Below are 113730 nucleotides of genomic sequence, written 5' to 3'. Positions count from 1 at the left end.
CCTCTTCTCCGGCGGCGAGGTCGTGAAGAAGGCCATCGGCGCGAAGCCGAAGAGCGCCCTCGAGAAGGAGTTCGCCGACTACCTCGGCGCCGGGAACTGACCTCCTCCACCGCCATCCTCGGCACCCCGGCCTCGTCCGTCCCTCCCCTGAGCGGGAGGGGCGGACGAAGCGCTGTCCGCCAGACCGTGCCGACCGCCCGACGACCCGTGGGACACCCGTGAACAACGACGACACCGAACCGATGCTCCGCCGGACCATGACGAGCCGGCGGGTGGTGAGCCTGCGGGAACGCCTGCTGCGGGCCGGCGTGACCGTGGCCTATCTCGCGCCGCAGGACGTCAACAACCCGTCCTACTTCGACGACCACGTGGACGCGGCCGTGCGTGCCTTCCAGCAGGAGCGGGGGCTCATCGTGGACGGCCTGGTGGGCCCCGAGACGGACCGGTGCCTCAACGAGGCCCAGTACGCCCTCGGAGACCGCCCTCTCTACCTCGACGACGACCGCCCGCTGCGCGGCGACGACGTCAGCATGCTCCAGCACAACCTTTCCCGGTTGGGCTTCTACTACGGGCACCTCAACGGCGTCTTCGGCAGCAGCACGCACCACGCCGTGAAGGAGCTCCAACAGAGCCTCGGCCTCCCGAGCACCGGGGTGGTGGACCGCGAGACCATTGCCGCCCTCGCCCGCATCAACAAGAACATCACCTCCTCGAAGGCCTTCTCGCTGCGCGAGTACCACCGCCTCGAGCGCGCCACGTCGGCGCTGCGGGGCCGCTCCGTGGTGCTCGTCCCGTCCGGGGGTGCGGGGCAGCAGCCGCCTGCCGCCGCCGCACCGGACTTCCGCGACCGCGCGGACGCCATCACCGAGGACGTCGCGCTCCGGGCCTTCGAGCTGCTGCACGAGATCGGCGCCGAGCCGGCGATCCTCTCCCCCGCCCAGGACCTCCGCGACCGCCGCGGTGAACCGGTGCACACCGTCGGCTCTGTGCAGGAACTGGTGACCGAGGAGCGCTCGGACACCGTGGTGGTCACGCTGCACTGCGACTGGAACTCCTCCCCCGCGGCCGGCGGCGTCGCCTCCTACTACTGGGGCGAGCAGGACCGCTCGGAGATCTACTCCCCCATCGGCGAGCGGGCCGCGGTGCTGGTGCTCAAGGAGATGGTGGCCCGGACCGGGGCCCTCGACCTCGGCACCCACGCCCGGCAGTGGGACCTCCTGCGGCAGCACGACGCACCGACGATCTGGCTTGACCTGGGCTACCTCTCGAGTCCGATGGACCGTGCGGCCCTCGCGGATCCCGAGCACCGCAACCACCTCGCCGAGGCGGTCGTCTTCGGCCTGCAGCGCATGTTCCTGCTGGCGGAGGACGACGTGCCCACCGGCACCATGAGCGTCGACGACGTCGCGGAGTACAACGGCCGCTGAGGACAACGGCCGCAGGACTCAACGGCCACGAAGTGCCGCAGCGGTTGATTCCAGCGACGGTGGAGATCCGCCGCGATGGAGATCGGTGACGGCAGTGGTCCGCGGTGACGGGGACCCGCGGTAGCTGAGGAGGCGGGCCGCCGACGGGGGCTGCTCCTGAAGCCGGTGTCCGACGACGACGCCCCGGCGTTCCAAGTGGAGATGTTTCACGTGGAACGCCGGGGCGTCGTCGCCCGTCGGGTCGTCTGGCTAGTGGCGATCCATGCCGGGGTCGAGCACCTCGATGATGCGGTTGAGGTCCTCCACCGAGGCGAACTCGATGGTCATCTTGCCCTTCCGCGCTCCGAGGGCGATCCGCACGCTCGTGTCCAGCCGGTCGGCGAAGGCCTCCGCGATGTAGTCGAGCCGTTCCTTGTGCTGTCCCGCCGGCACCGCCTTGCGCGGAGCCGGGCGCTCCCCCGCGCCGGCCAGCTGCACGGCTTCCTCCGTGGCCCGCACCGAGAGCCCTTCGGCGACGATGCGCTGGGCGAGGCGCTCCATCTCCGCGGGGTCCTGCAGGGAGAGCAGGGCACGAGCGTGTCCCGAGGAGAGCACGCCGGCGGCCACCCGCCGCTGGACGAGCGGTGGCAGGCGGAGCAGGCGGATGGTGTTGCTGATTTGGGGCCGCGAGCGGCCGATCCGGCGGGAGAGCTCCTCCTGCGTGGTGCCGAACTCCTCGAGCAGCTGCTGGTAGGCCGCGGCCTCCTCCAGGGGGTTCAGCTGACTGCGGTGCAGGTTCTCCAGGAGCGCGTCGCGGAGCAGGTCGTCGTCGGAGGTCTCCCTCACGATGGCGGGAATGGTGGCAAGTCCCGCCCGTTGCGTGGCCCGCCACCGGCGCTCGCCCATGACGAGCTCGTAGTGCTGCTCACCGTCCTCGCGGCTCGCCCGGACGACGATGGGCTGCAGGACGCCCAGCTCGCCGATCGAGTAGGCCAGCTCGGCGAGCTCCTCCTCGTCGAAGACCTGCCGGGGTTGCTTCCGATTGGGATGGATCGCGGACACGGGGATCTCGGCGAACGTGGCGCCGGGAACGGCGGCCAGGTCCGGAGCCTCATCGTCCGTTCTGGGGCCGTCGCTCGCGTTCCGCGCCCCGACAGGACTCTCCGCTTCCGTGGAGACGGGCGAGGATGCCTGACGCGCCGCGCGCGAGGTCGTTTCACGTGAAACACGGGGGGCGGAGGATTCGTCCTTTCCCCCGGTCCCCGCGGCCCTGTCCACCCACACAGCGGACCCGAGTTCCTCCCGAGTTGTTCCAGTGGTGTCCCGTTCCCTGGTCGAGGCCGTCGCCGCCCCTCCGTCGGACTCCTCTGCCTCGGCGGAGGGAACCGCCGCCGATGCGGACTCCGCACCGGCATCCTTCGTCCCAGCAGTTCTCGTGGAGTGCGGTGTCCCGGGCGTACCGTCGCTGGACTGCGCACGCCGCTGCGCTGTTCCACGTGAAACATCGGACCCGGTGTCCGCGTCCGAGCCCGTCGACTCTGCCGTGGCGGCCGTTCCGTCCTCGTCGTCCGGGGTCGCGGAGGGGAGGAAGAACATGTCGGACGGCCGGCTGACGAGCGTGGTGTTCCGCAGCGCCTCGCCCATGTCCATCCGTGCCTTCAAAGCTTTCTGCCGGGCCGCGGGACTGACGTTCTTGCCGCGGGTGCCAGAACCGGGGCGCTTGGTCCGAGCGGCCGGCTCCGATCGCAACGACGCTCCCTCCGTGGATCGAGAAGTCTCGGCGCTCTCCGCGGGGTCATCGGCATCCTGGCGCGTGTCGGCACTTCTACGCGCGACCGTGGTCGGATGGGCTTCATCGATAGTCTCAAGGGTCGACTTGTCCTGATCCCGGGATGCCGACTCCTCCGTTCCACGTGAAACCTCGGCCGTGGTGCCGCCGTTCCGCGGCGCTTCCTGCAGGTTCGCGTCCGGAGCAGAGGGCGTGGGAGCTGCGGGGACCGACTCGGTCTTCTCCGGAGCCGGAGCGGACGGCGATTTCGTGCGCGATGTCGTCGTCGCCTCGGGTGCGGCCTCCGCCGGCGGCGCGCTCGGGATCAGCGCCCCCAGTCCTCGACCCAGACCACGTCGTCGTTCACTCACGGTGTTCCTCTCCTTCGCCCGGCAATCCGGACAATTCTAGCGGAGCAGGGGGAGACGAGGGTCCGATTCGGGCGGGGGAGGACCATCCGAGTGGCCGGTCTGTTGGACGCAGAACGCGTCCCTCGACAGGACAGCTTCGATCCGAGCCATGCGAGGCGGTGCCATGGTGATCGTCAGCAGGGCCCCGCAGGATTCCTCGCGCGGCCGCCCACCCGCACAGCGGGCTTCGGGGCTTCGGGGCTTCGGAGCTTCGGAGCTTCGAGGCATTGGGGCTTCGAGGCATTGGGGCTTCGGGGCATTGGCGCTTCGGGGCATCGGCACTTCGGGGCTTCGAGGCTTCGAGGCTTCGAGGCACCGGCAGTGCGGCATCCGGGCAGCGCGGTAGTGACGTAGTGAGGCATCGAGACAGCCAAACTCCAGGGCCGTGAGGCGTCGAGGTACCAGGAAGGCGAACCGTGGATCAGGGATGGGGCGTTTCACGTGAAACACAGGTCATCGTCATTCTTGCCCGCCGCGATGACCATCTACTCGGACGAAATCCAGGCCTTACCCCTCAGTGGGCCACACGGCACGGTTTCACGTGGAACGGCGCCGATGACATGGACTCTCGACCCCCCACCGCGAGCCGCGTCGACGAAGCGTGCCGCCGGAGCCCAGACGTACCGTTTCACGTGAAACCAGCCGACCTCCTCCGCCGGCCGCAGTTGGGACGGGCACGTGCCCCCGCGGCGGAGCCGGCGATCGTTTCACGTGAAACAGCAGCACACGCAATGTCGATCGAAGCGGGGACGGAAGCCCACGCGGCAGCCCGCCCGGGCAGCCCATGGATACGCGTCGCGCGACTCGGCACCACGAGCGGCACGACCGGGCGGTCCTGTGGCGAGACGGCGGCAGCGTGCAGCTCGCACCATCGTCCAGGCGCCGACTCGTGCGACGGCCACGGCCGGCCCCAGGACGTCCGCCCCGTCGGATGGGGGAGTGCACGGCTCCGCTCCAGGGACGGAGCCGACGACCGGAGCGGCACGGCGCCCGCCTCCGACAGGAGGCGGGCGCCGTGGACGTCGTGGGCCGGACTCGGGCTCAGCGCTGGGAGCGCAGCGCGATCTCCGCCGCCGCCTCCAGATAGGACAGGGCGCCGGTCGAGCTGGGATCGTAGCTGATGACGCTCTGCTGATAGCTGGGCGCCTCCGAGATCCGCACGGAGCGGGGGATCACGGTCTCGAGGACCTCCGAGGGGAAGTGGTTGCGCACCTCCTCGGCCACCTGCGACGCGAGGTTGGTCCGTCCGTCGTACATGGTGAGCAGGATGGTGGAGACCGCCAGCTCCGGGTTGAGGTGCTTCTGGATCATCTCGATGTTCTTGAGCAGCTGGCTCAGGCCCTCGAGGGCGTAGTACTCGCACTGGATCGGGATCAGCACCTCGGTCGCGGCCACGAACGCGTTGAGGGTCAGCAGCCCGAGACTGGGCGGGCAGTCGATGAAGACGTAGTCCAGCCGGGGGAGACCGTCCTCCTCCCGGCGGCGCGCGTAGGCCTCGAGGGCGCGACGGAGCCGGTGCTCACGCGCCACCATGGAGACCAGCTCGATCTCGGCGCCGGCCAGGTCGATGGTCGCCGGCACCACCCACAGGTTCTCCGCCTCGACGGAGGGCTTGACCACGTCGGCGATCGGCATCTCGTCGATGAGCACGTCGTAGGTGCTGTCCACGTCGGAGCTGTGCTCCACCCCCAGGGCCGTCGACGCGTTCCCCTGCGGGTCGTTGTCGATGACCAGCACGTTCTGCCCCTGCCGCGCGAGGGCCACGGCGAGGTTGACCGACGTACTGGTCTTGCCCACGCCGCCCTTCTGGTTGCTGATCGTGAAGATCCGCGTTGCGGCGGGCTTCTCCAGCTGGACCTTCTTCAGCCTGGCGCGTCGCCTGGTCTCCTCCACGAGCTTCCTCCCCAGCGGCGTGTCCTCCGCCATCGTTGTGGTCATTGTCGGCAGCTGTCCGTTCGTTTCACGTGAAACACGAGTACCCCGATCAGGAACAACTTTGATCGATTGATCCAGCGGATCGGGGGGAAAATCGGCGTCGAAGCCTCGCGGACCTGCCGCGCCGTCGTCGATCGGCATCTGACTGCGCACCTTCCCGGTTCGTCTCGAACTCGTTCCGTCGGAGCACGCCCCCCGCGGAGGAGGGGTGCCTGGGGCCACGCCGCAGGTCAGGTCGCCGTCGGCCCGGGGCCGCGCTCGGCGCCCAGCCCGTGGCACACTCCTCCCAGCCTACCGCCGACGCCGGGCCGGGCGGTGGCGCCGGCTCACAGCCGGACCCGCACCACGGTGGTCGGTTCCGCGAGCAGGTCCTGTCCGGCCGTGAGGATCTCGGTGGACCGGACCCCGAGGCGGTCGAGCTTCTTCTGTGCCTTCCGGACCTCGTCGGCCGCGGAACGTCCCTTGAGGGCGAGGAGCTCTCCGGTGCCCCGCAGCAGCGGCAGCGTGATGTCCACGAGACCCACGAGCGCCGACACGGCCCGGGCGGTGACCACGTCCACCTCGCCGACCTCGTCCCTGGCCTGCTCCGCGCGGGCGCGCAGCACCCTGACGCCGGTCAGGCCGAGGTCGGCGACGACCTCGTCCAGCCACTGCACGCGTCGTTCGAGCGGCTCGATGAGCGTGATCCGCAGGTCGGGGCGGGCCAGGGCCAGGCACAGACCCGGCAGGCCGGCTCCCGACCCGACGTCCGCCACCCGGGCGTCCCGCGCGATGTGCTCCTCGACGACGGCGCAGTTGAGCACGTGGCGGCTCCACAGCCGCGGGACCTCCCGCGGGCCGATGAGGCCCCGGACGATCCCGGAGGACGCCAGGTGCGCCACGTAGCGCTCCGCCAGGGGAAGCCGATCGCCGAACAGCTGCTCGGCGGCCCGCCGCTCCTGCTCGTCGGGGACGGGCGGCTCCTGCGGGGCGGGGGAGGGGCGCAGCTCCTCGGACATCAGGTCCGGGGAACGGACACGACGATGTGCCGTGCCGCTCCCTCGCCCTCGGACTCGCTGATCAGGCCCTGCTCAGCCACCACGTCGTGCACGATCTTGCGCTCGTACGCGGACAGGGGGTCGAGGTGCACGCGCTCCCCGGTCTCCCGCGCCTCGCGCACGGCGGCCACGGCCAGCTCCTGGAGCTCGCCCGCCCGGCGCGCGCGGTAGCCGCCGATGTCCAGCACCAGGCGCGAGCGGCGCTCGGTGGCCGCGAGCACGGAGAGCCGCAGCAGCTCCTGCAGGGCCTCGAGGACCTCGCCGTCCTCGCCGATCAGCACCGAGAGACCATCGGCGTCGTCCCCGTCGGCCACGACCGACAGATAGGTGCGCCCGTCCCGGACCTCGATGTCGATGTCACCGTCGAGGTCAGCGGTGTCCAGCAGCTCCTCGAGGTAGTCGGCGGCGATCTCGCCCTCCTCCTCGAGCGGGTCGGTCCCGCCGCCGTCCTCGGCCGCACGGTCACCGCCCGGCTCCTGCTCGGGTGCCGGGGCACCGTGCTCCTCCGTGGGCGGCGCCGCGTCCGTCGCGGTCCGTGCGCCGTGCCCGGCGTCGTCGTCCGGCACGGGGTGCCGTCCGTGCTCGGCGTCCTCGGTGGTCTGCCGGATGTCGGTCATGTCGTCTCCTGGGGCCGTGGGAGCGCGGGGCCGGGCACGCCGGCCCCGCGCGGGGAGGGGGTCGGGCCGGATGGATCGGCCGGGGTCATCTCGCCTGTTTCCGCTTCGCCTGCTGCCTCTGGCGCTTCTTGCCGACCGGCTGCTGGCGCTGCCCGGCGGCGGCCCGCGCCCGCTGCTCCTCGATCTCCGCCTCGTGCTCCTCCTGGGTCTTGCCGACCGGGGGAAGGCCCTTGGCGGCGCGGCGCTCGTTGAGCTCCTGCTCCGCCTGCGAGCCGGGGGTGGGGTTGTTGCGGATGACCCACCACTGCTGGCCCATGGACCAGACGTTGGAGACGGTCCAGTAGATGAGCACGCCGATGGGGAAGTTGATGCCGCCGATCGCGAAGACCAGGGGGAACAGGTACAGCATCATCTGCTGCTGGCGGTACATGGGGGAGGCCTTCGCGGTCTCGCTCATGTTCTTGGCCGTCAGCTGCTTCTGCGTGAAGAACTGCGAGGCGGACATCGCGATGATCATGACGACCGCGAGGAGGATCGTGGCCACGTGGTTGCCGTCGCCCGGGTTGAGCAGCGTGGAGAACAGCGGGGCCCCGAAGAACGTCGCCTCGTTGAAGGACTGGACCGTGGCCGCGTTCAGGACGTGCACGCCCTCGCCGGCCGCCGCGGAGCCCGGGACGCCGTTGAGGACCTGGAACAGGCCGAAGAAGATCGGCATCTGGACGAGGATGGGCAGGCAGGCGGAGAAGGGGTTCGAGCCGTGGCTCTTGTAGAGCTCCATCTGCTCCTGGGCCATGGCCTGCCGGGACAGCTGGTCCTTCTTGCCCTTGTACTTGGCCTGGAGCTTGGCCATTTCCGGCTGCAGCTCCTGCATGCCGCGCATGGACTTGATCTGCTTGAGGAACAGCGGGATGGTCAGCGTGCGCATGACCAGGGTCAGGCCCACGATGCACAGCACCCAGGTGATGCCCGCGGCGGGGTCCATCCCGACGGCCGTGAGCAGCTCGTGGAACACCCACAGCACGGCGGAGACGACCCACCTGAAGGGGAAGAGGATCATTTCGAACAGGTTCATGGGGAAGGCTCTCCTTGGGCCGCGGGACCGGTGCCCCCGGCGGGGTGGTGCGGGTGGCGCTCGGCAGGGGTGGGATGGTTCAGCAGGACGATCCGGGGACGGGACGCGAGGTCGGGGAACACCCGACCGCCGTCCGGGACCCTGTCGATCCCACCCGCCGCCCAGGGGTGGCAGCGGAGGAGCCGGCGGACGCTCAGGCCCAGGCCGCGCACGGCGCCGTGCACCGTGACGGCCTCGAGCGCGTAGGCGGAGCAGGAGGGGAAGTACCGGCAGACGTCCCCGTACAGGGGGGAGACGATGGTCCGGTAGAGCTTGAGACCCGCGATGAGCGCGTTCTGCGGCAGGAACCACAGGACCTGCCAGGCCGACGCCGGACGGACGAACTCGTGGGGAGCCGCCGCGAGGAGGTCCTCGGGCGCGTGAGCGTGCTCGCTCATGACTCCGGCTCCTCCCGTGCGGGTCGTCGGTCTCGTGCGGTCGTCGTGGTCCCGGGGAGCCCGGCGCGCGAGGACGCCGTCCGCCACGCCTTCGCGTAGTCGGCGGCCAGTTCCGCCCAGTCCGCGCCGGCGGCGGGCGGCAGTGCGCGCACCACGACGTCGTAACCGTACGGGGACTGCCTGACCGTGGTCTGGGCGAGCTCCCGGAGGCGTCGCTTCACCTTGTTGCGGCGCACGGCGTTGCCCACGGCCTTCGAGACGACGAACCCGAAGCGGGCCGGCTGCTCGTCGCCGGTGGGGCGCACATAGACGACGACGTTCCGGCGCCCGTTGCGGGCGCCGGAACGCGTGGTGGCCGAGAACTGGACCGAGGTCCGGATCCGGTGCTGGTCAGGCAGCACGGTCCCGCTCCTGCGCGACCGGCGGCCCGGGCGGCTCCGGCACGCCGACGACCGCCCGTCGCGGGGCGGTCGTCGGGACTGCCGGCGCCGACACGGACCGGCTCAGGCGGAGAGCTCGGTGCGGCCCTTGCTGCGGCGGGCGGCGAGGATGGCGCGGCCGGCACGGGTGCGCATGCGGGCACGGAAGCCGTGCTTCTTGGCGCGACGGCGGTTATTCGGCTGAAAAGTCCGCTTGCTCACTGGTTACTCCAAAGGCGTCAGGGTGTGCGCCCGATCCACGTGCTCGCCGCACCGGATCGGCGCGGACGGGGGAACGGTCACAGCGGTGCTGGTGGATGCGTCCGAGCATGCGCATGGGCATGACAGTGGACACAAAAGACTGTTCCACCCTAGACAACGGTCAGGGGGCGGTCAAATCGGCGGCGGGTGGCCGCAGGCCCCGGCGCCGCGGTCGGGGCGGCCGGGGGAGAGCGGTATCGGGTGCTGGTCCGGGTGCTGGATCCCGGGCGGGTGGAGTGCGGGGCCGGTGCCGGGGAACGCGGCGCCGCTGTGCAGTCCACATCTTACCCACAGCTGTGCACGGATCTTCATCACATCCTGTGGAAAACCCGTTCGGCTCCCACCGCGGAACGGCGCGGATCCGGGCCCGAACTACACGTCTGTAGTTCCCGGAGGCCCTGGAAAACAGCTATGAACAGGTTCGGCGCATGTTCTAGGCTGGCACTCGCGGCTGGCCCCCGACAGCTTTTCCACCGTTGTGAACAACGCTGTGGACAAGATCCCCGCCGCGGGGCCGGGACGATCCGTCCACCGCCTCGTCATCCCGACGACATCTCGACGACAGCAGGAGTACGTGTGGGCACGCAGGACAATCAGGCGCTGAGTGCGCAGTGGGCGGAATGCGTGCAGTACATGTACGAGGACCCCATGACCACGGGGCGCTACCGGGGGTTCATCTCCCTGGCGCAGCCGCAGGGTCTCATCGGCACCACGCTGCTCGTCGCGGTCCCCAACGAGCTCACCCGCGAGTTCTTCCAGAACCAGATGGCCTCCGTGCTGCGGTCCTCCGTGGGCCGCGCCTTCAGCCCCGAGACGCTCGTGGCGTTCGTGGTGGACGCCGATCTCGAGACCGCTCCCGCCCCGGAGACCGGGGCCCCGGCGCCCGCACCGGCTCTGCCCCCGATCAGTGAGCTCGAGGCGGAGCGCAACCGCACCGACCTGCCCGCACGGGTCGACCACGCCGACACCGCCGATGCGGTGGGCGTCGACCGGCGTGCGCCGGGTCTCGACCGGCAGCCCGCCGGCGTGCCGGTTCCGCCGGCGGAACCGGAGTCCCGGGGCGCCCTGGGCACCGGCGACCGGACCCTGCCGCCGCCGCGTGACCCGCAGGCCGCACCGCCCCGCCGCCCGGTCCACGACACCGGCACGGCCCCCGCCGTGGTGGGGGAGTGGGACAGCTCCGCGCGGCTGAACCCCAAGTACGTCTTCGACTCCTTCGTGATCGGCCAGTCCAACCGGTTCGCCCACGCCGCCGCGTTCGCGGTGGCCGAGACCCCGGCCAAGGCCTACAACCCCCTGTTCATCTACGGGGAGTCCGGACTCGGCAAGACGCACCTGCTGCACGCGATCGGCCACTACGCCAAGCGCCTCTACCCCCAGGTGCGGGTGCGCTACGTGAACTCCGAGGAGTTCACCAACGACTTCATCAACTCGATCCGCGACGACGAGGGCTCCTCCTTCAAGGAGATCTACCGCAACGTGGACATGCTGCTGATCGACGACATCCAGTTCCTCGCGGGCAAGGAGCACACGCAGGAGGAGTTCTTCCACACCTTCAACGCGCTGCACAACCACGAGAAGCAGATCGTGATCACCTCCGACATGCCGCCCAAGCAGCTCACGGGCTTCGCCGAGCGCATGCGCTCGCGCTTCGAGTGGGGCCTGATCACCGACGTGCAGCCGCCGGAGCTGGAGACCCGCATCGCGATCCTGCGGAAGAAGGCCACCAGCGAGGGCATGGACGCCCCCGACGACGTGCTGGAGTACATCGCCTCCCACATCTCCACCAACATCCGCGAGCTCGAGGGCGCGCTGATCCGGGTCACCGCGTTCGCCTCCCTGAACAAGCAGGCCGTGGACCTGCCCCTGGCGGAGCTGGTGCTCAAGGACCTGATCACGGACGACGGGGCGCAGGAGATCACCGCCGCCTCGATCCTGGCCCAGACCGCGGTCTACTTCGACATCACGCTCGAGGAGCTCAAGAGCAAGTCCCGCACCCGCACCCTGGTCACGGCCCGGCAGATCGCGATGTACCTGCTGCGCGAGCTGACCGACATGTCGCTGCCCAAGATCGGCCAGGAGCTCGGCGGCCGCGACCACACCACGGTGATGCACGCGGACCGCAAGATCCGCACCCTGATGGCCGAGCGCCGGCAGATCTTCAACCAGGTCACCGAGCTGACCAACCGGATCAAGCAGCAGCAGCGGGAGGGCTGAGACCCGGGACGACGTCCTGCGCAGGGCCCGGCGGAAATCCGCCGGGCCTTTTTGTCATTCGTCCACAGGCTCCGCCCGCGGGATCCCGGGCTCCGCGGCACCCTTCTGCACAGGAGATCCGGCCTTGTGGAGCGCCTGTGCACAGGACAGAACCCACACCTGTGGATAAAATTGTGGAATACCCGGCTCCACCGGTGGAGAACCTCGGCACAACTCGGCGGCAGGCTGTGGAACCCGCGGAACCACGCGGAATCCGTCCACCGGCGGAGGCTGTTCCGGTGGACCGCGAATCACAGGAACTCAACAGGCCCGAACCGCCCGGCGACTGGCCGGGAGGCAGTTATCCACAGATTCCACAGCGGTTATTAACACTCCTGTCCTTAAAGAGAGATCTGGCCAAACAACAAGAATCCTGTTCCTCCGACCCCGGCCGGGCCCTCCGAATCACAGGAACTCTCGCCACGGGACGGCCGAATGGCCGTCCCGTGAAACGGACCGATACGATGCAGAGGGCGAAGACCCCGTCCGCACCGCTGCACCTCGCGGCGCAGCCGGCCCCGGTTCCGCCCGGGACCGTGGCTCCGCCGTCCTGGCCCAGACTGAAAGGCAGCAACCTCTCGTGAAGTTCTCCGTCGAACGCGATGTTCTCGCCGAGGCCGTCACCTGGACCGCGAGGTCCCTCTCCCCCCGGCCCCCGGTGCCCGTGCTGTCCGGTCTGCTCATCCGCGCGGAGGGCGGGGCGCTGTCCATCGCGAGCTTCGACTACGAGATCTCCGCCCGCCTGTCGATCAGCGCCGACGTCCAGGAGGAAGGCACCACCCTGGTCTCGGGCCGGCTGCTCGCGGACATCTGCCGCTCGCTGCCGTCCGCCCCGGTCGAGGTGCACGCCGACGAGGGCAAGGTGACCCTGACCTGCCGGTCCTCGCGGTTCAACCTCGCGGCCATGCCGGTCGCCGACTACCCCGAGCTGCCCGCGCTGCCGGACGTCTCCGGGGTGGTCTCCGGCGACGAGTTCGCCCACGCCGTGGCCCAGGTCAACATCGCCGCGAGCAAGGACGACACCCTGCCCATCCTCACCGGGGTCCGGGTGGAGATCGAGGGCGAGAAGATGACGCTGCTCGCCACCGACCGGTACCGGCTCGCGATGCGGGAGCTCACCTGGCGACCCAGCGCCCAGGACATCTCGACGGCGGCCCTGATCAAGGCCCGCACCCTCAACGACATCGCCAAGACCCTCGGCCCGGCCGGGGACATCAACATCGCGCTGTCCGACTCCGCCGAGCTCGTCGGCTTCGAGTCCGGCGGCCGCCGGACCACGAGCCTGCTCATCGACGGCGAGTACCCCAAGATCCGTTCGCTGTTCCCGGAGCACACCCCGATCACGGCCGCGGTGCGCACCACCGAACTCGTCGAGGCCGTCCGCCGCGTCTCCCTCGTGGCCGAGCGCAACACCCCGGTGCGCCTGGCCTTCACGCAGGGACAGGTCGCCCTGGACGCGGGCACCGGCGAGGACGCCCAGGCCTCCGAGATGCTCGACGCCCACCTGACGGGCGACGACATCACCGTGGCCTTCAACCCGACGTACCTGTCCGAGGGCCTGCACGCCTTCGACTCCGACTACGTCCGGTTCTCGTTCACGGCCCCGCCCAAGCCGGCCGTGCTCTCCGCCCAGGCGGAGCCCGAGGGCGAGGACCGGGACGACTACAAGTACCTGCTGATGCCGGTGCGGCTGCCCAGCCAATGACCGCCCGGCCCGGAACCGGAAGCTGCTGATCCCGGCGTGTTCGTCGACCACCTCTCCCTGCTCGACTACCGGACGTATGCGCACCTGGACATACGTCTCGCCCCCGGGACCACCGTGTTCCTGGGGCCGAACGGCGTGGGCAAGACGAACATCGTCGAGGCCCTGGACTACACGGCGGGCCTCTCCTCCCACCGGGTGTCCTCGGACGGGCCGCTGATCCGCTTCGGCGCCGAGCGGGCGATCGTCCGGGTCAGGGTGCGGCGGGGCCCGCAGCAGACGGTCCTGGAGCTCGAGCTCAACGACGGCCGCGCCAACCGGGTGCGCATCAACCGGGCCTCCCCCGTGCGGGCGCGGGACGCGCTCGGCATCGTGCGGACCGTGCTGTTCTCCCCGGAGGACCTCGCCCTCGTGAAGGGCGATCCCTCCCACCGCCGGCGCTTCCTGGACGACCTCGCGAAGTCCATGCGCCCGGTCCTCGCCGGCACCCTGGCCGACTACGAGAAGGTGCTCAAGCAGCGCAACGCGCTGCTGAAGTCCGCCCGCCGCAGCGGCCGGTTCACGGACACCCACCGCTCCACGCTGGCGGCGTGGAACGACCAGTTCGCCCGTGCCGGGGCCGGCATCCTGCACGCGCGACTTCAGCTCATCGACGCCCTGGCGCCCCAGGTCGCGACCGCCTACGGCCAGCTCACGGACGGGAGCAAGGAGACGACCCTGCGCTACGTGTCCTCGGTGCTGCCCGAGAGCGCGGCCGGGGACGCCGAGCGGCTGCGCGGGTTCGGCCCGGCCGACCTGCACCAGCTGATCCTCGACGCGTGCGAGGCCTCGGAGCAGCGGGAGCTCGAGCGGGGGCTGACCCTCGTGGGCCCGCACCGCGACGAGCTCGAGCTGCTGCTCGGCGCGGCCCCGGCCCGGGGCTACGCCTCGCACGGCGAGACCTGGTCCTACGCCCTCGCCCTGCGGCTCGGCTCCTGGTACGTGCACCTCGCCGACGACCCCACGGAGGGTGCGGCGCCCATCCTGGTCCTGGACGACGTGTTCGCGGAGCTCGACGCCCGCCGCCGCAGCCGGCTCGCCGCGATCGTGGCCTCCGCCGAGCAGGTGCTCGTGACCGCCGCCGTCGAGGAGGACCTGCCCCCCGAGCTCGTCGCCGGCCCGCACGACGTGGTGCGGGTGGGGCCCGGCACAGCGGTGCGGGACGACGAGCCGGCGCCCGAGGTCGCCGCCCCGGCGCCGGAGGAGACGTCGTCGTGACCCGGCCACCGCGCGAGGAGGGCGCCCGCCGGGGCCGGGAGCCCGGGGGGCCGCCCGTCCCCGGGCCTGACGTGCGTGAGACGGAGGTCGTGCGGATCGAGGACGAGATCGACGCCCCGGCGGCACTGCTCACCCGGATGCGCCGTGCCGCGGAGGCCCGCGGGGACGGCCGGCTGTACGGGGCGGCCGCGCGGCGCAACCTGAAGGGCTTCGGGGCCGCCATGGAGTCGGCCACCGCGTCCCCCGCCGAGCGGCTCGGCCGCCGGGGCAACGACGTGGACCCGCGGGCGCTCGGCGGGTACTCCGGGGCGGGGCGCTCCGCGCGCGACCCCCGGGGCGTCGGCTCGGTCCTGGACGGGCTCGTCTCCGGTCGCGGCTGGAAGGCGCCGGTGGCCGTGGGCTCGGTGCTCTCCCGCTGGGACGAGCTCGTGGGCCCGGGCATCGCCGGGCACTGCCGGCCGGAGAGCTTCGACGAGACCGTGGTGCGGGTCCGGTGCGACTCGACCGCCTACGCCGCGAACCTCCGGCTCATGGTGCCCCAGCTGCTGCGGATGTTCGACGAGCACCTGGGGGAGGGCATCGTCACCCGGATCGAGATCCTCGGCCCGGCGGCCCCGAGCTGGAAGCGGGGGCGCCGCTCGGTGCAGGGCCGGGGCCCCCGGGACACCTACGGCTGAGGCGGACGCCCCGGGCCGCTGAGGGGCCTCGTGGCGCGCTGCGGCACCCCGGGGGCGTCCCGGGGGTCGCGGAGCGGGAGAAAAGTGGTCCTGAGGGCCTTTCCAGGCCGCTCAGAGGGGTCTGGGAGCCCCCGGGGGCCAGGTTTTCCGATAGAATCGAGACCAGACAGCAATCGACGGACCGGGCCCCCACGGCCGTTCGCGGAACCACGCCCGCGGCGCGGGCACCCGGAGACGTCGACCCGTTCCGATCCTGCACGAGCCGATGAGCCGCCGCGCGTCTCATCGGCGTTCTCCTGTGCCGTCCGGAGCGGGACCGGTGTGCCCAACAGGAGGAGCCAGGAACCCGTGGCAACAGAGGATCCGCAGCAGCGCGAGTACGGTGCCGGTGACATCACCGTCCTGGAAGGTCTCGAGGCCGTCCGCAAGCGTCCCGGCATGTACATCGGCTCGACCGGCCCGCGGGGGCTGCACCACCTCGTGTACGAGGTGGTCGACAACTCGGTCGACGAGGCCCTGGCCGGCTACTGCGACCACATCGAGATCACCCTCCAGGCGGACGGCGGCGTGAAGGTCGTGGACAACGGCCGCGGCATCCCCGTGGACATCCACCCCACCGAGGGCCGACCCACCGTCGAGGTCGTCATGACCATCCTGCACGCGGGCGGGAAGTTCGGCGGCGGCGGCTACGCCGTGTCCGGCGGGCTGCACGGCGTGGGCATCTCCGTGGTCAACGCGCTGTCCCGGCGCGTGGAGACCGAGGTGCGGCGCCAGGGCCGCGTGTGGCGGATGGTCTTCGCCGACGGCGGCAGGCCCCAGGGCGAGCTCGTCCAGGGGGAGGAGACGTCGGAGACCGGCACCACCCAGGTCTTCTACCCGGACCCCGAGATCTTCGAGACCGTCGACTTCGACTTCGAGACGCTGCGGGCCCGCTTCCAGCAGATGGCCTTCCTGAACAAGGGCCTGCGGATCACCCTCACGGACGAGCGCGCCCCGGAGGAGTCCGGGGAGGAGATCGCCGGTTCCGCCTCGGACCGCTCCGCCTCCCACGCGGACGCCGAGCCGGTCGAGGGCCGCGACGGCGGCACCGACGTGGCACGGCTCAACCACGAGGACCAGGACGGCTCCGGCCACCGCCGGGTCGTCTACAAGTACGACCACGGCCTGCTGGACTACGTGACGTTCCTGAACACCGCCAAGAAGGCCGACCTCGTCCACGACGACGTCATCGCGCTCGAGTCCGAGGACACGGAGCGGAAGATGTCCCTCGAGCTGGCGATGCAGTGGACCACCGCCTACACCGAGTCGGTGCACACCTACGCGAACACCATCAACACCCACGAGGGCGGCACCCACGAGGAGGGCTTCCGCTCCGCCATGACCTCCCTCGTGAACCGCTACGCCCGGGAGAACAAGCTGCTCCGGGACAAGGACGAGAACCTCACGGGCGACGACGTCCGCGAGGGCCTCACGGCCGTCATCTCGATCAAGCTCGCCGAGCCCCAGTTCGAGGGCCAGACGAAGACCAAGCTCGGCAACTCCGAGGCGAAGACGTTCGTCCAGCGCGAGGTGAACAACCGGTTCGGCGACTGGCTCGAGCGCAACCCCGCCGCCGCGCGCGAGATCATCCGCAAGGCCATCAACGCCTCCCAGGCCCGGCTGGCGGCGCGCAAGGCGCGGGAGACCACCCGCCGCAAGGGCCTGCTCGAGTCGGGCGGGATGCCGGGCAAGCTCAAGGACTGCTCGTCCAAGGACCCGTCCCTGTCGGAGATCTACATCGTGGAGGGCGACTCCGCCGGCGGCTCCGCGGTGCAGGGCCGCGACCCCGCGCACCAGGCGATCCTGCCGCTGCGCGGCAAGATCCTCAACGTGGAGCGCGCGCGGCTGGACCGGGCGCTGTCCAACGCCGAGGTCCAGTCGATGATCACGGCGTTCGGCGCCGGCATCGGCGACGACTTCGACATCGAGAAGGCCCGCTACCACAAGATCGTGCTGATGGCCGACGCGGACGTGGACGGCCAGCACATCACCACCCTGCTGCTGACGCTGCTGTTCCGGTTCATGCGCCCGCTCATCGAGCACGGCTTCGTCTACCTGGCCCAGCCGCCGCTGTACCGGATCAAGTGGTCCAACGCCCCGCACGACTACGTCTACACGGACGCCGAGCGGGACGAGGCGCTGGCGCGCGGGCTCGCCAACAACCAGCGCATCCCCAAGGAGAACGGGATCCAGCGCTACAAGGGCCTCGGCGAGATGGACTACACCGAGCTGTGGGACACCACGATGGACCCCGACCACCGCACGCTGCTGCAGGTGACCATGGAGGACGCGGCCGCCGCGGACCAGATCTTCTCCGTGCTCATGGGCGAGGACGTCGAGTCCCGCCGCGAGTTCATCCAGCAGAACGCCAAGGACATCCGGTTCCTCGACATCTGATCCGCGACATATGTCCCACCCGGAATGCATTGACCGGGAGCGGGACCGGCGCAGGGCACCGAGGACCAGCAGACAGAACGGAAAGACCGCATGAGTGACGAGACCCAGGACGGACAGAGCCCCGAGGACGCAGGCCTCGGCGGCGACCTCGAGAACACCCCCGTGCTGACCGACCGCGTGGAGCAGGTGGACCTGCAGACGGAGATGCAGCGGTCCTACCTCGACTACGCCATGGCCGTCATCGTGGGGCGCGCCCTGCCGGACGTCCGGGACGGGCTCAAGCCGGTCCACCGCCGGGTGCTCTACGCGATGTACGACGGCGGCTACCGCCCGGACCGCTCCTTCAACAAGTGCGCCCGCGTGGTGGGCGAGGTCATGGGCCAGTACCACCCGCACGGCGACTCCGCGATCTACGACGCCCTCGTGCGCCTGATCCAGGGCTGGGTGATGCGCTACCCGCTCGCCCTGGGCCAGGGCAACTTCGGCTCGCCGGGCAACGACGGCGCGGCGGCGCCGCGGTACACCGAGACGAAGATGGCCCCCGTCGCCATGGAGATGGTCCGGGACATCCACGAGGAGACCGTCGACTTCCAGGACAACTACGACGGCAAGAACCAGGAGCCGGTCGTGCTGCCGTCCCGGTTCCCCAACCTCCTGGTCAACGGCTCCTCCGGCATCGCGGTGGGCATGGCGACGAACATCCCGCCGCACAACCTGCGCGAGGTCGCCGACGGGGTGCAGTGGTACCTCCAGCACCCGGAGGTCTCCAACGAGGAGCTGCTCGAGGAGCTCCTGCAGCGGATCAAGGGCCCGGACTTCCCGACCGGCGCGCAGATCCTCGGCCACAAGGGCATCGAGGACGCCTACCGCACCGGGCGCGGCTCGATCGCGATGCGCGCGGTGGTCAGCGTCGAGGAGATCCACAACCGCACCTGCCTGGTGGTCACGGAGCTGCCCTACCAGGCGAACCCGGACAACCTGGCGATGAAGATCGCGGACCTCGTCAAGGACGGCCGGATCACCGGCATCGCGGACATCCGCGACGAGACGTCCGGGCGCACCGGTCAGCGCCTGGTGATCGTGCTCAAGCGCGACGCCGTGGCCAAGGTGGTGCTCAACAACCTCTACAAGCACACGCAGCTGCAGGACAACTTCTCCGCGAACATGCTCGCGCTCGTGGACGGGGTGCCGCGCACCCTGAGCCTCGACGCGTTCATCCGGCACTGGGTCACCCACCAGATGGACGTCATCGTCCGGCGGACCCGGTACCGGCTGCGGCAGGCCGAGGCCGAGGCCCACATCCTGCGGGGCCTGCTCAAGGCCCTGGACGCCCTGGACGAGGTCATCGCGCTGATCCGCCGCTCCCCGACGGCCGACGACGCCCGCACCGGGCTCATGGAGCTGCTGCAGATCGACGAGGACCAGGCGCAGGCCATCCTCAACATGCAGCTGCGCCGGCTGGCGGCCCTCGAGCGGCAGAAGATCCAGGACCGGCACGCGGAGCTCGAGCGGCTCATCGCCGAGTACACCGAGATCATCGCCTCGGAGGAGCGCCAGCGCGGCATCATCTCCTCCGAGCTGGACGAGATCGTGACCCGCTTCGGCGACGACCGCCGCTCCGAGATCATGTACGGCTACGACGGCGACATGTCGATGGAGGACCTGATACCCGAGGAGGAGATGGTCGTGACCATCACCCGCGGCGGATACGTCAAGCGCACCCGCTCCGACCAGTACCGCTCCCAGCGGCGCGGCGGCAAGGGCGTCAAGGGCGCGCAGCTGCGCGGGGACGACGTCGTCGAGCACTTCTTCGTCACCACCACCCACAACTGGATCCTCTTCTTCACGAACCTGGGCCGGGTGTACCGCACCAAGGCGTACGAGCTGCTCGAGGCGGGCCGGGACTCCAAGGGCCAGCACGTGGCGAACCTGATGGCCTTCCAGCCGGGGGAGCGGATCGCGCAGGTCATGGAGCTGCGCTCCTACAGCGACGCACCGTACCTGGTGCTCGCCACCCGCCGCGGCCTCGTGAAGAAGTCCCGGCTGATGGACTACGACACCAACCGCACGGCCGGGGTGATCGCCATCAACCTGCGCGACGACGACGAGCTCGTCTCGGCCCAGCTGGCCTCCGCGGAGGACGACCTGCTCCTGGTCTCCCGCAACGGCATGTCCCTGCGCTTCACCGCGAGCGACGAGGTGCTGCGCCCCATGGGGCGGGCGACCTCCGGGGTCACGGGCATGAAGTTCCGCGACGGGGACGAGCTGCTCTCCGCCAACGTGGTCACCGACGACGCCTACGTCTTCGTGGTCACCGAGGGCGGCTACGCCAAGCGCACCAAGGTGGAGGAGTACCGCGTGCAGGGCCGCGGCGGCATCGGCATCAAGGTCGCCAAGCTCGCGGAGCAGCGCGGCCGGCTGGTCGGCGGGATCATCGTGGGCGAGGAGGACGAGGTCCTCGTGGTCATGGAGTCCGGCAAGGTCGTGCGCACCGGTGCCTCCGAGGTCCCGGCGAAGGGGCGGGACACGATGGGCGTGATCTTCGCGAAGCCCGCGCAGGGGGACGCGATCACCGGGGTGGCCCGCAACGCGGACCGGGAGATCGCCGAGGAGGTCGACGCCGAGGCCGTGGCCGAGGTGGACGTCCAGCTCGACGAGACGATGGAGACGGCCGACGTCCTCCCCGAGGGGGCGGAGGACGAGGTCGAGTCCGTCCCCGGTTCCGGGGACACGGGGAACGATGAAGTAGCGTTGGACCCGAACAACTACGGAGGTAACGCATGAGCTCGAGTTCCGGCTCCAACGCCGCCGGCAAGTCCGGACGCTCCCCCCTCGCGTCCGCACCGCGGACGGGGACCGGGGCGACGTCCGGGACGCCGAGACCCTCGACGAGCGCCCGGCCCGCACCGAAGTCCGCCACGTCCGGATCCGGCTCCACCCCCTCCGGTGCCGGCAAGTCGGCTGCCGGCAGGTCCGGGACGTCCGGTGCCGCCCGGTCCGGCTCCGCCCCGGCCAAGAGCTCCCGCCCCGCGAGCTCCACGAAGGGGCTGGTCCGTCCGGCCCCGCGTCCCCGGGTGCGCCGTGCCCGGCTCGTGGTCTCGAAGGTGGACACCTGGTCGGTGCTCAAGCTCGCGTTCCTGCTCTCCGTCGCGCTGGGGATCATCACCGTGGTCGCCGCGGTGGTGCTGTGGATCGTCCTGGACCTCACCGGCCTGTTCGACGGCATCAACGAGCTGCTCGGGATGCTGGGCGGCGCCGGCGGGGCCCTGAACGTCAAGGACTTCCTGTCCCTGGGCCAGGTCGCGATCTTCGCGACCATCGTCTCCGTGGTCAACGTCATCCTGCTGACCGCCCTCTCGGTGCTCGCGGCGCTGCTGTACAACATCGCGGCGGCCCTCGTGGGCGGGATCGGCCTCACCCTCACCGACGACTGACCCGGCACGGTCGCCGGGGAGCCGCCCCGCCGGGTGATTTGGCACGGGTCGGCAACTCCGGTATCGTTTCTTCTCGGTCCGCAAGGGCCGTGGAGGGCGTATAGCTCAGACGGTTAGAGCGCTTCGCTGATAACGAAGAGGTCCCAGGTTCAATTCCTGGTACGCCCACGGTTACCCTTTTCCGCAGGTCAGGAGGCAGGCGTGAACAGGAAAATGGCCGCGGTCCTCGCCCTGGTCGGGGCGTCGGTCGCGGTGCTCACCAAGGTGCGTGAGGCCGACGCCGACAGGTCCGCCTGGGCGGACGCCACCGACGAGGTCGAGTAGCCCGCACACCGCGGGGGCGTGGCGCAACTGGTAGCGCATCTGCTTTGCAAGCAGAGGGTTAGGGGTTCGAGTCCCCTCGCCTCCACCACACCGGATCCCGGTCGAGCACCCGCTCGGTCGGGATCCTGTCGTCTCCGGACCCGTTGGCCCGGCGGTCCTGCCCGGCGTCTGCCCGACCGGACCCGTCGCACGTGGGACGGGGATCTCGTGGCAGACTGGGCGCGTCCCCGACCCTTTTCCCGGCGAGCTCACCGGCGGTGCCCAGGTGAGTGGTCCGGAGCCCAGGAGAACTCATGCCCCGAGACGACTTCGCCGACAAGGCGCTCACCCCCCTGCCGGGCATCGACCCCGGCGAACCGCTCGAGCGGGTCAGCGGCTGGAAGGTCGTGGGTCCCGGCCTCGTGGTCGCGGCCACGGGCGTCGGTGCCGCGGACCTCGTGGCCACGCTCACCGCCGGCTCCCGGTTCGGCTACGGCCTGCTCTGGGCCGTGGTGCTCGGCACCGTCCTGAAGATCATCCTCGTCGAGGGCGCCGGCCGGTACTCCCTGGCCACGGGGCGCACGATCTTCGAGGGCTGGCGATCCCTGGGCCGGTGGACCACCGTCTACTTCGGTCCCTACATCCTGATCTGGGGGTTCGTCTACGGCGCGACCGCCATGTCCTCGGCGGCGCTGCCGCTCGCGGCGCTGTTCCCCGTCCTGCCCCTGTGGGCATGGGCGATCGTCATGGGCCTGCTCGGCTTCTCGATGGTCTGGTTCGGCCGCTACGCCCTCGTGGAGCGGCTCGCGGCACTCATGGTGGGCATCATGTTCATCGTGGTGGTGGGGCTGGCGGTCATCGCCGTGCCGAACATCCCCGACATGATCGCCGGCTTCGTGCCGGTCATCCCGGAGGGCGGTCTCGTCTACACCCTCGCCCTGGCCGGCGGCATCGGCGGCACCATCACCCTCGCCGCGTACGGCTACTGGCTCCGGGAGAAGGGCTGGTACCGGCCGCGCTGGATGCGCGTGATGCAGCTGGACAACGCGGCCGCCTACACCGTCACCGGCATCTTCGTGGTCGCGATGCTCATCGTGGGCGTCGAGGTGCTCTACTCCGCGGGCTACGCGATCAGCGCCGGTGACGAGGGCCTGCTCGAGCTGGGCGAGATCCTCAAGGACCGGTACGGCGACGTGATCGGCACCGCGTTCCTCGTGGGGTTCTGGGCGGCGTCCTTCTCCTCGCTGGTGGGCGTGTGGTCCGGCGTCTCCTTGATGTTCGCCGACTTCTGGGGCAACATCCGCGGCAAGCACAGCGGCCACCCGGACACCGTGACCGGCGGCAAGTACTTCCGGTTCTACCTGCTGTGGCTGACGTTCCCGCCCATGCTCCTGTTCATGCTGGGCCGCCCGGTGTTCCTGATCCTGCTCTACGGCGTGCTCGGCGCCCTGTTCATGCCGTTCCTGGCCCTGACCCTGATCTGGCTGCTGAACACCCGGCGCACCCCCGAGCGCTGGCGCAACCGTGCCTTCACGAACGTGATGCTCGGGCTGTGCGTGGTGCTGTTCACCGTGCTGGGCCTCTACCAGGCGTGGGACACCCTCCAGGACGTCATCGTCTGGTTCCAGGGCTGACCCACGCCCCCGCTCCCCGGGTCCCGCACGGCGGCACCCGGGAGGCGGGCCGCGGATTCCGCGCCGCGGCACCCGGGCGGCAGTGCCCGGGCAGCGGGGACCGGGCCGCGGATTCCGCACCGCGGCACCCGGGCAGCGGCGCCCGGGCGACGGCGCCCGGGCGACGGCGCCCGGGACGGCAGAGGCCCCCGCTCCCGTGCGGGAGCGGGGGCCTCTGGTCGGACGGGCGGGGCTCAGGCCTCGTTCTCGTCCTTCTTGCCCTGGATCTGCTCCTTGACCTCGTGGATCGTGGTCTTGGCGTCGTCGCCGACGGACTTGGCGTTGTCCTTGACCTCGGCGGCGGCCTCCGAGACCCCGCCGGACTGACCGGCCGGGGTGGTCGCGTCCTTGACGTCGTCGACCTGCACGCCGGTGCCGGCGGCCACGGTGGACTGCTGGGCCACGGGGGACGCGGTCACGCGCGGCGACGTGGCCGCGGGGGTCTTCCAGGGATCCTCGACCGGGCGCGACGCCTTCCAGGCGGCGACGCCGGCCACCCCGCCGGCCACGAGCAGGCCCAGCAGGAGCAGGCCCTTGTGGGACTTCTCCGCCTTCTTCTGCTGCTTGGCGTAGTCCTTGGCGACCTTCGCGGCGGCCTTCTTGGCGTTGGCCACGGCCTTCTTGTCACCGGTGAGCTTCGCGACGATGGCCTCGAGCTGCTCCGGGGTGTCCGCGTCCGCGAACTTGCCCGCGAGCAGCGCGGCGGCACCGGCGTACTTCGCCTGCACGGCGGCGCGCCCCTCGGAGGCGCGGTCGGCGGCCTTCGCGGCCACGGGGCCCGCGGACTTGGCGGCCTTCGCCGCGACCGGGGCGGTCACCGCGGCGGCCTTGAGCTTCGCGGAGTCGGAGAGCTCGTGGGCGCGGCCGAGCCCCTCCTGGACCTTCGGGCCGGCGGTCGCCACGCCCCCGGCGAGAGCCGCGGCGCCCGCCTCGACACTGTGCTGGAGCCGGGGCGCGAGTTCACCGATCTCCTTGGACGCCCACTTGCCGGCGTCGAGCACCTTGCTCTCCGTGGCCTTCTGCGCCGCGACGGCCTTCTTCTCGCTCTTGGACTTCTTGAAGCTCATGAATCCATCCCTCCTCGGGTCGTGACAATCCAGTGTCAGCATACGGGCAGAGCCGTCCCGGCAGGAGGGTGCGCCGCTCGATGCCGGGGCTTTTCACTGTGCGCTGAACACCGTGACGCCGCCCCGGGGGGTCCCGGGGCACCGTGCAAGAATGGGCGCATGACTTCTGCCATTCCCACCGCCAAGGCGACCATCCACACGAACCACGGCGACATCGTCGTGAACCTGTTCGGCAACCACGCCCCGAAGACCGTCAAGAACTTCATCGGTCTCTCGGACGGCACGCAGGAGTGGAGCGACCCGCGCACCGGCGAGAAGCAGAGCGGGCCCCTCTACCAGGACGTGGTCTTCCACCGCATCATCCGCGACTTCATGATCCAGGGCGGGGACCCCCTGGGCCAGGGCATCGGCGGGCCGGGCTACGAGTTCGACGACGAGATCCACCCCGAGCTCGACTTCTCCCGGCCCTACGTCCTGGCGATGGCCAACGCCGGCAAGCGCAACGGCAAGGGCACCAACGGCTCCCAGTTCTTCATCACCACCGCGCCCACCACCTGGCTGCAGGGCAAGCACACGATCTTCGGCGAGGTGGCCGACGACGCGTCCCGGAAGGTCGTCGACGAGCTCAACACCGTCCCCACCGGCGGCATGGACCGCCCGGTCGAGGACTGCGTGATCACCTCGATCGACGTCGAGCAGCTCTAGATCCGAGCAATTTCCCCGTTCCGGCGCCGCCGGGACGGGGACGAGCGGCGCAGGCCCGTCCGGAGCGATCCGGGCGGGCCTGCGCCGTTCCCGTCGACATCCACCCCGTCCAGCGAGCCGGGCCGCGGACCGGCCCAGGAGGAGTCCCAGTGAGCGGCGAGCGACCGCAGTACGGCGCGTCCACCGGGGGAGAGATCCCGGTGTGCCCGCGCCATCCCGACCGTCCGGCGTACGTGACGTGCCAGCGCTGCGGGCGTCCGACGTGCCCGCAGTGCCAGCGCACCGCGGCGGTGGGCGTGCACTGCGTCGACTGCGTGCAGGAGTCCGTGCGCTCGCGCCCGGACGTGCGCACGAGCCTCGGCGGCCGGGCGGCGTCCGGCTCCCCGATGCTCGTCACCTGGTGGCTCATCGCTGTCAACGTGGCGGTCTACGCGCTGCAGTGGCTCGGCCGGGCGGCAGGGGTGAGCGTGCTGCAGCTGTTCGCCTACGCGCCCGTGACCACGACGTCCGAGCCGTGGCGGATGCTCACGAGCGGGTTCCTGCACTCGATGTCCAGTCCGCTGCACCTGCTGCTGAACATGTACATGCTCTACCTGTTCGGGCGGATGCTCGAGCCGGCCCTGGGCCGGGGCCGGTTCCTGCTGCTCTTCCTGCTCTCCGTCCTGGGCGGCTCCGTGGGCGTGCTGCTGCTCTCGCACCCGCTCAGTCTCGTGGTGGGCGCCTCCGGCGGTGTCTTCGGCCTGTTCGGCGCCCTCTTCGTGCTGCAGCGCCACCTCGGGCAGTCCATCACGCCGATCGCGGTGCTGATCGGCGTCAACGTGGTCTTCGGCTTCCTCTTCCCCGGCATCGCCTGGCAGGCCCACCTGGGCGGGCTGCTCACGGGAGCCCTGGTCTCCCTCGGCTACACCCTGGCGACCCGCCGGCGGCGCGGTGACCGCCGCCGATGACGCCGTGGCCGGTCCGGCCGGCGCGTGTCGTCCACAGGAGTTGTCCCCAGCTGTCGACAAATCACACCGGTGGAATTCCACACCTGTGACCAACGGTGTGGACAGCACCATGACGCCTTCCACAGCTGTTAATAACGCTGTGGAGAGCGGCCTGTGCACACGGTTCTCCACACCTGTGGACAACGTTGTGCACCGGGTGGGGAGGACGCGGGGAAGGAGCAGCCGTCCCGAACCGGCGTCCGGGACGGTGTTCTCACCCAGTCCTCAGGTTCCGTGCGGAACACTGGAGGGGGGCGGACCCCGCCGCGCCCACGGACGAGAACGGGAGGGCACGTGCGCGTGCTGCTGGTGGAGGACGAGGTGGACCTCGCGGAGTCGCTGCGCCGCGGTCTCACGAACGAGGGCTTCGTGGTCGACGTCGCCCACGACGGGATCACCGGGGGGTGGCTGGCCCGGGAGAACCCCTACGACGTGGTGGTGCTGGACCTGATGCTGCCGGGCCGGAACGGCTACGGCGTGCTCGAGGACCTGCGCAGCGCCGAGAACTGGGTCCCCGTCCTGATGCTCACGGCCAAGGACGGTGAGTACGACCAGACCGACGCCTTCGACCTCGGGGCCGACGACTACCTCACCAAGCCCTTCAGCTTCCTGGTGCTCGTGGCCAGGCTCCGGGCCCTCATCCGCCGGGGCGCGCCCGAGCGGCCGGTGGTGCTCACGGTGGGGTCCCTGCAGCTCGACCCCGTCCGGCGGACGGTGACCCGCCGCGGTCAGGCGCTCGAGCTCACGGCCAAGGAGTACGTCATCCTCCAGTTCCTGATGCAGAACCGGGAGAAGGTCGTCTCGAAGCTCGAGATCATGGACAACGCCTGGGACTCCGGCTTCGAGGGCTCGGAGAACATCGTCGAGGTGTACGTGGGCTACCTCCGGAAGAAGATCGACGCCCCCTTCGGCCTCTCGACCCTGCAGACGGTGCGCGGCATGGGCTACCGCCTGGTCCCCGACGAGCCCGGGAGCCCGGCCCCGTGAGCTCCGCCCGGAGGGGCCTCCTCGACCGGTGGGGGGTGCGGGAGCGCAGCACGGCCGCCGCCGCGCTGCTCATCCTCCTGGTGATGGCCGTGGCCGGGGTCGTGCTGCTCGAGGTCCTGAGCCGCGCGGCCGTCGGCGCCGCGCACGACCAGGCCGTGGCCCGGCAGACGGAGATCCTGCAGGACCTCGGGGTGCCCTGGGGCCCGGGCAGCGCCGGGGGGACGGCGGGGGAGACGGCCGTGTTCACGCGCGCCGGACTCGGGGAGCTGATGCTGCGGCTCGGCCGGCCGGGGGTCATCGTGCAGCTGCAGGACGAGGAGGGCCGCGTGGTGGCCGCCTCGCCCGCCAGCGCCCTGGACACGGACCTCTCCGTGCCGGTCCTGGAGCCGGGCGAGTCCGCCGAATCCGCGGCGGAGGGGGAGGGGCCGGTGCCCGGCACGGACGACTTCGTGTATGTCGCGCACGGAATGTACGTGGACGGGCGGCCGCTGACGCTCACCGTGGCGGTGCCCATGGCGCTGCAGCAGGGCACCCTCCGGACCGTGTCCCTGTTCCTGCTGGTCGGCGGGCCGGTGCTGTCGCTGCTCGGCGCCGCCCTCATGTGGTTCCTGGTGGGCCGTTCCCTCGCCCCGGTGCGGCGGATCACCGGGCAGGTCCGGCGCATCGGCACGGCCCGACTGGGGGAGCGGGTCGACGTGCCGCCCACCCGGGACGAGATCGCGGCGCTGGCCACCACCATGAACGGGATGCTGGACCGGCTGCAGGCCTCCGACCGCGCGCAGCGCCGGTTCGTCGCCGACGCCTCCCACGAGCTCCGCAGCCCGCTCGCGACGCTGACCACCACGATCGAGGTGGCCGCCTCCGACCCGTCGGGGGCGGCGTGGCCGGAGGTCGCCCCCGTGCTCAGGTCCCAGGCCCGCCGGATGGGACGGCTCGTGGAGGACCTCCTGACGCTCGCGAAGATCGACGACGCCGGGCTGCGCCTGCGCACCGCGGACACCGACCTGGACGAGGTGGTGCGGGAGGAGATCGCCCGGATGCGCCCGGCCTCGCGGCACGAGGTGCGCGTGCAGGTGGATCCCGTGCGGGTCCGGGGCGACGCCAGCCGGCTCCAGCAGGTGGTGCGCAACCTGCTCTCCAACGCGGAACGGCACGCGGACTCCTGGATCTCGGTCTCCCTGCGGGCGGAGGGGGCGGAGGCGGTCGTGGAGGTGGTCAACGACGGCGGCACGATCGCCCCGGAGGACCGGGAGAGGGTGTTCGAGCGCTTCGTGCGGCTCGACGACTCCCGGACCCGGGACACCGGCGGCTCCGGGCTGGGCCTGGCCATCAGCCGGGAGATCGTGACGGCCCACGCGGGAACCATCACTGCGGACGAGGACCGGGGCGGCCACTGCCGTTTCACGGTGCGGCTGCCGCGGGAGAACGGGCCCGACGAGGACTGAGGTCTCCGGTGGCGCCGCGGCCGGTCGTCGACGGGACGCGCCGGACCGGTGCGCCCGGAGCCCCCGCTGCCGGGCGCCGAGCGGCGTTCCCCGCGACGGCCCTCGGCACGGGCTGTTCACCCTCCGTTGGCCGGAGGGTCACGGGGTCCCCCTACGGTGGCCGTGACCGGCAGGAGCCCCCCAGTCCTGTCCGGCCTGCACGGAGGCACCCCCGGGCAGCCGTGCCGAGTGCCCCGGCCCGTCGACGGACCGGCCGGGGCATTCCCCGGCCCCTCCGCTCGGCCGTCCCCGCCCCGGCTCAGTACCCGGCGGCGGCGTCGCCCCAGACCCGGGCGGTGAGCTCCTCGACGCGCGCCGCGGGCGTGTGCTGGGCGAGCAGGGCCTGGGCGACGAGCCGGCGCGCCGTCGAGGCGAGGTGCTCGCGCATGGCGTGTGCCGCCGCCTCCTCGTCCCCCGCGAGGACGCAGCGCACCAGCGGGTCGTGCTCCCCGGCGAGCTCGTCGAGGGGCCGCCGCGACGTGGCGGCCACCACGCCCAGGAAGGCCGTCGTGGTGCGCAGCTGCTCCACGAGCCGCACGGCCTGGGCGTTGCCGGCCACCAGCAGCAGCGTCCGGTGCAGTCCTTCGTCCGCCCGGGCGGCCGCCTCGAGGTCGCCGGCACGGGCCGCCTCGTGCATCGCGTGCCACTGGTCCCGGACGCGGTCGAGCTCCGCGGGCCCCGCGAGCCGGGCGGCCCGCCGGGCGGCGGGCACCTCCAGGGCGGTGCGCACCGCGAAGATCTCCGCGACGTCGGTGGGGCTGACCTCGACGATCTCGAAGCCGCGGTTGCGGTGGAAGCGGATCAGCCCGGCCTCGCCCAGCCGCAGCAGGCCCTCCCGCACCGGGCTGCGGGAGACCTCCATGGCGGAGGCCAGCTGCTGCACGGAGTACAGCCGCCCGGGCTCCATCTCCCCCGCCGTGATCGCCCGGCGCACCGCGGTCATGACCTGCACGGCGAGCGAGCTGCCGGTGCTGGCGGCGACCGAGGGCAGGGCGGGCAGTCCCGCCCCGGGGCGGTCGTCGTCCGGGGACGGGTCCCCGGAACCGGAGGGGGTGGTCACGGCGTGATCGTGAGCTTGATGTCCCCGGGCCGGTGCTCCTCGGCCCGCTGCATGGCCTCCGCGATCCGCTCGAGGGGGTACTCGGGGCCGAGGCAGTGCTCCACGTCGATCTCGCCCTCGGAGATCCGGCGCAGGGCCTCCCGGAAGGACGTCAGCCCGGGCTCGGCCTGCGCGGCCACGGAGCACTGCAGCCGCAGGTTCTTGCGGAACGCGGTCCACAGCGGGATCTCGGTGGGCCCGTGCCGCTCCGGCAGACCGAAGAAGCCGACGACGCCCCGGTCGGCCGCCAGGTCCACGGCCTGGTCGCGGAGCACGTCGTGCCCCACGGCCTCGACCACGAGGTCGGCGCCGCGGCCGCCGGTCACCTCGGCCACCACCGCCGCGAGGTCCTGGTCCGGTACCTGCACGGGGATCGCGCCGAGCCTGCGGGAGACCTCGAGCCGCTGCGCGTCCAGGTCGGAGTTCACGACGTGCTCGAAGCCCAGCCTCCGGGCCTCCTCCACGAAGAACAGCCCGGCGGATCCGGCGCCCATCACCACGCACGTGTGCGCTCGCCGGGCGGGCGTCTCGACGGGCCAGAACTGCCGCATGGCGTAGAGGCACGTGCCGTACTGCTGGGCCATCATGAGCCGGCGCAGCCCGAGCGAGTCCTGCCGGTCGGTGCCGGCGGGCAGCTCCACGACGTGCAGGTCGTCCAGCAGCTGGAGCTCCGCGAAGCACCCGCCCGTCTCGCCCGGGGGGACGGTCAGCACCAGGGCGCCCTCCGGGACGCGCTCGGACCGGGACTCGACCACCACGCCGACCCCCTCGTGACCGGGATAGCCGGGCCGGCGCGGACCCTCCGCGTGGAGCAGGCCGTGGAAGGCGGTGTGCAGGTCCGAGCCGCAGATCGAGGCGTGCAGCATGCGCACCACCAGCTGACCGGGCTCCCGGGCCTGCGGGTCCGGCCAGTCGGTCACGGTGATCGTGCCGGTGGTGGGGACGTGGGACCCTCGCATGCGCGCCTCCTGGGGTGGGGCGCGCCGGGCGCCGGTGGGTGACATGCTACCCACGCAGCCACCCCGGGGACGAGCGTGACGCCGGATTAACCCCGCGAGCCGCCCGGAAGAGCGTCGACGGCCTCGGCGGGGACCGCGAAGACCGGCCGCGGGGACTGCAGGCGGGCGGGGGCGGGCAGGTCCCGGCGCAGGAGGCGCTCCCCGCGCTCGAGCTCGAGGGAGAAGCCCGCGACGGCGTGGTGCACGTTCTCGGCGAGCACCGTCCGCTCCACGACCTGCTCGGGACCGGGCGTACCGTGCAGCAGGAGCACGGGCTCACCCTCCCGCAGCTCCTGCTCGACCCGGGCCACCGCCCGCACCCAGTGGCTCTCCCGCACGCCCTCCGGGACGCGGAACGGCACCAGGACCGCGCCGCCGCCCGTGGTCCCGTGCGCCCCCGGGGCCAGGACCCAGGCGCGCCGGCCGTGCGGCGGCTCGGCGGGAGGCGTGCGGCCCTCCGCGGGAACGGGCCACACGTAGTCCAGTCCGGCGGGGTCGCCGGGGAAGGCGTCCCGGTAGAGCTCCTCGTCCTTGCGCAGCAGGTTCGACCGGTGGGAGCGGTGCAGCGCCTCGTCCCCGAGCCACGGGGGCGGTGGGGCCGCGTCGTCGTCGGGACCGCCGTCCCAGGCCCGGGGGGCGAACTCCCGGATCTGCCACCCGGTGCTGTCGGCCCCGCCGCGGGCGGTCCACTCGTCGACCATCGCGCGGCCGTAGGCGACCAGGGCGGAGACGTGCTCCGCCCACATGGCAGTGGCCGGGTGGCGGAACCACCCGTACCCGGGCACGGTGGCCGCGCGCAGCACCTGGAGGGTCTCCACCCGCTGCTTGCCGAGCCGCTTGCGGTCGAGCACGCGTGCGGAGCGGGCGAAGTCGGGGTACGGGAGGAAGGTCTGCACGGCCCCAGTGTCCTACGGATCCGCGGCGCCCACCACCGGAGCGCTCCCCGCGAGGGCCGCGGGACCGGGGGGTCCCGCGGCCCTCGCGGGGAGCGGCACCGCCCCGGTCGGTCCGGGCGCTTCCGGGTCAGTACGCCTTGACGCGCTGCTCCACGATCAGGTGGATCAGGGCGAAGGTCCCGTCCTCGTCGATCGCCCTCAGCGCCGCCTCGAGCGCGCCGGGAATCTCGGCGTCGGTCTCCACGCACACCCCGAACCCACCGAAGGACTGGGCCATCAGGGCGAAGTCCGGGTTCTTCAGCTGCGTGCCGGAGACCCGGTCCGGGTAGTCGCGCTCCTGGTGGGTGCGGATGGTGCCGTACTCCTGGTTGTCCATCACGATGACCAGCGGGGTGGCCCCGTACTGGGCGGCGGTGGCCAGCTCCTGCCCGTTCATCAGGAACTCGCCGTCCCCGGCGATGGTCACCACCCGCCGCCCCGGGTAGCGCAGGGACGCGGCCACGGCCGAGGGCACGGAGTAGCCCATGGAGCCGTTGCGGGCCGAGATCATCGAGGCGTAGCCCTTGGTGGGGAAGTAGCGGTGGGCCCAGTTGGTGTGCTCGCCGGCGCCGAAGGTCACCATGGCGTCGTCGGGCAGACCCGCCACGAGGTGGGCCATCATGGAGTCCATCCGGGCGCGGCCCCCGGTCGGCTCCGTGGACACGGGGGTGGAGAACTCCACCTGCTGCGCCCGCAGCCGGGCGGTCCACTCCTTCCAGGCCGGCTTGGCGGGCAGGTCGATGCGCACGAGGTCCCGCACGAACACGTCCGGCTTGGCCACGATCTGGTAGGACACCGGCCCGGAGCGCCCGCGCAGGGACGGGTCGATGGTGACCAGGAAGTTCTTCTTCGCCCAGTCCTGGCGGACCAGGAACCCGTTGGTGATCACGTCCCCGGGGACGGTGCCCACGAAGACGAGCAGGTCGGTCTCCTCGAGCATGTCGAAGGTCGGCTGGGGGCGGCCGTAGCCAATGGGGCCCACGTAGGAGTCGGAGTCGAACGGGACGGTGCCCTCGGTGCGCCACTCCGCCGCGGCCGGCAGGTGGTGCTCCTCCAGCCAGGTGGTGAGCCCGGCCGCGCCCTCCGGGGTCCAGTCGTTGCCGCCGGTCACGAACAGGGGCTTCTCGGCGCCCTCCAGGGCGTCGCGCAGCGCCTTCCAGTCGTTGACCGTCATCCCGCCGTGGGCCACCGGGATCGGCGGGTGCAGGGTCGCGTCGATCTCGGCCTTGATGATGTCCTCGGGCAGTCCGACGACCACGGGGCCGGGCCGGCCGGAGTTGGCGGCGAACATCGCCTCGGCCACGATCTCGGAGGCCCGCTCGGCGTGGTCGAGGACCATCACGCGCTTGGCCCCGGAGTCGAACCACGCGTGCGGGTCGAACTCCTGGAACGCCTCCTTGTCCCGGTGCTCGAAGGGGATCAGCCCCACGAACAGCACCATGGGGGTGGAGTCCTGCCAGGAGGTGTGCAGGCCCACGTGGGCGTTGGCCGCGCCGGGGCCGCGGGTCACCATGGCCACGCCGGGGGTCGTGTTCATCTTGCCGTCGGCCTCGGCCATGTAGGCCGCCCCGCCCTCGTGCCGGCACACGATCGTCTCGATCGGGGAGTGGTGCAGTCCGTCGAGCACGTCCAGGTAGGACTCGCCGGGCACCACGTAGGTGCGCTCGACGCCGTGCGCTACGAGCGTGTCCACGATGACGTGGCCCGCCGACTTGCGGGCGGTGGTCTGTGCGGGGGATGCGGGGTCCGCGGTGGTCTGGGTCAACGTGGGTCCTTTTCGCCGTTGAAAATGGAGTGGTGGGGCTGGGCAGGCCGGGGGCGGCTCGGGGAGAGCGGCCTGGCGCAGTCCCCACGAAAATACCCGATCGCGGCGGCGAACCGTGTCCGGGCGGTCACGGAGCGGTAAAGAAGGACGCACAGGGACCGCGGAGTGCCGTGCGGTCGCGGGCCGTCCCACCGCCCCGGAGGTGCGGGCACGACGACGGCGGCGGGCCTCCCCGTGGGGAGGACCGCCGCCGTCGGTGCTGCTGTCAGTCGAGCATGTCCTCGAGCTCGATGCCGGTGGTCTCCCGGACCATCTTGACCGTGAAGACCAGGGACAGGAGGGCGAAGAACGCGTAGAGCCCGTAGGCGACCCCGAGCGAGAACGCGGCCAGGGCCGGGAAGGTCACGGTGACCACCCAGTTGGCGATCCACTGGACGAACCCGGCCACCGCCAGCGCGGCGCCGCGGATCCGGTTCGGGAACATCTCGCCCAGCAGGACCCACATCATGGGGCCCCAGGAGACGCCGAAGAAGACCACGAAGAGGTTGGCGGCCACCAGCGCGACCGGGCCGGAGGTCGGGCCGAGCTCGGGCTGACCGTTGACCACGTTCGCGGTGGCGAACACGACCGCGAGGGTGCCCAGCATGAGGGTCATGCCCGCCGAGCCGACCAGCAGGAGCCGGCGGCGTCCCACCTTCTCGACGAGGGCGATCGCCACGATGGTCACCGCCACGTTGACCACGGAGGTGATCACGGTGATGGTGAACGAGTTGGACTCGGTGAAGCCCACGGCCTGCCAGAGCACGTTCGAGTAGTAGAAGATCACGTTGATGCCCACGAACTGCTGCAGCGCGGCCAGCCCGATGCCGACCCACACGATGGGCTTGAGCCCGGCCATCCGGCCCCGGAGGTCGGACATCCGGGGCTTGTGCTCGCTCCGGAGGGACTCCTTGATGAGGCGCACGCGCTCGGTGGCCGACGCGGAGCCCTGCAGGTTGGCCAGCACGGCCTGGGCCTCGTCCGCGCGCCCGTCCTCCACGAGGTAGCGCGGGGACTCCGGGATCGTGAAGGCCCCGATCAGGTAGGCCAGCGCGGGGATGGCCTCGGCCATGAACATCCAGCGCCAGGCCTCGAAGCCCCACCACAGCTCCTCGGTGGAGCCTCCGGCGAGACCGGCGAGCCAGGCGTCCACGGCGAGGGAGATGAAGATGCCGAGCACGATGCCCATCTGCTGCAGCGATCCCAGCCGGCCGCGCACGGCGGCCGGGGCGACCTCTGCGATGTAGGCGGGGGCGATCACGGAGGCCACGCCGACGCCCACGCCGCCCACGATGCGCCAGAAGATCAGCCAGCCGAAGCTGTCGACCACGCCGCAGCCGATCGCGCTGACCAGGAAGAGCACCGCGGCGATCTTCATGACGGGGACGCGGCCCAGGGCGTCGGCCACGCGTCCGCCGAAGAAGGCGCCCGCCGCCGCGCCCAGCAGCGCGGAGGCCACGGCGAAGCCGAGCGGGCCCGGGCTGACGCCGAACTCCTCCTGGATGGCGGAGACCGCGCCGTTGATGACGGCGGAGTCGTAGCCGAAGAGGAAGCCGCCGAAGGCGGCGATGATGCTGATCCGCAGGACCGCCGAGGTGTTCGGATGCTCCTGGACCGACGGGGTCGTGGCGTCTTGGGTCATCGGACAGCTCCCTTGCTGGTGGAGTCGTCGGCGGGAGGCCTGTGCCGGCCGGTCGCCGCACCCCGGGTGGACTCGCCCGCCGACGCCGACGGGTTCTTGTGACGCGGTCCACACTAAAACTCGGTGGGGGGAATGTCCATTAGTCGAAGACGACGGGGGATCGGCGTGTCTTCATGACGCGCCGGGACCGACGGGCAGCTCCGCGTGCTGCAGGGCGAGGACCACGGCGCCGGCCACGTGGGCCTCGATCCCCAGCCGGGCGGCCTCGATCCGCAGCTCGCGGACGCTGCCGCGGACCCCGTGACGGGAGACCACCTCGCGCAGCGGGGCGAGCAGCAGCTCGCCGGCCAGGGCGATCTCGCCCCCGACGACCACGAGCTCCGGGTTGATGGTGTTGCACAGGTTGGCCACCGCCGTGCCGAGGAGCCGCCCGGTGTCCCCGATGACCCGTCCGCAGCCGACGTCGCCGGCGAGGGCGGCGGCCACGAGGTCGGGCACGGTCAGGTCGGCGCCGTGGGTGGCGGCCAGCAGGCCGGTGACGTCCCGGGAGGAGACGTACGTCTCGAGGCACCCGCGGTTGCCGCACCGGCACACCCGCCCGTGCTCGTCCACGGTGGTGTGGCCGAGCTCCCCGGCGGAGCCCGTGGCGCCGCGGAACAGGGTCCCGTTCAGGATCAGCCCGGCGCCCACTCCGTGCCCGATCTTGAGGTAGGCCATGTGCCGGGCTCCGCGGCCGGCCCCCCAGGCGTGCTCCCCGAGGGCGCCCGCGTTGGCGTCGTTCTCGACGACGACGGGCAGCCCGAGCCGGCGGCCGGCCTCCTCGCGCACGTCGATCCCGCTCCACGCCGGCAGGATGGCGCTCGCACTGACCAGCCGGCCCGCGAGGTCCACGGGGGCCGGGAGGGTGAGGCCGGCGGCCAGCAGCCCGGAGCGTGCGGTGCAGTGCTCCCGGAGCAGGTCGTCGAGGGTCCGCCCGACCAGCTCGAGGTCCTCGGCGAAACGGTGCTCGTCGGGCAGCTCGTGGCGCCGCTGGGCGAGAATCCGCTGGTTGAGGTCGGCCACCGCCACCGTCACGTGGCGGTGCCCCACGTCGATGCCGACCACGTGTCCGGCCGAGCCGCGGAAACCGACGAGCTGGCCCCGGCGGCCGGCGCCGTCCGCCTCCACGGCGAGCAGCCCGGCGTCGATGAGCTGGTGCACGATGTTGGAGACGGTCGAGGGCGCCAGGGCGGTGCGCCGGGAGATCTGGGCCTGGGTGAGGTGCCCGTCGCGCCGCACCGTCTCGAGCACGCGGCGCTGGTTGGCGTTGCGCAGGGACGTCTGCGATCCCGGGGGAACGGGGGAGCCGACGGACTCGGACATCATCGTCCTCTTTCACCGGTGAACGTGGAGAGAACCACCATCCTAGTCGGCGTTCACAGCTCGAAGACAGAGGGGTGGACGGCCCCGGTCCCCGGCAGGCGACGATGCTCGCCCGGCCGGGTCCCGGCCCTCAGCGCGTGCTGCCGGACTCGGCGATCAGCGCCTTCGTGGCCGCGATCCTCGCCGGGGACGCCGCCACGAAGTGCTCGTCGCGCGTCACCACGGTCGGCACCGTGGCGTTGCCGTCGTTGAGGGACTCCACGAACGCCAGGGCGTCCTGGTCCTCCCAGATGTTGGTCCACACGGCCTGTCCGGCGGCAGCGCCGAGACCGCGCTCGAGCATTCCGCAGAACGGGCAGCCGGGCCGCCAGTAGACGGCCACTCCGCCCTCCTCCACGTGTCGTGCGGCCTCGGCGTGCGAGACGGCCGGGCGGGCGCTGCGGGTCGGGTCCTTCTTGAACACGGGAGCTCCTCGCGGATCGGATGGCATGGGAATGGCGGTCCAGTCTACCGGGGCGGTCTCCCGGCACCCCGTGTCCCCCGATCAGGGGACAGGTCGTGCAGACGGTCGGAACCGGCGGACCCTCGGCTGCCCACACCATGATCGAGATCAGCACACGGCAGCGGTTGATCAGTGCCGAAAAACGCGGGGTTCCACGTGAAACCGTCGGAAAGACCGCGGACATCATCCCTCCAGGGGTGATGTGCCACCGGAGTGCTCCGGCACGACGCACAACGTCACACGGAGGGACGCAGGCCCCCGTTTCCGCCGGCATGCTTCATGATTTGTCATTCTCTGTACCGATCCGGCCAATTCTTCCCGAACTCTCTTGCCACCCCGTCCTGCGGCGGTCCCGGGAACGTGGCGTGTGTCATGGTGGTGGGCATGGCAATTCCGGCGCAGCATTCTTCCCCCCGGCCGGCCCGCTCCACCTGGTCCCTCCCCCAGCTGCACCAGTGGGTGGTCGTCCCCTTCATCGTCGTGCTGGTCACGGCGACGGTGGGACGGCTCCTGGTGTACTCCCCGGGGATCGCGGCCCAGGAGAGCGAGGTCCTGCACCGGCTCGGCGCAGTGCGTCCCGGCGTCCTCGACGTCCTGGCGCTCGTCCTCCACCACGCGTTCTCCACCCCCGGGACGTTCGCGATCATCGCGGCCCTCACGGCCTGGCTCGCGCTCGCGCGCCGGCGGCCGTGGGACGCCGCCGGCTTCGCCGTCACGGCCCTCTGCGGCTGGGCGGCGGTCGGGATGGTGCAGGTCGCCGTCGGCCGCCCCCGCCCCGCCGGCACGGCGACCGCGGAACCGCTCGTGCTCGTGGAGGGTCTCACCTCCTTCCCCTCGGGGCACGCGGGCGCCGCCCTGGCCGTCGCGGCGGCGTTCTGCCTCGCGGTGCGCCGGTCGCGGTTCGCCTCCGCCGCCCTGGTCGCGGGGCTGGGCACCGCCGCGCTCGTCGGGCTCTCCCGCCTGTACCTCGGCGTGCACTATCCGCTCGACGTCCTGGCCTCGGCGCCGGTCGCGTGGGCCGGGGTGGCCCTGGGGTGCGGGATCGCCAACCACCTCGTCCCCGCGCTCGCCTACGGCTTCGGCTGGCAGCAGGCCGACGCGGCGTGGCAGGAGGCGGAGGAGGAGCTCGTCGCCGGTGCGGACCCCGTGCCGGACGCCCGTCCGGACACGTCGCGGATCCCGGTGGTGGCGCGCGGGGCGGACCACCGCGCGGCCTGACACCCCTCGGCCGGCACGGCCCGCGGCGTGGACCGTCGTGCGACCGGTCGCACCCCGAGGGGTGCCGACGACATCGGCCCCGTGCCGTCCCGGCTGGGGGGCGGCCGGAGCCCGGACCCCGGCCGTCCCCGGCTCAGGGCTCGATGCGCCGGTGGAGGGGCCACCAGATGGCCCGGCCGATGTCGTAGGTCAGCGCGGGTACGAGCAGCGACCGGACGATCAGCGCGTCCAGGAGCACGCCGAAGGCCACGATGAACGCCAGCTGCACCAGGAACATGATCGGGATGACCGCCAGCGCCGCGAACGTGGCCGCGAGCACGATGCCGGCCGAGGTGATCACGCCGCCGGTGAGGGTGAGCCCCCGGAGGATCCCCGCCCGGGTGCCGTGGACCAGGGACTCCTCCCGCACCCGGGACATCAGGAAGATGTTGTAGTCGATGCCCAGCGCCACCAGGAAGACGAAGCCGAACAGCGGCACCGAGGGGTCCGCCCCCGGCAGGTCCAGGACGTTGTTGAACACCAGCGCGGAGACGCCCAGGGCCGTGAAGAAGGAGATCACGGTCGTGAGGATCAGCAGCACCGGCGCGAGCACGGAGCGCAGCAGCAGCATGAGGATCAGGGTGATGACCAGGAGGATCACCGGGATGATCAGCGTGCGGTCGGCGATCGAGGTCTCGTTGGTGTCGATGTTCGTCGCGGTGGTGCCGCCCACGAGGATCCCCTCGTCGGCGGCGTGCAGGTTCTCGCGCAGCTCCCGGACGGTCTGCTCGGCCTCCGGGGAGTCGGCGGCGTCGGAGAGCGTGGCCTGGAGCTGGTACAGGCCCTGGGCCTCGGTCGGCTCGGCCCCCGCGAAGGGGCCCACCGGCGGGGCCGCGTCCTGTCCCAGGGGCAGGGTGCCGGACGGGGAGTCGGCGGAGACGGCGACGACGCCGGCGACTCCCTCGGTGTCCTCGACCACCTCGACGGCGGTGTCCAGGGACCCGGTCGGGACCATCAGGACCGCGGGACTGCCGGAGCCGCCGGGGAAGTGCTGGGCCAGGGCCTCCTGGCCGTCCCGGGCCGGGGACTCGCCGAGCACCAGCTCGCTCTGCTCCACGCCCGAAGCCTGGAACTGGGTGCTGAACCCGGCCAGGGCCAGGAGCACCACCGTGGTCACCACCCAGATCGCCCGAGGCGCCCGGGTCACGAACCGCGCCACCGCGGCCCACACCCCCCGGCCCTCGACGGTGGGGCGGCTGGCGGGGCCGTGCTCGACCACGCGCACGCGCTCCGCCCCCGAGGCGTCGTAGCGGGGGCGGAACGGCCAGAAGGCCGCCCGGCCGGTGGCGTGCAGGACGGCGGGCAGGAAGCTGAGGGCCGCGAGCATCGACATGACGATGCCGACGGACGCGACCGGGCCCAGGGCCTGGTTCGAGGCGAGGTCGGACAGCAGCAGGCAGAGCAGACCGGCGATGACCGTGGCGCCGGAGGCGACGATCGGCTCGACCGAGCCCTTCAGGGCCGCCCGGGTGGCCTCGGCGCGTCGCCGGTGGTGCAGCAGGGCGTCCCGGTACCGCGCCGTGTACAGCAGGGAGTAGTCTGTGGCGGCGCCCACCACGAGGATGAACAGGATGCCCTGCACCTGACCGCTGATGGTCACGAGCTCGTTGGCCGCCAGCCAGTACACGACCAGGATGGCGGCGCTCAGGGCGAAGACCGAGGTCAGCAGCACCAGGATCGGCAGCACCGGGGAGCGGTAGACCACCAGGAGGATGACGAAGACCACGGCCAGCGTCACGCCCAGCAGGAGCCCGTCGATGCCCTCGAAGCCGGCCACGAGGTCCGCCGTGAACCCGGCGGGGCCGGTGACGTAGCTCTGCAGGCCGTCGGGCCGGCCCTCCTCGAACCGGGCCGCGAGCGCCTCGACGTCGTCGACCACCTCGCCGTCGGGCAGGGGCACGACCAGCTGGAGGGCCTCTCCGTCCTCGGAGGGGAGCAGGGGCGAGGTCCCGCCCTCGGGCAGGCCGCTGTCCTCCACCGCGGCGGCGGTCTCCTCGGCCCAGGCACGGTCCGCGCCGGTCAGCCCGCCGTCCCGGACGAGGAGGACGATCGCCGGGATCGCCTCCGAGTCCCGGAACTCGCCTTGCAGCTCCGTGACCCGGGTGGACTCGGTGGACTCGGGCAGGAAGCTGGACTGGTCGTTGGTGGAGACCTCGGAGATCTTCCCGAAGTACGGGCCGCCCACGCCCGCCACCGCGAGCCAGCCCACGATCAGCAGCGCCGGCAGCAGGATCCGCAGCACCCTCGCCCAGCGGGGAGGCCGCGGGGGCTCGGGGGCCTGGTCCCAGGGGGCAGGGCGGGAGGCAGGGGGAGCCGAGGTGGTCATGACGCGCCTTTCAGGTGCGGCTGGCGCAGGTCGGAGCCGCGGAGACCGACGGACCCGGCGCGGGAGTCCTCGGGCGCGGGGTCTGGGACCAGAGTAATATTTCGAAAACAGAAATAAAATCCCGGGATCAGTCGTAGACGGCCTTCACGCACAGCACGGGGCAGGGGCTCTCGAGCAGCACGCGCTGCGCCGTGCTCGCCATGATGATCTTGCCCACGGGGGAGCGCCGGCGGATGCCCAGGACGATGAGCTCGGCGCCGCGGTCCCGGGCGGTGTCGAGGATGACGTCGGCGGGATCGCTGTCGTGCTCGGGCTCCCGCAGCTCGTACGTCAGCCCGGAGCGGACGAGCTTCTCCTGCTCCACGTCGATGTCCGCCCCGAGCTCGGGCGGCTGGTGGCGCCTGGGGCGCGGCTGGACCACGACCAGGTCCGTGCCCCGGCGCTCGGCCTCCACGATCGCGGCGTCCAGCGCCGCGTGTCCGGGGGCGGTGGGCATGTATCCGACGACGACGGTCACGGGTTCTCCTCGGGTAGCGGCGCGGCAGGTGGGGGCGGGGACGGCCGGATCAGGCCCCGCGGTGGGGGTCCTCGCCCTCGGGCTCGTCCTCCATGCGGGCGAGGTCCTCCGGGTTCTCGAACCGCACCTTGCGGCCGAGGAACAGGCGGTCGTAGAGGAAGTTGACGATCCACAGGCCCAGGCCGATCAGCAGCAGGACCACGGCGATCTGGTACTCGATGGGGTCCTGGGCCCACGGGCCCACGAGGTAGGCGCACGTGATCGCGCCGAGGTAGGGCAGGACCCGGGGGGCGTGGAAGTAGTCGTGGGTGGGCCCGTGGTCCTTGCGCAGGATGATCGCCGCGATGTTGACGATGGTGAAGACGCCCAGGAGGAGGAGGGCGGTGGTGCCGCCGAGGGCACTGGCCGTGCCGCTGCCGAGGAGGTTGTTGATCACCACGATCAGGCCCATCGCCAGGAGGGTGGTGAACACGATGGCCGACCAGGGGGTGCGGCGGCCGCGCAGGACGTGGCCCAGGAAGTCCGGCAGCACGCCCTGGCGGGACATGCCGTACAGCAGCCGGGAGGCCATGAGCATGTTGATCAGCGCGGTGTTGGCCACGGCGAAGATCGTCAGGAACGGGTAGATGGTGTCGATGGGGATGTTGGGCGCGCCGATCCGGACCATGTCCAGCAGCGGCGTGGTCGACTCGCCGAGCACGCCGATGGGCACCACCGCCACGGTGAAGACGGAGACCAGGATGTAGACGACCCCGGTCAGGCCCAGGCCGAAGAGCATCACGCGCGGGAAGTCGCGGCTGGGGTTCTTGGTCTCCTCGACCATGTTCACGGAGTCCTCGAAGCCCACGAAGGAGAAGAACGCGAGCGAGGTGACCGCGGTGAGGGCCAGGAAGATGCCCTTGTCCTCGGAGGTCTCGAACACCATGGTCTGGCTGAAGTCGGCCTGGCCCTGGAACGCCGCCCAGAAGCCCACGAGGATGACGATGAGCAGGCCGGTGAGCTCGATCGAGGTCAGCACCACGTTGAACGCGAGGCCCTCGGTGACGCCGCGGATGTTGATCGCGGCGAGGACGGCGATGAAGAGCACGGCGATCACGGTGATGGTCGTGGTGTTCACCTCCAGGCCGAAGCCGCGGGCGAAGTTGGACGCCACGGCCGAGGCCGCCGTCGAGGCGGACGTCAGCCCGGAGCTGAGCACCGCGAAGGTCACCAGGAAGGTGATGAAGTGCACCCCGAAGGCCTTGTGCGTGTACAGCGCGGCGCCGGAGGCGCCGGGGTACTTGGTCACGAGCTCCAGGTAGGAGAAGGCGGTGATGGTGGCCACCACGAACGCCACGAGGATCGGGGCCCACGCGGCGCCGCCGATCTCCCCGGCGATGTTGCCGGTGAGGGCGTACACGCCGGTGCCGAGGATGTCCCCCACGATGAACAGCAGGAGCAGCCCGGGCCCCATGACGCGCTTGAGCTCGGGCTGTGGACGGGACCGGGTTGTGGAGTCGGCTGACTGGGCCATGGGATGCCTCGAATCGGTCGTGTCGGGCTGCGGACCCCTGCGGGCGGTGATCGTGGCCACAGCCTATGCCACCGCCGGACCCGAACCCCAGTGGTGACGGGACCCCGCCGTGTTCCTAGCCTGGGAGCATGACGAGCACCCGGCCCCGCTTCCGCCTGACCGATCTCCCCCTCCCGTTCGTGGGCGCCCCGATGGCCGGGGGGCCGTCGACCCCGGCGCTGGCCGCGGCGGTCACGACCGCCGGCGGACTGGGGTTCCTGGCCGCCGGGAACCGTTCCGCCGAGGGCGTCCGGGCGGACGTCGCGGCCGTCCGGGGGCTGACCGCCGGCGCCTTCGGGGTGAACCTGTTCGTGCCGCAGGCGGCGAACACCGCGGCCCCCGGGAGTGCGGTCGACCCCGCCGTGCACCGGTCGGTGGAGGCCTACCGGGAGGCGCTGCGGGGCACGGCCCGCCGGTACGGGGTGGAGCTGCCGGACACGGACCCCGCCGACGACGACGGATGGGCGGCCAAGCTCGAGCTGGTCGAGGAGCTGCGGGTGCCGGTCGTCTCCTTCACCTTCGGGCTGCCCTCGGCCGCCGTGCTCGAGCGGCTCGGGGCGGCGGGCAGCACCACGTCCGTCACGGTGGCCTCGGTGCGGGAGGCCGAGGCCGCGGAGCGGGCCGGGGCCCACCTGCTGACGGTCCAGGGACCGGCCGCCGGCGGGCACCGGGGCACCCACCGCGTGGAGGACGTCCCCGGAGCGGAGCCCCTGACCGAGCTCGTCGCCGCGGTCCGTGCCGCCGTGGGTGTGCCGATCGTGGCCGCGGGCGGCATCGCCTCCGCGGCGGACGCGGAGGCGGCCCTGGCCGCGGGCGCGGACGCCGTCCAGCTCGGCACGCTCCTGCTGCGCACGGACGAGGCGGGGACCTCCGCCGCCTACCGGGAGGCCCTGGGATCGGGCCGCTACGCGGGGACGGCCGTGACCCGGGCGTTCTCGGGCCGGCCGGCCCGGGGCGTGCGCAACGATTTCCTCGACCGGTTCACGGACAGTGCGCCGGCGGCCTATCCGCAGGTCAACCAGCTGACCAGGCCGATCCGGGCGGCCGCGGCGGCGGCCGGCGACCCCGAGGCCATCGCCCTGTGGGCCGGTCCGCAGTTCGCGGCGGCCCGGGCGGTCCCCGCGGCCGAGGTGGTGCGGGAGGTCCTCCCGGGACGCCGCGGCGGCCGTCCGGGCAGCCGCCGCGAGCCGTCCGGCGGCTGACGGCCGTGGCGGGGCGCGGCCGTCAGCGCACCCCGCGCATCATCCGGCGGATCCAGGGGGAGAGCACCAGCAGCGCGGCGCCGATCGCGATCGTGACGGCCCCGAGCGTCCCGAAGTAGGCGGCCTCGTTCTGTTCGCTGTAGTAGCCCGCCAGGGCGCCGGACAGGGCGGTGCCCAGGGCCACCGACAGGTAGAACAGGGCGACCATCAGCACGGGGTAGGCCCGCGGGGCGAGCCGGGTGGACAGGGACAGTCCCACCGGCGAGATCATCAGCTCGCCCAGCGTGGCGACCAGCAGGATCAGTGCGGCCCACAGGACGGGCACCGAGGACACCCCGGCCATGGGCAGGAAGATCAGGAAGGCCGAGCCCATCAGCACGATGCCCAGGCCGAACTTCGTGGGCGTGGCGGGCTGGCGGTTCCCGAGCTTCGTCCACAGCACCGCGAACACCGGGGCGAGCAGGATGATGAAGAACGGGTTGAAGGACTGGACCCACGAGATCGGCATGGTCCATCCCCCCAGCACGCGGTCCAGCCGGGTGTCGGAGTAGATCGTGATCACCGTGAACTGCTGCTGGAACAGGGCCCAGAACGCGGCCGAGCCGATGAACAGCGGGATGAACGCCCGCACGCGGGAGCGCTCGTCGTCGTCGATCTTCTTGCTGGTGAGCAGCAGGACGAACAGTGCCGCGGCCGCCACCACGATCACGACCACCACGACGTCGGCCAGGTTGGCCGCGTCGAGCACCCCCGTGAGGACGGCGGCCACCACCGCGGCGACCGCCGCCACGGCGATCACGGCCCACTTCCCGTACTGCTCGCGCGGCAGGGGATCGGGGACGTGGTGGACCTCGTCGGGGAGCCGCCGGCGGCCGAGCGCGTACTGGGTCAGGCCGAAGGCCATGCCGATCGCGGCCAGGCCGAAGCCCAGGTGGAAGCCCCACGTCTTCTGCGCGAAGCCCGTCAGCAGCGGCCCGAGCAGGCCGCCGATGTTGACGCCCATGTAGAAGATCGAGAAGCCGGCGTCGCGCCGGGGGTCCCGGCGGTCGTAGAGGGCGCCCACCAGGTTGGTGATCGTGGCCTTGAGCCCGCCGGAGCCGACGGCGATGAGGATCAGGCCCAGGGTGAGCCCGGCGACCGCGGGGACGAGGGCGAGGGAGACGTGGCCGGCCATGATGAGCACGCCGCTGAGGAACATCGTCCGCTCGGAGCCGAGGAGCCGGTCGGCCACCCAGCCGCCCAGGATGGCGAACAGGTAGACGGCGCCGCCGTAGGCGCCCACGATGCCCGCGGCCGTGGAGCGGTCGATGCCCAGACCGCCCTCGGTCGTGGCGAAGTACATGTACAGCAGGACGATGCCCTGCATGCCGTAGAACGAGAAGCGTTCCCACAGCTCGACGCTGAACAGGTTCGCCAGCATGCGGGGCTGGCCGAAGAACCTCTTCTCGTCGGGACGGGGCAGGTCCGCGCCCGGGACGGTGTCGGGGGTGCCGTGCGGAGCGGTGGCGCGGGTGGTGCCCTCGCCCTCACGGGTCGTGTCGTGGTTCATGACCCTCATGGTTCACCCGCCGGCGCCGTTCGCGCCAATCGGCGCGGACCCCGGCCGGCGGCCCCACTGCGCGCTCCTCCCGCACCTCCCGCCCGTCCCGGCCGGCGGCGGCACGGGCGGCGCCCGGGACCACGGTGCACCCACCGCGGTCCCGGGCGCCGCCGGGAGAGCGCTTCCGCTCGGCCGACGTCCTGTCAGTTGAAGTCCTTCGGGTCCGAGCCGATGCGCCCGCCGTTGTCGAGGCCGCTGATCGCGCGGACGTCCTCCTCGTCCAGGCGGACGTCGAGGGCCGCGTAGTTCTCGCGGATCCGCTCGGGGGTGACGGTCTTGGGGAACACCACGTTGCCGATCGCCAGGTGCCAGGCGATGATGACCTGCCCCGGGGTGGCACCGTGCTTGCGGGCGATCGAGTCGATCACCGGGTCCTTCAGCACGTCGCCGCCCTGGCCGAGGGGGGACCAGGCCTCCGTGAGGACGCCGAGGGAGGCGTTGAACTCCCGGAGGGCCGACTGGTTGAAGTAGGGGTGCAGCTCCACCTGGTTCACCACCGGGACCACGCCCGTGGCGTCGACGATCTCCTGCAGCTCCTCGCGCGGGAAGTTGGAGACGCCGATGGACCGGGCCTTGCCGCTGTCCCGGATCTCCTGGAAGGCCGTCCAGGTCTCCACGTACTTGCCGCGCTTCGGCGTGGGCCAGTGGATGAGGTAGAGGTCGACGTACTCCAGGCCGAGGCGCTCCAGGGAGGCGTCGATCGCCCGGAGCGCGGAATCGTGGCCGTGGTCGTCGTTCCACAGCTTGGTGGTCACGAAGATCTCGTCCCGGGGGATGCCGCTCTTCGCGATGGCCCGCCCGACGCCCTCCTCGTTGCCGTAGATCATCGCGGTGTCGATGTGGCGGTAGCCGGCCTCGAGGGCCTGTCCCACCACGTCCTCGGCGATGTCGGCGTCGACCTGCCACACGCCGTAGCCGAGCTGCGGGATGGTGCGGCCGTCGTGCAGGGTGAGGATGGGGGACTGCGTGGTGGACTGCGTCATGGACCGTGCCTTTCGTGGGGAGACGGCCGGGGGCCGTCGGTGGGGGCCGGGTGCGGGGCACCCGGGCCCGGTGTCCGTCGAACAGTCTCCGCCCGCCGCTGCGCGCTGACAAGATCGACAGCGTGCTTTCTGCTCTCAGCAATCGGCATCCGTGACCCGGCCGCCGTGGGAGGCCGCCGCCGTGGTCGTGGCCGACGGCGGGCCGGGGCGCTCAGTCCTGGACCCGCGGTCGCCGGGCCGACGGGGCCGGGCCGACGGGAGCTGGGGCTGCTGGCGCCGGTCCTCCGGCACCTGCCGGCACTCCGGTGGGTGCCGGTCCTCCGATTGGTGCCGGTCCTCCGGCGGGGGCAGCAGGAGAGGCAGCGCCTCGGCGGAGCCAGCCCGCACGGTCCGGTCCGCGTGCGGGGTGAGCGCGGTGTCCTCGGGGTTGATCTCGACCACGGGCGTCCCGCGGCCGGCGGCGATCAGCGGCAGGGAGGCGGCGGGCTGCACGAGCCCGGACGTGCCCACCACGAGCACGAGGTCCGCCTCCGCCACGGCCGCGGCGGACCGCTCCACGGCGCCCGCGGGCAGCTCCTCCCCGAACCACACGACCCCGGGCCGCACGGCTCCGCCGCAGCCGGGGCAGACCGGGGGGCGCTCGCGGTGCGGTTCTGCGTCGTGCGCACCTGCGAGGGCAGTGTCCTCGGCGGGAGCCTCCGCACGAGCAGGGTCCTCGCGGGGGCCCGACTCGGGGGCGAGCGGTGTGCCCGGCCCGGCTCCTGCCGCCAGGCCCGGGACGAGGTGGCCGGGGAACGGGGCGGCGCAGACGGAGCACCGGAACGCGAAGAGGCTGCCGTGCAGGTGGGCCAGCACCGTGGAGCCCGCCCGCTCGTGGAGGTCGTCGACGTTCTGGGTGACCACGTGCACCCGCGCCCGGTCCGCCCACCGGGCCAGGGCCCGGTGCCCGGCGTTGGGACGGACCCGGCGCACCTGACGGGCCCGCCAGAGGTACCAGGACCAGACCAGCCCGGGGTCGGCGTCCCAGGCCTCGGGGGTGGCCAGGTCCTCGGGGGACCAGCGGGCCCACAGCCCGGTGCCGGCGTCGCGGAAGGTGGGCACCCCGCTCTCCGCCGACATCCCCGCGCCGGAGAGCACGGTGACGGTGCGGGCGGAACGCGCGAGCTCGAGCAGCTCGGGGTCGAGGTCGTCCATGCCGCCGACGGTATACGCCCGGTGTCGCCCGGACCAGGACCGGCGGGCCGGGGCGGTATGACCGGCCCGGTCCGTTGGTCGATCCGCACGCGCGCGTGGTGGAATGGAACCCATGAAGTTCAACGTCCAGCGCGTTCTGACCCCCGCCTACCTGACCTCGGTCGCCCTCGTCGTGGTCGGAGTGGTCCTCGGCCTGGCGTGGTACCCCGTTGCGGCGTGGGTGTTCGTGCTCGCCGGTCTCGCGCTCAACGCGATGGCCGTGTCCGTCACCGAGATCAACGACGCCCCGCGCGCTCCCGGCGCGACGGCGCGCCGGCGTCCGTCCCTGTCCGAGCGCCGCACCGGCGCCGGCCACCACGGCGCCGAGCACGAGGACCGCGGGACCGCGGACCACCCCGAGCAGCCGGAGGGCCGGCCCGTCGTCGAGACGGAGGCGGAGACGCAGGCCACCCCGGTCGTCCCCCCGGTGGGGTCGAGCTCCGTGAGACCGCGGCGCTAGGCCCGGGCGGGGCGGGACCCCGCACCGGGGCCCGGGTGGATCCGCCCACCACGTTCCTTCCCACCGACCGGACGGTTGCCAGGCGTGTCACTCCTGATCATTCTCGCTCTCGCCACCCTGCTGTGCCCCGCTGCGGCCGTCCTGGGCCGCCGGGCCGGTCGCGACGCCGGCTGGCCGCTCGCCGCGGGCCTCCTCGTGCTCGCCGGTGCGCTGGTCGCCGTGTGGAACGGCCGGGGGGACAGCGAGGAGGTCTCCCAGCAGATCCCGTGGATGCCGACCCTCGGGGTGTCCGTCCACCTCCGCCTCGACGGACTCGGGCTGTTCTTCGGCCTCATCGTGCTGGTCATCGGCGCCGTGGTCATCGCCTACTCGGCGCGCTATCTCGCCAAGGGGTCGCACAGCGCCTTCTACGCCCTCATGACGTTCTTCGCCGCGGCGATGCTCGGTCTGGTCCTGGCCGACGACGTGGTCCTCCTGTTCGTCATGTGGGAGTTCACCACGCTGTGCTCGTTCCTGCTCATCGCCCGCTCGGGCCCGCACGCCAGGGAGCCGGCGATCCGGACCTTCCTGGTGACCATGGCCGGTGGACTCTGCCTGCTCGCGGCGGTGGTCGCGATGTGGGTGGCCACCGGGACCACCCGCCTCAGCGACATCCTGGTGGACGCCGTGTGGTCCACGTCCCCCGGGTTCGCCGCGTTCGTGGCGGTGCTGATCGCGGTGGCGGGCTTCACCAAGTCCGCGCAGTTCCCCTTCCACGCGTGGTTGCCCGACGCCATGGTCGCGATCACCCCCGTGAGCGCCTACCTGCACGCCGCGGCCATGGTGAAGGCCGGTATCTACCTCATGCTGCGCTTCTCCACGGCCCTCGGCGAGGTGCCGGTCTGGAACGTCCTGCTGATCACGGTGGGGCTGTTCACCGCCCTGATGGGCGCGGTGTTCGCCCTGCAGCGCCACGACCTCAAGGAGCTGCTCGCCTACTCCACCGTGAGCCAGCTGGGCTTCCTGACGGCAACCATCGGCATCGGCACCTCCTACGCGGTGGTGGGGGCCGTGGTGCACGTGGCGGCCCACGCGCTGTTCAAGTCGGCGCTGTTCATGTCCCTGGGGGTCATCGACCACCAGGCCGGCAGCCGGGACATCCGCAAGCTCTCCGGGCTGGCGCGGACGATGCCCGTCACCGCCGTCGTGATGACGCTCGCGGCGGTCTCCATGGCGGGGCTGCCCCCGCTGTTCGGCTTCGTCTCCAAGGAGGCCATCTTCAAGGCCGTGGCGGAGAACCCCGGGTCCCCGGTGGCCGTGTGGCTCACGGGTGCCGTGGCGGTCCTGGCCGCGTCCTTCACCTTCGCCTACTCCGCCCGGATGATCATCACCGTCTTCCCCGGTCGCCCGGCGCAGGAGCCGCCGAAGGAGGCCTCCGCGGCCTTCCTGGCACCCGTGGCGCTCGTGTCCGTGGCCGGTCTGGTCCTGGGGCTGGCGGGGGTGCTGGCCGAGCCGCTGCTCGGCAGCGCCGCCGAGTCCGTGGCCGGTCCGGACGCCGAGCCGCACCTGGGGCTGTGGCACGGCCTCGCCCCCGAGCTGTACATGTCCCTGGCCGTGTTCGCCCTCGGCGGTGCGCTGGTGCTGGGCCGGGGGCGGGTGGACCGGCTCCTGGACCGCGAGCTGTCGCCCGTCACCGGAGTGGGCGCGGTCGAAGCGCTCCGCACCGGCTCCGGGGCCCTGGGGCACTGGGTCGGGGGGCTCACCCGGGCCGACGCCCCCTACCGGCACCTGGTCCCGCCCGTGGTCGTCCTGGTGGCGCTGACGGTCGTCGGCCTGTCCACGGTCGAAATCCCGCCGCTGCAGGGGGACGTGACGAAGCCGCTGGACTGGGTGCTCCTCGGCGTGGTCGTGGTCGGGGTGCTCCTGGCACTGGGCGTGCGCAGCCGGATCGCCCTCGTGACCATCATCGGGGTGGTGGGCTTCGCCGTCGCGCTGTGGTTCTACGAGCTCGGCGCGGCCGACGTGGCGCTGACCCAGCTGCTGGTCGAGATCCTCACCGTGGTGGTGATCGTCCTGCTCCTCAACCGTCTGCCCTCCACGTTCCACCGGACGGGCAAGCGGCGGGCGACCACGGCGGCCGTCGTCGCCGTCCTCGCGGGCGCCTCGGCCGCCGTGGCCGTGTGGACGCTCACCGGCCGGCGCGGGCTCTCCGGGGCAGGAGAGTACTTCCTGGCGGAGGCCAAGACGGAGACCGGGGGATCGAACGTGGTGAACACGATCCTCGTGGACTTCCGTGCCCTGGACACGCTCGGCGAGCTGACCGTGCTGGGCGTGGCGGGCATCGCGATCGTCGTCGCCCTGGAGTCGCGGGGGCTGCTGCCCAAGCGGCACAGCCCGGTCACGGAGCCGCCGGAGTCGCCGATCAGCGACGCCCGGGACAACACCATGGTGCTGCGCGTCACCGAGCGCCTGCTCGGACCGGTCATCGTGGTCCTGTCCCTCTTCTTCCTGCTCCGCGGGCACTACCAGCCCGGTGGCGGGTTCATCGCGGCCCTCATCGGTGCTGCCGGCATCTCCCTGGTCTACCTCTCGGCGCAGGACGACCGGGTCAGCCGGCTCGGCGTGCCCTACGTCAAGCTCATCGGCGCCGGGGTGGCCGTGGCGGTGGTCGTGGGACTCCTGGGCCTGGCCGACGGCTCGTTCCTGCGCGCGCTGCACTTCGACGTGTTCGGGATCGCGATCACCACGGCGCTGTTCTTCGACGTGGGCGTGTACCTGGCGGTGGTCGGCGTGATCCTGACCGCGGTGAGCCGTCTGGGCGTGGAGGAGAAGGAACCACCGCCCCTGCGGCGGGTGGGCTCCACCGCGGCGGAGAATCCCACCGCCTACCCCACCCCCACCACGGACGAGCCGCACCACCCCAGCACGGCGCCCCTGGACCTCAGCAGCATCCGGGCCCTCGACCGGGACCCCGGACGTCCCGCCGGCCGTTCCACGGGGACGTCCGGCGAGCGCACCGACCCCTCCCGAGGAGACGATTCCTGATGGCCCTCGCACTGACCGTGGGCGTGCTCATCGCGGGCGGCGTGTTCATGATGCTGCGGCGCGGCATGGTCCGCCTGATCATCGGCTTCGCCCTCCTCAGCCACGGTGTGAACCTGCTGATCATGGCCACCGGCGGCATCGACCGCCGCGGCGAGCCCCTCGGCTCCTCCCCGGACCCGGCGACCACGGCGGACCCCCTGCCGCAGGCCTTCGTGCTGACGGCCATCGTCATCGCGTTCGCCATCACCATGTACATGCTCGTGCTCGCCGTGACCGGCGACGAGGACGACGACACCGATCTCGAGCTCAGCGGCCGGGAGACGGAGACCCCTGACCTGATGGACGACCCCCTGGACGACCCCCTGGACGACGCCGGGACGCACCGCGAGGCACCCGAGGACCCGGACCGGTCAGGCACCCGCTTCGGGCAGGGCCCGGGAGGAGGTGGTCGCGCATGAGCGCGGACCTCATCCCGTTCTTCGTCATCGTCCCCCTGCTGGCCGCCGGTCTGCTGGTGCTCGCCGGTGGCCCCGGGCGGATCGGCAAGGTGGGGCTGCTCGCCGTTCTCGGCGCGGACGTGGTGGGGGCGGGGTGGCTCGTGATCACCCTCCTGGACGGCGGAACCGTGCTGGCCCACCGCATCAGCGGCTGGCCCGCCGGCATCGCCATCCCGTTCGCAGCCGATCTCCTCACGGCGCTGATGCTCTCCGTGACCGGATTCGTGACGCTGGTCAGCTCCTGGTTCGGGGTGGTGTCGGGGCAGGCGGAGAAGCGCTTCTTCGGTCCCCTGGTGCTCGTGCTCATGGCGGGCGCCAACGGGGCCCTGCTCACGGCGGACCTGTTCAACCTCTTCGTGTTCATCGAGGTCATGCTGGTGCCGTCCTACGCGCTGATCATCCTGGCCCACCGCGGCCGGGGGCGGCTGATGCAGGTCACGTCCTCGCGGATCTACGTGAGCGTCAATCTGCTGGCCTCCACGATCCTCCTGGCGGGGGTGGGGCTCGTCTACGGCACGGCCGGCACCGTGAACCTGGCCGAGCTGGCGGGCCGTGCCACGGAGTCCACCGCCGTGGCCGTGTCGGTCGCGGTGGTCCTGATCGCCCTCTCCGTCAAGGCGGCCGTGGTTCCCGTGCACGGGTGGCTGGCGCGCACGTACCCCTTCATGTCGCCCACCGTGACCGCCCTGTTCTCGGGGCTGCACACGAAGATCGCGGTCTACGCGATCTACCGGATCTACGCCGTGATCTTCGACGGCATGGCGCAGTACCTGTGGATCGGGGTCGTGGTGTTCTCCGCGTCCATGGTGATCGGTGTCCTCGGCGCCGTGGGGGAGCGGGACGCGCGCGCGATCCTCGCCCACTCCACGGTCAGCCAGATCGGCTACATCCTGCTGGGCGTCGCCCTCTTCGGGACCGCGGGACTCACCGCGGGCATCTTCTACCTGTTGCACCACACGGTGGTGAAGGTGTCCCTGTTCCTGTCCACCGGGGCGGTGGAGATCGCCTACGGGCGGCACCCGCTGGGCGAGGTCGCGGGCCTGCTCCGGCGGGAGCCGCTCACGGCCGTGGTCTTCTTCGCGGCGGCCCTGTCCCTGACCGGCATCCCGCCGTTCTCCGGGTTCGTGGCCAAACTGGCGCTGATCCTGGCCGCGTTCGAGGAGCAGCAGATCGGGGCGGCCCTCGTGGCGGTCGGCGTCAGCCTCTTCACGCTGCTGTACGTGCTCAGGATCTGGGGGATGATGTTCCTGGGGAAGCCGGAGGACTCGTCGGGCGTGGTCACCGCCGCCGTGGGCACGAAGGAGCGCCGCATCCCGGTGGGCCTCATCGCGCCGGCCCTCGTCCTGGCGGTGACCTCCCTGGTCCTCGGCGTGGGCGGTGAGCTGCTGCTGGGCGTCTCGGCCACGGCCGCGGACGGTCTCGTGGACACCAGCGCGTACGTGGAGGCGGTGAGGGCCTCGTGACGTGGTTGACCTGGCCGCTGCGCTTCCTCGGCTTCCTGCTCTGGTACGCCCGGGAGCTGGTCCTGTCCAACGTCGCGGTGACGCGCGACGTGCTCACGCCGGGCCAGGACTCCTCGCCCATCGTGGTGCGCTACCGCACCCGGTGCCGCAGCGAGTTCGAGACGGTCCTGCTCAGTGTGCTCATCACCCTGACGCCGGGGACGCTGACCCTGGCCACCGCGGCCCGGCCCGGCGACGGGGAGGACACCGGCGCGGAGGGCTACGACATCTTCGTGCACGCCATGTACTCGGACGGACCGCAGGACGCCCTCTCGGGCCTGCAGGAGATGGAGACCCACATGCTGAACGGCATCCGAGCGGGAGGGGCCCCACGATGATCGGCATCCTCTTCGGCGTGCTGGTGCTCGCCGTCTCCGTCCTCGTCGCCGGGGTGCGGATGTTCCGCGGCCCCAACGACGCCAACCGGGCCATCGCCGCGGACCTGCTGTTCTTCTCCGTGGTGGGGCTCATCGCCCTGTTCGGCGTGCTCGCGATGAGCCCCCCGGTCTTCGACCTGGTCCTCGTCGCGACCCTCGTGGGCTTCCTGGCGACCTTGTCCCTGGCCCGCGCACTGACCAGGGGGAGGCGATGAGTGTGGAGTGGGACCCGGTCATGCACGACACCCTGTGGATGAGTGTGGTGGGACAGGCCTTCATCGTCCTGGGGTCACTGATCTTCCTCACCGCCACGGTGGGGATCACCCGGTTCCCGGACCTCTACACGCGGTCCTCGGCGATCGCCACCGCCGCGGGTCTCGGCGTGTCCTTCGTCCTCACCGGGGCGTTCTTCTTCCTGCCCGGCGTGGAGAACGCGGTCAAGCTGCTCGCCGCGGTGGTCCTGCAGCTCGTGACGTCGGCCGTGGGCAGCATGGCCCTGGCCCGCTCCGGCTACCTCATCGGCTCGGCGGTGTATTCTCCGACCCACCACAACGAGCTCGAGGAGCACGCCGGCGGGGATCCCGGCCCCGGGAAGGAGGACCGCGCATGACCGCTCGCGTCGAGAGCGTCAACGTCGGCCGGGCGGAGGAGAACCCCGCCAGGCGGAACCGGCCCACGGGCATCCGCAAGCGCCCCGTGGACGGTCCCGTGGAGATCCGCGATCCCGGGCCGCGCCGGGGCGGCCTCGGCTCGGGGCTGGTGGGGGACTTCATCGGGGACGGCACCTATCACGGCGGCACCGACCAGGCGGTGTACGCGTTCGCCCGGGAGGAGCTGGACTTCTGGGCGCGGGAGCTCGGGAGGGAGATCCCCGACGGCTCCTTCGGGGAGAACCTCACGCTCTCGGGCTTCGACGTCGACGGGGCGCGGCTCGGCGACGTCTGGCGGATCGGCGACGTGCTGCTCCAGGTCACGGACGCACGCATTCCCTGCGGCACGTTCCGCGCGAGCATGGAGGTGCGCGGCTGGCTGCGCCGCTTCACGGAGCGGGGGCGCTCCGGGGCCTACCTCAGGGTCCTGTCGCCGGGCACGGTGCAGGCCGGCAGCCCGGTCGAGCTCGTGCGCCGCGCCGAGCACGGCGTGGGCGTGGCGGACGCCTTCCGCGCCCAGACCACCGAGCGCGAGCGCCTGCCGGAGCTGCTGCGCGCCGGGGAGGACCTGTGCGAGCAGCTCCGGCGGCGGGTCGCGGAGGAGCAGCGGGCCGCCGCACGGCAGGACGGCTGAACCGCCGCCCGGTGCCGGGCGGGCCCGGGCACCGGTCGCGTCAGTTCAGGGCGGCGCCCCGGTAGACCTGCGCCACCTGCTCCTCGGAGAGCCGGGTGTCGATCACGGTGGTCCCCTCCGGGTCGTCGCGCAGGAAGCGCACGGGCCCGTGCGAGCCCACCTCCAGCAGGAGCGCGTCCTCGGCGTCGTAGAGGGCCTCCACGGCGGTGCGGAACCGCTCGCCCCGCACCGGGGTCACGGACAGCTCGAGCCGGGCCCGGACCCGGCCCTCGGCCGCCGCGTCCTCGCCGGCCGGTTCGAGGGTCAGCTCCCGGACGACGCCCACGCCGTGGTCCACGACGTTCGCCAGGCGTGCGCCGAGCCGGCCCTGGGCGGTCGTGAAGGCGCGCCGGAGCCGGGCCGTCCACCACAGGCCCGTGGCCACGAGCGCCGCGGCGGCGAGCACGAGGAACAGGACGGACCCGGACCGGGACCACTGCTGCCACAGCAGGACCACCGCGAGGGCGGTCAGCACGGGGACCACGAGCAGCAGCGAGGTGCCGAGCCGCTCGCCCAGGGTGGGCCGGTCGGCCGTCCCGTCCTCGCCGGGGGCGGTGCGCAGGCGGCGCATGACCTGGACGTCGAAGTCGCGCTCGTCCGGAGGTACGGGCCGGGGCCAGGTGCCGAGGGAGTCCATGGTTCCCATTATGGGGCGGACCCCGGCGGCCGCGGTGCGGTTGCGCGTCGGTGCCCTGCGGCGCCCTGTCCCTGAGGCGTTGTTCCCTGGAGGCGTCGTTCCCGTGACGCGTCGTTCCCATGAGGCGTCAAGGACCACCTCGTAGAATCGGGACCATGACCGAGACCCGATGGCTGTCCCCCGAGGAGCGTGACGCCTGGCTGGCTCTCGTCTCCATCATGTTCACGCTGCCCGGCAGCATCGAGTCCCAGCTGCAGGCGGAGGCGGACCTCAGCCTGGCCGAGTACCTGGTGCTGGCGATGCTCTCGGAGGCCCCGGACCGGCGGCGGCGCATGTCGGACCTTGCGGCGGTCACGAACACCTCCCAGTCCCGGTTGTCCCGGATCGTCGCGCGCCTCGAGCGCGACGGCCTGGTGGTGCGCACGGGGGGCGAGCAGGACAAGCGGGTGGTGCTCGCCGAGATCACCGACCGCGGTCTGGAGCGTGTCGAGCAGGTGGCCCCGGGGCACGTGGAGCACGTCCGGCGGACGGTGATCGACCGGCTGACACCCGTCCAGGTCCACCAGCTGGCGCTGATCGGGCGCCTCGTCGACGACTCGGCGGCCGGCCCCACGGCCCGGGAGATGGCCTCGGACGGGTCGTGAGCTCGGTCACATCGCCCAAAAAGCTTGCCAGGGAAAGTAAAACCGCGCTACAGTCGTGACATGTCCACAACTCAGACGCCCCAGCGCACCCCTGCCTCCTCCTCCACCGCCCCCGTCCCCCCGGCCGCCGGTTCCTCCTCCGCGACCCTCGGCCTGACCGTGCTGCGCGTGGTCCTCGGCACCACGTTCCTGCTGCACGGCTGGCAGAAGTTCACCGAGTGGACCGTGGCCGGCACCCAGGCCTCCTTCGCCCAGATGGGCGTCCCGGCCGCCGAGCTCGCGGCGCCGGTCGCCGCGGTCGTCGAGCTCGTGGGCGGTCTCCTGCTCGTCCTGGGCCTCGGCACCCGCGTGGTCGCCGCCCTGCTCGCCCTGAACATGCTGGGCGCGCTCGTGCTCGTGCACCTCCCCGCCGGATTCTTCGCCGCCGAGGGCGGTGTCGAGCTCGTCCTGCTGCTCGCCGCCGCGTCCGCTCTCTTCGTCCTGGCCGGTGCCGGCCGCTGGTCCCTGGACCACGTCGTCGCGGCGAAGCGCCGCGCGGCCGTCCGCGCCTGACCCCTCCCGAGACCTCCCTCCGCACGTCCGCCCCGGCCGCCCCCCGGCGCCGCGCGACGAGCCCCCGCCCCGCGGCGTCCTGCGGGGCGGGGGCTCGTCGTCGTCGCGGCGCGGAACGCTTCCGGCGGGCGGGACCTGTCGGCGCGGACGCGTAAAATCGGTCCCGGCGCGGCGCGCACGACCACCACGGGGCCGCACCGGAGGCAGCGCGGGCGATCCCCGCAGATCGGGGCAGAGCGCATGAGCATGCAGAACTCGCCGTACATGGTGCTGTGGCGCACCGTCCAGGGCCAGGAGGTCAAGGACCGGAAGATCGACCGGGCCACGCTCCGGCGCATCGTCGCCTTCGCGCGCCCGCACCGGTCGAGACTCACGGTGTTCCTCGTCGTCTCGGTGCTCACGGCCCTGCTCGGCGTCGTCACCCCGATCCTCGCCGGGGACGTGGTGCGTGCGATCAACGCCGGGGACGCCGTCTCCGTGGTGGTCTGGCTCGCGGTCGCCATCGCCGCGGTGGCGATCCTGGACGCGGGGCTCAACGTCCTCAACCGGTGGCTCTCGTCCCTGATCGGCGAGGGGCTCATCCTGGACCTGCGCACCGCCGTCTACGAGCACGTGCAGCGGATGCCGATCGCGTTCTTCACCCGCACGCGCACCGGGGCGCTGGTCTCCCGGCTCAACAACGACGTCATCGGTGCGCAGCGGGCGTTCTCCAACACGCTCTCCGGCGTGGTGAGCAACGTCGTCTCCCTGATCCTGACCGTGGTCGTCATGGTCTCCATCTCCTGGCAGGTCACCGCCCTGTCCGTGCTGCTGCTGCCGATCTTCCTGGTCCCCGCCCGCGCCATGGGCGGGCGCCTGGCGAGCCTCCAGCGGGAGGCGGCCCAGCACAACGCGTCCATGTCCACGCAGATGACCGAGCGGTTCTCCGCCGGCGGCGCCACCCTGGTCAAGCTCTTCGGCCGGCCGGACGCCGAGACCGCCGAGTTCGAGCGCCGCGCCGGCCGGGTCCGGGACATCGGCGTGCGGGTGGCGATGCTGCAGACCGTGTTCGTCACGGCCCTGACCCTGGTCTCCGCCTTGGCCCTGGCCCTGGTCTACGGCCTCGGCGGCGCGCAGGCGATCCTCGGCAACCTGGACGCGGGCGCGGTCGTGACCCTCGCCCTGCTGCTCACCCGGCTGTACACCCCGCTGACCATGCTCGCGAACGCCCGGATGGACGTCATGAGCGCCGTGGTGAGCTTCGAGCGGGTCTTCGAGATCCTCGACCTCGTCCCCCTGATCCAGGAGCGTCCCGGCGCCCGCTCCCTGCCGGCCGGTCCGGCGTCGGTGGAGTTCGACGACGTCCGCTTCGCCTACCCCTCCGCCGAGGACGTCTCGCTGGCCTCGCTCGAGGACGTCGCGGTGCTCGACTCCCGGGGCGGCGAGGAGGTCCTGCACGGCGTGAGCTTCACCGTGCTGCCGGGTCAGACCGTGGCCCTCGTCGGGTCCTCCGGGGCGGGCAAGTCGACCATCGCCCAGCTCGTGGCCCGGCTCTACGACGTGACCTCGGGCGCCGTGCGGATCGGCGGCACGGACGTGCGGGACGCGACCTTCGCCTCGCTGCGGGAGACCATCGGGATGGTGACCCAGGACGGGCACCTCTTCCACGAGTCGATCCGGGACAACCTCGCCCTGGTGCGGCCGGAGGCCACGGACGAGCAGCTGTGGGACGCCCTGGCCCGGGCGCGCATGGAGCACGTGATCCGCTCCCTCCCGGACGGGCTGGACACCGTGGTGGGCGAGCGCGGCTACCGCCTCTCCGGCGGGGAGCGGCAGCGGCTGACGATTGCCCGCCTGCTGCTCGCGGCCCCCCGCGTGGTGATCCTCGACGAGGCCACGTCGGCGCTGGACTCCACCAACGAGGCCTACGTGCAGGCGGCGCTGGGCGAGGCCATGACCGGGCGCACCGCCCTGGTGATCGCCCACCGGCTCTCGACCATCCGCTCCGCCGACCAGATCCTGGTGGTCGAGGACGGCCGGATCGTGGAGCGGGGCCGGCACGCCGAGCTGCTCGCGGTGAGCGGGCGCTACGCGGAGCTCTACGAGACGCAGTTCGCGGACCAGGAGGTCTGACCCGTGCTCGACGACGCCGTGGCACGCCTCGGCGTGGACGCCCCCGGGGCGCTCGCGGTGGTGGCCTCGGCGGTGGGCATCTACCTGGCGTTCCTGCTCATGGTGCGGCTGCTCGGCCAGCGCGTGCTGTCCCGGCTGTCGACCTTCGACGCGGTCGTGGCGGTCATGCTCGGCGCGGTGGCCGGGCGCGCGGTCCTGGGGGACACGCCCACGCTCGCCGCGGGCGTGCTGGGTCTCGGCACGCTGTTCGCGCTCGAGGCGGTCTTCGGCCGGCTGCGCGCGGGGATCCGCGTGTCGGCGCTGATGAACAACCAGGCGGTGCTGCTGATGGCCGGTGCGCGGGTGCTGGAGGCCAACCTCCGGCGGGTCCACGTGGTGGAGGCGGAGCTCTTCGGGGCCCTGCGGGAGGCGGGGGTGCGCAGCCCCGGCGAGATCGCGTGCGTGGTCTTCGAGGCCTCCGGCACCATCAGCGTCCTGCGCCGCGGCACGCCGCTCGACCCGCGGCTGCTCGCGGGTGTCCGGGACGCCCACCTGGTCCCGGCGGAACTCCTGCGGGACCCGGACTGAGCGCCGTCGGGGGCCCCGGCGGGCGTGGCGCACCGGGCGTAACGTGCCGGGCCTGAGCTGCCGGGCGTGCTCGCCCGGTGTGACCTGCCCGGTGTGACCTGCCCGCCGTGGCGCACTCGGTGTGACCTTCCGGGCGTGACCTTCCGAGCGTGACCTGCCGGGCGCGACCTGTCGGACGTGCTCGGCGAGCGCGACCTGCCGGGCCTGACCTGCCGGGCATGGCGCGCGGAGCGCGGTCGCGACCGGCGCCGGTCGCCGCGTGCGTCCTCACCGGCGGTCGTCAGCGGGCGGCCGGACCCAGCTCGGTCACCACCTCGCCGGTCGCGGTCGAGTCGTCCCGCAGCATCCAGCCCATGCGCTTGTGGGTCCGGACCCCCACGTCGGACTCCACCACCTGGACTCCCGGGGCGGCCGCCTGCAGCTCGGCCTCCACGTCGAAGATGTCGCCGGGGGTGCGCAGCCAGAGCAGGAACGTGAGGTTGGTGTCGCCGGTGGTCGAGGCGCACAGGCGCAGCGTGCGGTAGGAGCGCAGGGTGCGCACGGCCGCCTCGAGCTGTGCCGGCGGAACCCGGACGTACCACTGGCAGGACACCGGATAGCCGGAGTACTGCTGGGCCAGTTCGCAGCGGAGGGCGACGAGACCGGTCTCGAGCGCCTGGCGCAGGTGCCGGGCCGCGGTCGTCGGGTGCGTGCCCGTCGCGGCGGCGATCTCCGCCGCGGTCGCCCGCCCGTCCCGCTGGAGCGCGGACGTCAGCTCCCCGAGGCGGGCGGGGGTGGCGCCGTGCGGGCGGTGCACCTCCGGGTGCAGGGCGCTCACGCGGCGCTGCTGCTCGGGGGAGAGCACGTCCAGGCGCCAGTTGTTGCCGATCGCGTGCAGCCGCGTGGCCACCGTGAGCTGGGCCCGCAGGATCGCCGGGTCGGCCCGCACGAGCGGCAGCACGTCCCGGGTCATCTGCTCCCAGCTGCGGGTGAGGACGGTGAGCCGGACGTCCCAGGCGCGCGCGGACTCCTCCACCGTGCCGATCTCCGGCACGGCGCACAGCCGCTCCAGCACCTCGGCCCGGCGGCCAGGGCGGCACTCGAGACCGATGAAGGTGGCGCAGCCCTGCGTGCCGGACGTGCCGAGGTGGGCGGTGACCCAGGTGCGCCCGTCGGCCCGGAGCCGGTCCCAGCGCGTGGCGAGAGTGGTGGGGTGGCGGCCGAGGGCCGAGCCCAGCTGGGTCCACGTGGCCCGGGGCGCGATCTGCAGGGCGTGCACGAGCTCGAGATCTTCCGGCGGCAGTTCCATGCTGGTTCCTTCGGTTCAGGGAACGTTTTGTGCAGGTTTTCAGGATATCCGGACCGAGTGATCGACGTCACGTCATTCTCGGAAGAGACACTCGGGACGGGAACCGTCCGGCCCCGTCTCCATCCACCCGACCACCTCTGGGAGTACCCGTGAACCTGCGCACCGTTGTTGACGGCGCCTCCACCGACATCCTGTCCGTGGCCAATCTGCCCGTGCTGTGGATCTGCGCCCTCGGTGTCTTCGCCGTCATCATCGTCCAGACCCTGATCTACATCCGGACCGCCCGCGTGGCGGCCCCCGCCGCCGGAATGAGTCCGGCGGAGCTGAGGACGTCCTTCCGCGCCGGGGCGGTCTCGGCGATCGGGCCGTCCCTGGCCGTGGCCCTGGTGGCCGTCGCGCTGCTGACGGTCTTCGGCGCTCCGGCCGTGCTGGTGCGGATCGGGCTGATCGGCTCGGTGTCCTTCGAGACGGGCGCGGCCAGCATCGCGGCCGGCACCATGGGCGCCGACCTGGGCGGGCCGACCTACACGCAGGGCGTGTTCGCCGTGGCGTTCATGGCCATGAGCCTGGGCGGGGCGATGTGGATGCTCGCCACCCTCATCCTCACCCCGCTGCTCAAGCGCGGTGACGTCAGCCTGCGCAAGGTCAACCCCGCCGTGATGACGGTGGTCCCGGGGGCCGCCCTGCTCGGGGCGTTCTTCGCCCTCGGGCTCGGAGAGCTGCCGAAGTCGGGCAACCACGTGGTCGCCTTCCTCGCCTCCGCCGCCGTGATGGGGGTGTGCCTGGGGATCGCCAAGGGACTCCGGGTGCAGTGGCTCCGCGAGTGGGCCCTGGGCATCGCCATCCTGACCGCGCTGGTCGTCACCTACGTCGCCGTCGGCGCCGGCCTGTTCCCCACCGCCTGAGACCGTCCCCGAGACCGTGCCCCAGAACACCGAAGGACTCCTGCCATGACCGCCATGACCACCGTGACCGCCACCGCGCCCGCCCTCGAGCAGTTCGACACCACCACCGCCCGCTGGGGCCGGCTGACCATGATCGCCGGGCTGTTCTTCGCCCTGGCCGGCCCCGCCTACCTGGTGCTCTTCTCCGGCCTGGACGTGGACCAGGCCCGGATCTGGACCGCCCTGCTGGCCATCGCCGGCACCTTCGGGGTGCTGTGGATCGTGGAGCCCCTGACCTACTACCCGATCCTGGGCCAGGCCTCGATGTACCAGGCCTTCATGATCGGCAACATCTCCAACAAGCTGCTGCCCTCGGCGCTCATCGCCCAGGCGGCCATCGGCGCCAAGGCCGGCACCCGGCGCGGGGAGCTGGCGGCGGTGATGGCCATCAGCGGGGCGGCCATGGTGCACCTGGTCTCGCTGCTCGTCCTGGTCGGTCTCCTGGGCTCCTGGCTGGTGAGCGTCGTCCCCGCCGAGGTCGTCGCGGTGGTCCAGACCTACATCCTGCCCTCGGTGCTGGGCGCGGTCCTCGTGCAGGCCGTCGTCTCGACCCGCAACCTGCGGATGACGGTGATCGCCGGCGTCGTCGCCGCGGCCGTCGTGTTCCTGCTGGTGCCGACCGTGCCCACCCTGGCGTTCTTCGGCACCGCCATCGCGGTGATCGTCACCGCCGTGCTGGCGTGGTTCCTGCGCGACCGCTCGGCCCCGGCCGACCCCGTCGCGGCCAAGGTGCAGGACCCCGCGGACGAATTCCCCATCGACTGACCCCGTTCCCCCGGAAAGGACCCCACCCCATGAGCACCACCACGGACCTGGACCTGCAGCTGACCGACGAGCTGAGCCGGCAGATGCACCGGTTGTACCGCGAGCTGCACGCGAGCCCGGAGCTGTCCATGCAGGAGCACGCCACCGCGGCCCTGATCGAGGAGCGGCTCGCCGCCCTGGGCATCGAGAACTTCCGCTGCGGCGGCACCGGCGTCGTCGGGGTGCTGCGCAACGGCGACGGGCCCACGGTGGCCTTCCGCGCCGACACCGACGGCCTGCCGCTGGCCGAGGACACCGGGCTGGACTACGCCAGCACGGCCAGGGGACGCCTGGAGGACGGGACGGAGGTCCCGGTGATGCACGGGTGCGGCCACGACACCCACGTGGCCGTGCTGCTGACGACCGCCGAGCTGCTGGCCGGCGCGCGGGACGCCTGGGCCGGGACCGTGGTGCTCGTGTTCCAGCCCGGGGAGGAGACCGCCGCCGGTGCGAAGGCCATGCTCGAGGACGGGCTGTGGGAGCGGGCCCCGCTGCCGGAGGTCGTCCTCGGCCAGCACGTGATGCCCTCCCGGGCCGGCACGGTCAGCTGGGCGGCGGGGGACGTCATGGCGATGGCCGACTCGTGGCGGGTCACCGTCCACGGCAAGGGGGCCCACGCGTCCCAGCCGCAGGACTCCACCGACCCGATCGTGCTCGGGGCCCACATGATCACCCGTCTGCAGACGATCGTCTCCCGCGAGATCGACGCGCGCCGGGCGGCGGTGGTCACCGTCGCGACCTTCCACGGCGGGCTCAAGGAGAACATCATCCCCGCCACCGCCGAGTTCACGCTCAACGTGCGCACCTTCGACCCCGCCGTCCGGGAGCACGTCCTGGGCGCCCTGCGGCGGATCATCACCGCGGAGGCGGCGGCCTCCGGGGCCCCGGAGCCGGTCATCGAGGAGATCTCGACCTTCCCCCGCAACTACAACGACCCCGACGCCGCCGCCGCTCTCGTCGAGCGGTTCCGGCAGGTGCTGGGGGAGGACAACGTGCTGGAGATCGAACCGGTGATGGGCTCGGAGGACTTCGGGGCCCTCGGCGCGGCGATCGGGGTGCCCTCGGTGTTCTGGATGTTCGGCGGCCACGACGCCGCCACCCTCGAGGCGGAGGGGCCCGTGCCGGTGAACCACTCCCCGTTCTTCGCCCCGGCGCTCGAGCCGACGCTGTCCACCGGGGTGCGGGCCGCGCTCACCGCGATCCTCTCCCGCGTGGGCCGCTGACCTCCCGGCCTCCTGCGGGCCCCCGGCTCCGCTGCGCGGCTCGGTGCTACGGCCCTCCCGCCGTGGCGGGTGCGCGGTGGTGGGTGCGCCGTGCAGGCGGGCTGTGCGGGTGCGCTGTGCAGGCGGGCTGTGCAGGTGCGCCGGCCCGGTCCCCGTCCGGGACCGGACCGGCGCCCGCCTCAGGGGATGATGTGCTCGGCGCGGTAGCGCTCGAACAGGCGGAGGAAGCAGTCCTGGGTGCGCCGGTAGCCGCAGAACCCCGCCAGCCGGCTGCGGCTCATGTCGGCCACGACCTCGAAGTTCCGGCCCAGGTCCGCGTCGGTGTGCCACCACGAGGCCAGCCGGCCCACGTCGGGCTCGGCGAGCCCGTGCTTCTCGGCGATCCGGGCCCAGACGTCCTCGGCGCCGCGCATCTGCTCCTCCAGCGGGCGTGGTGCGTCCTGGTAGCCCTCCCACTCGACCCCGAAGTGGCCGGCGAGCACCGGCCACATCCACCGCCACCGGAAGACGTCGCCGTTGACGGTGTTGTAGGCCTCGCTGCCGGGGGCCTCGGTGGCGGCCCAGACCATCTGCTCGGCCAGCAGCGACGCGTCGGTCATGTCGACGAGGCCGTTCCACTGGGCCTCGGAGCCGGGGAACACGAAGGGCCGGCCGGTCTCCCGGCAGATCGAGGCCTGCACGGCCAGGGTCAGGCCCATGTTCATGGCGTTGCCCACGGCGTGGCCGATCACGGTGTGCGCCCGGTGCACCGACCAGCGGAAGCCCTGGCGCCCGGCGGCGGCCCACAGCTCGTCCTCCTGGGCGTAGTAGAAGTTCTCCACCGGCAGCCGCGGCTCGTCCTCCCGGAACGGGGTGTCGGGCATCTGCCCCTGGCCGTAGGCCTCGAAGGGGCCCATGTAGTGCTTGAGCCCGGTCATCAGCGCCACGTGCTCGAGCGGGGCGTGCTCCAGGGCGGCCAGCAGGTTGCGCAGCATCCCGGCGTTGACGTCGATGTTCTCCTGCTCGGTGTCCTGGCGCAGCCAGGCGGTGAAGAACACGTGCGTGGGCCGCTCCCCGGCCAGGGCCGCGGCCAGGCTCTCCGGGGACCGGAGGTCGGCGCCGACGTGCCGGGCCGTGCTGCCGGGGACGGGGTTGCGGGACAGGGCGAGCACGTCCCAGCCCTCGGTGCGGGTCAGCTGCTCGACCACGGCCGACCCGGCGATGCCGCTGGCCCCCACCACCAGGGCGAGGCGCTGCTGCGGGGAGCCGGTGTCCTGAACGGGGGCTGTCATGGTGCTGTCTCCTCGGTCGGTGCGGACGGTGCCCGCGCGTCCGGGAGCGTCCCGTCCGCGCGGGCTCAGCGTCTCACGCTCAGCACTCCACCACGTTCACGGCGAGTCCGCCCAGGGCGGTCTCCTTGTACTTGTGGCTCATGTCCCGCCCGGTCTCGCGCATGGTCACGATGACCTCGTCGAGGCTGACCCGGTGGGTGCCGTCGCCCCACATCGCCATCTTGGCGGCGTTGATGGCCTTGGCCGCGGCGATGGCGTTGCGCTCGATGCAGGGGATCTGCACGAGTCCGCCGATCGGGTCGCAGGTCAGCCCGAGGTTGTGCTCCATGGCGATCTCCGCGGCGTTCTCCACCTGGGCGGGCGTCCCGTCGAGGACCTCGGCGAGGCCGGCGGCGGCCATCGAGGACGCGGAGCCCACCTCGCCCTGGCAGCCGACCTCGGCCCCGGAGATCGAGGCCTGCTCCTTGTAGAGCACCCCGACCGCGCCGGCCGTCAGCAGGAAGCGGACCACGATGTCCCGCCGGGCCGCCTCGAGGGCCTCCGGGCCCTCCGCGGCGGCGGCGCGGGCCGCGGGGGAGTAGTGGGTGGCGTAGAACAGCACCGCCGGGATGATGCCGGCGGCCCCGTTGGTGGGGGCCGTGACCACGCGGCCGCCGGAGGCGTTCTCCTCGTTGACCGCCAGGGCCACGAGGTTCACCCACTCCGGCCAGAAGCCCGGGTCACGGTCCGGGTCCTCGGTGCGCAGCCGCCGGTGCCACTCGGGGGCGCGGCGGGCGACGTTCAGCCCGCCCGGCAGCGGCCCGGTGCGCCCCAGGCTGGAGTCCTTGCACTCCTCCATCACGGTCCAGATGTGCAGCAGCTGCTGCCGGATCTCCTCCTCGCTGCGCCAGGTCCGCTCGTTGGCCAGCATCACCTGGCTGATCGGCAGACCGGTGCGCGCGCAGTGGTCCAGCAGCTGCTCGGCGGTGCGGAACGGGTGGGGCACCTGGGCGCTGGCGGCGTCCAGCTCGGCCGCGGCGGCGTCCTCCTCGCCCTCCTGGACGATGAACCCGCCGCCCACGGAGAACCAGGTCTCGTCGGCCAGCACGGCGCCGGAGGCGTCCAGCGCCCGGAAGCGCACACCGTTGGTGTGGCGCTCCAGGACGGTCAGGGGGTGCTGCACCATGTCCTCGACCCGGTAGGGGAGGTCCTTCCGGTGCCCGAGGGCCGCGCACAGCCGCAGCGTCCCGGTGGCGGCGAGGTCGGCGAGCCGCTCGTCCACCTCGTCGGGCAGGACCGCCTCGGGGTCGTAGCCCTCCAGGCCGAGCAGGATCGCGGTGAAGGTGCCGTGGCCGCGGCCGGTCGCGGCCAGCGAGCCGTAGACGTCCACCCGCAGGTCCGCCGTGCGCTCCAGCAGCCCGCCCTCGGTCAGGGTCTCGGCGAAGCGCCGCGCGGCGCGCATGGGGCCCACGGTGTGGGAGCTCGAGGGGCCGATGCCCACGGTGAACAGTTCGAAGACGCTGATGGCCATGACGGTGATGCTCCAAGGGAGGGTGGTGCCCCGGTGCGGGGCGGTGGGTGGAACGGTCGTGGTGCGGGCCGGGGCCCGGCCCGCACCACGGTCCTCGACGGTGTCCCGGTGCGGGCCGTGCTCAGCCCTCGCCCAGCGGGGCCAGTCCCGGGTACAGCGGGTGGTCCGCGGCCAGCCGCTGCACGCGGGCCCGCAGACCGGCCAGCACGGCCGGGTCGGCGCCCGGAGCCCCGGTGCCCCCGGAGCCCTCGACCCGGGCGCTCTCGGCCGCGGCGTCCGCCCCGGCGATGAGGGTCTCGGCGATGATGTCGGCGACCTCGGCGAAGGCCTCGGCGTCGAAGCCGCGGGTGGCCAGGGCCGGGGTGCCGATGCGCAGCCCCGAGGTGACCATCGGCGGGCGCGGGTCGAAGGGCACGGCGTTGCGGTTCACGGTGATCTCGACCTGGGCCAGCAGGTCCTCGCCCTGCCGGCCGTCGAGTGCGGAGCCGCGGAGGTCCACGAGGACCAGGTGCACGTCCGTGCCGCCGCTGACCACCGAGATCCCGCGGGACGCCACGTCCGGGGAGAGCAGCCGGCGGGCGAGGATCGAGGCGCCCTCGAGGGTGCGCTCCTGGCGCCGGCGGAAGTCCTCCCCGGCGGCGATCCCGAACGCCACGGCCTTGCCCGCGATCACGTGCTCGAGCGGACCGCCCTGCTGGCCCGGGAAGACCGCGGAGTTGATCTTCTTGGCGATCTCGGCCTCGTTGGAGAGGATGATGCCGCCGCGCGGGCCGCCCAGGGTCTTGTGCGTCGTGGAGGTGACCACGTGGGCGTGCGGCACGGGACTGGGGTGCAGCCCCGCGGCCACCAGTCCGGCGAAGTGGGCCATGTCCACCATGAAGTACGCACCGACCTCGTCGGCGATCGCGCGGAAGGCCGCGAAGTCCAGCTGCCGGGGATAGGCGGACCAGCCGGCGATGATCAGCTGCGGGCGGTGCTCCCGGGCGAGGCGGGCGACCTCGTCCATGTCGACCATGCAGTGCGCCTCGTCCACGCCGTAGGGCACGGCCTGGTAGAGCTTGCCGGAGAAGTTGAGCTTCATGCCGTGGGTGAGGTGCCCGCCGTGGGCGAGGTTCAGACCCAGGATGGTGTCCCCGGGCTTGATCAGCGCGTGCATGACCGCGGCGTTGGCCTGTGCCCCGGAGTGCGGCTGGACGTTCGCGAAGCCCGCGCCGAACAGTGCCTTGAGCCGGTCGATGGCCAGCTGCTCGATCACGTCCACGTGCTCGCAGCCGCCGTAGTAGCGACGTCCCGGGTAGCCCTCGGCGTACTTGTTGGTGAGCACGGAGCCCTGGGCCTGCATCACGGCCACGGCGGTGTGGTTCTCGGAGGCGATCATCTCGAGGCCCTCGCGCTGCCGGCCGAGCTCGAGGTCGATCTGCGCGGCGACCTCGGGATCGAGCTCGGCGAGATCCGCGTCCAGGGTCCTCACGTCCTGCTGCGCTGCCGGGTACGTGCTCATGCCTGGTCCTCCTGGGCCTGGGCGTACTGCTCGGCGGTGAGCAGCTCGCCCTCCTCGGTGACCTCGACGGTGAACAGCCAGCCGTCCCCGTAGGGGTCGGAGTTCACGAGACCGGGCTCGTCGACGACGGCGGCGTTGACCTCCGCCACCGTGCCGGAGACCGGGGCGAAGAGCTCGGAGACGGACTTGGTGGACTCGACCTCGCCGCAGACCTCGCCCGCGGTGACGGTGGCGCCGGCCTCGGGCAGGTCCAGGTAGACGACGTCGCCGAGGGCGTCGACGGCGACCGCGGACAGGCCGACCTTCACGGGGGAGGACTCGTCCACCCACTCGTGCTCGGCGGAGTAGCGCAGGTGGGAGGGGATGTTGCTCATGATCGGGAACCTTTCGGCAGGCGCTGCGGACAGCGGGGACGTGCGGACGACGGACGGCAGGGACGTGCGGACGGGCCGGGCCCGGCCCGCTGGTCGGCGGGCCGGGCGCGGATCACTGCCCGCGCTGGTAGAAGGGCAGGGACACGACCTCGAAGGGCACCGGCTTGCCGCGCAGGTCGACCTGCACCTCGGTGCCGGGCTCGGCGTGCTCGTTGTCGAGGTAGGCCATGGCGATGGGGTAGCCGAGGGTCGGGCTCAGGGCCCCGGAGGTCACCTCGCCCACGACGCTGCCGTCCACGCTGATCGGATAGTGGCCGCGGGCCGCGCGCCGGCCCTCGCCGCGCAGGCCGACCAGCGTGCGCGCCACCCCGGCGGCCTTCCGGGACTCCAGGGCCGCGCGGCCCACGAAGTCCTCCTCCTTCTTGAAGGAGACCACCGGGCCGAGCCCGGCCTCGTAGGGGGTCAGGTCCCGGGTCAGCTCCTGGCCGTACAGCGGCATCCCGGCCTCCAGGCGCAGGGAGTCCCGGCAGGCGAGTCCGCAGGGGACGAGCCCGTGACCCTGACCGGCCTCGAGGAGCGCCTTCCACAGCGGCACGGCCTGCTCGTTGCCCACGTACAGCTCGAAGCCGTCCTCCCCGGTGTAGCCGGTGCGGGCGAGCAGCACGTCGATCCCGGCGACGGTGGCCGGTGCGGCGGAGTAGTACTTCAGCTCGGCGACCAGCTGCTGCTGCTCGGCGGGGACCAGCTCCTGCAGGAGCGCCTGCGCGGACGGGCCCTGGACGGCCACCAGCGAGGTGTCGGCGGACTCGTCGGCCACGGTGACGTCGAAGCCGGCGGCCCGCTCCTGGAGGGCCGCGAACACGGTCGGGGCGTTGCCGGCGTTCGGCACCACCAGGTACTCGTCCTCGGCCAGCCGGTAGCTGATCAGGTCGTCGATGATCCCGCCATCGGGGGTGCAGATCAGGGAGTACTTGGCCCGGCCCACGGCGATGGCGGCGAGGTTGCCGACCAGGGCCGTGTTCAGGAACGTCGCCGCGTCCGGTCCGGTCACCCGGACCTCGCCCATGTGGGAGAGGTCGAACAGGCCGGCCGCGTCGCGCACGGCCCGGTGCTCGGCGAGCTCGGAGCCGTACTTCAGCGGCATGTCCCAGCCGCCGAAGTCGGTGAAGGACGCCCCCAGCGCGGCGTGCTCGTCGTGCAGGGCGGTGTGTCGGGAGGTCGTGACGGTCATGTCGTGCCTTTCGTGGCGGTGCGGTGCCGGATCAGTTCTCGAACGCCTCGGGGGCCGGGCAGGAGCAGACCAGGTTGCGGTCCCCGGCGGCGCCGTCGATGCGGCCGACCGGCGGGAAGTACTTGTCCTGGCGCAGCTCCGGGACCGGGAACGCGCCCTGCTCACGGGAGTAGCGGCGGTCCCAGTCGCTCGCCGCCACGACCTCCGCGGTGTGCGGGGCGTGGCGCAGCGGGCTCTCCTCGGCGCTGAGCTCCCCGCGGGCGACCTGCTCGATCTCCTCGCGGATGGTGGTCATCGCGGTGATGAACCGGTCGATCTCGGCCAGGTCCTCGGACTCGGTGGGCTCCACCATCAGCGTTCCGGCCACCGGGAAGGACAGGGTCGGGGCGTGGAAGCCGAAGTCGATCAGCCGCTTGGCCACGTCCTCGGCGGTGACCTTGGTGCGGGCCGTGAGCGCCCGCAGGTCGAGGATGCACTCGTGGGCCACGAGGCCGTTGTTGCCGGTGTAGAGCACCGGGAAGTGCTCGTCGAGCGCGGTGGCCACGTAGTTGGCCGTCAGCAGCGCCGTCTGCGTGGCCCGGGTGAGCCCGTCGCCGCCCATCATCGCGATGTAGGCCCAGGAGATCGGCAGCACGCCGGCCGAGCCGAACATCGTGGCCGAGATCGGCGCGCCGGCCGCGCCGGGGGCTTCGGAGCCGGTGGCGTCCCCGGGCAGGAAGGGCGCCAGGTGCGCGGCGACCGCCACGGGTCCCACACCGGGCCCGCCGCCGCCGTGCGGGATGCAGAAGGTCTTGTGCAGGTTCAGGTGGGACACGTCCCCGCCGAACTTCCCGGGCTGGGCGAGGCCGACCAGGGCGTTGAGGTTGGCGCCGTCGAGGTACACCTGGCCGCCGGCGGCGTGCACGGCGTCGCAGACCTGGCGCACGTCGGCGTCGTAGACCCCGTGGGTGGAGGGGTAGGTGATCATGATGGCGGCCAGCTGCTCGCGGTGCGCCTCGATCTTGGCGTCGAGGTCGGCGTGGTCGATGGTGCCGTCGCCGGCCGTCTTCACCACGACGACCTTCATGCCGGCCAGGACCGCGGAGGCGGCGTTGGTGCCGTGGGCCGAGGCGGGGATGAGGCAGACCGTGCGCTGCTCGTCGCCGCGGGACCGGTGGTAGCCGCGGATGGCGAGCAGGCCGGCGAGCTCGCCCTGGGAGCCGGCGTTGGGCTGGAGGGACACGGCCGCGTAGCCGGTGATCTCCTCGAGACGGTGCTCCAGGTCGGTGATCAGCTCGCGCCAGCCGGTGGTCTGGTGCGCCGGGGCCAGCGGGTGGATCGAGGCGAACTCGGGCCAGCTCATGGCGGCCATCTCGGCGGTGGCGTTGAGCTTCATGGTGCAGGAGCCCAGCGGGATCATCGTCCGGTCCAGGGCCAGGTCCCGGTTCTCCAGGCGGGTCAGGTAGCGCAGCATCTGCGTCTCGGAGCGGTGGGTGGAGAACACGGGGTGGGTGAGGTACTCCGAGGTGCGCCGCAGCCCCTCGGCCAGCTCGAGGCCGCGCGGTCCGGCGGCGACGGCCGCGTCCGCGTCCGCCACGCCGAACGCCTCGGCGACGAGCACCAGGTGCTCCTCCGTGGTGGCCTCGTCGCAGGAGATCCCCACGTGGTCGGAATCGACGTGGCGCAGGTTCACGCCGCGGCCCTCGGCCGCGCGGACCACCTGCTCCGCCCGTCCGGGGACCCGCACGGTGAGGGTGTCGAAGAACTGGTCCGCGACGAGCTCGTGACCGGCGTCCTGCAGCACGGTGGCCAGGGTCCGGGCGCGGTCGTGCACGCGCAGGGCGATCGCCCTCAGCCCGTCGGGGCCGTGGTACACGGCGTACATGCCGGCCACGACGGCCAGCAGGGCCTGGGCGGTGCAGATGTTGGAGGTGGCCTTCTCCCGGCGGATGTGCTGCTCGCGCGTCTGCAGGGCCAGGCGGTAGGCGGACCGTCCCGTGGCGTCCTTCGAGACGCCCACCAGGCGGCCGGGCAGGTTGCGCTCCAGGCCGGAGCGGACGGCCATGTAGGCCGCGTGCGGACCGCCGAAGAACAGGGGGACGCCGAAGCGCTGGGAGGAGCCCACCGCGATGTCCGCGCCCTGCTCGCCGGGCGGGGTGATGAGGGTCAGCGCCAGGAGGTCGGCGGCGACCGTGACCATCGCCCCGCGCTCCTTGGCCTCGGCGATCACCGCGGCGTGGTCGACGACGCGCCCGGAGACCCCGGGCTGCTGCAGGACCACGCCGGTGATCTCGCCCTCGGGCAGCCCGGCCGTCAGATCGACGACCTGCACGGCGAAGTCCAGCGCCTCGGCGCGCGCCTGCAGCACGGCCAGGGTCTGCGGCAGCGTGTCGGCGTCCACCACGATCGCCCCGTTGCCGCGGGCCTTGTTGGCCCGGCGCATCAGCAGCACCGCCTCGACCACCGCGGTGGCCTCGTCCAGCAGCGAGGCGTTGGCCACGGGCAGGCCGGTGAGGTCGGCGACCATGGTCTGGAAGTTCAGCAGCGCCTCGAGGCGACCCTGCGAGATCTCGGGCTGGTAGGGCGTGTAGGCGGTGTACCAGCCGGGGGACTCCAGCACGTTGCGCAGGATCACCGGCGGGGTGTGGGTGTCGTAGTAGCCCTGGCCGATCATCTGCACGGCCGTGGTGTTGCGGTCCGCGAAGGCGCGCAGGCGCTCGAGCACCTCCTGCTCGCTGAGCGCCGCCGGCAGGTCCAGCGGGGCGTCCTGGCGGATGTCGGCGGGAACGGCGGCGTCGGCGAGGTCGTCGAGGCTGGACCGGCCCACGCGGTCGAGCATGGTCCGGACGGCGTCGGAGCCGGCACCGATGTGCCGGTCGGCGAAGACGGTCGTCGAGGAGGTGGTGTCGAGCTGGATCGTCATGAGGAACTCCCGGGTGCTGCACGCCAGGGTGGCGTGGATCGGTTCGAGTTCCTCCCCGCTCTGTCTGGGACCTGAGAGATTCCGCGGCCGTGGGCCGCTTGCACCGTCGGTGAGACCGGCGACGCGCGCCGGGCTGCTTTCCAGAGTTGCCGAACCGTGGTGGTACAGGGGCCTGAGAGTTTCCTGGGGAGGAATTGCTCCTACGGCGCCCGCCGGTCCGAGGGCACCGGCGGGACTCTCCCACCACGGTTCATGGGCGTCTTCTGCGTTCAGGATAGCCGGGCCGGCGGAGGGGTGTCCAGCATCACGCGGCCGGGCGACCCGGGCCGGCCCCGGCGGGTCAGCCCTTGACGGACCAGAACCGGCGGTCGCGGTCCCACTGCACCGTGCCGCCGTGGGCCTTGCGGAACTCCGAGAGGACCTCCTTGCTGATCCCGGTGTGCCCGTTCTCCAGGGTCCGGACCCACTCCGGCCCGAAGGTCGCGGGGATGTCCTCGACCGCCTGCTCCTGGGACAGCCGTCCCTCGGTCCGGATGCGGTCGATCATCCACTGGGCGATGTCCTGTGCGCTCGTCATGCCCCGAGCCTACGCGGGTCCGCCGCCGGTGCCGCCGCCCGCCGGGGCCGGCCTCAGGCCAGCTGCACCACGGTGCGGGCGTCCGCGTCCCAGCGCCGCAGCGCCACGGCGCGCAGCGGCTCGGGGTGCGGGGACAGGACGTCCAGGGCCGCGGCCACCTGCTCCGGGCGCATCCGGCGGGCCAGGGTGACGTGCGGCGTCCAGGCGCCGGGGAACGAGGTGCGCGCCTGTCCGGGGACCGGGCCCAGGGCGTCGCAGACCCGCCGGTGCAGCTCGAGCAGCTCGGGGGTCGTCACGACCTGGCGGACCACCACGTAGCCGCCCCGGCCGGGGCCGAACAGCAGTACGCCGGCGCTGGCCAGCGGGAGGTCCACGAACCCGGCGGCCGCGGCGACCCGCTCGTCGATCCCGGGCACGGTCGCGGGAGCCAGGGACGGGGCGGCCACCAGGGTGATGTGGGGCCGGTTGGACGCGGAGCGGTGCCGTCCGGAGCTGGGCAGCCCTGCCTCCGCCAGCCGGTCCCAGTCGGCGCGCACGGCGGCCTCCGAGTCCTCGCCGAGCAGCAGCTCCAGGCTGTGCACCGTCACACCTCCTCCGGGTCGGCCGGAGACCCCGCGGGGGCGGCCTCCGGTGGACGCGAGTCTAGCGGGGCGTCCGGAGCGCTTGCCTATACTGGCCGGACGGCAACGGGAGGACCTCCATGACCGACATCGCGATCCGTTTCGAGGGCGCCGGCAAGACGTACCCGGACGGGACCACGGCCGTCGAGGCCCTCGATCTCGAGATCCCCCGCGGCTCCCTCACCGTGTTCGTGGGGCCCTCGGGGTGCGGGAAGACCACGTCCCTGCGGATGATCAACCGGATGGTGGAGCCCACCTCCGGCACCGTCACGGTGGAGGGCCGGGACGTCACCTCCGTGCCCGCCCACGAGCTGCGCCGCTCCATGGGCTACGTCATGCAGCAGTCCGGGCTGCTGCCGCACCGGACCGTGGTGGACAACATCGCCACCGTCCCGCGGCTCAACGGCGTGCCGAAGAAGCAGGCGCGCGAACGGGCCCGGGAGCTTCTGGCCACCGTGGGCCTCGACGCGGGGCTGGGCTCCCGCTACCCGTCCCAGCTCTCGGGCGGCCAGCAGCAGCGCGTGGGGGTGGCCCGGGCGCTCGCCGCAGACCCTCCGGTCCTGCTGATGGACGAGCCGTTCTCCGCCGTGGACCCCGTGGTGCGCCAGGACCTGCAGCGCGAGCTGCTGGACCTCCAGCACCGCCTGCACCGCACCATCGTGTTCGTCACCCACGACATCGACGAGGCGGTCCTGCTCGGCAACCGGGTGGCCGTCTTCGCCACGGGCGGGCGGCTGGCGCAGTACGCCACCCCGGAGGAGCTGCTGCGCGCGCCCGCCGACGACTTCGTGGCGGACTTCGTGGGCCGGGACCGCGGCTTCCGCTCCCTGACCTTCGACTCGGCCCACGACATCCCCGTGCACCCGGTGGCGACCGTGCGCCCGGACGGCACCCCGGGCGTGGCCGGGTCCGGGGGCGGGCGCGTCCCCGACGGGTGGATGCTGCGGATCGACGACGACGGCGCCCCCCGCGGCTGGGTGCGGCCCGGGGCGGAGGACGACCCCGTGGTGGGCGGCACCCTGCACCGGCCGGGCAGCTCCCTGCGCAGCGCCCTGGACGCGGCCCTGTCCTCGCCGTCGGGCCTGGCCGTGGTCGTCGACGACGCCGGCCGGGCGGTCGGGATCATGCAGCCGGGGGAGATCATCGCGGCCATCGAGGACGCCCGGCTCGGCGGGCGGACGCCCCGATGAGCTGGACGAGCCGGAACTGGCCCTACGTCCTGGAGCTCACCGGCACGCACCTCGTCCAGTCGGTGCTGCCGCTGCTGCTCGGCGCGCTGATCGCGATCCCGGTGGCCCGGCTCGCGGCCCGCAACCGCACCCTGCGCCCGGTGTTCGTCACGGGCTCCTCCCTGCTCTACACCATCCCGTCCCTCACCCTGTTCGTGGTGCTGCCCCTGGTCCTCGGCACGCAGATCACCTCGGTGGTCAACGTGGTCGTGGCCCTGACCGTCTACGTCGTGGCCATCCTGGTCCGCTCGTCCGTGGACGCGTTCGAGTCCGTGGACCGGGACGTCCTGCAGGCGTCCACGGCGATGGGCTACCGCCCGCTGCGGCGGTTCTTCGCGGTGGAGCTGCCGCTCGCGGTGCCGGTGCTGGTCGCCGGGCTGCGGGTCGCCTCGGTCAGCAACATCTCCATGGTCAGCGTGGGCGCCGTCATCGGCGTGCAGTCCCTCGGCACCCTGTTCACCGACGGGCTGCGCCGGTCCATCCTCGAGGAGATCGCGGTGGGCATCGTGCTGACCGTGGTCCTGGCCGTGCTCATCGACCTCCTGCTCCGGGGCGGCGGGCACGCCCTGACGCGCTGGCAGCGGGCCGGCACGGCCGGGGTCCCCCGCGTGCGGAGAGGAGCTGTCGCATGAGTCTCGCCGGCGCCGCCCTGTCGTGGCTGACCGACCCGGAGAACTGGTCCGGGACCGGGGGCATCCCCGCCCGGATCCTCGAGCACCTGACGTACAGCGGCATGACCCTCGCCGTGGCCCTCGCCGTGGCGGTCCCGCTGGGCCTCTGGGTGGGTCACACGGGGCGCGGGTCCGGCGTCGTCGTCGGTCTCGCCGGCGCGCTGCGCGCCCTGCCCACGCTCGGCCTGCTCACCCTCTTCACCCTGCTCATGGGGCTCGGGCTGGTGCCGCCGATCATCGCGCTGGTCCTGCTGGCGATCCCCCCGATCCTGTCGGGGACCTACGCCGGGATCGCGAACGTGTCCCCGGCCCTCAAGGACGCCGGGGCGGCGGTGGGCATGACGGGCCGCCAGGTGCTGACCCGCGTGGAGGTGCCCAACGCGATGCCGGTGATCCTGGGCGGGATCCGCAACGCCGCCCTGCAGGTCGTGGCGACCGTGACCGTGGTCGCCTACATCAACCTCGGCGGCCTGGGCCGCTACCTCATCGACGGCCTCGCGGTGCGCGACTACGACCGCATGCTCGGCTCCGTGGTGCTCGTGGCGGTCCTCGCGCTCGCCGTGGACGCCGTCCTGGCACTGGCCCAGCGGCTGTCCACCTCGCCGGGCCTGCGCCTCGCCGCTCCCTGACCCCTCGCCGTCCCCGTGACCGTCCGACGTCCCGTGCCACCGATCGACAGGAGAACCACCATGACCACCGCTTTCCTGCGCCGCCGCGCCGCCGCTCCCGCCGTGGGTGCCGCCCTGCTCCTGGGCCTGACCGCCTGTGGAGGCGGCGGCGACCCCCTCGCCGGGGACGGGGCCACCGGGGAGGGCGCCTCCGGGACCGTGACCGTGGGCTCCGCGGACTTCCCCGAGAGCCAGATCGTGGCCGAGCTCTACGCCGGGGCGCTCGAGTCCGCCGGGATCGAGACGGAGACCTCGATGGGCATCGGCGCCCGCGAGGCCTACGTGGGGGCGGTGCAGGACGGGTCCGTGGACGTGGTCCCCGACTACTCCGGAAACCTCCTGCTCTTCGCCGACCCGGAGGCCACCGCGAGCTCCGCGGAGGAGATCATGGACGCCCTGCCCGGCGCCCTGCCGGAGGGGCTCACCGTGCTGGCGCCGGCCGAGGCGCAGAACAAGGACGCGATGGTCGTCACGCCCGAGACCGCGGAGCAGTACGGGCTCACGAGCATCGCCGACATGGCGGAGGTGTGCGACCAGCTGGTGATCGCGGGCCCGCCCGAGTTCGCCGAGCGCGCCTACGGCCTGGACGGCCTCGAGCAGAAGTACGGGTGCGTCCCGCAGTCCTTCGAGCCCATCAACGACGGCGGCGGCCCGCTGACCGTCGAGGCCTTGCTCAACGGCGACGTGGACGTCGCCGACATCTTCACCACCACGCCGGCGATCGCCGACAACGACCTCGTGGTGCTGGAGGACCCGGAGAACAACTTCATCGCCCAGCAGGTCGTGCCCCTGGCCGCGGCCGACCGGCTGCCCCAGGAGGCGGTGGACGCCCTCGACGAGCTGTCCGGCAAGCTCACCACGGAGGACCTCATCGACCTGAACCGCAAGGTCAGCGGCGACCAGCCGGTGAGCCCGGCCGCCGCCGCGGAGGAGTGGCTCTCCGCCAACGGGTACTGAGCCGGGCCGCGGGTCCGGCTCCGCACCAGGGGGCCGGCCCCGCGCCCTGGGGCGGGCCCCGGGCCCTCGGACCGACGACGGTTCCGGGCCGGCCGGTGCCGCCCGGGCCCGGCCTTGCCGTCGTCCGGGCAGCCGCGCTGCACAGGGTTCTCCACACGTTCGACGGTCGCCCGCGGCGGTCCTGCGACACCGCAGGACCGCCGCGGCGCGGTCGGACGGAGCGCCCGGCACGGTGTCCCCAGGACTCGTCCACACCTGTGGACAACTCTGTGCACAGGCATGGGGAGGCACGCCCCGGTCTTCCGGTGAAAAGCCCGGGGCGCATCAGTATGCTGAGGGGCGGACCGCTCCCGCCGACCGGCGGAGGGCGTGTCCCTGACCGTCCGAGGGCTCGTCGTCAAGGAGGATCTCGAGTTCGGAGACCGCCCCGCCCGGAGCGGACGACCGAAGGAGCAGTGTGCCGAACACCAGTACGCCCGGGATCCCGGGCCTGTCGCCGGAGAACCAGGCACGCGTGATCACCGCGTGCGTACGCCAGCAGGTGCACGAACGTCGCCCGGCCGAGCTGCCGGGCACGGGGTGGGCGGACTTCGACCGCCGGTTCGACGAGCACTTCCCCCGGCTGACGCTGCTCTTCGCCGAGATCTACGGCCACCGCGAGGACTTCCTGGACCAGCTCACCGCGCTCGGGCTGCAGCTGGCGAGCTCCTGGGCCGAGCGCCCCGACGACCTCAAGGCCCTGGACGCGCGGCGCGAGCAGGACCCGGCGTGGTTCGGCGCGCGGCAGATGCTCGGCGGGGTCTGCTACGTGGACCGGTACGCGGGCAACCTGCAGGGGATCCGGGAGCAGATCCCCTACTTCCGGGAGCTGGGCCTGACCTACCTCCACCTCATGCCCCTGTTCGAGGCCCCGGAGGGCAACTCGGACGGCGGCTACGCCGTGTCCTCGTACCGCCGCGTGGACCCGGCGCTCGGGACCATGGAGGAGCTCGCCGAGCTGAGCCGCGAGCTGCGCCGGCACGGGATCAGCCTGGTCCTCGACTTCGTCTTCAACCACACCTCCAACGAGCACGAGTGGGCGCGCCGGGCCGCCGCGGGGGAGCGGGAGTACGAGGACTACTACTGGATCTTCCCGGACCGCACCGTGCCGGAGCAGTTCGAGCGCACCACCCGGGAGATCTTTCCGGACGACCACCCCGGGTCCTTCACGCGCGTCCGGGCCACCGAGGAGGACCCGCGGTGGGTGTGGAGCACGTTCTACTCGTTCCAGTGGGACCTCAACTACACCAACCCCGCCGTGTTCCGGGCGATGGCCGCCGAGCTGCTGTTCCTCGCCGCCCAGGGTGTCGAGGTGCTGCGCATGGACGCCGTCGCGTTCATCTGGAAGCAGCTGGGCACCACGTGCGAGTCGCTGCCCCAGGCCCACGTGCTGCTGCGGGCCTACAACGCACTGTGCCGGATCGCGGCGCCCGCCGTGCTCTTCAAGTCCGAGGCGATCGTCCACCCGGACGAGGTCGCCCGGTACATCGAGCCGGGTCAGTGCCAGCTGTCCTACAACCCGCTCCAGATGGCCCTGACGTGGGAGGCGATGGCCACCCGGGAGCCGAAGCTGCTGGCACAGGCCCTCGCGGAGCGCCACGCCCTCCCGCCCGGCACGGCGTGGGTGGACTACGTGCGCGGGCACGACGACATCGGCTGGACGTTCTCGGACGAGGACGCCGCCCGGCTGGGCGTGCAGGGCCACGACCACCGCCGTTTCCTCAACGCCTTCTACACGGGGCGCCACCCCGGCAGCTTCGCGGACGGGGTGCCCTTCCAGGAGAACCCCCGCACGGGGGACTGCCGCGTGTGCGGCACCACGGCCTCGCTGCTGGGCCTGGCGGAGGACCCGGGGCCCGCGGTGGACCGGATCCTGCTCGCGCACTCCGTGGCCATGAGCACGGGCGGCGTCCCCCTGCTGTACCTGGGCGACGAGGTCGGCCAGCTCAACGACCCTGCCTGGGACGAGGACCCGGACCACGCCGGCGACGCGCGGTGGGTGCACCGCCCGCCGCGGCCCGTCCAGGACTACGAGCGCCGCCACGAGCTGTTCTCGGTCCAGGGCCGGATCTTCGGCGGCATCCGCCGGATGATCGAGCTGCGCCGGAGCGCCCCGGAGTTCGACGGCAACACGCTCGTCCCGTTCGACGCGCGCAACCCGCACGTGCTCGGCTACCAGCGGCCGGGGACCCACACCCTGGTGCTGTGCCTGGCCAACTTCTCCGACTGGTCCCAGTTCGTCACCGGGGAGACCCTCTCGGGCTTCCTGCCGCAGGCCACGGAGCTGCAGGGCGGCGGTGAACTGGACCTGCGCCACGGCCTGCTCCTGGACGCCCACGGATTCCTGTGGATCCGCGTGGTCCCGAAGGACTGAGCACGCCGTGAACGCGTGGCTCGTGCTGGTGCTCTCGGGCGTCCTCGAGGCGGTGTGGGCCTCCGCGCTCGCGGCCTCGGACGGCCTGCGCCGCCCCGTGCCGGCCGCGGTGTTCGTCGTGACGTCCGCCGTGAGTCTCGCCGGTCTGGCCTGGGCCATGGCCGAGCTGCCCACGGGCACGGCGTACGCGGTCTGGGTGGGCATCGGCGCGGCCCTGACCGTGGCGTGGTCCATGCTGACCGGCCGGGAGCCCGCCACGCCCCTCCGGGTCCTGCTGGTGCTCGGCATCGTCGGCTGCGTGATCGGGCTCAAGGTTGCCGGCTGAGCCCGGGGCGGCCGGGGCCGGGCGGGACCGGCGCGCCCGGGCCTGGGCCCTGCTCGTGCTCAGCGGGGTCCTGGAGGCCGTCTGGGCCACGGCGCTCGGCGCGTCCCAGGGCTTCTCCCGGGCGGGTCCCGCCGCGGTGTTCGCCGTGTTCCTGGTGCTGAGCATGCTCACCCTGGCCCGCGCCGCACGGGTGGTGCCCATGGGCACCGCGTACGCGGTGTGGACGGGCATCGGGGCCGTGCTCACGGTCGCCTGGGCGGCCGGCACGGGCCAGGAGGAGCTGTCCGGGACGAAGGCCTTCTTCCTGGCGGGGATCGTCGCCTGCGTCGTCGCCCTGCACGCGGCCGACCGCCCGCCCCGGGAGGAGGGCCGGTGATCCGGGGGAGCGGCCCCGGGGCGCACCTGATGCTCGTGCTCACCGCCACGATGGCGGTGGGACCGCTGCTGACCCACAGCCTCTCGGCGATGAGCCCTCTCGTGATCGAGGACCTGGAGCTCACGGAGGCCCAGTTCGGGCTGCTGGCCACCACCACCTTCTTCGTGGCCGCCCTCGCCGCGGTGCGCACGGGCCGCTGGGCGGACCGGCTGAGCGCCCGGGCCCTGCTCCTCGTGATGTTCGTCGGCGCCGCGCTGGCCATGCTGCTCACCGCCGCGGCACCGGGCTACGCCGTGCTGCTGCTGGCCATGGTGGTCTCGGGGCTCGGGCAGGTCATGGCGAACCCCGCGACCAACCGGCTCATCCGCCTCCACGTGCCCGCCGCGCGGCGCGCGAGCTGGCTCGGGGTCAAGCAGGCCGGCGTGCAGGCCTCGCAGCTCGTGGCGGGTCTGACCTTCCCCGCACTCGGGCTGCTGCTGGGCTGGCGCATCGCGGTCCTGGTGGCCGTGGGGGTGGTGCTGCTCCTGCTCGTGCACGGCTGGTGGACGGTCCCCGAGAACCATTCCGGGGCGCCGGCAGGGCGCGGGTCGCCGGGCCCGCACCCGACGGCGTCCGCGTCCGGGTCCGGCTCTCCGACGGCGTCCGCGTCCGGGTCCGGCTCTCCGACGGTGTCGCCGGCCGCGTCCGGGTCTCCGTCGGCGTCGCCGTCCGGTTCCGCGTCCGGGTCGGGGTTCCCGGCCGCGTCCGGGTTTCCGTCGGCGTCGCCGTCCGGTTCCGGGTCGGGGTCGGGCTCTCCGTCGGGGTTCCCGTCCGCGTCCGGGTCCCCGTCGGCGTTGCCGTCCGGTTCCGCATCCGGGTCCGGTTCCTCGACGGCCTCCGCGTCTCCGTCCCGGCGCGGGGCCCGGCGCGCGCGTGCGGCGGGCCGGCCGCCGATGCCCGGCGTCGTCCGCGCGTACGCCGCGGCCGCCGCGCTGACCGGCCTGGGAGCCCAGGCCGCCAACGTCTACCTGCCGCTCTACGCCCACCGGGAGCTGGACCTCGACGTCGTCGCGGCGGGGGCCACGGTGTCCGTGTCCGCGCTGGTGGGCATCGCCTCGCGCGTGCTCTGGGCACGCGTGATGGACCGGCCGGGCGCGGACGGCTTCGTCCTGCTCGCCGGCATGGCCCTGGGGGCGGCCGCGAGCGCCGTGCTGCTCGTCCTGGCCCCTCTGCACCCCGGACTCGCGTGGGCGGTGTGGCCGGCGGCCGTGCTGCACGGCGGCGCGGCCCTCGCGGTGAGCGTGGTGGTGATGTCCGGCGCGATGCGGGCCGTGCCCGCCGAGCGGGTGGGGGCCTCGACCGGCGTGGTGACCATGGGCCTGTACGGCGGGTTCTGCGCCGGTCCGCTCGTGCTGGGCGGTCTGCTCCAGCTCACGGGCTCGTTCGCCGTGGGCTGGACCGTGGTGCTCGCCTGCTACCTGGCATGTGGGGCGCTCGCGCTCGTCGTGCGCTCGCGCGCACGGTCCTGAACCGCAGCACGCGGCTGCACGTCCCCCCATCGGTGGCGCTCACTTCCGGCCGCGGGGCGGCGGCGTCCCCGTCCCGGTGGACCGGAAGCTGCTGTGCGACTCCGCGTGACGTCCGGATCCGGTCTTCTCAACAGCTTCTCCACAGGGGTTGTCCACAGCGTGGATAACTTCCATCGGTGGAATTACGCCGTCGTCCCCTGCGTCGACCCGCTCCTGACCTGCATCGGAGCCGTTCCACCGGAAACGGGCGTACACGTGTTCGAGCTGTGCACACGATCCTCCACACCTGTGGACAAGGTTCTCCACCCCCTGTGCACGCGGCGGGGCAGTGGCGCGGCAGCGCGGGCCTGGGGTAGTTCTGTGCACATGCGAATCACTGGTCTGCGGGTTCGGCGCCCCTGCGCGCCCAGCCCTCGCCCCGCGGGAGAGCGGGAGCCCCGATGCTGAAGGGCAGCACCACGTTCCGGATGGAGGACACCGTCGTGGTGGCCGCGGACCCGTGCCTGGTGGAGCGCTTCCTGCTCGATCCCGGCTGTCTGCGCCGCTGGAACCCGATCCCGGAGCGGAACTACCAGGTCAGCACCGCCGTGCTCCAGCTCGGCACGTCGATCGAGTCCACGGTCCGCGTGGGGCCCCTCCGCTTCGGCTTCGTCAACATCGTCTCCGAGCACGTCCCGGGCCGGCGGCTGGGGATGCGCACCACCCGCGGCCTGGTGGACCTGCTGGTGACCATCACGTGGGAGCAGGTCGAGGGCGGCACCCGCATCGAGAAGGTCGTGGACGGGCGGGTCACGGAGTCGAAGGTCTGGCTCTGGCGCCTGCTCGAGCCGGCCGCCCGCAGGAGCGCCCGGAACGCGCTCGAGACCCTCCGGCGGATGGTCGAGAGCGGCGACTACGAGTTCACGGTCCCGTCCCAGCTGACGGCCCACCCGCCCCGCTGCCCGCTGGAGAGCCCGCCCGACTTCTTCTGACCCGCCGTCCGGCCCGCCCGGCAGGGCACCGTACGCTGGTGGCGGAACCTCCTTGACCCCCGCTCGCGCGCGGGACGAGGGTGGAACCACACGACAGCAATCGAAAGGATTCTCCTGTGGCCGAGAAGTACACCCTTCCCGATCTCCCCTACGACTACGCGGCGCTCGAGCCCCACATCTCCGCGAAGATCATGGAGCTGCACCACGACAAGCACCACGCCACCTACGTGGCCGGGGCCAACACCGCCCTGGAGAAGATGGCCGAGGCCCGCGCGAACGGCGACGGCGCCGCCGCGGCCAAGCTGTCCAAGGACCTGCAGTTCAACCTGGGCGGTCACGTGAACCACTCGGTGTTCTGGCAGAACCTCTCCCCCGAGGGCGGCGACAAGCCCACCGGTGAGCTCGCCGCGGCGATCGACGACCACTTCGGGTCCTTCGACGCCTTCCGCGACCACTTCACCTCCGCCGCCACCACGATCCAGGGCTCCGGATGGGCGATCCTCGCCCTCGAGCCCGTCGGCGGCAACCTGGTCATCGAGCAGATGTACGACCAGCAGAACGGCGTGCCGGTCGCCACGATCCCGCTGCTGCAGCTGGACATGTGGGAGCACGCGTTCTACCTCGACTACCAGAACGTCAAGGCGGACTACGTCAAGGCCTTCTGGAACATCGTGAACTGGGCCGACGTCCAGGAGCGCTTCGAGAAGGCGCGCACCGGGGGCCGCTCCATCATCTGATCCCCGCCCGCACCGTCGGCGCCGCGGGCCCGACCCGCGGACAGAGCCCCCCGGACCGCACGGTCCGGGGGGCTCTGTGCCGTCCGCGTCCGTCCACCGCACGGTGTCGAGGGCGTCGTCCGCGCGGGGACAGGGGCTGCACCGTGGGGCACAATGGCGAGGACCCTGTCCGCACTCGATGACGAGAGCACGAGGAACGCCCATGAGCGACGAGAACCAGCCGTCCGGTCCCATCACGCACGAGGAGATCTTCCGCTCCCACGAGGGCGGCAAGCTCTCCGTGGTGTCGAAGTCCCCGCTGGCCACCCGCCGCGACCTGTCCATCGCCTACACCCCCGGGGTCGCGGAGGTGTCCCGGGCCGTGGCCGCCGATCCCGCCATGGCGAACTCCCACACCTGGGCCGGCCGGCTCGTGGCCGTGGTCTCGGACGGCTCCGCGGTGCTGGGGCTGGGCGACATCGGCCCGGCCGCGTCCCTGCCGGTCATGGAGGGCAAGGCCGCCCTGTTCAAGACCTTCGCGGACCTGGACTCGATCCCCATCGTGCTCGACACCCAGGACGTCGAGGAGATCGTGCGCACCGTGAAGCTGCTGCGCCCGAGCTTCGGGGCGGTGAACCTCGAGGACATCTCCGCCCCGCGCTGCTTCGAGATCGAGGCCCGGCTGATCGAGGAGCTGGACATCCCGGTGATGCACGACGACCAGCACGGCACCGCCGTCGTCGTCCTGGCCGCCCTGCTCAACGCCGCGACCCTGGTGGGCAAGGACCTGGCGGGCCTGAAGGTCGTGATCGCCGGGGCCGGGGCGGCCGGGATCGCGATCACCGAGATCCTGCTGGCCCAGGGCATCGAGGACGTGGTGCTGATGGACTCCCGCGGCATCGTCTCGCGCGAGCGCGACGACCTCAACGCGATCAAGGCCGGCTACGCCGCGCGCACCAACCCCCGCGGGCTGATCGGCGGACCCAAGGACGCCCTGGAGGGTGCCGAGGTGTTCGTGGGCGTCTCGGGGGCAAGATCCCCGAGGAGTTCCTGACCGAGCTGGCCGAGGACGCGATCGTGTTCGCCCTGGCCAACCCGGACCCGGAGATCATGCCGGACGTGGCCGCGAAGCACGCGACCGTGGTGGCCACGGGCCGGTCGGACTTCCCGAACCAGATCAACAACGTCCTGGCCTTCCCGGGGATCTTCCGCGGCGCCCTGGACGCCGGGGCGCGGCGGATCACCCCGGTGATGAAGCTGGCGGCCGCCCGAGCGATCGCGCAGATCGCGGCCGAGGACGGCCTGAGCGCCGAGCACATCGTGCCCTCGGCCCTGGACCCCCGGGTCGCCCCCGCTGTGGCCGAGGCCGTGGCGGCCTGCGTGCAGGAGACCACCGCCGTCTGACCGTTCCCGCCCGGCCGCCGTCGTCCGACCACGGCGGCGGACGACGGACGACGAAGGACGACGACGAAGGACGACGACGGACGACGACGGCGGACGACGACGACGGCGGACGACGACGGCCCGGGCGACCACGGAAGGGCGTGGTCACCCGGGCCGTCGTGGTCGGGAACCCTGGCGGGAACCCGGTGCGCTCAGGCGTAGAAGCGGTTGAGGAAGGTGGCGACCACGGCGGGCCGCTCCTCGCCCTCGATCTCGATCGTGCCGTCGGCCACCAGGTGCAGGCCGTTGCCCTTGACCTCCTGGACGTCGGTGATGGTCACGGTCATCCGGATCCGCGAGCCGACCGTGACGGGAGAGGTGAAGCGGACCTTGTCGAGCCCGTAGTTGACCTTGGTCTTCACGCCGGTGACGTCGAAGAGCTCGGACCACATCGGGATGAGCAGGGACAGGGTCAGGAAGCCGTGGGCGATGGGGGCGCCGAAGGGTCCCTCCTTCGCGCGCTCGGGGTCCACGTGGATCCACTGGTGGTCGTCGGTGGCGTCGGCGAACGTGTTCACCTGCTCCTGGGTGATCTCCCGCCAGGCGGAGTGGCCCAGGTTCTTCCCGACGAGGTCCTTGACCTCCTCGAAGCCGACGACGGTCTGGGGCTGGGTCTGTGCATCGGTCATGGTGTCCTCCGTGGTGGTGTCCGTGGTGGTGGGTGCCGGTCGGCTCAGGCGAAGGCGCTGCGGCCGGTGAGCGACCGGCCGACCACGAGCGCGTTGATCTCGTGGGTGCCCTCGTAGGAGTAGACGGCCTCGGCGTCGGCGTGGAAGCGGGCGACGTCGTGGGCCAGGGTGATGCCGTTGCCGCCGACGAGCTCGCGGGCCAGTGCGACGGTCTCGCGCATGTGCAGGCTGATCCACATCTTGGCCAGGGCGGAGTCCTCGTCCCGGTAGACGCCGTCCTGCTGCCGTTCGGCGAGACCGGCGACCATGCTCAGGGACGCGGTGACGTTGCCGAGCATCCGGGCCAGCTTCTCCTGGACGAGCTGGAAGCTGCCGATCGGGCGGCCGAACTGCTCGCGCTCGCGCACGTAGGCCAGCGCGGCCTCGTAGGCGCCGGCCTGGACGCCGGTGGCGATCCAGGCGACGTCGGAGCGCATGGCGCGCAGCATCGCGGCGACGTCCTTGAAGGAGTTCACGTTCCCCAGCCGCATCGGCTCGGGCACCCGTGCGCCGTCGAGGTGGATGTCGGCGTTCTGCATCATCCGCAGGGACGTCTTGCCGGTGATCTTCTCCAGCCGCACGCCCGGGGCCTGACGGTCCACCAGGAAGCCCTTGACCTGGCCGTCGGCCTCGTCGCGGGCGAACACGGCGAGCAGGTCGGCCGTGACCGCGCCGCCGATCCAGCGCTTGGCGCCGTGGAGCACCCACTCGTCGCCCTCGCGGCGGGCCGTGGTGGCCAGCCCGCCGGCGATGTCGGAGCCGTGCTCGGGCTCGGTCAGGCAGAACACGCCCGTCATCTCGAAGGACGTGATCCGCGGGTCCCACTGCGCGAACTGCTCGGGGGTGCCGCCCACGCGGCAGGCCGTGCGGAAGAGCCCGGCCTGGGCGGTGTAGAAGGTGGCGATCGAGGCGTCGGTGCGGGCGAGCTCGAAGATCCGGAAGCCGTGGTACAGGGACCGGGGCTGCGCACCGCCGGCGGTGAGCTCGGGCGGGGTCATGAGGTCGAGGGCGTGCAGGGAGGGGACGATCTGGTAGGGGAACTCCCCGGCCTCCCAGTACTCGGCCAGCAGCGGCCGGACCTCGTCCTCGAGCACCCGCCGCAGCCGGCGCAGAGGGGCCTTCTCGGCCTCGGTCAGCCGGTCCTCGACCCCGTACGGGTCGCAGTCCGGGTACAGCCGTCCGGTCGTGGCGGCCGCGCCCTCGGCGGCCGGCTCCGTGGGCGCGCTCATGCCCGCGGCCCGTCCAGGCCCAGCAGGCGCACGGCGTTGTCCTTGAGGATCTTGGGGCGGACCTCGTCGGTGAAGGACTGCTGCTCGAAGGCGCCGAGCCACTTCTGCGGGGTGATCAGCGGGTAGTCGGTGCCGAAGAGCACCTTGTCCTGCAGCATCCGGTTGGAGGCCTTGACGAGGGACTCGGGGAAGTACTTGGGCGACCACCCGGAGAGGTCGATCCACACGTTGGCCTTGTGGGTGGCGATGGAGTTGGCCTCCTCCTGCCACGGCACCGAGGGGTGGGCCATGATGACCTGCAGCTCGGGGAAGTCCGCGGCCACGGCGTCCAGCAGCAGCGGGTTGGAGTAGGCCAGCTTGATCCCGCCGCCCCCGGGCAGCCCGGCGCCCATGCCGTTCTGCCCGGTGTGGAACAGGGCGGGGACGCCCAGGTCCTGGATCGCCGCATACAGCGGATAGAAGCGCTCGTCGGAGGGGTCGAAGCCCTGCAGGGACGGGTGGAACTTGAAGCCCTTCACCCCGTGCTCCTCGACGAGCTTCTTCGCCCGCTCCACCGCAGCGGAGCCCTGCAGCGGGTCCACGGAGCCGAAGGGGATCAGCACGTCGTTGTTGCGGGCGGCGCCCTCGGCGATCTCCTCGATGGAGTTCGGCTCGTGGCCCAGCGCCGTGGTCGCGTCCACGGTGAAGACGACGGCGGCCATCCGCCACTGCCGGTAGCGCTCGGCGATGGTGTCCAGGGACGGGGAGCGGTCCTCGGCCTTGAAGTACTTCGCGGAGGCCTCGGTCAGGGCCGGGGGCAGGGACGGGTGCCCGTGGTCGGAGCACTCGATGTGCACGTGCATGTCGATCGCGTCCAGGGACGCGAGGTCGAGACCGTACTCGTAGCGCATGCCGGTGCCTCCTAGGACTGCTGGGTCGCGGACTCGGGCTTGAGCTCCTCCGGCAGCGGGGGCAGGGTCTCGCCGACCGGCTGCAGGCTGCCCTCGAGGATCGCGGGGAACTGCTCGCGCAGGGCCTCGAAGGTCCAGCCGCCGTCGCGGTACTCGGTGACCACGGGCGCGGGGTGGCTGAAGACCTGGAGGCGGTCGCCGCCGGCGCCGATGGCCTGGCCGGTGACCCCGGCGGCGTCGTCGGAGGCGAGCCAGGCGATCAGCCCGGCGACGTCGGCGGCGTTGCCGAAGCCGAGGTCCTTGCGGAAGAAGTCCGGCATGGGCTCGCCGCGGCGGTCGGCCTCGACGGCGGAGCGGAAGAACGGGATGGTCTCGGTCATGGCGGTGGCGGCCACGGGGATGACGGCGTTGGCGGTGACGCCGGCCTTCTTCATCTCCAGGGCCCAGGTGCGGACCATGCCCACGATGCCCGCCTTGGCGGCGGCGTAGTTGGTCTGGCCGAAGTTGCCGTACTGGCCGGTGGGGGAGCCGATGGTGATGATCCGCCCGGGCACCCCGTTCTCCTTGAAGTGCCGGTAGGCCTCGCGGGCGCAGGTGAAGGTGCCGCGCAGGTGCACCTGGATGACCAGGTCGAAGTCCTCGTCGGTCATCTTCAGCAGGGACTTGTCGCGCAGCACGCCCGCGTTGGCGACCAGGACGTCGAGGCGGCCGAAGGCCTCCACGGCGCCGTTGACGAGGGCGGTGGCGGTCTCGGTGGAGCCCACGGGCGCGACGACGGCCACGGCCTGCCCGCCGGCCTCGGTGATGGAGGCGACGGCCTTCTCGGCGATCGCCGCGTCGACGTCGTTGATCACCACGGCCGCGCCCTGGCGGGCGAGCTCCTGGGCGTAGGCCAGGCCCAGGCCCTGGCCGGAGCCGGTGACGACGGCGACCTTGCCGGCGAGGGGGGCGGTGCTCGGGGTGGTGGTGCTGTCCTGTGCCATGGGTCGGCTCCTTCGCTGACGGATCTTCGCTCGGGGAGCGGTGGGCGGGTGACGCCCGTCACTGCTCTGGGTTCGGGTCCATTCCACCGCTATTCGTTGAAAATGTCAATGGTTAAGAAACTCCATCTATGCTGGGTGCACGGATTCCGTAGACTGGGGTCCCCGGCCCCAGGAGGGACACCATGAGCACGCCCACCGACCCGTCCACCGGTCTCGAACGCCTCCTCGAGGCCGAGCTGACGGCGGAGCCGGTCTTCCTGATGGCCCGCGCGGCCTCGACGGGGTCCTCGGCGGCCAACAGGCGCCTGGCGGAGCTGGACCTGAAGGTGCGCCACTACTCGGTCCTGGCGCTCGCCTGCGGCGAGGAGCAGCTGACCCAGCGCGAGCTGAGCCAGTTCCTGGTGCTGGACCCCAGCCAGATCGTGGCCATTCTCGACGATCTGGAGCGGCGCGGTGCGGTGGAGCGCCGGACCGACCCGCGGGACCGCCGGTCGAAGATCATCGCGCCCACCGAGCCCGGCAGGGAGCTGTACGCGCGGGCCAGGGCCCTGGTGGAGACCTCCACCGCGGAGTCGCTGTCCCCGCTCTCCCCGGGGGAGCGGGAGGAGCTCTCCCGGCTGCTGCGGAAGGTGGCCTTCTGAGCACCGGTGCCACCGCAGGCACCGCGGCCCCCGCCTGACGTCAGGCGGGGGCCGCGGTGCGTGCGGTGGTGCGGGTCAGTGCTCGTGGGTCTCCAGGTCGAAGTCCTTGGACTCGCGGGTGAGCAGGATGAACACCGTGCTCACCACGGCCATGCCGGCCAGGTACCAGACCACCGGGGCGATGGACTGCCCGGAGGACGCGTAGATCGAGGCGAGGATCGACGGGGTGAAGCCGGCCCCGATCAGAGTGGCGAACTGGTAGCCGAGCGAGGCGCCGGTGTAGCGGGCGGACGTGCCGAACTGCTCGGAGATGAAGGCCGCCAGCGGTCCGTAGATCGCTGCGTGGCAGGCCAGTCCGATGGTGAAGGTCGCGAAGATCAGCAGCACGTTGCCGGTGGCCAGCCACGAGAACATCGGGAAGATCAGGGCGATGAACAGCACCAGCCCCACGACCATGACCGGGCGCCGGCCCAGCCGGTCGGACAGGCGTCCCATGCCGACCACGAAGAACACGCTGAGCACCGAGGCGAGGGCGAAGGCGTAGAGCACCGGCTGCCGGTCGGCGCCGCTCTGCACGGCGTAGGCGACCGCGAAGGTGGCGAGGAAGACCTGCAGGGCGAAGCCGGAGGCCCCCGCCAGCATCGTGTAGAGGAGCGCGCGGGGGCGCCGCAGCACCGCCACGAGGGGCACCGTGCGCTTGACGGCCGGTCCCTCGGCGGCCTCCTTGGCCAGGGCGGCCTGGAAGATCGGGCTCTCGGACACCTGGGCGCGCACGAAGACGCCCACGCCCAGCAGCAGCACGGAGAGCAGGAACGGGACGCGCCAGCCCCAGGCGAGGAACTGCTCCTCCGGCATGGCGGCGAACAGGCCCAGGACGAAGGTGCCCAGTGCGGCGCCGGTCGGGGCGCCGGCGTTGGTGAAGGAGGCGGCGAAGCCGCGCTTGCCCTTGGCGGAGTGCTCCAGGGCCATCAGGGCGGCTCCGCCCCACTCGCCGCCCACGGCGATGCCCTGGCACACCCGCAGGAGGATCAGGATGACCGCGCCCCAGGAGCCGATGACGGCGGCGCTGGGGATGAGGCCGATGAGCGTCGAGGCGATGCCCATGATCAGCATCGAGATGATGAGCATCTTCTTGCGGCCCAGGCGGTCGCCGAAGTGGCCGAAGATCGCCCCGCCGAGGGGCCGGGCCAGATAGCCCGCCGCGAAGGTGCCGTACGCCGCGATCGTGCCGGCCAGGGGGTCGAGGTCGGTGAAGAAGACGAAGGGGAAGACCAGAGCGGAGGCCGAGGCGTAGAGCAGGAAGTCGTAGAACTCGATGGTGGAGCCGAGGTAGCTCGAGAAGATGACCTTGCGCGCCTCTGTGTTCCGGGCGCGGGCGTCCAGGGACGCCAGGGTGTCCGGTGCTGCTGACATGGCGGTTCCTTGCTCTGGGGTGGAAAGAGTGGGTGCGGCACCGGTTCGGTCGCCGGTGCCGCGGAGGGGGCCGGCCGCGGCTCCCGGGGACCCGGGGCGCGTGTGGGCCGGCTCACAGTGGACCCATTGGAACAGCAATCAATTGAAAGTGTCAACCATTGAGGAAATTGTCCATCTGGGGCAGGAGCGGGGGATCCGAGTGCGCGGGGTCTGGACAACGTGATCCAGATCTCTCTACGCTGGGATCAAATAGTGGACTTTTTCAACTATTGCCTTTGCCGACTGCTTGAGGAGACGCTCGCATGCGAAATCAGGGACTGGGATCCTGGCTCGTCCGGAGGCTCGAGAAGTCCGGGCCCCGGACGGCGGTGGTCCACGGCGAGCGCACGCTGACCTACCGGGAGCTCCACGACCGGTCCCGGCGGCTGGCGACGGCCCTCTCCGGGCAGGGCGTGGGGCCCGGGGACCGGGTGGCCTTCCTCGGGGAGAACAGCCCGGCCTTCCTCGAGACGATGTTCGCGGCGGGGGCCCTGGGTGCGGTCCTCGTGCCCCTCAACACGCGCCTGGCGGTCCCGGAGATCCGCTACCAGCTCGAGGACGCGGGCGTCTCGGCGCTGATCCACGACGCGGCGCTGACGGGACTGGCCGGCCCGGCCGCCCGGGGGCTCACGGACGTCACCCGCTGGGTCGTGGGCGAGGAGGGTGCGGAGGGGATCACGGCTCTCGAGACGGTGATCGCGGGCGCCGAGCCCTGGACGGAGGACGTCCCGGTCGAGCTGGACGACCTCGCCGTGATCCTCTACACCTCCGGCACCACCGGCCGGCCCAAGGGGGCCTGCCTGACCCACGGCAACTTCACCTGGAACTGCGTCAACGTCCTGGTCGACTACGATGTGGCGGCCGACGACGTCTCGCTCATGATCTCTCCGATGTTCCACGTGGCCTCGCTCGGGATGGGGGTGCTGCCCACGCTGCTCAAGGGCGCCACGCTGGTGCTCGAGTCCAAGTTCGTGCCCGGGCGGGTGCTGGAGCTCATCGAGGCCCACCGCGTCACCTGGCTGTCGGGGGTGCCGACCACCTACCAGCTGCTGTGCGAGCACCCGGACTGGGACTCCACGGACCTCTCCTCCCTGCGCAAGCTCACCTGCGGCGGCTCCGCGGTGCCGATGCGGGTCCTGGAGGCCTATGAGGACCGGGGGCTGGCCTTCACGGCCAGCTACGGCATGACGGAGACCTCCCCGGGCGCCACCAACCTGCCGGCGGCGAAGTCCCGGGAGAAGGCGGGCTCCTCGGGGCTGCCGCACTTCTTCTCCGACGTGCGCATCGTGGATGCGGCGGGGGAGCCCGTGGGGCCGGGGGAGGCGGGGGAGATCCTGCTCTCGGGCCCCAATGTCATCCGGGAGTACTGGAACCGTCCCGACGCGGCCGACTCCTTCGACGGGGAGTGGTTCCACTCCGGGGACCTGGGCTACCTGGACGAGGACGGCTACCTGTTCGTCGCGGACCGGATCAAGGACATGATCATCTCCGGCGGGGAGAACATCTATCCGGCGGAGGTCGAGTCGGTCATCCTCGAGCTGCCGGAGGTGGCCGCCGTGGCGGTCATCGGCGTGCCCGACGAGAAGTGGGGTGAGGTGCCGCACGCCGTCGTCGTCCCCCGGGAGGGCCGGGAGGTCACCGCGCGCACCATCGAGGAGCACCTGGCCGGCCGCCTGGCCCGCTACAAGGTGCCCAAGACGCTGAGCGTGGTGGACGAGATGCCGCGGACCGCGTCCGGCAAGATCCGCAAGAACGTGCTGCGCGAGCAGGTCGCCGGCTGAGGCGCTGGGCGACCCGGCGTCGCGCGCTCCGGCCAGTCATGTGTCGCCGCAGGTCGGAGCAGGGTCACAGAACGGTCACGCGGCTGGATCCCCTCTCCCACCTGCATTAACGTTCGAAAAAACGACGCCGGGATCTCGTCCCCGGCGCCGGGGGACAGGGAGATGGGGAAGCACATGCACAAGCTCTTCGTGGTACTGGCGGCTCTCGCGGCGGCGGGGGTGTCGATCGGTCTGGTGGCACCGGCCTGGGCGACCACGCAGCTCCACGAGGACGGCACCGGGTTCGTGACCGGTTCCGACGTCATGACCGTGCTCGGCTGGGACGAGGCGACGCTGCAGGCCAATGCGGCCTCCCTCCGGTTCGTGGCCGAGACCACCTCGGTCACCACGATCTCGTGGGAGTGCGTCCGGTCGGGGACCGAGGAGGTCGTGGCACAGCGCACGGACCTGGTCGTCACCGAGACCCGCGGGATCGCGAGCTCCCCGCGTGCGCTGTGGCGGACGGTCGTCGGCTTCCGCCTGGAGGGCTTCGACGGCCGGGGCGCCTCGAGCGCCGTGCCGGACGGGCCCGCGCCCCACTCCTGCCCCGACCCCTCGTGGATCCTCGCGCCGGAGAGCTCCCGCTCCGTGGACACCCCGGGCGAACCTGTCCTGGCGGTCGTGCACGACGGGGTGCAGCACCCGGTCCCGGCCGGCTGACCGCGCTCAGCCGTGCGGCGCCACCAGGCGCTCGACGACGTCCCGGGTCGCCGCCACGATCCCGTCCACCTGCTCCGGGGTGATCTCCGCGGACAGCGTGAACCGGACCGCGGTGGTGGCGACCTCCGGCGGGAGGCCCATCGCGGTCAGCACGTGGGAGGGCTCGGTGTCCCCCGCCGAGCAGGCCGAGCCCGAGGAGACGAGCAGCCCGCGCGCCTCCAGGTCCACCAGCACCGTCTCGCCGTTGACGCCCGGGAAGCAGAATGAGGCGTTGCCGGGGAGCCGCGCCGCCGGCCGCTCCCGGGGGTCCGGGCCGGTCAGCACCGCCGAGGGGACCGCGGACAGGATCCCGTGGATCAGCCGGTCCCGCAGTTCAGCGAGCCGCCCGGACCGGTCCGGGCGCTCCTCCGCCGCGAGCCGCAGGGCCGTGGCGAAGCCGACCGCCCCGGCCACGTCCGAGGTCCCGGAGCGCCGGCCCCGCTCGTGCCCGCCGCCGCTCAGCAGCGGTCGCAACGGGGTCCCCCGGCGCAGGAAGAGCACGCCCACGCCCTTGGGGCCGCCGATCTTGTGCCCGGCGAGGCTCAGCGCCGCCACGTCGAGCGCTTGTACGTCCAGTTCCAGCGCCCCGGCCGCCTGGACCGCATCCGTATGGAACGGGACGTCCCGCGCCCGAGCCACCGCAGCCAGTTCGGCGATCGCCTGGACCGCACCCGTCTCGTTGTTCGCATGCATCACGGATACCACCGCGGTGCCCGCGCGAACAGCCCCCTCCAGGGCGGCGGGGTCCACGAGGCCCTCGGCGGACACGCCCAGCTCCGTGAGCTCGAACCCGTCCCAGCGGGCCAGGTCCCGGGCCGAGCCGAGCACGGCGTGGTGCTCGACCGCGCTCGTCACCACGTGCGTGCGCGCGGGGTCCCGGTCCCGGCGGCCCAGGGCGATGCCCTTGACGGCCAGGTTGTCCGCCTCGGTCCCGCCGGAGGTGAACACGATCTCGGCGGGCCGGCAGCCGAGCACCTGCGCCACCGTCCCGCGGGCCTGCTCGAGCCCGGCCAGCGCCCGCCGCCCGGTCTCGTGGTGGCTCGAGGCGTTGCCGAACTCCTGGGTGAGGTAGGGCCACATGGCCTCCAGGACCTCCCTGCGGAGCGGGGTGGTCGCGGCCGAGTCGAGGTACAGCACCGTCATCCCGTCCGGACGCCGAGCGCGATGTCGAGACCCAGGTCCAGGTTGCGGGCGGAGTGGGTGAGCGCGCCCACCGAGATCACGTCCACCCCGGTGGCGGCGATCTCCCCGACGGTCTCCAGGCTCACGCCGCCCGAGGCCTCGACGGTCGCCCGGTCGTCGATGATCGCCACGCCGGTCACGAGGTCGTCCACCGAGAAGTTGTCCAGCAGGATCGTGTCCGCGCCTCCGGCCAGCACCGCCTCGATCTGGTCGAGGCGGTCCACCTCCACCTCGAGGTGCACCGTGTGGGGGAGGCGACGGCGCAGCTGCCGGAGGGCGCCGGCCAGATCGGTGCCGTCGGCCGTGAGCAGGGCGAGGTGGTTGTCCTTGGCCATCACGGCGTCCGAGAGGGAGTGCCGGTGGTTGTGCCCGCCCCCGCTGAGCACGGCGTGCTTCTCGAGCGCCCGCAGCCCGGGGGTGGTCTTGCGCGTGTCGGCCACCCGGGTCCGGGTGATGGTGCCGGCGGGGAGGTTCGCGGCCTGCTCCACGCGGGCGACCGTCTCCTCGACGGCGGCGACGTAGCGGGCGGTCAGGGTGGCGATCCCGCACATCCGCTGGGTGAGGTTCAGGGCCACGCGCTCGCCGGTGAGCACGGCCCGGGCGGGACCGGTCACCACGGCCAGGGTGTCCCCGGGCCCGAAGCGGTCGCCGTCCGCGGAGACCAGCTCGACGGCCACGGCGGGGTCCGCGGCGGCGAACGTCGCGGCGAAGACCTGGCCGCCGGAGAAGACGCCGGCCTCGCGCGCCACGAGCTCGGCCCGGGCGGTGGCTCCGGCGGGGATGAGGTGCTCGGAGGTGATGTCGCCCCAGGGGGCGTCCTCGGCGAGCCCTCGCTCCACGACCTCGGTGATGGCGGCTCGGGTCAGCATGCGGGGATCCTCTCGGGGGTCTCGAATATGTCCTCAGCGACATGTTTACTGGTGAAGACAATGAGCGGGGCGCTGGACGCCGGGTCCAGGCGCCAGAACGTGCGCCGGGCGCGGGCGGGATCGGGGACGGGGAAGTCCTCCCGGAAGTGGGCCCCGCGGGACTCGGCGCGGTGCAGGGCGGCGGCGGCCACGGCGCGCCCCACGGTCAGCAGGTTCCGGTCCTCGACCGCACGGCGGGAGAGGCCGGAGGGCGGGCGGAAGGCGGCCAGCCGCCGGGCCAGCGCCTCGAGCCGCGCGCGGTCGCGCAGGACGCCGGCGCCGGTCCACATGGCCTGCTGGAACTGCGCGCGGTCGAACGGCACGGTGCTCTCCTGTGCCGGCAGGACCTCGGTCCGGCCGGGCAGGACGAGGCGGGCCGGGGCGTCGTCGCCGGCGCGGTCGGCCCGCGGCATGTCGGTCCCCGGCGTTCCGGCCCCCGCCGCGCCGGCGCGCAGAGTGCGAGCCCGCAGAATGTCGGCCCGCAGCGCGTCCGCCACCCGGGTCCCGAAGACCGCTCCCTCCAGCAGCGAGTTGGAGGCCAGCCGGTTGGCGCCGTGCACGCCCGTGGAGGCGCACTCGCCCACGGCGTACAGCCCCGGCAGGCTCGTGCGGCCGAGGCCGTCGGTGGCCACGCCGCCCATGAGGTAGTGGGCGGCCGGGGTGACCGGGACCGGCTCGCGGGACCAGTCGATCCCGTGCGCGCGCAGGGCGGCGTCGATGGTGGGGAAGCGCCGGGCGAGGAACTCGGCGGTCGTGCCGCTGCTGTGCGGACCGGGACCGGGCGGCGCCAGGCGGGTGCAGTCGAGCAGGACGGGCAGGCCGCCCTGGTCCAGGGAGCGCCGGACGTTCTCGCGGGCCACGACGTCCCGGGGTGCGAGCTCCGCGCGGGGGTGCACGTCCTGGAGGTAGCGCCGGCCCGTGGCGTCCCGCAGGACCGCGCCCTCGCCGCGGACGGCCTCGGAGACCAGGAAGCAGCCCGTGGCCGCCAGCGCCGTCGGGTGGAACTGCACGAACTCCAGGTCGGCCACGGCGGCGCCGGCGCGCAGGGCCGCCGCGACGCCGTCGCCGGTGGCCACGGCCGGGTTGGTGGTGTGCGGGTAGAGCTGACCGGCCCCGCCGGTGGCGAGCACCACGGCGTCGACGGACAGCCGGCGGAGCCGGTCGCCGTCACCTGTCAGCACGAGGGCGCCGGCGACCCGACCCCAGGGACCGAGCACGAGGTCGACCAGCATGGTGTGCCGGGAGATCCGCAGGTGCCCGGACGCCTCGGCCGCCAGCGCGGTGGCGAGGAGGGCGCGCTGGATCTCGTGGCCGGTCGCGTCGCCGCCGGCGTGCAGGATCCGGGGCACGGAGTGGGCGCCCTCGAGGCCCTCGAGCCAGGGAGAGTCCGCTCCGGCCTCGCGGTCGAAGCCGACGCCCCGCGCCACGAGCTCGTCGATCGCTGCGGCCGAGTCGCGCACGAGGGCGCGCACGGCGCCGTCGTCGCACGTCCCGGCTCCGGCGGCGAGGGTGTCCTGGACGTGCAGCTCCTCGGAGTCGTGCGGCTGGCCGGCCGGGAGCGCGGCCGTCATGGCGGCGATCCCGCCCTGGGCGCGGTCGGTGCTGGTCTCGTCGAGGGCGTCCTTGCTCAGCAGCGTGACGTCGAGCCCGTGGCGGATGGCGCCCAGGGCCGCGGTGAGACCGGCGATGCCGGTGCCCACCACGAGCACGCGCGGTGCCGGCTGCGTGCTCACCGCGGCAGCGCCGCCAGCATCCGCTCGAGCGCCACCTCGGCGTCCCGGGCGGTGTCGGGGTCCACGGTGATCCGGTTGATCACGCGGCCGGCCACGAGCTCCTCGAGCACCCACGCGAGGTAGCCGGGGTGGATCCGGTACATCGTGGAGCACGGGCAGATGACGGGGTCGAGGCAGAAGATCGTGTGCTCGGGGTGCTCGTCGGCGAGCCGGTTGACCATGTTGATCTCGGTGCCGATCGCGAAGGTGCTGCCGGGCTCGGCGGCCTCGACGGCCTTGCGGATGTGGTCGGTGGAGCCGTTCTCGTCGGCGGCGTCGACCACGGGCATGGGGCACTCGGGGTGCACGATCACCCGCACGCCGGGGTGCTCGGCGCGAGCCTTCTCGATCTGGGCCACCGTGAAGCGGCGGTGCACGGAGCAGAAGCCGTGCCACAGGACGACCTTGGCGTCCTGCAGGTCCTGCGCGGTGTTGCCGCCGAGGTCCTTGTGGGGGTTCCACATGGGCATCTGCTCGAGCGGGATCCCCATGGCCTTGGCGGTGTTGCGGCCCAGGTGCTGGTCGGGGAAGAACAGGACTCGCTGCCCGCGCTCGAACGCCCACTCCAGGACGGTCGCGGCGTTGGAGGAGGTGCACACGATGCCCCCGTGCCGGCCGCAGAAGGCCTTGAGCGCGGCGGAGGAGTTCATGTACGTCACGGGGATCACGGTCTGCCGGCCGTCCTCAGCGGTCTCCCCGAGGACGTCCATGAGCTGCTCCCACGCCTCCTCGACGGAGTCCTCGTCGGCCATGTCCGCCATGGAGCAGCCGGCGGCGAGGTTCGGCAGGATCACGGACTGGTGGTCGCCGGAGAGGATGTCGGCGGTCTCGGCCATGAAGTGCACGCCGCAGAAGACGATGGCCTCGGCCTCCGGCTTGGACTTCGCGGCGCGGGCCAGCTGGAAGGAGTCGCCCAGGAAGTCGGCGTGCTGGACGATCTCGTCCCGCTGGTAGAAGTGGCCGAGCACCACCACGCGCTCGCCCAGGGCCTGCTTGGCGGCGGTGATCCGCCGCTCCAGCTCCTCGGCGGAGGCGCGCTGGTACTCCTCCGGGATCACGGGCTGGGCGGGGGAGCCGGCGGGCACCACGTCGGCCTCGGAGGCGCCGGGGCCGTAGCCGGCGGCCACCGGGGGCGCGAAGTCCCACGGGCTCGCCGCGAGGTCGGTGCTGCAGGTGCTGGTGGCCGGGGCGGTGCCCGGCAGCTCGGCCGGCTTCTCGGCCAGCAGGTCGATGCGGGTGGCGACAGAGGTCATGTCTGCTCCTGGGTGGTGCGGCCGGCCGGGGCGCGGTCGGCGAGGTCGAGGTCGGTGTTGTAGCGGTAGAGCCGGGGCGGGCGGTGCCGGGTGCCCTCCAGGCGGGTGCCGGTGTCGAGGACGGCGCCGGACGCGAGCACCTGGCGCCGGAAGTTGGCCGGGTCCAGGGGGGCACCGAGGATCGCCTCGTGCACCTCGCGCAGGGCGGCGAGGGTGAAGGTCTCGCCGAGGAAGGAGTGCGCCACGCGGCTGTAGGTGATCTTGTTGCGCAGGCGGTAGAGGGCGTAGTCCACGATGTCGCTGTGGTCGAAGGCGAGGGGCGGCAGCTCGGTGGTGCGCATCCACGTGACGTTGAGGTCGGCGTGCAGGTCGGAGGCCTGATCGGCGCGGATGGAGGCCCAGTAGACGATCGAGACGACGCGTTCCTCGGCATTGGCGGAGCGGGTGAGCCCGCCGAAGGCATAGAGCTGTTCGAGGTATCCGGGCTGCAGTCCGGTGGTGAGCTGCAGCGAGCGGGCGGCGGAGGACTCGAGGTCCTCGTGGGGCTGCAGCGGTCCGCCGGGCAGGGCCCACATGCCGCGGAAGGGATCGCGGATCCGGCGGACGAGAGGGAGCCAGAGCTCCTTGCGGCCGTCGGGGCCGGTGTCCCGGGCGGCGAAGATGACGGTCGACACGGCGAGCGCCACGTCCTGTCCGGTCATCGTCACCTCCCTCGGCGTCCAGTTCTTCAGGTTGAAGTGACTATAACACCGTTCGGGTCATCATGACATTAACGAAGTCGTGACCACGTTGCCGCTGACCAGGCCCCATGAAAACGCGGCTTTCCGCGGATCCACAGGGGTTGTCCCCGCGTGACGCTCCGCGCTTACCATCTGACCCATCCAGCCGGCCCGTCCGGCCGTGGCAGAGCGAATCGGGGAACTTCATGGTCCGGTCCAACCCAGTCGGCGCGGTGGGCGGAGGCCTCGTCCTGGCGGCGCTGCTCCTCACGGGGTGCGCCCCCGGCGACGACGGCGCCGCGGCGTCACCTTCCGGCGCCACGACCTCGGCGACGTCGACATCGACGACGCCGGCGACCTCGGCCGAGCCGGCTCCGGACGTCACTCCCGCCGACTACGTGCCGGCCTCCCTCGACGGTCCCGCCCAGAACGTGCCGAAGCCTGTCATGCCGGCCCTGGCGAAGGAGGAGTCCCGGGAGGGGGCGCAGGCGTTCCTCGACTACTGGTCCGACGCAAAGTGGTACGCCTACCAGACGGGCGATACGTCATATGCGCGGGAGATCATAAGCCCACACTGCGAAGTATGCATGGGTGAGTTGGATGAAATTGAAAAGCTTTATGATGCGGGGGCTTGGGCAGTTGGCAGTCGAGAATCTATCTCTCTTCGTGACAACGAATTTGTAAGAGCTGTTGATGGGATCTACAAGCCAGTTGTTACCTCAACTTACGAGGGAATCCAAATAATTGACTCCCGGGAATTGGTCCATGCGGAAAATCCCGACGGAAGTTCAAGCGATAGCTTTCTCGTTTACATGGACTATGCTGCCGGAGATTGGGTTTACATCACCGCTGCTCCGCTCCCGGGATCGGAGCAGCGGTGAGCTTGCGGAGGTCAATCGCAGTTTCGATTATTGCGCAAGCACTGATATTGCCGGCATTCACTTCAGCTGCCGCAAATTCCAATAGCGATGACTTTGATCCGACCAAACTCGGGGGAGGGCTCGAGAGGGAGAGGCGGGTGAGCGCAGGGGCGCCATCGTCAGCTTACGCAAAGGGAAATAAAATCCAATTAAAAGCTGAGCGTAGGAATACAGCTATTCCTATCCCTGGCTCAATGAGTGCGCCGCCGGGGGTGGATGCTGCAGTCCCAACCGACTACGACCCGGACGAGGACCCCGTCTTCCAGAAGGCCCTCCGCCAGTACCTGGACGACCAGGGCATCGACCGGCCGTTCAACCCGGACGCGATCGCGCGGTCGAAGTCGCAGACCTTCGGCCTGCAGAACCCCTGCACCAACCGGACCGGCGGCGCGCTGGAGGACTGTCTGGCCGAGCGGGAGTGCACCACGGCCGACGGCGGTGAGGGCGCCTACCTCAACGTCGTCGTGCGGCAGGGGGAGGGCCCCAGCACGCCCTGGGGCGAGCCGATGTGCGTGGCGGTCGCCGAGGCAGAGGGCGGCGAGGAGGTCGTGGAGCTGCCGACCTTCACCCTGCAGGACTTCAAAACGCTCGCCGTCGCGCCCGCGGCGAGCGCGGTCCAGCCCGCGCCCGACACGCTGCGGGGCATGCACACCAATGTCTGGGCGGACGCCAGGCCCCAGCAGTTCAGCACCGAGCTGGGTGGGTTCCCCGTGCAGGTGCGCGCCGTCCCGGTCCAGTACGCGTGGAACTACGGCGACGGGACCGGGCTCGGGCCCACCGAACTCAGCGGCGCCCCGCTCGAGGAGGGGGCGTGGGACGTGCCGACCGACACCAGCCACGTCTACACCGAGACCGGCGACTACGCCGTCTCGCTCACCACCTGGTTCGCCGGTGAGTACTCCGTCGCGGGTGGTCCGTGGCTGCCCGTCGCGGGGCTCAACGACGTGGCGAGCGCGCCCGTGCCCATCAGCGTCTGGCGCGCCACGGTGCGCAACTACGCGGACGACTGCCTCGAGAACCCGCGGGGCGCGGGCTGCTGATCCTCGCTGAGGCCGGTACGTCGTCGGATCCTGGTGGGATGATCGATGCACAACGGTCTTCCCGGTCCGTGGAGGTCCGGTCGGCGGTCCTGCCGGTGCTTCCGCGCCGGACGACGAGAGGGGCGGAACTGTGACGATCTCCGGTCCGTGGGTGCTCCACTTCAGCTGGGGCTGCACCGACGACTACGGCCGGGTGGGCCTGGTGTTCACCCCGGACGGCACGTTCTCGGGCGGTGGCTTCTCCGGCGACTGGCGGCAGCAGGACGGCACGCTGCTGCTCCGGTTCGCCGACGGCCCCGCGCAGTACGGCGGCACGGTGACCGGCAGCGCCGGGGCGGGGGCGATGTCCTCCTTCGACGGCTCGCCGGGCGGCTGCTGGTACCTGGTCAGGCAGGGGGCGGCCGGTGGGGCGGACACGGCGGACAGCAGCGCCGGGCAGCCGGCGGACGCGGCGGGGCGGAAGCCGGACGCGGCGGGCAGATCGCCCGGTGAGCTCGATGCCGTGGGCACGTCCTCCGGTGAGCTGGACGCCGCGGGGAACCGGATCCCGGGCGCAGAGGAGGGAAGGTCATGACCGCGGAGCACGGACACGGACGCGGGCAGGGTCACGGACCGTTCTGCGGGGTGATCCCGCCGTACGTGCACGAGCAGATGGCGGTGCGCGGGGACGAGCGGACCCGGCGGAACGCCCTGGCCGCTCTCGCCGTGGACACCACGGTCCGGGCGGAGCGCCTGATCACGGAGCCGGCCACCCGGTCCGTCGCGCCGCGGACGACCACCGGCAAGGAGCGCAGGGTGCACTCGGCCGGCAACACCGGTGAGCTCCCCGGCACGCTCGTGCGCTCCGAGGGAGACCCCGCCAGCGACGATCCCGCCGTGGACGAGGCCTACGACGGGCTGGGGTCCACGTTCGACCTCATGCGGGACGTCTTCGGGCGCAACTCCCTCGACGACGCCGGCATGCCCCTGCTCGGCACGGTGCACTACCAGGACCGGTACAACAACGCGGCCTGGGACGGCCGGCAGATGATCTTCGGGGACGGTGACGGCCAGTACTTCAACCGTTTCACCGCCGCCGTGGACGTCATCGGGCACGAGCTGGCGCACGGGATCACCACGAACGAGTCCGACCTCCTGTACATGTACCAGTCCGGGGCGCTTAACGAGCACTTCTCGGACGTGATCGGGGCCATGGTCAAGCAGTACGTCGCCGAACCGCAGCAGACGGCGGCGGACGCCGACTGGGTCATCGGCGCCGGTCTCTTCACGAGCGCCGTCGACGGCGTCGGCCTCCGGTCGATGAAGGCACCCGGCACCGCGTTCGACGACGCCCTGCTCGGCAAGGACCCCCAGCCGGACCACATGTCCCGCTTCGTGCACACCCTGGACGACAACGGCGGGGTGCACATCAACTCGGGCATCCCGAACCGGGCCTTCTGCCTCGCAGCCATCGCACTCGGCGGTTTCAGCTGGGACAGGGCCGGGCGGATCTGGTACGCCGCGATGCGGGATCCCGCGCTGCGGCGACAGCGCTGGACCGCGCAGTTCAAGGACTTCGCGGGCCTCACCCTCCAGCACGCCGCCGCCCTGTACGGGCCCGCGGAGCAGGCCGTGGTGGCGGACGCGTGGCAGCAGGTGGGGGTCGCGCCCGAGGCGGCCCGGGCCGCGGTCGTGCCCGCGGACGACTGGGTGCTCCACTACAGCTGGGGCTGCACGGACTCCTTCGCGCGGGCGGCCCTGACGTTCCACGACGACGGGACGTTCACCGGCGAGCTGTCCGGCCGGTGGCACCAGCAGGACGGCACCCTGCTCCTGTCCTTCGACGCCGGCGCGGCCTGGTACGCGGGCACCCTCGTGGGCGACGTGGCCACGGGTGCCATGTCCACCTTCGAGGGGGCGGACGGGTGCTGGCGCCTGACCAGGAAGGGCGCCACGGGTATAGTCGGGAACTGATTCCGCACCGGCCCCGCCGGTCCCCGCACGGGACCGCCCGGGCCGGGGGCGCCCTACGGAGGGACGGAACCGTTCATGGCGCGAGTCAGCTACCGCCTCGAGGGAGGCGTCGCGTTCTTCCCCGGGCTGGCCGTGGAGCGCAGCTTCGAGACCGAGTCCCTGCCCCGGGCGCAGCAGGACGCGCTCCTCGAGCTCTTCGAGGCCGTCCGTGCGCACCGGACGGGTCCGGAGAGCCCGACCACCCGCCGCGGTGCGGCCGATCAGCAGAACTGGGTGATCGAGGTCCGGAGCAGCTCGGGCGTCCGGCGTCTCGTGGTGGGCGAGTTCGACCAGGACCCGGAGGCGCAGGAGCTCGTGGCGCGGTTGCGCGACTGCGCCGACCAGTGCGAACCCGGCCAGGAGGCGTGAGTCGGCCACGGGTCGTGCGGAGGTCATCGGGGGTCATCTCACCCCGCGGACCCGCCGGTGGGGTGGGGCGTTAGCCCCCGCAAAGACATCGCCCCTGATCAGAGCGGTGTCGGACGGTTACACTCGGCCGCACCGACCGCTGCGCCCACCGCGAGGAGTCCGAGATGTCGACCAGATCGCGCGCTCGTTCCATCACCCTGCTCACGGCGGCCGCCCTGGTCCTGACGGGGGCCCCGGCGCTCGCGGCCCCGCCTCCGCAGCGCCCGGGTGCTCCTCCCCTGGTGCCCGCCGCCGACCAGCTGGTCGCCACGGCCGAGACCTACCCGGAGGCGGACACCACGCTCTACACGGTCTCGGTCGCCCGCAACGGCGTCCCCGAGGAGCCCGGAGGCTTCGCCCTGGACGTGCAGCAGGTGATCGACGCCGCGCTGGACGACCTGGAGACCCAGGGGCCGACACCGGCGGACCCCCTGCTCGTGCTCAACCCGTACGGCACCAACACCACCGGTGTCCTCGCCCGGTTCGGGACGGAGGGCGGCGGCACCCTGACCTACACCGTCAGCTCTCCCGGCACCGAGAACTTCACCCGTGTGGCCGAGGACCACGACCCGAGCGACACGGCGTTCGAAGGGCAGCTCATCGGGGTGGTCCCGGGCGCCGAGAACACCGTGACCACCACCTGGCAGCCCGACGACGGCGAGGCCGCGGAGTTCTCGTTCACCCTGACGGCTCCTGCGAGTGCCTCGGGCGACCGCACGACGCTCGAGCGCACCGTGGAGGGGGACGCCGAGGAGCTCACCGACGGCCTGTTCGCCGTCATCGGCCTGAGACGTCACGTCGACTACACCCTGCTGTACGACAACGCGGGGGTGCTGCGTGCCGAGTTCGACCTCGACGGCTACCGCACGGACCGCCTGGAGTTCTACGACGGCACCATGGTGACCACCGTCGGGACGAACCGGGTGGCCCGCATCGACGGCCTCGGCCGTGTCGTGGCGACCCACGTCCTGCCGGGCTACGAGATGCACCACGACTTCGACGTCACCGACGACGGCAAGGTCGTGATCCTGGCGACGGAGACCGCCAAGGACAGCGTGGAGGACGTCCTGGTCTCCTTGGACCTCGGAACCGGCGCGGTCGAGAAGACGGTGGACTTTTCGGAGCTCCTCGCCGACTACACGACCCGCGCCCGGCCGTACGGCCCGGACAGCGTGGACGACTGGCTGCACCTGAACTCGGTGGACTGGTCCCCGGACGGGGACTCGGTGATCGTCAGCTCACGCGAGACCTCCGCGATCCTGAAGGTCGACGACGTCCACGGGAGCCCCGCGCTCGACTACGTCATCGGGCAGGCCGAGGTCTGGGCCGGCACCGAGGCCGAGAATCTCCTGCTCGAGAAGGCGGGGGACTTCCCCGACACCGCCGGGCAGCACTCCGTGGTGCGCCACGACGACGCGGACCTGGCCCCCGGCCAGTACTACCTCACCATGTTCGACAACTCGTTCTGGCGGATGAACAGCCGTCCGGACTACACCGGGCCCGTCCCCGCGGGGGCTTCCCCGGTGGCCACGGCGGACCCTGCGCTGCGCTCGGAGTACCGCAGGTATCTCGTCGACGAGAACGCCGGGACCTACACCGAGGTCGAGTCCGTGCCCGTGCCCTACTCCGCGATCGTCAGCAACGTGCAGGACCTCGGTGGCCCGCTCCTGATCAACAGCGGCCAGGCCCTGACGTTCGCGGAGTACGACGCCCAGCGCGAGGTCATCGCCCGCTTCGGCTACGCCCTCGAAGGGCCGACCGAGAACGACTTCGCCTACCGAGTGCTGAAGTACGACTTCGAGGACTTCTGGTTCGCCGGGTAGCCGGCGGCCGCGGCGGGAACGGCCGGGCGGCGAGGCCGGGCGGGGACGGCCGGGCCTCAGCTCGTGTTCAGCACCAGCTGGTTGGGTGAGCGGTGCGAGGGGATCCCGGGGCACAGGGAGAAGCTGACGGTCCCGGTCGGGGAGTGGAGAACCGCGGCCGGGACCCGTCCCGGAGACCGGGCCCTGCGCGCGTCCGAGGAGTTCGCGCGCGGGGTCCGGACCCTCGCCCGCAGGGATGAAGCCCCGTAGAGTGCGTGTCCTGGCCACCGGGACAGGTGCTGCCCCCGGTGCGTACGGCAGGACACCCCGCTTGCAGCGCCGCCCCGACGACACCGGAGAACACTGTGCCCATCAGCGCCACCGATTACGCCCACGTCCGGCTCACGGTCACCGACATCGACCGGTCCCGCGCCTTCTACGACGCCGTCTTCGGCTTCCCGGTCGCCTTCGAGGCTCCCCCGGCGGACGCCGACCAGGAGACGAAGGACCAGCTGTCCTTCCTCTTCGGTGGCGTCATCTACCAGTTCGGCGGTGGCCTGCTGGGCCTCCGGCCGGTGGCGCCGGACGGGGACCGGTACGACGAGGACCGGGTGGGGCTGGACCACCTGTGCTTCACCGTGGCGTCGCAGGCCGACCTCCAGGACGCCGTCGTCGTCCTGGACGACCTGGGGATCGCCCACGGGGGGATCAAGGACATCGGCGTCGGCCACATCCTGGAGTTCCGCGACCCGGACGACATCGCCCTGGAGCTCCACGCCCCGGCCGCCGACTCCCGGGACGCCTGAGCCGCGCGGCGCCTCATTCCTGGCCGGCGGACTCCGCCCACTCGGCGACACGGGCGTTGCTCTGCTCCTCGGTGAGGTCCTCGACCCGCGTCATGACCGACCACCGGACGCCGAAGGGGTCGCGGATGCTCCCGAAGCGGTCGCCGGAGACGAACGTGCTGACGGGTTCGCGGACGGTGGCCCCGGCGGCCACGGCGCGGGCCACCACCTCGTCCACGTCCGGGACGTAGAGACCCAGGGAGTAGCAGGCGTCGTCGCCCTCGGGCGGTGCCACGAGGTGGAAGGCGGGGTTCACCTCGCCCACCTGGAGGCGCCCGTTGCCGATGTCGAGGGTGGCGTGCACGACGACGGGCGTCCCGTCCGGCCCGGGCATGTCGGTGCGGTCCACGAGGACGGCCCCGAAGGCGCGGGTGTAGAAGGCGATCGCCGCGGCGGCGTCGACCACCGCGATGAAGGGGGTCAGGGACGTGAACCCGTGGGGCGTCCCCTCATTGGTGTGCGCTCCGGTGACCCCGCGGAGGTTCTGCTCTGTGCTCATGTGCTGAGCCTAGGGATCCGGCGGGAGCCGGTCTTGAAGATTTCCGTCACCCCCTGCTGGTTACGCTCGTGCCATGACCGAGCCGCCCACCACGCGGGGCCACCTCACCCCGGGACCGCAGGTCATGGTCGCGCGCCTTCCCGCGCCCGACGACGTCGCCCACCTCGTCCGGCAGCTGTGGATCCCGGAGTGGGACCTGCCGGCGGGGGAGCGGGTCGAGCAGCTGGTGCTGGGGTATCCGGCGAGCAACGTGGTGGTCGAGCCGGACGGCGTGACGCTGTACGGGCCCACGAGCCGTGCCTCCACCCGGGTTCTCGAGGGCAGGGGCTGGGCGGTCGGCGCGCTCCTGCGACCGGCGGGGGTGCTGCTGTTCACGGCGCGGCCGGCGGATCTGCTCGACGGATCCGCGCCGCTGTCCGCCCCCGGACTGACCGCCGCCGTGGCGGAGGCCATGGCGGCGGACCGGGCGGAGGAGGGCAGGGCGGAGAGGGGCAGTCCAGGGACGGACCGGACGGAAAGAGACCGGGCGGAAAGGGACAGGGCGGAGTCGGACAGGCCAGAGGTGGACAGGACGGAGGGGAGCGGTACGGAGACGGCCAGCCCAGAGACGGACAGCCTGGAGACGGACCGCCTGGAGACGGACCGCCTGGAGTCGCACAGCCGGGAGGCGGACCCGGCCGGCCGGCACGAGCGGGCGGCTGCCCTGCTCCTGGACCACGTCCGGGTGCTCGCGGCGGCGGTGCCCCCGGCGGCGGCGCGGGACGGCGCCGAGGCCAACCGCATGGTCGATCTCGTCGAGACGGACGCCGGGGTGCGCGGCCCGGGCGATCTCGCCCGGAGGCTGCACGTGTCCGAGCGCTCCCTGCAACGGCTCGCGGCCCGGTTCGTCGGGATGCCGCCGCAGCTGCTGCTCCGTCGTCGTCGGCTCCAGGAGGCAGCCGAACGGATGCGCGCGGATCCGGCCGCGGACCTGGGGGCGCTCGCCGCGGAGCTGGGCTTCGCGGACCAGTCCCACCTCACCCGGGAGTTCCGTGCGGTGCTGGGCACCACCCCGCGCGGCTACGGCCGGGCACGGTCCGGTCGCACGCCGTCCGGTCGCACCCAGACCGGTCGCACCGAGACCGGTCGCATCCAGACCGGTCCCACGTAGAGCGGTCGCACCCGGATTGCTCGCACTCGGATCGCTCGCACCGAGACCGGTCGCATCCAGACCGGTCCCACGTAGAGCGGTCGCACCCGGATTGCTCGCACCCAGACCGCTCGCACCCAGACCGGCCGGGAGGGCCTGTGATGCCCGCTTCTGGGACTCCGGGCGCGGCCCGCAAAGGCGTCCGCTGTGAGGAACGAGACAGCAGGGACGCAAATAACTCCGCCGGGTCCGCCGTTGAGACGGACAGACCCGGTTCCCGATGAAAGGCGTTCCCGTGCCGAACCCCACCGTGCCCCACTCCACTCTGGCCACCCCGTTCACCCTCGGCTCTCTCGAGGTGCCCAACCGCCTCGTCATGGCCCCGCTCACCCGGCTGCGCTCCGGCCGTGACGGCGTGCCCGGCGAGCTGACCGTGGAGCACTACACCCAGCGCGCCTCCATGGGCCTCATCGTCACCGAGGGCACGTACCCGGACGCGGCGGGCCAGGGCTACCCCTTCCAGCCCGGCATCGAGACGCCGGAGCAGGTCGAGGGCTGGCGCCGCGTGGCCGAGAGCGTCCACGCCGCCGACGGCCGCCTGTTCATGCAGGTCATGCACGCCGGCCGGGTCACCCACCCGGACATCAACGGCGGCCGTGAGGCCGTAGCGCCGAGCCCCGTCGCGATCGAGGGCAGGACGCACACCTATCAGGGCAAGGTCGAGTACCCCGTCCCGCACGCCCTGACCACGGAGGAGCTGCCCGCCGTGGTGGAGTCCTTCGTCCGGGCCTCGCGCAACGCGATCGAGGCCGGCCTGGACGGGGTGGAGGTGCACGGCGCCAACGGCTACCTGCTGCACGAGTTCCTCGCCCCCGGCGCCAACCGGCGCACCGACGAGTACGGCGGCTCCCCGGAGAACCGTGCCCGTCTCGTGATCGAGGTGGTCCGCGCCGTGGCCGAGGCCGTGGGAGCGGATCGGGTCGGCCTGCGGATCTCCCCCGAGCACAACATCCAGGACGCCTGGGAGACGAACCACGAGGACGTCCGGGCCACGTACGCCGCTCTCGTCGACGGCATCGCGGACCTCGGTCTCGCCTACCTGTCCGTCCTGCACAAGGAGCCGGCAGGGGAGTTCGTGCAGTGGCTGCGCTCCCGCTTCGGCGGTGCCTTCCTGGCCAACAGCGGCTTCAGCGACGTCCCGACCACCCGCGAGGAGGGGGTCCGGCTGATCGAGGAGGGCGCAGCGGACGGCGTCGTCGTCGGGCGCCCTGCGATCGCGAACCCGGACCTGGTGCGGCGCTGGACCGAGGACCTGCCCGAGAACGTGCCCAACCCGCTGACCTTCTACACGCAGGGGGCCGAGGGCTACACGGACTACCCGTTCGTGCAGTCCTGAGCGGATCCCCGTGCCCCGGTCGGAACCGCCGGACGGGGCACGGGAGGACCCCTGTGTGTGACACGCATCACTCTTAGGGTGTCGGAGCCGGCTGGGACCATGAACCATGGCCACCACCGCCGTCCCGCCGCGAACCCTGGAGGACGCCCTCCGGGAGGAGACCGACCTGGCCGAGATCGGCGAGGAGTTCGCCGAGGGTGTGCGGGCCCTGATCGAGGAGTCCCGGGCCGAGGCGCGGGCGGCGGGACGCCAGTACCGGTGGCTGCACCGCCTCTGGCAGCTCCAGGAGGAGGGTCGGGAGCAGCGCTGGATGGTGGAGGCGCACTGGATGCGTCCCGGAGCCGACCGCCTGGGCCCCCACTCGCTCGAGCCCGAGGAGCAGACGATCCGGGACGTGGCCGATGAGATCGGTCCGGCCCTGCGGCTTCCGGCGGGGACCGCGCTGCGCCGGGTCGAGGACGCCGTGCTGCTCGCGGAGGACCTGCCCCAGGTGCTGGAGGCGTTGGAACAGGGCGTGACGGGCCTGCGTCAGACGGGTGTGGTCGTCGATCTGTGGCGTGAGCTGGTGTGGGACGCCGGCAGCTGCGCGCCCGAACTGCGGGCACCGGTCGCGGGCGTGCGCCTGATCGTGGACGAACTGCTGCGGCGGGCACCGGACAGCACCGCGGCCCAGCTGCGCGCCCTCGCGCGCCGGCGCCGTGCGGGTCTGCTGCGGGAGACCGAGGAGCAGCGCCACCGGCTGGCACTGCAGGACCGCCGCGTCTGGGTCGAGCCCCGCGAGGACGGCATGGCGCAGCTGTGCGCCCTCCTGGATGCGGCCACCGCGCACGCGATCCAGGACCGCCTCGACACCCTGGCCGAGCGAGCGGCACTGCTCCGCTCCGTCCCGGGGCAGACCCCTGCCGGGGGATCACCCGCGACGCCGGCGGTGGGCGGCCCGGAGGCCGGGCAGCCCACGGCCGCTGCGGAGCCCCCGGATCGCCGGACGGCGCTCCAGCTGCGGGCGGACGTGCTGGCGGACCTCCTGCTCGACGCCGAGCCCGCCGACCTGCCGGAGCGTCTGCGCGGCATCCGCGGGCACGTGACGGTCACCGTGCCGGCCCTCGCGCTGCTGCGCCACGCCGGAGTCGTGCCCACAGGGGTTCTCGAGGACCTTCCGGGAACCACCCACTGCGCGGAGCTGGAGGGCTACGGGCCCATTCCGATCAGCCTGGCCGAGCAGATCGCGGCTCGTGCGCCGTCCTGGTCCCGGATCCTGACCCACCCCGTCACCGGAACCGTCCTGGACCGGGACCGCAGCACCTACGCCGTGCCCGCGGACCTCAAGAGCCGCTTGCGTGCCCGGGACGGCACGTGCCGCTTCCCGGGCTGCCGGCGCCGCGCCTCGCGCTGCGACCTGGACCACACTGTCGCCTGGGCCGACGGCGGACGCACCTCGGCGGACAATCTGGCGCACCTGTGCCGGCACCACCACCTGCTCAAGCACCGGGACGGCCCGCTGGGGCGATGGCGGGTGGCGCACGTGGCACCCGAGCTCCCGGAGTCCGGCCACTCGGTGTCCGGTCGGTCGGTGTCCGGCCGCGAGCGCCCCGACGCCCGGGAATCGGCGGGGGCGGCGGCCCTGCTCCAGCACGGCGTGCTCGAGTGGACCTCCCCTGCGGGGCAGGTCCATCGGACGCATCCGCAGGAGCACCGTCACCCGGTTCCGGACCCGGAGCCGTGGTTCGTCCCGTACCGCGCACCGGATCGTGGGCCGGATGGCGGGCCGGATCTCCTACCGGACCGTCCCCCGCGAGGTGTCCCGGGTCCTGCGCCGGACTGTGCCCGGAACCGCGCTCCCCGCGGTCTCCCGGCTCCGGACCGCGTTCCGCGTCGTGCGCCGGTCCGTGCGTCGGATCGTGCTCCGCGTGGTGTCCCGGGTCCGGCTCAGGGAGGTGCTGCGGACGCGGCCCCGGTTCCTGCTCCGTTGCGGAGCGTGCGGCCCCGTCTTCTGCCCGCTCCGGCAGCCGATCTGCCCCCGTTCTGACATCCTGATCCTGAGGGCACGAACGGAGCCGTCTCGGCCCGGACGCGCTCCGGACCGACATCGACCCTGCGGCAGAACTCCGGGAGCGGTGTCGCGCCCGGCCGGTCCCACTCCGGACCGGCCTCTCCGGGAGAGGACAGGAGAGGAGCAGTCCGTGACGACCCCGACGTCCGCCGAGATACGCTCGGTGCTGCTCGACATGGTCCGCCGGCGTGGTCCCGAGAAGACCGTCTGTCCTTCCGAGGTCGCACGTGCCCTGGCCCCAGACGGCTGGCGGGACCTGATGGAGGACGTCCGCCTGGAGGCCTGCGGGCTGGCCGAGGATGGACTCGTGGACATCACCCAGCGCGGGCGCACGGTCGACGGCCGGACCGCTCGAGGACCGATCCGCGTCGGGCTCCGCCGCTCCTGACGCCGGACCGCGGGGTAGCGTGATGACCATGACGACCGCACCCATCAGCACCCTGCTCGGGTCAGCTGCCCGGGCGCCGTTCGTGCTGCTCAAGCAGTTCCGGCCCCACCGGCCCATCCACTCCGAAGGTGTCGGCCTCGAGGGCGTCCTGACCCGGACGGGCGGCGGCAGCAGCGGCATCCACTGGATCGACGAGGCCGGCGAGGATCCCGTGCGGGCCCGTTTCTCCCGCTCCTTCGGCTTCCCCCAGGACTGGCCCGACATCCTGGGCCTCGCCCTGCGCTGTCCCGTACCGCCCTCCGGGCAGATGGAGGGCCGCAGCGACGGCCGGGCCGACCTCCTCCTCGCCACCGCCGGCAGCGGACGGCTCTCGCGCTTCGTCCCCACGGTCCACCGCTGCGTGCCGGACGGCGCGTTCGCGTCCTTCATGCCCTACCGCGGTCTCGACGGCCCCGTGCTGGTCGCCGCGCATCCCGAGCCGCGGTCCGAGCGCCTGCCCGCCCGCCCCGACCGCTTCCGGGCGTCGGTCGCCGCGGAGCCGTGGGTCCTCGGTCTGCACTGGGCCACGCCCCTCGGGCCGTGGCAGCGCTTCGGGACGGTCGAGCTCGGTCCGGGTGCGCCCTTCGGGGACGACGAACGCTTCGATCCTCTGCTCAACGTCCCCACGGGCGCGGAGAACTACGAGTGGACCTGCCGGCTGCGGGAACCGTCCTACACCCTCGCCCGCACCCCGCGGGAGCGCCCGGGCCGGGCGTAGAATCTGCCCATGGGACTGAGACTGCGCCCGGCCACCTCCACCGCGACCGTCCGCCGCCACGCCGTCGTGGACTCGCCCATCGGCCCGCTGGCTCTCGTCGAGGAGGCCGGTGCGCTCGCCGGGCTCTCCGTGGAGGGAGCACGCCAGGGACCCGTTCCCGACTCCTTCGGAACGCGCGACGACACTCTGCTCCCGCACGTGCGCGAGCAGCTCGGCGAGTACTTCGGGGGACGGCTGCAGGAGTTCGACGCCGACGTGGTGCTGCACGGGACGCCGTTCCAGCTGCGCGTGTGGAACGCCCTCGCGCGGATCCCGTACGGCACGACCGGCACCTACGGACAGGTCGCCCGCGCGGTCGGGGCGCCCCGGGCCGCACAGGCGGTCGGGGCCGCCAACGGCCGCAACCCCGTCAGCCTGCTCGTCCCGTGCCACCGGATCATCGGCGCGAACGGCCGGCTCACCGGCTACGCCGGCGGCATGGAGCGCAAGGAGTACCTGCTGCGCCTCGAAGGTGCGCTGCTGTGAGGCCCGCACCCCCGCCGCCCCACCAGGAGGACCCATGAGACGCCTCGACCACCTCGCCACCGCCAATCTCGAGAAGGCTCGTGCATCGGGTTCCGGGCGCAGCGCCGAGCTCGTGGTGCACGACGGCGTGCTGCGGCAGACGGTGATGGCACTGTGCGCCGGCAAGGAGCTCGCCGAGCACGTCTCACCGCCGGCCGCCACCCTCCAGCTGCTCCAGGGCCGTGTCCGGGTGCTCAAGCGCGGGCAGCTCGCCGAGGAGCTCACGGCCGGGGAGCTCCTGTCCCTCACCGACTCCCGCCACTCGGTGGAGGCGCTGGAGGACTCGGTGTTCCTGCTGACCACCGTCTCCCGGCCCTCCGACGGCTACGACCCGCGGGTGGCGTGAACCGAGGACTCCGTCCCGGACGCCGGGGGCGTGTGCGGCCCGGGGACGTGGGTCCGGGCCGCCGGCTCGGCGCCTGCTCCCCGCCGGCGGTGGTGGAGCACCAGGTCAGCGGTTGACCCCCGTGGCCGAGACCGGACCACCGGCTCGATGCCTGCTCCCGGGCCGCCGGCTCAGAACGCGTAGCGGACGTCGCAGTACGGCAGCTTCGCGTGCAGCAGGGCCAGGAACTGCTCCAGGTACCGCTGCTTGTCGCGGAACCGGTACCGCACGTTGAGGGCACCGTTCTGGGAGCGCTTGGTCTCCTGGAGATCCGGGCGCCACAGCACCTCCTCGGCCTTCGGGTGCCACTGCGTGTTCACCTCGTGGAGCTGGGCGTTGTGGGTCAGGAAAATCACCTCCGAGGCCAGCTGCTCCTTGGCCGCCGGGCTCAGTCCGGCGTCGAGCTGCTCGAAGAGCTCGGCCCAGTCCTCCAGCCACGTGTCCGTGACGATCACCGGGGAGAAGTTCACGTGCACCTCGTACCCGGCCCCCACGAACTCGTCGATGGCGGCGATCCGCTCCGGCACCGGAGTGGTCCGGATGTCCGTCAGCTTGGCCAGGTGCGCCGGCATGAGCGAGAACCGCACGCGGGTCCGCCCCTGCGGGTCCCACTCCAGCAGCTCCCGGTTGACGTACTTGGTGGCGAAGGACGCCTTGGCCGTGGGGTGGCGGCGGAACAGGTCCACGAGGTCGTGCACGTTCTCGCTGAGCAGCGCGTCCACCGAGCAGTCGCTGTTCTCCCCGAGGTCGTAGACCCACGCGTGCGGATCGCACTGGTTGG

At 72.4% G+C, this 113730-nt stretch carries 103 protein-coding genes, 2 tRNA genes, 1 pseudogene and 1 riboswitch (2 of these 107 running past the window's edge); of the genes and pseudogenes, 62 read left to right on the top strand and 44 right to left on the bottom strand.

Features of this window, described 5'->3' with window-relative positions; genetic code table 11:
• Both trxA and QYM41_RS09400 read left to right on the top strand, forming a co-directional pair.
• Positions 1-100, top strand: partial view of a thioredoxin gene (gene trxA / locus QYM41_RS09405; RefSeq protein ID WP_368799482.1) — the 3' end only. Its footprint begins 236 nt before the window's first position; the window shows 100 of its 336 coding nt (coding positions 237-336); its start codon lies beyond the left edge, outside the window; its stop codon occupies positions 98-100.
• Between the two features lie 118 nt (positions 101-218).
• The gene (locus tag QYM41_RS09400; RefSeq protein WP_368799481.1) at positions 219-1427 is read left to right on the top strand and encodes a peptidoglycan-binding protein; all 1209 of its coding nucleotides are present in this window, start codon (positions 219-221) and stop codon (positions 1425-1427) included.
• Positions 1428-1676: 249 nt separating this feature from the next.
• On the opposite strand, the gene QYM41_RS09395 is transcribed toward QYM41_RS09400, so the two are convergent.
• The 8 genes from QYM41_RS09395 to rpmH all read right to left on the bottom strand — a co-directional run bounded on the left by QYM41_RS09395 (position 1677) and on the right by rpmH (position 9323).
• Positions 1677-3002: a ParB/RepB/Spo0J family partition protein gene (locus QYM41_RS09395; protein WP_438612578.1), complete on the bottom strand. Its 1326-nt coding sequence runs from the start codon at positions 3000-3002 to the stop codon at positions 1677-1679.
• A 1623-nt stretch (positions 3003-4625) separates the two neighbouring features.
• Entirely contained in the window at positions 4626-5522 is an 897-nt protein-coding gene (locus QYM41_RS09390) for a ParA family protein (protein WP_368799479.1), read from the bottom strand.
• 323 nt (positions 5523-5845) lie between these two features.
• Entirely contained in the window at positions 5846-6517 is a 672-nt protein-coding gene (gene rsmG / locus QYM41_RS09385) for a 16S rRNA (guanine(527)-N(7))-methyltransferase RsmG (RefSeq protein ID WP_368799478.1), read from the bottom strand.
• Positions 6517-7173 (bottom strand): Jag family protein, encoded by a 657-nt coding sequence (locus QYM41_RS09380; protein ID WP_368799477.1) that lies wholly within the window; start codon positions 7171-7173, stop codon positions 6517-6519. The genes rsmG and QYM41_RS09380 overlap by 1 nt, the downstream gene beginning before the upstream one ends.
• Positions 7174-7258: 85 nt before the next feature.
• Positions 7259-8245 carry a membrane protein insertase YidC gene (gene yidC / locus QYM41_RS09375; RefSeq protein WP_368799476.1) on the bottom strand — a complete coding sequence of 329 codons (987 nt, stop codon included), beginning with the start codon at positions 8243-8245 and terminating at the stop codon, positions 7259-7261.
• Positions 8242-8682, bottom strand: a complete 441-nt coding sequence (gene yidD / locus QYM41_RS09370; protein ID WP_368799475.1) for a membrane protein insertion efficiency factor YidD — start codon at positions 8680-8682, stop codon at positions 8242-8244. The genes yidC and yidD overlap by 4 nt, the downstream gene beginning before the upstream one ends.
• Positions 8679-9083, bottom strand: a complete 405-nt coding sequence (gene rnpA / locus QYM41_RS09365) for a ribonuclease P protein component (RefSeq protein ID WP_368799474.1) — start codon at positions 9081-9083, stop codon at positions 8679-8681. The genes yidD and rnpA overlap by 4 nt, the downstream gene beginning before the upstream one ends.
• Before the next feature lie 102 nt (positions 9084-9185).
• The gene (rpmH, locus tag QYM41_RS09360; RefSeq protein ID WP_019181680.1) at positions 9186-9323 is read right to left on the bottom strand and encodes a 50S ribosomal protein L34; all 138 of its coding nucleotides are present in this window, start codon (positions 9321-9323) and stop codon (positions 9186-9188) included.
• Between the two features lie 672 nt (positions 9324-9995).
• On the opposite strand from rpmH, the gene dnaA reads away from it, so the two are divergent.
• The 11 genes from dnaA to QYM41_RS09305 all read left to right on the top strand — a co-directional run bounded on the left by dnaA (position 9996) and on the right by QYM41_RS09305 (position 23061).
• Positions 9996-11579 (top strand): chromosomal replication initiator protein DnaA, encoded by a 1584-nt coding sequence (gene dnaA, locus QYM41_RS09355; protein ID WP_438612577.1) that lies wholly within the window; start codon positions 9996-9998, stop codon positions 11577-11579.
• Between the two features lie 619 nt (positions 11580-12198).
• On the top strand, positions 12199-13323 hold the full coding sequence (gene dnaN, locus QYM41_RS09350) for a DNA polymerase III subunit beta (protein WP_368799473.1): 1125 nt from the start codon (positions 12199-12201) through the stop codon (positions 13321-13323).
• 36 nt (positions 13324-13359) lie between these two features.
• Positions 13360-14577, top strand: a complete 1218-nt coding sequence (recF, locus tag QYM41_RS09345) for a DNA replication/repair protein RecF (RefSeq protein WP_368799472.1) — start codon at positions 13360-13362, stop codon at positions 14575-14577.
• Positions 14574-15254, top strand: coding sequence for a DciA family protein (locus QYM41_RS09340; RefSeq protein WP_438612573.1), 681 nt, complete (start codon positions 14574-14576; stop codon positions 15252-15254). Before recF ends, QYM41_RS09340 begins: the two co-directional genes overlap by 4 nt.
• A 348-nt stretch (positions 15255-15602) precedes the next feature.
• Positions 15603-17690 carry a DNA topoisomerase (ATP-hydrolyzing) subunit B gene (gene gyrB, locus QYM41_RS09335; protein WP_368799471.1) on the top strand — a complete coding sequence of 696 codons (2088 nt, stop codon included), beginning with the start codon at positions 15603-15605 and terminating at the stop codon, positions 17688-17690.
• Between the two features lie 90 nt (positions 17691-17780).
• Entirely contained in the window at positions 17781-20474 is a 2694-nt protein-coding gene (gene gyrA / locus QYM41_RS09330) for a DNA gyrase subunit A (protein ID WP_368799470.1), read from the top strand.
• Positions 20471-21124, top strand: a complete 654-nt coding sequence (locus QYM41_RS09325; protein ID WP_368799469.1) for a DUF3566 domain-containing protein — start codon at positions 20471-20473, stop codon at positions 21122-21124. The genes gyrA and QYM41_RS09325 overlap by 4 nt, the downstream gene beginning before the upstream one ends.
• 94 nt (positions 21125-21218) lie before the next feature.
• A tRNA-Ile gene (locus tag QYM41_RS09320) sits at positions 21219-21292 on the top strand.
• A 33-nt stretch (positions 21293-21325) separates the two neighbouring features.
• Positions 21326-21448: a DLW-39 family protein gene (locus QYM41_RS09315; protein ID WP_368799468.1), complete on the top strand. Its 123-nt coding sequence runs from the start codon at positions 21326-21328 to the stop codon at positions 21446-21448.
• Between the two features lie 12 nt (positions 21449-21460).
• Positions 21461-21536 (top strand) — tRNA-Ala (locus QYM41_RS09310).
• A gap of 205 nt (positions 21537-21741) precedes the next feature.
• On the top strand, positions 21742-23061 hold the full coding sequence (locus QYM41_RS09305; RefSeq protein ID WP_368799467.1) for an Nramp family divalent metal transporter: 1320 nt from the start codon (positions 21742-21744) through the stop codon (positions 23059-23061).
• A gap of 233 nt (positions 23062-23294) precedes the next feature.
• On the opposite strand, the gene QYM41_RS09300 is transcribed toward QYM41_RS09305, so the two are convergent.
• Positions 23295-24167 (bottom strand): hypothetical protein, encoded by an 873-nt coding sequence (locus QYM41_RS09300; RefSeq protein ID WP_368799466.1) that lies wholly within the window; start codon positions 24165-24167, stop codon positions 23295-23297.
• 159 nt (positions 24168-24326) lie between these two features.
• Here QYM41_RS09300 and QYM41_RS09295 point away from each other — a divergent pair, with 159 nt between their 5' ends.
• The 4 genes from QYM41_RS09295 (at position 24327) to QYM41_RS09280 (ending at position 28290) form a co-directional block, all read left to right on the top strand.
• Positions 24327-24872 carry a peptidylprolyl isomerase gene (locus QYM41_RS09295; protein WP_368799465.1) on the top strand — a complete coding sequence of 182 codons (546 nt, stop codon included), beginning with the start codon at positions 24327-24329 and terminating at the stop codon, positions 24870-24872.
• 149 nt (positions 24873-25021) lie between these two features.
• Positions 25022-25819: a rhomboid family intramembrane serine protease gene (locus QYM41_RS09290; RefSeq protein WP_368799464.1), complete on the top strand. Its 798-nt coding sequence runs from the start codon at positions 25022-25024 to the stop codon at positions 25817-25819.
• A 333-nt stretch (positions 25820-26152) separates the two neighbouring features.
• Positions 26153-26845 (top strand): response regulator transcription factor, encoded by a 693-nt coding sequence (locus QYM41_RS09285; protein WP_368799463.1) that lies wholly within the window; start codon positions 26153-26155, stop codon positions 26843-26845.
• Positions 26846-26928: 83 nt separating this feature from the next.
• Entirely contained in the window at positions 26929-28290 is a 1362-nt protein-coding gene (locus QYM41_RS09280) for a sensor histidine kinase (RefSeq protein ID WP_438612576.1), read from the top strand.
• 298 nt (positions 28291-28588) lie between these two features.
• Here QYM41_RS09280 and QYM41_RS09275 read toward each other — a convergent pair whose 3' ends face one another.
• The 7 genes from QYM41_RS09275 to QYM41_RS09245 form a co-directional block, all read right to left on the bottom strand.
• Positions 28589-29389, bottom strand: a complete 801-nt coding sequence (locus QYM41_RS09275) for a GntR family transcriptional regulator (protein ID WP_368799461.1) — start codon at positions 29387-29389, stop codon at positions 28589-28591.
• Positions 29386-30387 carry a zinc-binding dehydrogenase gene (locus QYM41_RS09270; RefSeq protein ID WP_368799460.1) on the bottom strand — a complete coding sequence of 334 codons (1002 nt, stop codon included), beginning with the start codon at positions 30385-30387 and terminating at the stop codon, positions 29386-29388. The genes QYM41_RS09275 and QYM41_RS09270 overlap by 4 nt, the downstream gene beginning before the upstream one ends.
• Before the next feature lie 86 nt (positions 30388-30473).
• Positions 30474-31322, bottom strand: coding sequence for an MSMEG_6728 family protein (locus QYM41_RS09265; RefSeq protein WP_368799459.1), 849 nt, complete (start codon positions 31320-31322; stop codon positions 30474-30476).
• Positions 31323-31449: 127 nt separating this feature from the next.
• Positions 31450-33126 (bottom strand): thiamine pyrophosphate-dependent enzyme, encoded by a 1677-nt coding sequence (locus tag QYM41_RS09260; RefSeq protein WP_368799458.1) that lies wholly within the window; start codon positions 33124-33126, stop codon positions 31450-31452.
• 265 nt (positions 33127-33391) lie between these two features.
• Positions 33392-34807: a sugar porter family MFS transporter gene (locus QYM41_RS09255; protein WP_368799457.1), complete on the bottom strand. Its 1416-nt coding sequence runs from the start codon at positions 34805-34807 to the stop codon at positions 33392-33394.
• Positions 34808-34978: 171 nt separating this feature from the next.
• On the bottom strand, positions 34979-36169 hold the full coding sequence (locus QYM41_RS09250; protein WP_368799456.1) for an ROK family transcriptional regulator: 1191 nt from the start codon (positions 36167-36169) through the stop codon (positions 34979-34981).
• 130 nt (positions 36170-36299) lie between these two features.
• Positions 36300-36632 carry a glutaredoxin domain-containing protein gene (locus QYM41_RS09245; protein ID WP_368799455.1) on the bottom strand — a complete coding sequence of 111 codons (333 nt, stop codon included), beginning with the start codon at positions 36630-36632 and terminating at the stop codon, positions 36300-36302.
• Positions 36633-37055: 423 nt separating this feature from the next.
• Here QYM41_RS09245 and QYM41_RS09240 point away from each other — a divergent pair, with 423 nt between their 5' ends.
• Positions 37056-37889: a phosphatase PAP2 family protein gene (locus tag QYM41_RS09240; protein WP_368799454.1), complete on the top strand. Its 834-nt coding sequence runs from the start codon at positions 37056-37058 to the stop codon at positions 37887-37889.
• Positions 37890-38022: 133 nt separating this feature from the next.
• Here the strand turns inward: QYM41_RS09240 and QYM41_RS09235 are convergent, their stop codons facing one another.
• From QYM41_RS09235 to QYM41_RS09225, 3 genes are all read right to left on the bottom strand, one after another.
• A complete protein-coding gene (locus tag QYM41_RS09235; protein ID WP_368799453.1) occupies positions 38023-40254 on the bottom strand; it encodes an MMPL family transporter in 2232 nt (743 codons plus the stop codon).
• Positions 40255-40381: 127 nt separating this feature from the next.
• Positions 40382-40771, bottom strand: coding sequence for a universal stress protein (locus QYM41_RS09230; protein ID WP_368799452.1), 390 nt, complete (start codon positions 40769-40771; stop codon positions 40382-40384).
• Positions 40772-40820: 49 nt separating this feature from the next.
• Positions 40821-42284, bottom strand: a complete 1464-nt coding sequence (locus tag QYM41_RS09225) for an APC family permease (RefSeq protein WP_368799451.1) — start codon at positions 42282-42284, stop codon at positions 40821-40823.
• Between the two features lie 128 nt (positions 42285-42412).
• Between QYM41_RS09225 and QYM41_RS09220 the strand changes: the two genes are divergently transcribed.
• Complete coding sequence (locus tag QYM41_RS09220) at positions 42413-43525, top strand: nitronate monooxygenase (protein ID WP_368799450.1); 1113 nt, start codon at positions 42413-42415, stop codon at positions 43523-43525.
• A 22-nt stretch (positions 43526-43547) separates the two neighbouring features.
• Here QYM41_RS09220 and QYM41_RS09215 read toward each other — a convergent pair whose 3' ends face one another.
• The 3 genes from QYM41_RS09215 to QYM41_RS09205 all read right to left on the bottom strand — a co-directional run bounded on the left by QYM41_RS09215 (position 43548) and on the right by QYM41_RS09205 (position 47302).
• A complete protein-coding gene (locus tag QYM41_RS09215) occupies positions 43548-45074 on the bottom strand; it encodes a peptide MFS transporter (RefSeq protein ID WP_368799449.1) in 1527 nt (508 codons plus the stop codon).
• A 194-nt stretch (positions 45075-45268) separates the two neighbouring features.
• Complete coding sequence (locus QYM41_RS09210) at positions 45269-46108, bottom strand: aldo/keto reductase (protein ID WP_368799448.1); 840 nt, start codon at positions 46106-46108, stop codon at positions 45269-45271.
• A gap of 135 nt (positions 46109-46243) precedes the next feature.
• On the bottom strand, positions 46244-47302 hold the full coding sequence (locus QYM41_RS09205; RefSeq protein WP_438612572.1) for an SIR2 family NAD-dependent protein deacylase: 1059 nt from the start codon (positions 47300-47302) through the stop codon (positions 46244-46246).
• A 112-nt stretch (positions 47303-47414) separates the two neighbouring features.
• On the opposite strand from QYM41_RS09205, the gene QYM41_RS09200 reads away from it, so the two are divergent.
• The 8 genes from QYM41_RS09200 to QYM41_RS09165 all read left to right on the top strand — a co-directional run bounded on the left by QYM41_RS09200 (position 47415) and on the right by QYM41_RS09165 (position 54485).
• Positions 47415-47801, top strand: a complete 387-nt coding sequence (locus tag QYM41_RS09200; protein ID WP_368799447.1) for a hypothetical protein — start codon at positions 47415-47417, stop codon at positions 47799-47801.
• 84 nt (positions 47802-47885) lie between these two features.
• The gene (locus tag QYM41_RS09195) at positions 47886-50825 is read left to right on the top strand and encodes a DUF4040 family protein (protein WP_368799446.1); all 2940 of its coding nucleotides are present in this window, start codon (positions 47886-47888) and stop codon (positions 50823-50825) included.
• Positions 50825-51283, top strand: coding sequence for a sodium:proton antiporter (locus tag QYM41_RS09190; protein WP_368799445.1), 459 nt, complete (start codon positions 50825-50827; stop codon positions 51281-51283). The genes QYM41_RS09195 and QYM41_RS09190 overlap by 1 nt, the downstream gene beginning before the upstream one ends.
• Positions 51280-52785, top strand: coding sequence for a monovalent cation/H+ antiporter subunit D family protein (locus QYM41_RS09185; protein ID WP_368799444.1), 1506 nt, complete (start codon positions 51280-51282; stop codon positions 52783-52785). Before QYM41_RS09190 ends, QYM41_RS09185 begins: the two co-directional genes overlap by 4 nt.
• Positions 52782-53162 carry a Na+/H+ antiporter subunit E gene (locus QYM41_RS09180; RefSeq protein ID WP_368799443.1) on the top strand — a complete coding sequence of 127 codons (381 nt, stop codon included), beginning with the start codon at positions 52782-52784 and terminating at the stop codon, positions 53160-53162. The genes QYM41_RS09185 and QYM41_RS09180 overlap by 4 nt, the downstream gene beginning before the upstream one ends.
• Positions 53159-53416 carry an MrpF/PhaF family protein gene (locus QYM41_RS09175; protein ID WP_368799442.1) on the top strand — a complete coding sequence of 86 codons (258 nt, stop codon included), beginning with the start codon at positions 53159-53161 and terminating at the stop codon, positions 53414-53416. Before QYM41_RS09180 ends, QYM41_RS09175 begins: the two co-directional genes overlap by 4 nt.
• 20 nt (positions 53417-53436) lie before the next feature.
• Positions 53437-53811 carry a cation:proton antiporter gene (locus QYM41_RS09170; RefSeq protein WP_368799441.1) on the top strand — a complete coding sequence of 125 codons (375 nt, stop codon included), beginning with the start codon at positions 53437-53439 and terminating at the stop codon, positions 53809-53811.
• Positions 53808-54485, top strand: coding sequence for an MOSC domain-containing protein (locus QYM41_RS09165; RefSeq protein ID WP_368799440.1), 678 nt, complete (start codon positions 53808-53810; stop codon positions 54483-54485). Before QYM41_RS09170 ends, QYM41_RS09165 begins: the two co-directional genes overlap by 4 nt.
• A gap of 40 nt (positions 54486-54525) precedes the next feature.
• Here QYM41_RS09165 and QYM41_RS09160 read toward each other — a convergent pair whose 3' ends face one another.
• Positions 54526-55161 (bottom strand): hypothetical protein, encoded by a 636-nt coding sequence (locus QYM41_RS09160; protein WP_368799439.1) that lies wholly within the window; start codon positions 55159-55161, stop codon positions 54526-54528.
• A gap of 155 nt (positions 55162-55316) precedes the next feature.
• Here QYM41_RS09160 and QYM41_RS09155 point away from each other — a divergent pair, with 155 nt between their 5' ends.
• The 4 genes from QYM41_RS09155 (at position 55317) to QYM41_RS09140 (ending at position 59036) form a co-directional block, all read left to right on the top strand.
• Complete coding sequence (locus QYM41_RS09155) at positions 55317-55805, top strand: MarR family winged helix-turn-helix transcriptional regulator (RefSeq protein ID WP_368799438.1); 489 nt, start codon at positions 55317-55319, stop codon at positions 55803-55805.
• A 60-nt stretch (positions 55806-55865) separates the two neighbouring features.
• Entirely contained in the window at positions 55866-56357 is a 492-nt protein-coding gene (locus QYM41_RS09150) for a DoxX family protein (RefSeq protein ID WP_368799437.1), read from the top strand.
• A 264-nt stretch (positions 56358-56621) separates the two neighbouring features.
• A complete protein-coding gene (locus QYM41_RS09145; protein WP_368799514.1) occupies positions 56622-58469 on the top strand; it encodes an ABC transporter ATP-binding protein in 1848 nt (615 codons plus the stop codon).
• Between the two features lie 3 nt (positions 58470-58472).
• A complete protein-coding gene (locus tag QYM41_RS09140) occupies positions 58473-59036 on the top strand; it encodes a DUF421 domain-containing protein (protein ID WP_368799436.1) in 564 nt (187 codons plus the stop codon).
• A gap of 280 nt (positions 59037-59316) precedes the next feature.
• Here the strand turns inward: QYM41_RS09140 and QYM41_RS09135 are convergent, their stop codons facing one another.
• The gene (locus QYM41_RS09135) at positions 59317-60324 is read right to left on the bottom strand and encodes an AsnC family transcriptional regulator (protein WP_368799435.1); all 1008 of its coding nucleotides are present in this window, start codon (positions 60322-60324) and stop codon (positions 59317-59319) included.
• Positions 60325-60473: 149 nt separating this feature from the next.
• Here QYM41_RS09135 and QYM41_RS09130 point away from each other — a divergent pair, with 149 nt between their 5' ends.
• From QYM41_RS09130 to QYM41_RS09120, 3 genes are read left to right on the top strand one after another with little or no spacing between them, the layout of a single operon-like run.
• Entirely contained in the window at positions 60474-61229 is a 756-nt protein-coding gene (locus QYM41_RS09130; protein WP_368799434.1) for a DUF5058 family protein, read from the top strand.
• A 45-nt stretch (positions 61230-61274) separates the two neighbouring features.
• Positions 61275-62033 carry a hypothetical protein gene (locus QYM41_RS09125; protein WP_368799433.1) on the top strand — a complete coding sequence of 253 codons (759 nt, stop codon included), beginning with the start codon at positions 61275-61277 and terminating at the stop codon, positions 62031-62033.
• Between the two features lie 29 nt (positions 62034-62062).
• On the top strand, positions 62063-63295 hold the full coding sequence (locus tag QYM41_RS09120; protein WP_368799431.1) for an amidohydrolase: 1233 nt from the start codon (positions 62063-62065) through the stop codon (positions 63293-63295).
• A gap of 179 nt (positions 63296-63474) precedes the next feature.
• Here QYM41_RS09120 and QYM41_RS09115 read toward each other — a convergent pair whose 3' ends face one another.
• From QYM41_RS09115 to QYM41_RS09080, 8 genes are all read right to left on the bottom strand, one after another.
• Complete coding sequence (locus tag QYM41_RS09115; RefSeq protein WP_368799430.1) at positions 63475-64566, bottom strand: SDR family oxidoreductase; 1092 nt, start codon at positions 64564-64566, stop codon at positions 63475-63477.
• Between the two features lie 79 nt (positions 64567-64645).
• Positions 64646-66076: an L-serine ammonia-lyase gene (locus QYM41_RS09110; RefSeq protein WP_368799429.1), complete on the bottom strand. Its 1431-nt coding sequence runs from the start codon at positions 66074-66076 to the stop codon at positions 64646-64648.
• A 121-nt stretch (positions 66077-66197) separates the two neighbouring features.
• The gene (glyA, locus tag QYM41_RS09105; protein ID WP_368799428.1) at positions 66198-67577 is read right to left on the bottom strand and encodes a serine hydroxymethyltransferase; all 1380 of its coding nucleotides are present in this window, start codon (positions 67575-67577) and stop codon (positions 66198-66200) included.
• Positions 67574-67951 (bottom strand): glycine cleavage system protein GcvH, encoded by a 378-nt coding sequence (gene gcvH, locus QYM41_RS09100; protein WP_368799427.1) that lies wholly within the window; start codon positions 67949-67951, stop codon positions 67574-67576. The genes glyA and gcvH overlap by 4 nt, the downstream gene beginning before the upstream one ends.
• 112 nt (positions 67952-68063) lie before the next feature.
• Positions 68064-69182, bottom strand: a complete 1119-nt coding sequence (gene gcvT, locus QYM41_RS09095; protein ID WP_368799426.1) for a glycine cleavage system aminomethyltransferase GcvT — start codon at positions 69180-69182, stop codon at positions 68064-68066.
• Between the two features lie 31 nt (positions 69183-69213).
• Positions 69214-72084 carry an aminomethyl-transferring glycine dehydrogenase gene (gcvP, locus tag QYM41_RS09090; RefSeq protein ID WP_368799425.1) on the bottom strand — a complete coding sequence of 957 codons (2871 nt, stop codon included), beginning with the start codon at positions 72082-72084 and terminating at the stop codon, positions 69214-69216.
• A gap of 150 nt (positions 72085-72234) precedes the next feature.
• Positions 72235-72337: riboswitch (glycine riboswitch) on the bottom strand.
• 87 nt (positions 72338-72424) lie between these two features.
• Positions 72425-72661 (bottom strand): DUF6953 family protein, encoded by a 237-nt coding sequence (locus QYM41_RS09085; protein WP_368799424.1) that lies wholly within the window; start codon positions 72659-72661, stop codon positions 72425-72427.
• 53 nt (positions 72662-72714) lie between these two features.
• Complete coding sequence (locus tag QYM41_RS09080; RefSeq protein ID WP_368799423.1) at positions 72715-73248, bottom strand: 2'-5' RNA ligase family protein; 534 nt, start codon at positions 73246-73248, stop codon at positions 72715-72717.
• A 113-nt stretch (positions 73249-73361) separates the two neighbouring features.
• On the opposite strand from QYM41_RS09080, the gene QYM41_RS09075 reads away from it, so the two are divergent.
• The 11 genes and pseudogenes from QYM41_RS09075 (at position 73362) to QYM41_RS09025 (ending at position 84519) form a co-directional block, all read left to right on the top strand.
• Positions 73362-74471, top strand: a complete 1110-nt coding sequence (locus QYM41_RS09075) for an ABC transporter ATP-binding protein (RefSeq protein ID WP_368799422.1) — start codon at positions 73362-73364, stop codon at positions 74469-74471.
• Positions 74468-75142 carry an ABC transporter permease gene (locus QYM41_RS09070; protein WP_368799421.1) on the top strand — a complete coding sequence of 225 codons (675 nt, stop codon included), beginning with the start codon at positions 74468-74470 and terminating at the stop codon, positions 75140-75142. The genes QYM41_RS09075 and QYM41_RS09070 overlap by 4 nt, the downstream gene beginning before the upstream one ends.
• Entirely contained in the window at positions 75139-75810 is a 672-nt protein-coding gene (locus tag QYM41_RS09065; protein ID WP_368799420.1) for an ABC transporter permease, read from the top strand. The genes QYM41_RS09070 and QYM41_RS09065 overlap by 4 nt, the downstream gene beginning before the upstream one ends.
• A gap of 60 nt (positions 75811-75870) precedes the next feature.
• On the top strand, positions 75871-76806 hold the full coding sequence (locus tag QYM41_RS09060; protein WP_368799419.1) for an ABC transporter substrate-binding protein: 936 nt from the start codon (positions 75871-75873) through the stop codon (positions 76804-76806).
• Positions 76807-77263: 457 nt separating this feature from the next.
• Positions 77264-79219 carry an alpha-amylase family protein gene (locus QYM41_RS09055; RefSeq protein ID WP_438612571.1) on the top strand — a complete coding sequence of 652 codons (1956 nt, stop codon included), beginning with the start codon at positions 77264-77266 and terminating at the stop codon, positions 79217-79219.
• A 7-nt stretch (positions 79220-79226) separates the two neighbouring features.
• Positions 79227-79544 (top strand): DMT family transporter, encoded by a 318-nt coding sequence (locus tag QYM41_RS09050; RefSeq protein WP_368799418.1) that lies wholly within the window; start codon positions 79227-79229, stop codon positions 79542-79544.
• On the top strand, positions 79534-79920 hold the full coding sequence (locus QYM41_RS09045; protein WP_368799417.1) for a DMT family transporter: 387 nt from the start codon (positions 79534-79536) through the stop codon (positions 79918-79920). Before QYM41_RS09050 ends, QYM41_RS09045 begins: the two co-directional genes overlap by 11 nt.
• A complete protein-coding gene (locus QYM41_RS09040) occupies positions 79917-81428 on the top strand; it encodes an MFS transporter (RefSeq protein WP_368799416.1) in 1512 nt (503 codons plus the stop codon). Before QYM41_RS09045 ends, QYM41_RS09040 begins: the two co-directional genes overlap by 4 nt.
• 440 nt (positions 81429-81868) lie before the next feature.
• Complete coding sequence (locus QYM41_RS09035; protein ID WP_368799415.1) at positions 81869-82399, top strand: SRPBCC family protein; 531 nt, start codon at positions 81869-81871, stop codon at positions 82397-82399.
• Positions 82400-82515: 116 nt separating this feature from the next.
• Positions 82516-83136 (top strand): superoxide dismutase, encoded by a 621-nt coding sequence (locus QYM41_RS09030; protein WP_368799414.1) that lies wholly within the window; start codon positions 82516-82518, stop codon positions 83134-83136.
• A 202-nt stretch (positions 83137-83338) separates the two neighbouring features.
• Positions 83339-84519 (top strand): annotated as a pseudogene (locus QYM41_RS09025) (NAD(P)-dependent malic enzyme).
• Positions 84520-84710: 191 nt separating this feature from the next.
• Here QYM41_RS09025 and QYM41_RS09020 read toward each other — a convergent pair.
• The 4 genes from QYM41_RS09020 to QYM41_RS09005 are packed head-to-tail and all read right to left on the bottom strand — an operon-like array spanning position 84711 to position 88328.
• A complete protein-coding gene (locus tag QYM41_RS09020; protein WP_368799413.1) occupies positions 84711-85187 on the bottom strand; it encodes a MaoC family dehydratase in 477 nt (158 codons plus the stop codon).
• Positions 85188-85231: 44 nt separating this feature from the next.
• A complete protein-coding gene (locus QYM41_RS09015) occupies positions 85232-86455 on the bottom strand; it encodes an acyl-CoA dehydrogenase family protein (protein ID WP_368799412.1) in 1224 nt (407 codons plus the stop codon).
• Positions 86452-87345 carry an amidohydrolase family protein gene (locus QYM41_RS09010; RefSeq protein WP_368799411.1) on the bottom strand — a complete coding sequence of 298 codons (894 nt, stop codon included), beginning with the start codon at positions 87343-87345 and terminating at the stop codon, positions 86452-86454. The genes QYM41_RS09015 and QYM41_RS09010 overlap by 4 nt, the downstream gene beginning before the upstream one ends.
• An 11-nt stretch (positions 87346-87356) precedes the next feature.
• The gene (locus QYM41_RS09005; protein ID WP_368799410.1) at positions 87357-88328 is read right to left on the bottom strand and encodes an SDR family NAD(P)-dependent oxidoreductase; all 972 of its coding nucleotides are present in this window, start codon (positions 88326-88328) and stop codon (positions 87357-87359) included.
• Positions 88329-88510: 182 nt separating this feature from the next.
• Here QYM41_RS09005 and QYM41_RS09000 point away from each other — a divergent pair, with 182 nt between their 5' ends.
• The gene (locus QYM41_RS09000; RefSeq protein ID WP_368799409.1) at positions 88511-88969 is read left to right on the top strand and encodes a MarR family winged helix-turn-helix transcriptional regulator; all 459 of its coding nucleotides are present in this window, start codon (positions 88511-88513) and stop codon (positions 88967-88969) included.
• A 75-nt stretch (positions 88970-89044) separates the two neighbouring features.
• Here QYM41_RS09000 and QYM41_RS08995 read toward each other — a convergent pair whose 3' ends face one another.
• A complete protein-coding gene (locus QYM41_RS08995; RefSeq protein WP_368799408.1) occupies positions 89045-90382 on the bottom strand; it encodes an MFS transporter in 1338 nt (445 codons plus the stop codon).
• Positions 90383-90684: 302 nt separating this feature from the next.
• Between QYM41_RS08995 and menE the strand changes: the two genes are divergently transcribed.
• Both menE and QYM41_RS08985 read left to right on the top strand, forming a co-directional pair.
• On the top strand, positions 90685-92202 hold the full coding sequence (gene menE / locus QYM41_RS08990) for an o-succinylbenzoate--CoA ligase (RefSeq protein WP_368799407.1): 1518 nt from the start codon (positions 90685-90687) through the stop codon (positions 92200-92202).
• A gap of 162 nt (positions 92203-92364) precedes the next feature.
• Positions 92365-92901, top strand: coding sequence for a hypothetical protein (locus QYM41_RS08985; protein ID WP_368799406.1), 537 nt, complete (start codon positions 92365-92367; stop codon positions 92899-92901).
• Between the two features lie 6 nt (positions 92902-92907).
• Here the strand turns inward: QYM41_RS08985 and QYM41_RS08980 are convergent, their stop codons facing one another.
• From QYM41_RS08980 to QYM41_RS08960, 5 genes are read right to left on the bottom strand one after another with little or no spacing between them, the layout of a single operon-like run.
• Positions 92908-94083, bottom strand: coding sequence for a cysteine desulfurase family protein (locus QYM41_RS08980; RefSeq protein ID WP_438612570.1), 1176 nt, complete (start codon positions 94081-94083; stop codon positions 92908-92910).
• Positions 94080-94991: a carboxylating nicotinate-nucleotide diphosphorylase gene (gene nadC, locus QYM41_RS08975; protein ID WP_368799405.1), complete on the bottom strand. Its 912-nt coding sequence runs from the start codon at positions 94989-94991 to the stop codon at positions 94080-94082. The genes QYM41_RS08980 and nadC overlap by 4 nt, the downstream gene beginning before the upstream one ends.
• A complete protein-coding gene (locus QYM41_RS08970; RefSeq protein ID WP_368799404.1) occupies positions 94985-96763 on the bottom strand; it encodes an L-aspartate oxidase in 1779 nt (592 codons plus the stop codon). Before QYM41_RS08970 ends, nadC begins: the two co-directional genes overlap by 7 nt.
• Positions 96760-98055, bottom strand: a complete 1296-nt coding sequence (gene nadA, locus QYM41_RS08965; RefSeq protein WP_368799403.1) for a quinolinate synthase NadA — start codon at positions 98053-98055, stop codon at positions 96760-96762. Before nadA ends, QYM41_RS08970 begins: the two co-directional genes overlap by 4 nt.
• Entirely contained in the window at positions 98052-98756 is a 705-nt protein-coding gene (locus QYM41_RS08960; RefSeq protein WP_368799402.1) for an NUDIX hydrolase, read from the bottom strand. The genes nadA and QYM41_RS08960 overlap by 4 nt, the downstream gene beginning before the upstream one ends.
• 224 nt (positions 98757-98980) lie before the next feature.
• Here QYM41_RS08960 and QYM41_RS08955 point away from each other — a divergent pair, with 224 nt between their 5' ends.
• The 7 genes from QYM41_RS08955 to QYM41_RS08925 all read left to right on the top strand — a co-directional run bounded on the left by QYM41_RS08955 (position 98981) and on the right by QYM41_RS08925 (position 105742).
• Positions 98981-99655: a DUF6318 family protein gene (locus QYM41_RS08955; RefSeq protein WP_368799401.1), complete on the top strand. Its 675-nt coding sequence runs from the start codon at positions 98981-98983 to the stop codon at positions 99653-99655.
• Positions 99656-99906: 251 nt separating this feature from the next.
• Positions 99907-100734 carry a PKD domain-containing protein gene (locus QYM41_RS08950; protein WP_368799400.1) on the top strand — a complete coding sequence of 276 codons (828 nt, stop codon included), beginning with the start codon at positions 99907-99909 and terminating at the stop codon, positions 100732-100734.
• A gap of 130 nt (positions 100735-100864) precedes the next feature.
• A complete protein-coding gene (locus QYM41_RS08945; RefSeq protein ID WP_368799399.1) occupies positions 100865-101308 on the top strand; it encodes a hypothetical protein in 444 nt (147 codons plus the stop codon).
• A complete protein-coding gene (locus QYM41_RS08940; RefSeq protein ID WP_368799398.1) occupies positions 101305-102687 on the top strand; it encodes a M4 family metallopeptidase in 1383 nt (460 codons plus the stop codon). The genes QYM41_RS08945 and QYM41_RS08940 overlap by 4 nt, the downstream gene beginning before the upstream one ends.
• Positions 102688-102762: 75 nt before the next feature.
• Positions 102763-103095, top strand: coding sequence for a protealysin inhibitor emfourin (locus QYM41_RS08935; RefSeq protein ID WP_368799397.1), 333 nt, complete (start codon positions 102763-102765; stop codon positions 103093-103095).
• Positions 103096-103259: 164 nt separating this feature from the next.
• The gene (locus QYM41_RS08930) at positions 103260-104957 is read left to right on the top strand and encodes an aryl-sulfate sulfotransferase (protein WP_368799396.1); all 1698 of its coding nucleotides are present in this window, start codon (positions 103260-103262) and stop codon (positions 104955-104957) included.
• Between the two features lie 344 nt (positions 104958-105301).
• Complete coding sequence (locus QYM41_RS08925) at positions 105302-105742, top strand: VOC family protein (RefSeq protein WP_368799395.1); 441 nt, start codon at positions 105302-105304, stop codon at positions 105740-105742.
• Positions 105743-105755: 13 nt separating this feature from the next.
• On the opposite strand, the gene QYM41_RS08920 is transcribed toward QYM41_RS08925, so the two are convergent.
• Positions 105756-106280 (bottom strand): VOC family protein, encoded by a 525-nt coding sequence (locus QYM41_RS08920; RefSeq protein ID WP_368799394.1) that lies wholly within the window; start codon positions 106278-106280, stop codon positions 105756-105758.
• Positions 106281-106353: 73 nt separating this feature from the next.
• Between QYM41_RS08920 and QYM41_RS08915 the strand changes: the two genes are divergently transcribed.
• The 7 genes from QYM41_RS08915 to QYM41_RS08885 all read left to right on the top strand — a co-directional run bounded on the left by QYM41_RS08915 (position 106354) and on the right by QYM41_RS08885 (position 112910).
• A complete protein-coding gene (locus tag QYM41_RS08915) occupies positions 106354-107430 on the top strand; it encodes a helix-turn-helix domain-containing protein (RefSeq protein ID WP_368799393.1) in 1077 nt (358 codons plus the stop codon).
• A gap of 274 nt (positions 107431-107704) precedes the next feature.
• A complete protein-coding gene (locus QYM41_RS08910; protein ID WP_438612569.1) occupies positions 107705-108805 on the top strand; it encodes an alkene reductase in 1101 nt (366 codons plus the stop codon).
• Between the two features lie 106 nt (positions 108806-108911).
• Positions 108912-110831, top strand: coding sequence for a DUF222 domain-containing protein (locus tag QYM41_RS08905; RefSeq protein WP_368799391.1), 1920 nt, complete (start codon positions 108912-108914; stop codon positions 110829-110831).
• 154 nt (positions 110832-110985) lie between these two features.
• Complete coding sequence (locus QYM41_RS08900) at positions 110986-111243, top strand: DUF3253 domain-containing protein (RefSeq protein WP_368799390.1); 258 nt, start codon at positions 110986-110988, stop codon at positions 111241-111243.
• 28 nt (positions 111244-111271) lie between these two features.
• On the top strand, positions 111272-112000 hold the full coding sequence (locus QYM41_RS08895; RefSeq protein WP_368799389.1) for a hypothetical protein: 729 nt from the start codon (positions 111272-111274) through the stop codon (positions 111998-112000).
• A 9-nt stretch (positions 112001-112009) separates the two neighbouring features.
• Positions 112010-112525 (top strand): methylated-DNA--[protein]-cysteine S-methyltransferase, encoded by a 516-nt coding sequence (locus QYM41_RS08890; protein WP_368799388.1) that lies wholly within the window; start codon positions 112010-112012, stop codon positions 112523-112525.
• 34 nt (positions 112526-112559) lie between these two features.
• On the top strand, positions 112560-112910 hold the full coding sequence (locus QYM41_RS08885) for a cupin domain-containing protein (protein WP_368799387.1): 351 nt from the start codon (positions 112560-112562) through the stop codon (positions 112908-112910).
• Positions 112911-113080: 170 nt separating this feature from the next.
• Here QYM41_RS08885 and QYM41_RS08880 read toward each other — a convergent pair whose 3' ends face one another.
• A protein-coding gene (locus QYM41_RS08880) for a spore photoproduct lyase family protein (RefSeq protein ID WP_368799386.1) crosses the window boundary here: on the bottom strand, positions 113081-113730 show its 3' portion. Its footprint extends 418 nt past the window's final position; 650 of the gene's 1068 nt are visible here — the last part of the coding sequence; the start codon falls outside the window, past its right edge — the gene reads right to left on this strand; its stop codon occupies positions 113081-113083.

Source organism: Kocuria oxytropis (assembly GCF_040981195.1).
Classification (GTDB): Bacteria; Actinomycetota; Actinomycetes; order Actinomycetales; family Micrococcaceae; genus Kocuria; species Kocuria oxytropis.
Note: the sequence above shows the minus strand (reverse complement) of the source record. Positions and strands in the feature narration are given on the sequence as shown.

Excerpts from the sequence above, each read along its gene's own strand:
- QYM41_RS09395 (WP_438612578.1), bottom strand. The coding sequence starts at position 3,002 with ATGTTCTTCCTCCCCTCCGCGACCCCGGACGACGAGGACGGAACGGCC.
- QYM41_RS09390 (WP_368799479.1), bottom strand. The coding sequence starts at position 5,522 with ATGACCACAACGATGGCGGAGGACACGCCGCTGGGGAGGAAGCTCGTG.
- rsmG (WP_368799478.1), bottom strand. The coding sequence starts at position 6,517 with ATGTCCGAGGAGCTGCGCCCCTCCCCCGCCCCGCAGGAGCCGCCCGTC.
- QYM41_RS09380 (WP_368799477.1), bottom strand. The coding sequence starts at position 7,173 with ATGACCGACATCCGGCAGACCACCGAGGACGCCGAGCACGGACGGCAC.
- yidC (WP_368799476.1), bottom strand. The coding sequence starts at position 8,245 with ATGAACCTGTTCGAAATGATCCTCTTCCCCTTCAGGTGGGTCGTCTCC.
- yidD (WP_368799475.1), bottom strand. The coding sequence starts at position 8,682 with ATGAGCGAGCACGCTCACGCGCCCGAGGACCTCCTCGCGGCGGCTCCC.
- dnaA (WP_438612577.1), top strand. The coding sequence starts at position 9,996 with ATGTACGAGGACCCCATGACCACGGGGCGCTACCGGGGGTTCATCTCC.
- gyrA (WP_368799470.1), top strand. The coding sequence starts at position 17,781 with ATGAGTGACGAGACCCAGGACGGACAGAGCCCCGAGGACGCAGGCCTC.
- QYM41_RS09325 (WP_368799469.1), top strand. The coding sequence starts at position 20,471 with ATGAGCTCGAGTTCCGGCTCCAACGCCGCCGGCAAGTCCGGACGCTCC.
- QYM41_RS09305 (WP_368799467.1), top strand. The coding sequence starts at position 21,742 with ATGCCCCGAGACGACTTCGCCGACAAGGCGCTCACCCCCCTGCCGGGC.
- QYM41_RS09300 (WP_368799466.1), bottom strand. The coding sequence starts at position 24,167 with ATGAGCTTCAAGAAGTCCAAGAGCGAGAAGAAGGCCGTCGCGGCGCAG.
- QYM41_RS09295 (WP_368799465.1), top strand. The coding sequence starts at position 24,327 with ATGACTTCTGCCATTCCCACCGCCAAGGCGACCATCCACACGAACCAC.
- QYM41_RS09280 (WP_438612576.1), top strand. The coding sequence starts at position 26,929 with ATGGCCGTGGCCGGGGTCGTGCTGCTCGAGGTCCTGAGCCGCGCGGCC.
- QYM41_RS09270 (WP_368799460.1), bottom strand. The coding sequence starts at position 30,387 with ATGCGAGGGTCCCACGTCCCCACCACCGGCACGATCACCGTGACCGAC.
- QYM41_RS09255 (WP_368799457.1), bottom strand. The coding sequence starts at position 34,807 with ATGACCCAAGACGCCACGACCCCGTCGGTCCAGGAGCATCCGAACACC.
- QYM41_RS09250 (WP_368799456.1), bottom strand. The coding sequence starts at position 36,169 with ATGTCCGAGTCCGTCGGCTCCCCCGTTCCCCCGGGATCGCAGACGTCC.
- QYM41_RS09240 (WP_368799454.1), top strand. The coding sequence starts at position 37,056 with ATGGCAATTCCGGCGCAGCATTCTTCCCCCCGGCCGGCCCGCTCCACC.
- QYM41_RS09235 (WP_368799453.1), bottom strand. The coding sequence starts at position 40,254 with ATGACCACCTCGGCTCCCCCTGCCTCCCGCCCTGCCCCCTGGGACCAG.
- QYM41_RS09225 (WP_368799451.1), bottom strand. The coding sequence starts at position 42,284 with ATGGCCCAGTCAGCCGACTCCACAACCCGGTCCCGTCCACAGCCCGAG.
- QYM41_RS09220 (WP_368799450.1), top strand. The coding sequence starts at position 42,413 with ATGACGAGCACCCGGCCCCGCTTCCGCCTGACCGATCTCCCCCTCCCG.
- QYM41_RS09215 (WP_368799449.1), bottom strand. The coding sequence starts at position 45,074 with ATGAACCACGACACGACCCGTGAGGGCGAGGGCACCACCCGCGCCACC.
- QYM41_RS09210 (WP_368799448.1), bottom strand. The coding sequence starts at position 46,108 with ATGACGCAGTCCACCACGCAGTCCCCCATCCTCACCCTGCACGACGGC.
- QYM41_RS09205 (WP_438612572.1), bottom strand. The coding sequence starts at position 47,302 with ATGGACGACCTCGACCCCGAGCTGCTCGAGCTCGCGCGTTCCGCCCGC.
- QYM41_RS09200 (WP_368799447.1), top strand. The coding sequence starts at position 47,415 with ATGAAGTTCAACGTCCAGCGCGTTCTGACCCCCGCCTACCTGACCTCG.
- QYM41_RS09190 (WP_368799445.1), top strand. The coding sequence starts at position 50,825 with ATGGCCCTCGCACTGACCGTGGGCGTGCTCATCGCGGGCGGCGTGTTC.
- QYM41_RS09185 (WP_368799444.1), top strand. The coding sequence starts at position 51,280 with ATGAGCGCGGACCTCATCCCGTTCTTCGTCATCGTCCCCCTGCTGGCC.
- QYM41_RS09175 (WP_368799442.1), top strand. The coding sequence starts at position 53,159 with ATGATCGGCATCCTCTTCGGCGTGCTGGTGCTCGCCGTCTCCGTCCTC.
- QYM41_RS09170 (WP_368799441.1), top strand. The coding sequence starts at position 53,437 with ATGCACGACACCCTGTGGATGAGTGTGGTGGGACAGGCCTTCATCGTC.
- QYM41_RS09165 (WP_368799440.1), top strand. The coding sequence starts at position 53,808 with ATGACCGCTCGCGTCGAGAGCGTCAACGTCGGCCGGGCGGAGGAGAAC.
- QYM41_RS09160 (WP_368799439.1), bottom strand. The coding sequence starts at position 55,161 with ATGGACTCCCTCGGCACCTGGCCCCGGCCCGTACCTCCGGACGAGCGC.
- QYM41_RS09155 (WP_368799438.1), top strand. The coding sequence starts at position 55,317 with ATGACCGAGACCCGATGGCTGTCCCCCGAGGAGCGTGACGCCTGGCTG.
- QYM41_RS09150 (WP_368799437.1), top strand. The coding sequence starts at position 55,866 with ATGTCCACAACTCAGACGCCCCAGCGCACCCCTGCCTCCTCCTCCACC.
- QYM41_RS09145 (WP_368799514.1), top strand. The coding sequence starts at position 56,622 with ATGGTGCTGTGGCGCACCGTCCAGGGCCAGGAGGTCAAGGACCGGAAG.
- QYM41_RS09135 (WP_368799435.1), bottom strand. The coding sequence starts at position 60,324 with ATGGAACTGCCGCCGGAAGATCTCGAGCTCGTGCACGCCCTGCAGATC.
- QYM41_RS09125 (WP_368799433.1), top strand. The coding sequence starts at position 61,275 with ATGACCGCCATGACCACCGTGACCGCCACCGCGCCCGCCCTCGAGCAG.
- QYM41_RS09120 (WP_368799431.1), top strand. The coding sequence starts at position 62,063 with ATGAGCACCACCACGGACCTGGACCTGCAGCTGACCGACGAGCTGAGC.
- QYM41_RS09115 (WP_368799430.1), bottom strand. The coding sequence starts at position 64,566 with ATGACAGCCCCCGTTCAGGACACCGGCTCCCCGCAGCAGCGCCTCGCC.
- QYM41_RS09110 (WP_368799429.1), bottom strand. The coding sequence starts at position 66,076 with ATGGCCATCAGCGTCTTCGAACTGTTCACCGTGGGCATCGGCCCCTCG.
- glyA (WP_368799428.1), bottom strand. The coding sequence starts at position 67,577 with ATGAGCACGTACCCGGCAGCGCAGCAGGACGTGAGGACCCTGGACGCG.
- gcvH (WP_368799427.1), bottom strand. The coding sequence starts at position 67,951 with ATGAGCAACATCCCCTCCCACCTGCGCTACTCCGCCGAGCACGAGTGG.
- gcvT (WP_368799426.1), bottom strand. The coding sequence starts at position 69,182 with ATGACCGTCACGACCTCCCGACACACCGCCCTGCACGACGAGCACGCC.
- gcvP (WP_368799425.1), bottom strand. The coding sequence starts at position 72,084 with ATGACGATCCAGCTCGACACCACCTCCTCGACGACCGTCTTCGCCGAC.
- QYM41_RS09085 (WP_368799424.1), bottom strand. The coding sequence starts at position 72,661 with ATGACGAGCGCACAGGACATCGCCCAGTGGATGATCGACCGCATCCGG.
- QYM41_RS09075 (WP_368799422.1), top strand. The coding sequence starts at position 73,362 with ATGACCGACATCGCGATCCGTTTCGAGGGCGCCGGCAAGACGTACCCG.
- QYM41_RS09070 (WP_368799421.1), top strand. The coding sequence starts at position 74,468 with ATGAGCTGGACGAGCCGGAACTGGCCCTACGTCCTGGAGCTCACCGGC.
- QYM41_RS09065 (WP_368799420.1), top strand. The coding sequence starts at position 75,139 with ATGAGTCTCGCCGGCGCCGCCCTGTCGTGGCTGACCGACCCGGAGAAC.
- QYM41_RS09060 (WP_368799419.1), top strand. The coding sequence starts at position 75,871 with ATGACCACCGCTTTCCTGCGCCGCCGCGCCGCCGCTCCCGCCGTGGGT.
- QYM41_RS09035 (WP_368799415.1), top strand. The coding sequence starts at position 81,869 with ATGCTGAAGGGCAGCACCACGTTCCGGATGGAGGACACCGTCGTGGTG.
- QYM41_RS09020 (WP_368799413.1), bottom strand. The coding sequence starts at position 85,187 with ATGACCGATGCACAGACCCAGCCCCAGACCGTCGTCGGCTTCGAGGAG.
- QYM41_RS09015 (WP_368799412.1), bottom strand. The coding sequence starts at position 86,455 with ATGAGCGCGCCCACGGAGCCGGCCGCCGAGGGCGCGGCCGCCACGACC.
- QYM41_RS09010 (WP_368799411.1), bottom strand. The coding sequence starts at position 87,345 with ATGCGCTACGAGTACGGTCTCGACCTCGCGTCCCTGGACGCGATCGAC.
- QYM41_RS09005 (WP_368799410.1), bottom strand. The coding sequence starts at position 88,328 with ATGGCACAGGACAGCACCACCACCCCGAGCACCGCCCCCCTCGCCGGC.
- QYM41_RS09000 (WP_368799409.1), top strand. The coding sequence starts at position 88,511 with ATGAGCACGCCCACCGACCCGTCCACCGGTCTCGAACGCCTCCTCGAG.
- QYM41_RS08995 (WP_368799408.1), bottom strand. The coding sequence starts at position 90,382 with ATGTCAGCAGCACCGGACACCCTGGCGTCCCTGGACGCCCGCGCCCGG.
- menE (WP_368799407.1), top strand. The coding sequence starts at position 90,685 with ATGCGAAATCAGGGACTGGGATCCTGGCTCGTCCGGAGGCTCGAGAAG.
- QYM41_RS08985 (WP_368799406.1), top strand. The coding sequence starts at position 92,365 with ATGGGGAAGCACATGCACAAGCTCTTCGTGGTACTGGCGGCTCTCGCG.
- QYM41_RS08980 (WP_438612570.1), bottom strand. The coding sequence starts at position 94,083 with ATGACGGTGCTGTACCTCGACTCGGCCGCGACCACCCCGCTCCGCAGG.
- nadC (WP_368799405.1), bottom strand. The coding sequence starts at position 94,991 with ATGCTGACCCGAGCCGCCATCACCGAGGTCGTGGAGCGAGGGCTCGCC.
- nadA (WP_368799403.1), bottom strand. The coding sequence starts at position 98,055 with ATGACCTCTGTCGCCACCCGCATCGACCTGCTGGCCGAGAAGCCGGCC.
- QYM41_RS08960 (WP_368799402.1), bottom strand. The coding sequence starts at position 98,756 with ATGACCGGACAGGACGTGGCGCTCGCCGTGTCGACCGTCATCTTCGCC.
- QYM41_RS08955 (WP_368799401.1), top strand. The coding sequence starts at position 98,981 with ATGGTCCGGTCCAACCCAGTCGGCGCGGTGGGCGGAGGCCTCGTCCTG.
- QYM41_RS08940 (WP_368799398.1), top strand. The coding sequence starts at position 101,305 with ATGACCGCGGAGCACGGACACGGACGCGGGCAGGGTCACGGACCGTTC.
- QYM41_RS08935 (WP_368799397.1), top strand. The coding sequence starts at position 102,763 with ATGGCGCGAGTCAGCTACCGCCTCGAGGGAGGCGTCGCGTTCTTCCCC.
- QYM41_RS08930 (WP_368799396.1), top strand. The coding sequence starts at position 103,260 with ATGTCGACCAGATCGCGCGCTCGTTCCATCACCCTGCTCACGGCGGCC.
- QYM41_RS08920 (WP_368799394.1), bottom strand. The coding sequence starts at position 106,280 with ATGAGCACAGAGCAGAACCTCCGCGGGGTCACCGGAGCGCACACCAAT.
- QYM41_RS08915 (WP_368799393.1), top strand. The coding sequence starts at position 106,354 with ATGACCGAGCCGCCCACCACGCGGGGCCACCTCACCCCGGGACCGCAG.
- QYM41_RS08905 (WP_368799391.1), top strand. The coding sequence starts at position 108,912 with ATGGCCACCACCGCCGTCCCGCCGCGAACCCTGGAGGACGCCCTCCGG.
- QYM41_RS08895 (WP_368799389.1), top strand. The coding sequence starts at position 111,272 with ATGACGACCGCACCCATCAGCACCCTGCTCGGGTCAGCTGCCCGGGCG.
- QYM41_RS08890 (WP_368799388.1), top strand. The coding sequence starts at position 112,010 with ATGGGACTGAGACTGCGCCCGGCCACCTCCACCGCGACCGTCCGCCGC.
- QYM41_RS08885 (WP_368799387.1), top strand. The coding sequence starts at position 112,560 with ATGAGACGCCTCGACCACCTCGCCACCGCCAATCTCGAGAAGGCTCGT.